We start from the raw sequence: 110913 nt of genomic DNA, 5'->3' as shown, positions 1-110913 counted from the left end.
TGCTGGAGCGGAATATTTCTTAACTCAGCCAATTTACGATATAGCGTTAGTTGAGGAAGTGTATGAAGCGACAAAGCATTTGGAACAACCTATCTTTATTGGGATTATGCCGTTAGTAAGTAAGCGGAATGCAGATTTTCTTCATTTTGAAGTGCCTGGTATTACTCTTCCAGAAGAGATAAGACAAAGAATGGATGGACATGAAACGAAAGAGGCGGCTATTGAGGAAGGGATTCGTATTTCACAAGAGTTAATCGATACGGCGATGAAATACTTTAACGGTGTTTATCTTATTACACCATTTTTAAAATATGAAATTACAGAACATCTCGTGAAATATGTAAGAGCAAAGCAAGAAGTGAAAGAGGGTATTAATTGATGAAGTGTATAGAAGAAAGATTACAAAATAGCATTCTAATATTAGATGGTGCAATGGGGACGATGATACAGCAAGAGGACTTAACTGTGGAAGATTTCGGAGGAGAAGAGTACGAAGGGTGTAATGAATATTTAGTAGAAACAAGGCCAGATGTTATTTTAAAGATTCATAAAGCTTATATTGAAGCTGGAGCTGACATCATTGAAACAAATACATTTGGTGCGACGAATATTGTATTAAGTGATTATGAGTTGTCTCATTTAGATGAAGAACTAAATGAAAAGGCAGCACTATTGGCGAAGCAAGCTGTTAAAGAAAGCGGGAAGGAAGTATATGTTGCAGGTGCGATGGGGCCGACAACGAAAGCGATTAGTGTTACAGGAGGAGTTACATTTGAGGAACTGATTGAAGCCTATACAAGGCAGGCGAGAGGGTTATTGAAGGGCGAAATTGATGTACTACTTGTGGAGACGAGTCAAGATATGCGTAATGTGAAAGCTGCGTATATTGGAATTCAAGCAGCTTTTGATGAACTAAATAAAACGGTTCCTATTATGATTTCTGGAACGATTGAACCGATGGGAACGACTTTAGCGGGGCAAACGATAGAAGCCTTTTATTTATCGATAGAGCATATGAAGCCATTATCGGTTGGATTAAACTGTGCGACTGGTCCGGAATTTATGAGGGAACATATTCGTTCCTTATCTGATTTATCGGAGTGTTATATTTCTTGTTATCCAAATGCAGGTCTTCCTGATGAAGATGGACACTATCATGAATCTCCATCTTCTCTCGCGGAAAAAGTAAAGCGATTTGCCGAAGAAGGTTGGGTTAATATTATTGGTGGTTGTTGTGGTACAACACCAGAACATATAAGTGCAATGAAATCCGCGTTAGCATCTCTTAAGCCACGTGAACAACATGAACGAGAAGGGCATGGAGTTAGTGGATTAGAGGCGTTGCAATATGATGATTCTATGAGACCGTTATTTGTTGGAGAAAGGACGAACGTAATTGGATCACGCAAGTTTAAAAGATTAGTAGCAGAAGGGAAATTTGAAGAGGCAGCTGAAGTGGCAAGAGCGCAAGTGAAGAAGAATGCTCATATTATTGATATTTGTATGGCAGACCCTGACCGTGATGAAATAGAAGATATGGAAAGATTCTTGGCAGAAGTTACGAAAGTATTAAAAGTACCGATTATGATTGATTCAACAGATGAAAATGTTATGGCAAGAGCTCTAACTTATATTCAAGGAAAAGGTGTTATCAATTCTATTAATTTAGAAGATGGAGAAGAACGGTTTGAAAAAGTGACACCTCTTCTTCGGAAATACGGTGCTGCTATAGTTGTAGGGACAATTGATGAAGATGGTATGGCAGTTAGTGCAGAAAGAAAGATAGAAATTGCTAAAAGAAGCTATGAGTTACTAACGACGAAGTATGGTATACGTCCATCTGATATTATTTTTGATGCGCTTGTGTTTCCTGTAGGGACAGGTGATGAAGAATATATAGGCTCAGCGGCAGCGACTATAGAAGGAATTCGTCTTATTAAAGAAGCGTTACCAGAATGTTTAACAATTTTAGGGGTGAGTAATATATCATTTGGTTTACCGCCGGCGGGCCGTGAAGTATTAAATTCGGTCTTTCTATATCATGCAACGAAAGCGGGATTAGACTATGCGATTGTCAATACGGAAAAATTGGAGCGCTATGCGTCAATTCCAGAGGAAGAAAAACGTCTTGCAGATGCATTATTATTTGAAACGACGAAAGAGACATTAGAAGAATTTACAAACTTTTATCGTGTTGCTAAAAAGAAAGATGTCGTTATACAAGAAACACTAACGCTTGATGAACGATTAGCAAATTATATTGTAGAAGGTACGAAGCAAGGATTACATGAAGATTTAAGTCTCGCGCTTACAGAAGGACGAAAACCTCTTGATATTATTAATGGTCCACTTATGACAGGAATGGACGAGGTGGGGCGATTATTTAATGGTAATGAACTTATCGTTGCTGAAGTATTGCAAAGTGCTGAAAGTATGAAAGCTGCCGTAAGTTATTTAGAGCCACATATGGAGTCTAGTGATAGCGCGAAAAAAGGGAAAGTATTATTAGCGACTGTAAAAGGTGACGTACATGATATTGGGAAAAATCTCGTTGAAATTATTTTATCAAATAACGGATATGAAATTATTAATTTAGGGATTAATGTTCGTTCGGATCGAATTGTTCAAGAAGTACAAGAGAAGAAGCCTGATATTATTGGTCTTTCTGGTTTGTTAGTAAAATCAGCCCAACAAATGGTAACAACAGCTGAAGATTTAAAAGCGGCAAATATTGATATTCCAATCGTTGTCGGTGGTGCAGCGCTAACGAGAAAATTTACAGATAATCGTATTTCTCCATCATATAAAGGGCTCGTATGCTATGCGAGTGATGCGATGACGGGGCTTGATATTATTAATAAGCTTCAAAAAGAAGAAGAACGTGAGAAGATGAAACAGGATAAAAAAGAACGTCATCTTCATATCGTTAAAAAAGAAGAGAAACAAGTGGAAATTCCAGCAGTAATTGAGCCATTACCGAAGGCGGAGGTTATGATACCTGATTCAACAAAACGAATTGTATTACGCGATATTCCAGTTGCACATCTCGCGCCGTTTTTAAATAGACAAATGCTACTTGGACATCATCTCGGATTAAAAGGAAATGTAAAAAAACTCCTGAAAGAAGGAGATAGAAGAGCGCACGAATTAAATGATTTAATCGATGAATTATTACAAGAAGGACAATCTTGGTTACGCCCGAAAGCAGTGTATCAATTTTTCTCAGCGCAAAGCGACGGACAAAACATTGTAATATATGATCCAGAAGATCATACGCGTATTATAGAGCGTTTCACATTCCCTAGACAAGGAAAGGCCCCATACCGTACTTTAGGTGATTATTTACGGCCGATTGGAGATGAAATGGATTATGTTGCTTTCTTATCTGTTACTGTTGGGGAAGGAGTTCGGGACATCGCTGAAGAGTGGAAGGCGAAGGGTGATTATTTACGCAGTCATGCCATTCAATCGTTAGCGCTTGAATTAGCAGAAGGACTTGCTGAAAAAACACATATGCTCATTCGTGATCGTTGGGGCATTCCAGACTCACCTGAACTGACGATGGAAGAACGTTTCCGTACAAAATATAGAGGCATTCGCGTGTCATTTGGTTATCCAGCATGTCCAGAACTTGCTGACCAGGAAAAATTGTTTCGCTTAATTCATCCAGAAGAAATAGGTATTTCATTAACAGAAGGATTTATGATGGAGCCAGAAGCGTCTGTAACGGCTATGGTATTTTCTCACCCTGAGGCAAGGTATTTTAGTGTACTATAGTGTAGAAGGGGGAGACGTATGAAAAAAATAGTCTTTACAGGTGGCGGTTCGGCAGGGCATGTAACACCTAATTTAGCCATTATTCCACATTTACAAAAGCAGAACTGGGATATCTCTTATATTGGTTCTCATCAAGGGATTGAGAAAACGATTATAGAAAAAGAAGGAATACCTTACTATAGTATTGCAAGCGGGAAGCTACGTCGTTATTTTGATTTGAAAAATATAAAAGATCCTTTTCTCGTAATGAAGGGTGTTATGGATGCGTATGTAACAATTCGTAAACTAAAACCGGATGTTATTTTTTCAAAAGGTGGTTTCGTATCTGTACCAGTCGTAATTGGGGGATGGTTAAATAGGGTGCCAGTTTTACTACATGAATCTGATATGACACCTGGACTAGCAAATAAAATTGCGCTCCGTTTTGCCTCGAAAATATTTGTTACATTTGAAGAAGCTGCGAAGCACTTACCAAAAGAGAAAGTAGTATATACAGGATCGCCTGTACGTGAAGACGTAGTAAGCGGAAATCGTGAAAGAGGTTTAGAGTTTCTAGGGTTTTCACGTAAAAAGCCGGTTATTACGATCATGGGAGGAAGTTTAGGCGCGAAGAAAATTAATGAAACAGTTCGAGAGGCGTTGTCAGAACTTCTTAAAAAGTATCAAATTGTTCATCTCTGCGGAAAAGGTAATCTCGATGAAAGTTTACAAAATAAAGAAGGATATAGACAGTTTGAATATGTACATGGGGAGTTGCCAGACATATTAGCGGCAACAGATTTTGTTATTTCGCGTGCGGGTTCCAATGCAATTTTTGAGTTTTTAACATTGCAAAAGCCAATGGTTTTAATTCCGTTATCGAAATTTGCAAGCCGTGGAGACCAAATTTTAAATGCGGAATCCTTTAAAAGACAAGGGTATGCATCGGTATTATATGAAGAGGATGTAACGGTGAACGCGCTTATAAAGCATATAGAGGAGCTATCTCATAATAATGAGACGTATAAAACAGCATTAAAAAAATATAATGGAAAAGAAGCAATTAAAACTATCATTCAACATATTTCAGAGGCATGATTATATAATCATGCCTTTTTTAATAGGATGAAAGATTCCAAGAATTGATATATTTATGTTACAATAACAAATGGTTAGTAGGGAAATTCCAATTGATTAAGCGTGAAAATACGAATGGATTAGGAGTGACTGTGTTGGAGCTAAGTCTCTATGAAAATACTGCACTTATTATATGCTTTGTGTTGTACGTTGGTAGTGTTATTGTTTATATTTCACGGAAATTTTCACAAGAACGAGAGCTTGAAAAATCAGAGATAACAGCTGAATTAGAAATGTTAGCTGATGAAAGTTATAAAAAACAAAAAATAAAAGAAGACCATGAAGCACCCCATCATTTAAACGCAAATAAGTTCTAAAGATGGGGATTTTTTTTGCGGTCTTCCTTAATTATTTCTACAACCATTAACGCTAAAAAGGAGTTTCCCCATACGTATTTAAAGGGTGGACATAAATGAAATTTTATATTGCCTCGGGATTTCAAAATAAGCATCTTGTACGTTTCGTATCAAGCCAGTTGAAAGAAGAAGGATGGCATCATACATATGATTGGACGAAAAATGAAAGAGCAACTAATAGAGAACAATTGCAAAAAATTGGTGAAGAAGAACAAAAAGCGATTCGAGAAGCAGATGTCTTTTTACTTATATTAGATGGCGGAAATGGAAGTCATACAGAGTTTGGAATGGCGATTGCGTTAGAGAAAAAGATATATGTATATCATGAAGGAAACCCGCTGCAAACAACGTTTTATCATTTACCGGAGATAAATATTTTTGAAGGAGATGCAGCCGAGTTTGCATCTTATGTTATGAAGTATATGGAATAATAGTAATTACCTAAAGGTTATAAAAGTGATCTTTTGGGTACAGTGATGATAAGTAAAGTATATAAAGGAGTTATACATATGAAATTAGAAAATGGATGGGAAACAAGTTTTTTAGAAGTTGTACAAAACAGTGAATTTAAGAAAGGTGCGCTTCTTAGCCAATTGCTTTTTGCAGATAGTGAAGAAGTGGAAGAGCTTACTGATGATTACGGATATGAAGAGATTATTGAACGCGAACATGATGATGAATTAGCAGAAGTTTTAGGCGAAGAATTGTTCAGTGAGATGGAGCGATACGTATTCTTAGCTTCACAGCCAGAAGAAAAGCTGATTTCATTCGTAAATGGATTAGGTTTTCATGTGTTAGATTGGATCGTACTTCTTGAAACAGAATTTGGTGTTGATAGTGCAAACTTTACATCAGATGCTGTGAAGATGTTAGAAAAGCGTTTCAGACAGTTTCCATACATAGAGGATAAGACGATTTTTGATATGACGTTTGGAGAAGCGATGGATGTATTAGAATCCATTACAGGATTACAACTGAAGGAAAAGATGAACGTATAATGAAAAAAGAACGTGAGGATATCACGTTCTTTTTTTTACATAATAATAATTTTATCATCTAGCTTTGTTTGTCCAGTAAGAAGTGCATTTAAATACTCTACTTTTCGTATGCAAGCTTGTATATGTCTTTCAACCTCTTGTAACTCTGCTTGGTGATGTGTTTCAATTGGATGAATTTGCACGTTAAATTTTTCGAATTGACTACTATATGTTATTTTTGCATAGCCGCTCATAATATCGGTTTCGTTATGAAATAAGAATTGCTTCGTTTCTTCACAGAATGATACATCCTGAAAGCCATATACTTTTAATGCTTCAATTACTTTTTTAATCATGTTTGTATTCATTTTTTAACCCTCTTTACGAAGTTCTACTTTTATATTATAACATAAAAAATTACACAGAAAGCGCTTCCAAGTGTATTTTATTATAAACTTTACGTTTCAATCATAAAAATGAAACAAAGAAAAAATAATTGTAAAGAAGGAAGGACTCTTTTATTGTTTCGTCATATATATAGAGAAATAGTGCAATGAAAGGAAATTTTTCGAGGTGGAGATTGTATTTCCAATTTGAGCGCAGTAAAAGAGGTGAGAATCTTGAACTTTGATATTGTAGGACAAAAAGCATATATAAAAGACGGACCGTATCGGAACCGAATTGGAACTGTAAAGAAAAGCGAAAAACAATTAGAATCCCACTTTGCTATTGTAATTGGAGAACAAAGTATTGATGTAGAGCTAAAGGATATCGTGTTAGTTGGAGTAGACGTAGGACAATTTCATACATGGTGCGAGCAAAATGGTTATTTGTGAAAGGGACGGGCTGTGAGATAATGAAATATATTTGAGAAAAAGAGAATATGTTATTGTATTCTCTTTTTCTACGTTTAAGGAGGCGGAAATGAAATATAAAGCACAGGAGCTTACATTGGAGTTGAAAGAGAAGATTCAATGTATGGAGAATGAAATAGAGCGAATATCACTTGAACTTTTTAAAGAGTATTCATATTTATACATAGAGAAAAACATGGAACTATCTATGGAACTTGTTAAAGATAAAGAGCATCCTTTTGAGGTGGGTTATTATTCATCAGTTGCCATAGCTATATTAGATGAAGAAAAAGAGATGATTGGATTTTATAATATTCCAATTTGGAAATGCGAAAATATTTTTTTAGGAATGCCAATTCAATCGAGGATTTTGGGGAGTAAGAAAATAGGGGAACTTGTTGATGAATCTTATTATGAGATTGAGGAAGAGTTAAAAGAGCAACTAGAAGAATACTTGGAGTGATAATTTTCAAGATAAGATGTATAGAGATGGAACATAATAAAAAAGACGCTAACAGTATAAATTGTTAGCGTCCTTTTTTATTATGAAGCAATCTCACCAGTTTTTACCTCGTCTTGATTGTACGTATCGTGATCTAATTCTCCAAGCCATTTACTAGAAATAAGACCTGCTGTCATAGAACCACTTACGTTAAGAGCTGTACGCCCCATATCGATTAATGGCTCAACTGAGATAACTAGAGCGACAATACCGATTGGTAAGTTCATTGTAGATAATACGATTAATGCTGCGAATGTTGCACCGCCACCAACGCCGGCAACACCGAATGAGCTAATAGCAACGACAGCGATTAAAGTTAAAATAAATTGTGGTTGTAATGGATCAATTCCTACAGTTGGAGCGACCATCATAGCAAGCATTGCTGGGTAAATACCTGCGCAACCGTTTTGACCGATAGATACCCCGAATGAAGCTGCGAAGTTTGCAATTCCTTCAGAAATACCAAGCTTTTCTTTTTGTGCTTCAATATTTAATGGCATTGCACCAGCACTAGAGCGAGATGTGAATGCAAATGTTAATACAGGGAACACCTTTTTCAAATATTGAATTGGATTTAAACCAGATAGAGCAATTAATAATAAGTGAATAACGAACATTACGATAAGTGCTACGTAAGACGCTAACACGAAGTTACCAAGCTTTAAAATAGCATTTATATCGCTACCAGCAACTGTTTTTGCCATAAGAGCTAATACGCCGTATGGAGTAAGGCGTAAAATTAACGTTACCATACGCATTACGATTGCATATACAGCATCAAGCATCTTCTTAAATAGCTCTGCTTGTTCTGGATATTTTCGTTTTACACCGATAAAGGCAATACCGATAAAGGCTGCAAATATTACGACAGAAATTGTTGATGTTGGACGAGCACCTGTTAAATCAAGAAACGGATTTGTAGGTAACAATTCTAATAATTTGTCTGGAATTGTTGTCTTTTCAATAGAAGTAAATCTTTCTTCTACTAATTTCAGACGAGCAGATTCTGCATCACCTTGTTGTAAACCTGTTGCTGATACATCAAATCCTGCGCTTGCAGCTATACCGACAGCTGCGGCAATTCCTGTAGTAAGAATTAAAATTCCGATAATAAGACCACTGATTTTACCAAGGTTTTTCGTTAATTGTAATTTTGTAAATGCTGAAATAATAGATACTAAAATAAGTGGCATAACAATCATTTGAAGCAATTTTACATAACCGTTACCAATTAAACCAAACCAGTTATTTGAGTCGATAATTACTTTAGAAGTAGGCTCATAAATAAATTGTAATATAAGACCGAAGATAATTCCGACTCCTAAAGCAGTAAATACACGTTTATTAAAAGATACATGCTTACGTTGCATATAATACAATACGCCAACTAAAATGAGCATGACTGCAACGTTAATTCCGACAAGCAGTGTATTCATGTTGATTCCCCCTAATTCCAATCTGTTATATAGAATATAAGGTAATAAAACCTATAAGTCAACTAGGGAATTACGGAATTAAAAAAAGATGGCAATTTGCCATCTCTTAATGCCCAGCTCCAGGGACAAGTAAAAATGTTGTGTACCATGTAAATCCGATGAAGAAAACGGTTAAATATGCCCCGAATACGTATATATACATACGCTCTGTTAATTTTAAATAACTTAAAAGTACGAAGAATCCTGTTTGTCCTAAAAATAGTAGTGCGGTCGAATGCATATCCCCTACGTAAAACATAACCGAGAAAATTCCAGTCCAAAAGCCGAGAACGCGAAACATGCGCTCCATGCCATCTCCCTCCTTTTCTAAAAAAAGTAAAACCTCTTTTCATTATAGTTTATTTTTCTAACTATTGTAAATATTCATTCATATAAAAGAAAGAAGCCAATTATAATATTGACTTCTTCTTAGTTGAAAAACTAAATTTGAACCTTATAGTTACAAGATTTGCATCCATCTAGTAGACTATTGTTCCGTGTTAATTCCACGTCCGGGAATAGGATTTCAAATATCCCCTTCATCATATCTCCGTGCATATTACAAATTTCAGTCGGATGATGCGCAGCAACTTCTTTAAATGGACAATTGTGTACATCATAGAAAATTTTTGTACCATCCGTACTTATTTCAAAAGCAGGAGATAAACCAGCTGTTGAGAATGCTTCTTTTGCGATTTGCATTTTTTGTTCTATCGTCAATGCTTCTGCACTTACATTTAAGCGATGCATATGTTGTTGCATTAATTCTTTGCCGAATTGTTTCCCTGTTTCATATAGCGCTTTTTCACCAGCGCTACCTAGGCTTAGCAGTGAATTAAATGCTATCTGTGCTAATAATTGATAATCGCGAAATGGGAATTGTAACTGGATGACATCTTGAGACAAGACGTATAGTCTGCTTGGTCTTCCGCCTTTCCCAGTTTTTTTTGTTTCTGATTTGAGCATATTAACATCTTCTAATTTAGATAAATGTAAACGAGCTACGTTTGGATGAATGTCAAACTCATCTGCGATTTCTTGTACAGTTACGTAACTATGCTTTTGAGAAATATATTTATAAATGTAATAACGAGTAGGGTCAGATAACACACCTGTAATTTTTAAAGCTTGTTCCATTAGGATCTCCACCTTTATCACTTTATCCAAGATATTAACATTATAATACAGATAAACTTCCATATAGGTAATTTCAGACAATAATTCGGAAATTGTTCATAATTTCACAAACATATTTCCCCTTTTTATCCTAGTGAAAATACAAAAGTCCTAATTTTTCTTTTCCAGTTCTTCATGATATATACATGGTGAGGAGGGAAATTTGATGAATGGTATCGAGCTTTTTGCGAATACGATTATGAAAGAAGCTTGTAGGGTGCAAGCATCGGACTTACATATTGTGCCCAGGCAGAAGGATGTGGCAATTCAATTACGTATAGGAAAAGATTTAATTACGAAACGGTGTATTGAAAAGGAATTTGGCAAAAAGCTTGTTTCGCACTTTAAGTTTTTAGCATCAATGGATATAGGAGAGAGGAGAAAACCTCAAAATGGTTCGTTGGACTTACAAATTGATGGACAAGAAGTGTATTTACGCCTTTCAACACTTCCAACAGTATATCAAGAAAGTCTCGTTATTCGCCTCCATTTACAAGCATCTGTTCAGCCATTGTCTCATCTTTCGTTATTTCCAAGTTCAGCGGAAAAATTACTCTCTTTTTTAAAGCATTCTCATGGATTACTCGTATTTACTGGGCCGACTGGTTGAGTTCTTAGGGGCGACTATATATAATTGTCTTTAGGTAGGTGATTATATGTTATTTAACAATGAGAATATAAAGCATGTTGCAATATATTTAAGATTAAGTCGTGATGAAGAAAACTTAGGGATAGAACAAATATTAGATAACCACCGTCAGACACTAATTGCATTATGTAATGAAAATAATTGGTCATTTGAGATATTTGAAGAAGTAGCGTCAAGTAGTACGATAATAAAACGGGAACAGATGGTTAAGTTACTGGACCGAGTTCAACAGGATTATTTTGACGCTGTTGTAGTAATGGATATAGATAGGCTTTCAAGAGATGAATATGACGCTAGTGATATTAAACGGATCCTCTATCAAACAGAAACATTCATAGTCACACCGTATAAAATGTATGATCTTTCAAAAGATGACGATAGTTTATTATTAGGGATTACTAATCTTATTGCTAGTGGAGAATACAAGCAAATATTAAAACGTATGAGAAGAGGGAAAGAATACGCCCAAAAACAAGGTCATTGGACAAATGGTATAGCACCATTAGGTTATACCAAAGATACTAAAACAAAAAAACTTGTTCCTAATGAACGTGCTAAAGATATTCAGTTTATTTTTTCTGAAATTACTAAAGGTACAACCATTCCCTCACTTATTAGACAATTAAATAATATGGGAATAAAAACAAGACAGGGTTACGATTTTAAATACAATAGCATTGTACGAATTGTAAATAATGAGGCTTATAAAGGAACTATAGCGAGTAATAAAACTATTGGTCAGTATAAGCCTAGACCTAAAGAAGACTGGATAATAGTTCATAATGTACATCCAGCAATAGTGGATGAAGTTACATGGGATTCAGCCAATAAAATCGTTAATGAGTATTCATTTAAAGCACCGAGAAGTAAAAATAGAATATACCCTACAAGTAACCTTATATACTGTGCGAACTGCGGAAAGATACAAGGATGTAATAATCATAAACGTCTTAATAAAGTTTACATAAAGCATTGTAAGTGCGGTAATAGAAGTTTTTATTACAATCCTATATTAGCTATGATTAAGGAAGAGGTGTTAGGATATAAAGATAATATTTTAAAGGCACTAGAAACGTTTGAAGAAGGAAAACAGGAAGATAACATTCAATATAGAAAAGAAAAGCTAATAAGCCAATTGAACAAGTCTAAGAGGGCTTTAGACAAGATCAGTATTCTATTTGAAGAAGATGAAATAGATATTATTGCTTATAGAGAAAGAAAAGCTATAAGACAAGAAGAAATAAAGCTAATTGAAGAAGAGATATCAGCTTTGGAAAAGGAAGATAAGTCAGTCAAAATAGATAATTTAAAGGAACAAATAGAGTCTATTGAAAGCCTTGTAGGTAAATGGCATTTTCTTGATGGTGAAGGCTACACCGATGAGAAGATAAACCGTTTATTGCATGGTTTAATTAGTGGGATATTTTGGTCTTATCAGAAAGGTGACTCTTCACCAAAACTAATAATAAGGTTTAAAGCAGAATAATCCATTTGGATTGTTCTTTTTTTATTGGCTACAAACAGAAAAACCTCTAACAGCTATTAAGCTATTAGAGGATAAAGAGATACACTGTTATGACTGTTAAAGGATATTAACTTAGGATCTATAGCCCCAGCTATTACTGGTGCCAATATTTAATTAAGTATTATTGCTTACGCCATGTCATTACGCTTATGCTTCATTCCATACAATCTTTAAAAGTAATACTATTATTTAGTAGTTACTCTTTTTAATATTAGTGCTTTAGCACCCGAACTTGTTCGGTATATCTTTTATTCTTTATTACTGTTATAGAGTTAATTAAATAAATATTTATTATCAGTTCTTTACAGTATATAGTTTGCCAAACAGCATCAATTACAGGTTGTTAATTGTCTGACTTTTGAAAAGTGATATGAAAGCAACCGTATCAAGGGTTTGTTAATTGTCTGATTTTTAATGAGAACCTGAGAAACTTTATAGTTGTTGTTAATTACAATTTAAATGTCCTTAGATCAGGTATTTTACTGTGATTATTAAACTCTATAAACTCTTGATATATAAGGTTTTTTTAAGCTTGTTAATCACAGGTACCAAAGGGTTATGATTTACTAAAATTATAACCCTTTGATATAGCTGTTTTTCTATAATTTATTAGGCACACCGTCTTGGGATTATTAAAGATTGTGAACCGTTAGTAAATAAGGATTTTTATTGTTTGATAATTACAAGGAGGAAAATGTAGATAAGAGAGGGATTAGTTTTTTTTTGTCGAATTTTAAAGGGGAAAAAGGGGGGAGAATAGTGCCTAGAGAGTATTTAGTTCTAATTGGTGCGATATTTGGAGGGGTAATAACCTTAATAGTTACAGGAATAAACTTATATTTTAATAATCGAAAACAAAATACAGAATTTAAAAGAGATAAAATAGAAGATATCTACTTACTAATTCATGAGTTATATGATTACTTAGAGGTTGGCATTCAAGATACTAATAAAACTTTTCCACCTAAAATGTATGCAGGAAGACAACAGGAAGAACAAAAGTTAAAAAGAGAATTTAAAAGTGGTTTTGATGTTAAAAAACAACGTTTAGAAATGTGTGTAAATCTTTATTGTGACAGTCTCCTTCTCCAAACAAATGACTACATTAAAGAATGTGAAATTTACTTAGAAAAATATACAGAAGCAAGATATGTAGAAGAGATCGAGGAATTAAAGAAATTACAAGAAACATTAAAAGAAAAAAAGGAATATCTTCTTAAATCAGTTTACTCGGAGGCAAGAAAAAATTACTAGTTATAAAAAAGTCATTCAATTAAGGAATGGCTTTTTATTTAGTTGCTGTTCAAATTTGAAGAGACCGGCTGGAAGATGACCTGTGCATTACTGTGCATTAAATAAAGATTGTATGCCCTGAATACAGAAAGCCCACCATAATTTTTTTATGCACAAACCATTAGTATAAAGGGTTTTTTGTTTGAAGTTTACTAGGAAGATCAACTGTAATTGAACCAGCTATGCATAACGCTTATTTTCTCACTGGTTTAGTATTAGTTCTAATAAATAGAAATAAAAAAGACACTAAGTTGTTAAACCTAATGTCCTTATAGTACAAAATTAGATAAGCTATTCTCTATTTCTTCGTCAGTTATTCCGATATATCTTAAAGTGATCTCAGGATGTGAGTGATTAAGGATAGTTTGTAGGGTTGCTATATCCTTAGTTTGTTTATAGTACCAGTAGCCAAACGTTTTTCTCATAGTGTGAGTTCCTATACCGTCAGGAATGTCTACCATATCAGATGCTTTATTTAGCTGTCTGTATGCTTGTATTCTGCTTATAGGTTTATCGCCCTTACGAGAAGGGAACAGCCATTCAGTTCCTTCCAGTGTGTTTATATAATCATTTAATTCCTTGTAGATATTAGTTAAGTGTATTGTACGGGATTTTTCTGTTTTCCCCTCTTTAACCGTTATTTTCTGTTTTCCCTTAATGTCAGCAATCTTAAGCCTCAATAAATCACTTACTCTTAATCCAGTATTGATTCCTAAAAGAAAAAGTGTGTAGTCACGATCTCCACACCACTTTTTTAGCGACCATTTCATATCCTCTAATTTATCTAATGACCTAATAGGCTGTACATCTTTGATCTCGTCCTTTTTGCTTTTCTTAGTGGTCATTTAATTCCTCTTTTCAAAGTTAATAAAATCAAGGTTTTGAATGTAACATATTTTTTAGATAATCTCAGTATATCACTATTTTTTATTATTTCTAGTATTTATGGTGAAATGAATGTAACATTTTAAGTAATAAGTTACATTGTATGGTGGCTGTCTAATTTGATAAAATGAAAAATCTTTTTTATCTAAACTATCTAATATGATTATTGCATTTATCTGGAAAGTGGTTTAGAATTTAATTGTTAGATATTTTAGATATTTTAGATATTTCAGGTATGCGAAAATGGAGGTTGATAAAATGAGTAACGAGGGTATAATTTTGGAACTGTTTTCTAGAGTTAAGTCTTTAGAGGAAAAAGTCATGGTGTTAGAAGATCGGCTAAGTAAGGTTGGTGACGAAGAAGAAGGAAACGATATACCAACTTCATGTGTTACTATAGCTCAAGAAAATGACAGCCTAGAAAAGATTACTCGTTCTGTTGCTAGACAATATGTTATTAACCGTCTTAATGAAGCTAATAAGGATATTACAGCTTTTAAAGGGAATAAAGCTAAAGGTTCAGGAATTGTAATTCAGTCGAAAAGTAATCCCAATAAAGAACTAAAAGCTAAGTTTTATTACAGTAAAAGTCATTTAGAACACGTTTCATCATGGCATACTGTTGGCTTTAAGGATATTACTAATGATGAAATTGAACTTCATATTTTCACTGTATCTTACAATCAAGACTTCTACACTTTCTTTTTCACATCAGACGAGTTAAAAGGCTTTATTAGTGGAAAACGCAGTGATAACTCAGATTTATACCATTTTTACTTCCAGTATAAAAACGGTGAGTATATAGAGGTTCGTGATCAAGAGTATAACGTCTCTAAATACTTGGACAGGTGGACACTGGTTTCAGACCTAATCAAATAAATGATTAAAGAAACATTTAAGGGATAGTCCCAAAATGATTTTTTCTTTTATATGGTTAATTTTCCATTTAATCTCTTGTATAATATTGTTGAATGTTGTTAAAAGTTGTTAATTATTGTCGATTATGAGATATTAAATAAGAGTAAGGTATCCAACATAGTGACCTCACGAGGTGTTCTAATCAATGGTACATATCTATGTATCTACAATGATTCCTTCGGGAATATTCCATCCAAACCATCGGATACCTTACTCAGTCTATATAAGAGGTGATTATATTGGTACAAGCAATCGAAATCAGAGAAAAAGACACTGGAATAGCCGGAGAATCAAAAGTAGTTTACGATAAAGCTATAAAGCCTGATATAGAAAAGGATATTGAAGGAAAGAAAACTGAAAATGGAGATAGCACTCTGATTAGTGAGATCAGAGAATTATTCCATGATATAAGTAAGTCAGAAGAGGAAGATACCAAAGTTTTAAATGAGATTAAAGAATTATTGATTGGGTTAACCACTGTGGAAAGTTCAAATAATGAAGCAGGTCTTTTAGGTGAAATAACATATTTTAAAGATCATAAAGTATGGGTTACTAAGAAAACTAGAATGGAATCAGAGGCACGTATGAATGATAACAATATTTTTTCACTATTCGTTGTTAACTTTTACACCTTAATCGTATTGTCTTTATCTATTTTAGGGCTTGTAATTAGTGATAAAGAAATGATAGCTAATATTTCAGTTCTAACTGTAATTTCTTCAGTGGCATTATTCGGTATATCTTTGTTTATTTCTTTATATGGATACAAAGAAAAAGCGATTGCCTATAAGCAATGTTATTTAGATTTAACCAAGATTGAAAGTCAATGTCAGGATTTATTGCTTGAGGATTTAGATTATAAAAATAGACTAATTAAGTTTAATGAAATTAAAAGAGAATACAGCCATATATTAGAAAAAACAGATAATCATAGTTTGGTAGACCGATTAGTTTATTTAAAAAATAATAAGAAATTAAATTCACTTGATGATCAAATGTCTTATTATAAATATAAAATTATAAATAGGGTTATAAGAATATCATTATTTATTATTCCGATTGTTGCACTTATAATATTATTTGTATGGAAGTGAAATGAAAATGTCATTACCAGCTTATAAACACTTTGAAATACTATATCAAACCGAAAACTTAAAGAACCTGTATGAGAAAACAATACATCATAATACTGCTTCAGGAATAGATAGAATGGTAAAGAGAGTATTCGACAAAAAAGTGGATTTACATTTAAGTATAATTAACAGAAAAGTTTTTAATGGTTCATATAAATATACAGCTTATAGGGAGAAGTTATTTATAAAATCCAAAAATAACTTTCCTAGAGTGATTTCTATTCCAACTATTAGAGATAAAATAGTTCTGAAAGGATTACATAAAATAATTCAAGAATCATTTTCAATTGAACAGCCATTAGTTCAAACGGTAGTTGGAGATATGAAAAACGAATTAGAGAACTTTGACTCTTTTATTAAAATAGACATAAAGAATTTTTACGATAATATAAATCATAGTATTTTAGACAAGAAATTATCTAAAAAGATTAGAACACCTCTTGTAAAAGATTTAATTTTAAATGCAATTAGAACGCCAACCGTATCTAAAAACCATTCAAAAGACGACAGCTTATATTCAAACTGTGTAGGTGTCCCACAAGGGTTATCTATTTCAAACGTTTTAGCAGAAGTATATTTTCAAGATATGGACAAAAAATACAAATCTAAAAAGAGATTTAGATATTACAGGTATGTTGATGACATCCTGATTTTATGTAAAGAAAAAGATATACTTAAGATCAAAAATGATATCTTTAAGAACATTGAAGAAGAACATAGATTGAAATTGAATAAAGGCAAATGTAGTCAGGGAAGGATTGATCGTGTAGGCTATGATTTTTTGGGATATAGAATTGAAAAATTAGAGTCAATAGGGGATGTAGGTTTAACTATAAAGAATTCTACAAAATTAAAGTTTGAAAAATCTATTGTTGATATGTTTTCTCGATATAGTCACTCAAATACAATTTCCCCGAAAGAATTTATCTTTTATTTAAATAATAAAATAACCGGTTCAATAAGTAATAAATTAAATGGAATTTCTGATAAAGAAAAAAAGTATGGTTGGGTTTTCTTCTATTCTCAAATAGGCGATAAAAAGGTTTTCCACCACTTCGATTGGTTTGTAAAAAAACTAATAGATGACTTTAAATTAAAAGAAAACTTTAAAGGGCTTGAGATTAAGAGTTTTGTAAAAACATATTACGAGATCATTTACAATAGGTCAAAGACTAAATACATACATAGACCCGATACCCTTACAACTGAAGAAAAGAAATTTTTATTGATAGATATCTTTAAAGTTAAAGATAGATTTCTTAAAACCGATGACCAAATTGAACGATTTTATTATGCAAAGGTATATAAACCAATAAAATTGTTAGAACAGGATGTTCAGGATATTTCTTAAAAAATTTAATTACTATCAGTTTAAACAGCTATTATTAAAAGGCGATCTCATTAAAAAGGGGTCGCTTTTTTGTTGTATCAAAAGTGAACACAATTGCTTGAGTTTATACAACAACACAGGAATAACGAATGTCCTTCAATCAATAGTGTCAATCAAAAACGTATTGCTGGAACATAGATAAGAAGGGACTGTATAATACCGATACTGGGCTGTATTATGTAGGCAGGATAATAGATTAAGGACTAAGCTAGGCGTACTATATACCCTACTATCGGTGACAAGGATACTAGTAAGGTAAAAGAAAAGGGAAGTAACCGGCATGACACATGACACGAGGACAACAGCACAGTAAAACAGATAAGACAACAAGAACAATCAAAGAAGAAAGAAAAGACGAAAACAATGCAATGACAGAACATGACAAGTACAAGGTTAACCACGCCAAAACTATCCTGTATTATACAGTTATCAATATAGATAATAACTTTTTATGTAACACACCCCACCATGCGGGAAGGCACTATTGTTTTAGTGGTTGTCTAGTAGCTGCAAAATATACACTATATTTTTGAAACTTTTTTGGGGAACTCGTGTCGCAGAGGAAGATTCTGAATGAAATGAATTTTACTTCTTAGTTGGTCGCCTGATTATTAAATTTCCGAGGTAGTTTAGTATAAACGTAGGAGGAAAATGAATTGATTAGACAAGTTATATTAAGTGAAGAAGAATACGAAGAAATCGAAAGGGAATTGGCAGACTATTCGAGACTTAAAAAACAATTAAAAGAATTTGAAGAGACAAAGGTGCAATTGGAAAAAGTAAGTGAAGAATTTGAGAACTTTATAAATTTGGTTAAGGAAATGTTTAAGGATAGCGGTGGAGGGGAATTTTCTTATCGTGAAACTGGAAAATATTATAATGACTATTTATATCTAAAAAAAGAAATTGTAGCAGAACTTTTTAATATGTTTTTTGAAGAAGAATTTTATAACCAGACTGGATTAAAAGTGGATAGATATTGGAATATCAAATAGTATTGTAAAGTTTTCATTTTTATTATTACTTGAAAGTGTTAACAGCACACTTGACTAACGAGTTGCTTTACTTCAAGAGGGTGTACCTTGCCATTTGTTAATGATGAATAATCACTTTTTATAAAAAATTTGCAACGGATTTTAGAAACATTTTGGGAGGCGTGCTGTATGACAGAAAATGAAATAGCACAGGAAGTGGAAGAATTAAAAGGCGATATAAAAGAGTTTCGTAACGAGTTCACTAGTTTTAGAACTACAATGAATGGGTTCTGTTCTGAGTTTCGTAACAACCAAACAAAAACTATGGGAGGAACCGCTACATGGCAACAGAAAGAGAAATTGAATTAGCAAAACAGGTATTAGCAAAGATAACAGCAATGGAGAAGAAGATCGATAAGTTGGACGGTAGGATAGATAAATTGGATAACAGAATAGATGATAGTTTGGAAGGTAGTTTTAAAGGACTACAAGCCACATTTGAAAATGGCTTTAGTGATGTGCGTAAAGGGTTAAATGAAATTATAGAAATAAATAAGAACAGTAAGTCTGCAAAAGAGATAGTAGAGGAAATAGCTGGGAAAGATAAATAAAAAAAAGCGGAAAGGCAATTAAATCAGTCTTTCCGCTTTAAAGCAGTCCATATTTATACATCGTTTCACAGGCGTTACAGTATCGTTATACACATTGTTAATCTTGATTTATATTCTATTTTATTCATAACAGTTCTTCCTTGTTTACTTGTTAAAAATGTAGCTAGAAGGTAGTTTTTCGATCTTTAAATGTATGGCAATGGTTTTACCTTCACTTTCTTTTTCTTCATGGAAAATTGAAGCTATATAGTCGTTTTTTAATCTCTTAATGTGCTTAGGAACATTTGTATATATGTCCCATAAGTTTGTAGCTGGTTCAAATACAATTACTGTTTCCTGTTCTTCTTTATCGTAATAAATCATTGTTTCTATATCTCCTTAAATAAAAAAGGTCACAAGCTATTAACTGGTGACCTCTTCTGTAATTTGCTTTGCCAGTGCTATCTTGCCAGCGTGTGCCTTTTCTCCTATCTCAATCTTTTTGATCAGAATTTCTTTAACACCACTGTCTTTTAAACCATTAAGAACAGCCTCATTTAATTCATTATCATTTACTTTTGATTCCTAGATATAGTTACCTGCTTCATTTTGTAACGCTAGTCCATATTGCATAGCTAAAACTGGTGGTAATCCTTTTAAAACGTCTGTATTCCCTTTTCTCAGTTCGTCCATTACGTCTGGTTTTACAATGCTAGTTAAATTAGGCGTATTCATACTTATTCTGCCTTCTTAGGTGACTTTAAATGTTCTGGTAAATTTCCACGAGTAGTCCAGAACACTTCATCTTTATAAATAACAGATGTTTTAAACCAACTAAAGTACGGTCTATATTGGTCTTGTTTAAAAGATTATTCTAGTAGTCGATATTCTTCTTTAACCTTTGGATATTCAAATACTTCATGAATTTCAGGTGCAATAGCGTGGTATTGCTTTTTGCATTGCTTACCCATATCAGCTACTGCAGTAAATAATTCATAATGGTGGCGGATAGCAAGTTCTGTCACGTCACATTCATAAGAACTAATATGTTCTTTTCTTAATACCTCTTAAAACGCTGGTACATATACAAGTCTCAACATTGTTCTTTTCTCATCTAATGCTTCTAACATAGAATGAATGATTTCCACTTTAGAATTGATTCCCTGAACCTATAATTTGTAATCAGATATAACTTATTTAGTTTCAACGAATAAGTCTTTGATTTCCATTTCCTAAATTATTATTTGTAGCTACGTCGTTCCTTCATTTCAATGACTTTACGAATACTAAATAGTTCCACATTAGAAACTCTTAACTGCTTAATAGCGTCCTTAAATTTACTTTCATAGTAAGGCGTAAAAGTGATTTGTCCCTTTTCCAACTTTGCAACAGTGCTGTGATCTACAGCCATAAATTCAGCAAATTGATGTAAGTTTTTGTTTCTTGAATGTCTAACGGGCTTGATAAATCTATAGTCATATTTTTGGTTATAGGGTAAATGGGAATTTACTGTATGCATTGTGGTTCCTCTTTCCTAGTTGTTCTAAAATTTAGAAGTTGAAATTCAAATAAAAAAGGTATGTCATAAGACAAACCTTAGTTAATAGGAGATCAATTCAAATGATATTATCCGCGGGAAACCTATAAGGATTTCCCTAATACTAGGTTTACGAAAGGACCTATAAAATCAGGTTCGGAAACGTTTTTTTAATCGTGTCCTTTTTTATATCCTTTTTGCAAGTACTCATTTGAACAGATCAATTCAAGGAGGTACTTGTAAAATTGAAGAAAGCAACAGCTAAGAAAAAGAAACCAGTCAAAGTAATCGTACAAGTTTTAAACGAACCATCGAAGGAAGCAATCTTAAATACAGCAAAAATTTTAAGGACTTTAGGCACTTCTGCTTAGAGTCCTTTTTTATCTTCTAAAATTGTATAAAATTCAAAAAAGCCTACTGTTATTTGTCAGTAAATAAAAAACACTTGGTATCAACCAGAGTGTTTTTTATCTGTCCATCTAGACTCTATTCCTTTTGTTCTTCTTTTATAGTGAATTTCTTTTCATCAGGATACTGATATAAAAAAACAAGACGACCATCTTTTTCAAAAGCATCAACAGTACCTTGAGGGATTGTTCTTTTTATATCCTCTTGCAATTTCCAGCCCATTGACTCAATTGCTTTAATGTAGGACTGTCCAAAGTTGTTTCCCTTATATTCTTCCTCAGTTTTCGTTTTGCTTGTTAATTGATTATCCACCCAAATTGGAAAGTCATCAAAGTTCTCAGATAGATAGTACACGTAGTCATCGACCTTTACGTAATGCCTATGTTCCATCATAGTTTTTTTTGAAATCCCACCGGATTCGTTACAAGCGGATAATAGCAGCATAGGTAGTAGTAGTAGCAATAATTTTTTCATTTTCTATCCTCCTAAATTTAAAAACCTTCCAAATTGTAGCATAATTTATTGTCTTATTCTAGGATAAACCACATTATTTAACTCGAATTTCCATTTGATTACTCAGAGAAAGATAACAATTCTATTCTCTATGTTGAAGTGAATAATAAAAATATTTAAGAAAAGTAAAAAAACTCTTTTTTCATTCATCAAATATTGAATAGTAAGCTTACAGATTGAACGCAGGAATAAAGGCGTAACCATTCTAAAATTAGAATCAATACAAGCAGGGATAATAGTATCGCGTCTATCCCATTTAAATTCTTTTATATTTTTAAGGGTTATACCTAAAAACTGAACTAACTGGTTCTGGAAAAACAACAACAATGTATGCGTTATTAGAAGTAGCTAGAAAATGGCAAACACGTCGCATCATTACACTGGAAGATCCAGTTGAGCAAAGAAAAGACGGTTTATTACAAATTCAAATAAATGAAAAAGCTGGTATCACATATAAAACGGGATTAAAGGCTATTTTGCGTCATGATCCAGATATTATTTTAGTTGGCGAAATTCGTGATGAAGAAACAGCAAAAGTAGCTGTAAGGGCCAGTTTGACGGGACATTTAGTAATGACAACCTTGCATACAAATGATGCGAAAGGAGCGATACTACGATTTATGGATTATGGTATTACAAGGGAAGAAATTGAACAATCATTATTAGCAGTAGCTGCTCAGCGGCTCGTCGAATTAAAATGTCCATTTTGCAGAGGGAAGTGTTCAACTTTATGTAAATCAATGAGGCAAGTGAGACAGGCAAGTATTTATGAACTGTTATATGGATATGAATTAAAACAAGCGATTAAAGAAGCAAGTGGAGAACATGTTACGTATCACTATGAAACGTTGGAATCGTCGGTTCGAAAAGGGTATGCTTTAGGCTTTTTAGAAGAAGATGTATATGTTTAGGAGAAAATGGAGTTTAAGTGATCAAGCATTATTATGGAAAAGATTAAGTGATTTATTAGAGAAAGGTTACTCCCTTTTGCAGGCGTTAGAATTTTTGCAGTTGCAACTACCATTAGAGAAGAAATTACAGTTACAGCGTATGATCGAGGGATTGAAAAACGGACAAAGTTTGCACGCTTCTTTTCACAAATTAATGTTTCACCCTGAGGTGTTAAGTTATTTGTTTTATGCAGAGCGACATGGTGACATTTCTTTTGCTTTGCAACAAGGTAGTGTACTTCTTTACAAGAAGGATAAATATAGGAAAGATATGATGAAAGTAATGAGATATCCTATGTTTTTATCGTTCTTTTTAATGATTATGCTTTCTGTTTTTAACCTCATTTTATTGCCTCAGTTTGAAATGATGTACAGTTCTTTACATTCGACGGCACCACCACTTACGGAGCAAATTTTAGTTGTAATTAAATTATTACCCTACTTCATTTATAGTATTTTTCTTATCGTTATAACGGGCTTTAGTTTATATATATTGTATTTCCGAAAACTTCCGCCTATTCAAAAGGTAAAGATTATGATCCGTATTCCCCTTATGAAAACATTTCTTATTTTAAATCATTCGCATTATTTTTCCGCCCAATTAAGTGGTTTATTACACGGTGGATTGTCAGTACACGAAGCATTAACAATAATGATGAAGCAAAAGTATAATCCGTTCTTTCAGTATGAAGCAGCCCGAATTGAGCGGCAATTAATTGCAGGAGAACCGTTACAATCTATTATTGATAAAAGCGGTTATTACGAGAAAGAACTTTCTTATATCATTACGCATGGACAAGCAAACGGTAATTTAGCAAATGAGCTTGGTGATTACAGTGAGCTCATTATTGAAAAGGTAGAACAAAAAATTAAACGTATGTTATTTGTGATTCAACCTATTTTATTTACATGTCTTGGGGTTATAGTCATTCTGATGTATTTAGCGATGATTATGCCGATGTTTCAAATGATGAATTCTATTTAGGGGGCATTTACATGCAGAATGAAGAAGGTTTTACTCTTTTAGAAATGTTGTTAGTTATGGTTGTCATAACTGTATTATTACTATTAATTATTCCAAATGTAGTTAAGCAGCGATCCTCGGTGCAGGAAAAAGGGTGTGAAGCCTACGTGAAATCTGTAGAAGCACAAATACAGGCATATCAACTCGAAAATAATAAAATACCTACAATCGAGGAATTAAAAACTAAAAAATATATTGCTGTTGATGAATGTCCGAAAGGTAAACCAATCCATATTTCTGATGATGGCACGGTATCAGCAGGGAAATCGTGAAGCAAAAGGGTTTTACTCTTTTAGAGATGCTACTTGTTTTATTTGCTGTTTCTGTACTGAGTATTGTTACGCATGTTAACGTTACTTCATTACATGAAAAACAAAGAGTTGAGCAGTTTTTGAAACAGTTTTCAAATGATATTTTGTATATGCAGCAGTTGGCAATTAAGCGTCAAAAAAAATATACGTTACGCTGGTTTAAAGGGAAAAAGATGTATTATATTTCGGAATCAGAGACGGATTTTTTAATTGTTAAGAGAGAATACAATAAAGATATCCAATTGGATTTGCATACCTTTCCAAATCCAATGACATATAATCCGAGCGGAAATATTAATAGAGGTGGTACGATTTTACTTTCCTATCAAGGGTATAAATATGAGATTGTATTTCAGCTTGGAAGAGGGAGATTTACGTATCGTGAAGTGTCAAAAAGGATCAGTAATGGTTGAAATGGTTGTAGCGTTAAGTTTAATAATGGTGGCGGTATCGTTATTACTCCCGCAAACATTATTAATTATGCAGGAAAGAAAAAATATAAACATGAGCTATAAAGCATTAATATTATTAAAAAAAGAAGCGGCCTTGTTTAAGTATGAGGATGAGGAAAAGCGAGAAAAAGAGCAAGTCATAAAAGGGATTGTATATTACACATATTGGAGAGGAGATGAAGTTTGTGCGGTGTGGAAAGATATGAGAGAAAAAGCGATGGAGCAATGTCTTTATGCAGAGAAAAGATAAAAAGGAAGCGGGATTTACCTTAATAGAAATGATCGCATGTTTGTTGCTTTTATCGATGTTCTTTTTACTTTTACCGCGTCTTCATATTATGGGGATAGAAAATACACATTCAAAAGGATTAAATGACTGGGAGTGGGATGTGTTTTTAGGACAAATGCAATTAGAGTTTCGTGAAGTAATGAGTGGGAGGAAGATAGAACGAGAAAATGATGGGAATATTTTGCGTTTCCAACTTCGTAATGAGGATGAGGTGACGTATGAAAAAGTGAATAGTAATTTAATAAGAAAAGTAAATATGCGCGGAAGGGAAGTTATATTACAAAGGATTGAAGCGATTTCATATAGATTAACACCTCAGTTGCTATATATACGTGTGAAAGATATAGGTGGTGAAATATATGAAGGCGTGGTTGTACGCTATAGTGAAATTGAGATAGAAACATGAGAAACCAAGATGGATTTGCAATGCCAGGAACAATTATTTTTCTTATTTTATTAATTTCTTTTTTGATGTGCGAAACGAATATATTACTTTTGGATAAAAAGTTTTATGCTGAAATAGAACAAAATTTTTTCATGGAGGAACTTATTGATCGAGCTATTTCAGATATAAAAAGAGACTTACAGCAAAAAGAAAAAGAGGATATTTTTTTGTTTCAGTATGAAAGAGGAGAAGCGAGTGGAAAGTACATCTTTGAAAATGATGTTATTATCATTTCGTTGCAATGTGTTACAAAGCAGAGAGTTTTCTATACAGTGAGCTTTCGCTATAGGAAAAGAGATAATAAAATATTTGATTGGGTAGAAGGATAGTGTGTAAAATACGCGGGAGAGAACCACTAATTCCTATTGTGGAGTGAGTTAATTTCTTTGAGGGAAGGGATAAAATCACAGTCAAAAGTTTAAATTTTCTCAAAAAAGAGAAAGGTAGAAAGAATATGATATATTCATGCTATCCAATCATTTTTTCTAGGGAGATAAGGAAATGACAAATAACAATCAAATAGGTGAAAATAAGGAACAAACTATTTTTGATCATAAAGGAAATACGATTATGACAGAGGATAGGGAAATACAAATTATTTCAAAATTCGAAGAACCTCTTATTGTCGTATTAGGAAATGTACTAAGTGATGAAGAGTGTGATGAATTAATCGAATTATCTAAAAGTAAGATGGAACGTTCTAAAGTTGGTTCATCCCGTGATGTAAATGATATTCGAACAAGTAGCGGTGCATTTTTGGAAGACAATGAACTTACTTCGACGATTGAAAAACGAATTTCATCTATCATGAATGTTCCTGTGGCGCATGGAGAAGGATTGCACATTTTAAATTATAAAGTGGATCAACAATATAAAGCGCACTATGATTATTTTGCGGAACATAGTAGATCAGCTGCTAATAATCGTATCAGTACGCTTATAATGTACTTAAATGATGTAGAAGAAGGCGGAGAAACATTCTTTCCGAAATTAAATCTTTCTGTACACCCTAGAAAGGGAATGGCAGTATACTTTGAGTATTTTTATCAAGATCAATCACTAAATGAGCTTACGTTACATGGAGGGGCACCTGTTACGAAGGGCGAGAAATGGATTGCAACGCAGTGGGTGAGAAGAGGTACTTATAAGTAAAAATAAGCTAGCTAGCTTATTTGACTGCACGATAATAGCGAGTATGTTACGTTTTGTTCTTCATAGCATAAGAAGAACAAAACGTTTTTTTATTAAATAAAGCAACAACTTTCGTTATAATAACAAATAATAACGGAGGATTGAGAGGAACGAAAATGAAATCTATATACATAACTGGCTATATGGGAGCCGGGAAAACAACAATTGGAAAAGCGTTAAGTAAAGAACTTTATATGGAAGTTGTAGATACAGATCAAAAAATCGAAGAGCAGAAAGAGAAAGCGATTCGGCATATTTTTGCAGAAGAAGGCGAAATGGTTTTTCGGGAATATGAAAGTGAAATGTTACGGTCACTACCGGTTCAGAATGTAATTATTACAACTGGTGGAGGGATTATTGAACGAGAGGAAAATCGAAAGTGGATGAAGGAAAATGGAACTGTCGTGTATTTATATTGTGATCCACATGTAATTGCAGAAAGGCTTCGCGAAGATACGACACGTCCACTATTTCAGAAGAAAGATATAGATGCATTTATAACGAAATTCGAATCGCGCCGAGCTTATTATGAAGAGGCACATATTCATATTGATACGACTAGTAAGTCGGTAAAGCAAATCATGAATGAATTAAAGGAAAAGATTAATGAATAAAAAAGTGGACATACTAATCAAGTAGAGGTGATGATAATATGTCTACTAATGATTATGTACGCTTTGTGACACAGCAATTTGTGTCGTATATGGATGCTCCAAAAGAGGATCGAAAACAAAAGAAAGAACAACGTCGTGCGGAGAAAGAGCCATTCTTAAACAAATGGTTTGGTGTTATGCCATTGAGCGCTGCTTTGTTTTATCGAAATGTAAAAAATAAGAGAAAAAAATCAAGTTAATCATTCTTCGTTCACTTGTGAGGCGTATAGCCAATAAAAATCCCCTAGTATAACAAGATGCTAGGGGATTTTTTGTTTATCCCGCATTAACGGGCAGTAAGGGATGAACAAAACCCCCACTGATTAAAGTTTCACTTTATTGCACAGATTCTTTTTCTTCAGTAACTGCATGTATTTTATTGTTTACCCATACAAATCCAATTCCAATACAAATAGAAATGCCCCACCCAACAGCGGTCATAATAGCTCTCATTTCACCATATCCATCTACACCGAAAACAGAGATGAAATAGATTTTCAAGAAACTCTTTAATATAAATTGAAGACCGAAAAATAGTGTTAAATATTGCAGTGCTGGATATATACGGCTATCTCGGTAAAGCTCACGACTTTTATCGCGGTCATGACCTTGCAATGCAGCAATGTCTGCAGCGAAATATAACATCAGTGGTTTTTTTATAAAGATTGTACATATAACGATGCAGCCAAGTACGATATGATAATATGCATCATTCCATAGCATTCGTTCGGCTGATCCAGATAATAAATCTACCGTCGTATTAGAAATGAGTGTAATTAAAATAAAGAACCCTGTCACGTTAAACTGTTTTTCTTTTTTAAAGGTATACAGTGTATAAATAATCCCCGGAACAGAGGAAATTAACATCGCGTAATAAGGATCGATATAAGGTTTTGCAAATTTCCAAATGAGGAATGGGAATACGAGATAAAAGACAAGATCTAATATAGCTTTTTTATTTTGATTCATATAAATCCTCCTTAAGTCATACATATATTTTATAATATAATTTCTGAAAATTGTATAATCTTTAATAAAAAAAAGAAAAGTAGATGATTAGTAGATTAAAAAAATTGTCCCTAGCGTAGTAAGTTTTTTTAGTATATAATAAAGGAAACGCTTTCATTTTTGTTTTGTTCACAAAATGGACGGAAAATCACATATTTACTATTGATATGTTGCTTTATAATGAAACTAATTAAATATACATGCATACAATATTGTGAAATAAATAACATAAATAATCTATATAAATGTAAACGTTACCAAAGAGAGAGGTGGAGACAATGAGTAAATTTTTCTTCAATCATAATCCAGCAACACTAGAGGATGGTAGGCTTGTTAAGTACGCTGAAATTATTTATGGAGAAGGTGGCCGTTCTGTATTAGAAAATTTAATGGTGAAGGCATCTATCAGATTGCGTGATCGTTATCCGAATAAATCTGACGAGCAGATCTCGAACCTCGTAAATAAAGGCATCCATGATATGTTTCAAAAATATGTGAGTGAGTAAGAGTAGCCAATGGCTGCTCTTATTTTTTTTGTATAAGGATTGTGCCTCTAGCTGAAAATAAGGGGGTATTTTGAAAGACTTAAAAAGGAGTGGAAAAGATGAGCAATGGAATTGGACGTTCAAAAGAAAATCTGCCGACTGATGCTAATCATGTGAGTGCAAAGGATCGTGCATATCAAAAACGTATGACAGAGAAAAAACAACGAGAGCGTAATGACGATAGAGAATAGGATGGAAAAACATCTAAAAAAAGCTCCTTCTACAGTTGAAGGAGCTTTTTTTAAGATAGAAAATGATTTGCGGTAATATAAAAGAGGCCGCCGTTTATAATTTGCATTGTAATGCGTGGTTCGTATTGTTCTTGTAATGCTTGCTTTTCAATTTCATAGCTTTCTGGAAGTTCATCGCTATCTTCGTAAAATCGATTTAAAAGGTCTAAATCGTGATTCCAACGCACTCTTGCTTCTTTTGCCCACGTATGGTCATCTTCTGCGATTATATGTTTTAAAGCGTCCTCTATACGTTGTAAACCACTTTGTGGCTTAATGATAGGGGAAAGCGTAAAACAAAAATCAGGTATTTTCGGGGTGACTCTTATCTCTGTTAAAGTGTCATGGAAGTTTGCGATCATTGTTCCAGAAATAAGGTGAATACCGATGGAATGAAGGATGTCTTTTTTTCGGTCGCATTGATAAGATACTTTTATATTTACACCAAGCCAAGGGTGGAGTGGGGTATGTGTTGCCCCGTTATGTTTCACGTCCTCGTATAACCGTATGTATGAGCCTAGTTCTTTTGTCGTTTCAAAGATTTGATGCAAACGTGGTGAACCATAATGAATAAGTTCACCATCGTTTTCTTCGTTTTCCGGATTTGTAATAAGAGTAAGGCGCATAGGATTCGGAACGCCTCCTGTTTTTTCAAGATAGTGCCAATAGAAAGGACGGTTCATTAATAGCTTATCCATTTCAATTGTTAACTGCACGTCTAATAGGTGAGGGGAATGTTCTAAAATTTCGCAGTTATTCGCCTCAAAAAAGTTATATAAGTAATTATGAATTTCATTTTGCTGCATAGTCCTGCACCTCAGCTTCATTGCGCTTCGCAAAGTCGATAATAGATGTCAAGTTTTCCATTTTGATTCGAATTTCTCCTTCGCTTTTTGACTGTGCGAAAATTTCTTGAATATGAGCATCGATATTTTTCATGTTGATTCTCGTTAAAATTTCATCGAGTTCACCGATTACTCGTTCAAATAAATTAATTTTTTCATACAGTAGTTTTAAAATATGTTCTTCAACAGTATGCTTTGTTGCTAAGTTATAAATATGAACATCATTTTTTTGGCCAAGACGATGAATACGTCCAATTCTTTGTTCGAGTCTCATTGGATTCCACGGTAAGTCATAATTGATCATATGGCTACAAAACTGTAAGTTAATTCCTTCACCGCCGGCTTCGGTCGCGATTAACACTTGAGCATGATTTTGGAAAAGTTCCTTCATCCAGTCTTTCTTTCCGCGTTTAAATCCACCACGAAATGGAACAGAGGAAATTCCATGTTGTTGTAAGAACCATTGTAAATACATTTGTGACGCTCTATATTCAGTGAAAATGATGACTTTATCATCAATTTCCTTTATAAGCTCTAGAGCTTTATTTGCTTTTGAGTTGAAAGGAATATGATTAATTTTGTCCATTAACACATCAATATGTGGTTCCTTTATGTAGTGTTCATTTTCTTTCTGTCTTTTTTCTACATGCTTTTTTAATGAATAGTAAACAGCTTCGCGACTACTACATGCTTCCCGTTTTAAAGTTAAAGATGAGAAAGCAGACGTAAAGGCATCTTGTCCTCGCCAATTTTCAATCGCGTTATATAGCGCTTGTTCTTCTTCATTAAACTCAACAAAAATTGTACGTACATGCCTTTTTGGCCAATCAATTCCAGTATTATGACGTCGATTTCGGACCATTACTTTGTTGATGAGAGCTTTTAAATCTTCATCAGATTCAGCCGAGCGATTTTTTGAAGCATAATATTCTTCAAAATTAGATTGGTTGCCTAAATGACCTGGTTTTAATAAAGAAACGAGGTTGAAGATTTCATCGATTTTATTTTGAACAGGAGTAGCGGTTAGTAATAAACAAAACTTCTTTTTTAATCGTTGTGCAAATTCATAGTTTTTTGTTTTATTATTTTTTAGTTTATGTGCTTCATCAATAATAATAAGGTCATATTCTAAGTTTAAAACGATATCGCGATGCGGCGACCGTTTCGCAGTATCAATTGATGAGACGATGACATCAGCTTGTTCCCAAGAATAACTTTTCTTTTGAGCGACCGCAGGAATAAAAAATTTTGTGTTTAGTTCATATGCCCACTGAGATACGAGAGAAGCTGGAACTAGAATGAGTACCTTTTTTACAAGTCCCCGCACCATATATTCTTTTAAAATAAGTCCAGCTTCGATTGTTTTTCCAAGTCCAACTTCATCTGCCAAAATCGCTTTACCATTCATTTGTTCAATAACATTTTGAGCAACTTCTAATTGATGCGGAAGTGGCGTGAAATGTGATAAGTGTTTTGGTGCTTGTAATCCATCAAAAGTAGGGACGAGTAATGATTTTTCAGTTTTATAAGCTAATTGATATAAATCCCAATTTGTCCAAGGGCCATCTTCATCAATTCTTTTTAAAAAATTATTTTGCCACGTTCGATCTACGGAAATATCGACATTCATTCAGACGCTCCCACCTTTTATAAACTAAAGTTATTATTAAAAAATATTTATTATAAGCCTTGTTATAAGGCATTATCACAATTACTAAAAGTTAAAGAATAAGCAGTGATAAAGGGATAAATCTCAAAAGTTCTATTTAATAAGAATAAGAATAAAAAATTCTAAATTATTTTTTATGCTAGAATATTGATGAAATATAGCGAATGATGTTAGGATAATGGTGTGAAATGTGTGGAATCTTTCGTATTTTATCCAAGAAAGTAACTTTTTATTTACGCTTTCATAAAAAAAATGATGAGATTCCGTATATCCTATCTTTTCAGAATGAAAATGTTTAGATATGGAAAGCAACTTTTATTGATTTGTCAGAGCATAAGGGGGAAAGAGCATGATTACATTACAACGTACACCGTTATTTGATGTATACGCGAAGTATGGTGGGAAAACAATCGACTTTGGTGGCTGGGAATTACCAGTTCAATTTTCAAGCATTAAAGAAGAACACGAAGCTGTACGTACAGCGGCAGGTTTGTTCGATGTGTCTCATATGGGAGAAGTTGAGGTAAAGGGTGTAGATAGTTTAGCATTTTTACAACGTGTTGTTACAAATGACGTTTCTACCTTAAAGGTAGGAGGCGCACAATATACAGCTATGTGCTACGAAAATGGTGGTACAGTAGATGATTTATTAATCTACAAACGTGGTGAAGAAGACTATTTATTAGTAATCAATGCATCAAATATCGAGAAAGATTACGAATGGTTAGCTAGCCATGTAATTGGCGATGCGACAGTAGTCAATGTTTCTAGTGAAGTTGCACAGCTTGCAATTCAAGGACCAAAAGCAGAAGGCATTTTACAAAAAGTTGTGTCAGAAGATTTGAAAGAAATTAAGTTCTTTAAATTTAAAAACGATATTCTTGTAGATGGAATTCCAGCACTTGTATCTCGTACAGGTTACACAGGTGAAGATGGATTTGAAATTTACTGTAAGAGTGAAGATGCTGCAAAGCTTTGGGAGAAACTTCTTGAAGTTGGAGCAGAAGAAGGCTTAAAAGCATGTGGTTTAGGTGCTCGTGATACACTTCGCTTCGAAGCAACATTACCACTTTATGGTCAAGAATTATCAAAAGATATTACACCGATTGAAGCTGGAATTGGCTTTGCGGTAAAACCAAATAAAGAAGCAGACTTCTTTGGAAAAGAAACGTTAAAAGAGCAAAAAGAAAACGGTGCGCCTCGTAAGTTAGTCGGCATCGAAGTAATCGAACGTGGAATTCCTCGTACGCATTACCCTGTATTTATTGGAGAAGAAAAAATCGGGGAAGTAACGAGTGGTACACAATCTCCAACGTTAAAGAAAAGCATTGGTTTAGCACTAATTGATGTAAAATACGCAGCAGTTGATACAGAAGTAGAAATTGAAATTCGTAATAAACGCGTCAAAGCAGTAGTTGTTCCAACACCATTTTATAAACGTTCAAAGTAACGGGGAGAGGGGTAGATTTCATGTTGCATCGTTATCTTCCAATGACAGAAGAAGACAAAAAAGAAATGTTACAAACGATCGGCGTTCAAACGATCGATGAGTTATTCTCTGATATTCCAGAGAGTGTTCGTTTTAAAGGGGATTTAAAAATTAAAGAAGCAAAATCAGAGCCAGAGCTTTTAAAAGAGTTAACTCAAATGGCTAGTAAAAATGCTAACTTAAAAGAGTACGCTTCTTTCTTAGGAGCAGGCGTATATGATCATTACGCTCCAGTAATTGTAGATCACGTTATCTCTCGCTCAGAATTTTATACAGCTTACACGCCATACCAACCAGAAATTTCACAAGGGGAATTACAAGCAATCTTTGAATTCCAAACAATGATTTGTGAATTAACAGGAATGGATGTAGCAAACTCTTCTATGTACGACGGAGGTACAGCTTTAGCTGAAGCGGCAATGCTAGCAGCTGGCCATACTCGTAAAAAGAAAATTCTTGTATCTAGCGCAGTTCATCCAGAATCAAGAGCAGTACTTGAAACGTATGCAAAAGGTCAACATCTTGAAGTTGTTGAAATTAATCATAAAGATGGTGTAACTGATTTAGACGTATTACAAAGTGAAGTAGATGATACAGTTGCTTGTGTAATCGTTCAATATCCAAACTTCTTCGGACAAGTTGAAAAATTAGCTGATATTGAAAAAATCGTTCATCAACAAAAATCATTATTTATCGTTTCTTCAAATCCATTATCATTAGGCGCATTAACACCACCAGGAAAATTTGGTGCTGATATTGTAATCGGTGATGCACAACCATTTGGTATTCCAACGCAGTTTGGTGGACCACACTGTGGTTACTTTGCAACAACGAAAGCATTTATGCGTAAAATTCCAGGACGTCTTGTTGGACAAACTGTAGATTCAGATGGTAAACGTGGGTTTGTATTAACGTTACAAGCACGTGAACAGCATATTCGCCGTGATAAAGCGACGTCTAACATTTGTTCAAACCAAGCGTTAAATGCATTAGCAGCATCAGTTGCAATGACTGCGCTTGGAAAACAAGGTGTGAAAGAAATGGCACGTCAAAACATTTCTAAAGCACAATATGCAAAACGTCAATTCGAAGCGAAAGGCTTCTCTGTAACGTTCGCTGGTCCATTCTTCAATGAGTTCGTTGTAGATTGCAAACGTCCAGTTAAAGAAGTAAATGATGTATTATTACAAAAGAATATTATCGGTGGTTACGATCTAGGCCGTGATTATAAAGAGCATGAAAATCATATGCTTGTAGCAGTAACAGAGCTTCGTACAAAAGAGGAAATTGACACACTTGTAAATGAAATGGGGGCTATCCAATGAAGAATCAAGACCAAGCACTTATTTTTGAAGTGACTAAAGAAGGACGCGTAGGATATAGCTTACCCAAATTAGATGTAGAAGAAGTTAAATTAGAAGATGTATTTGAGAGCGATTATATTCGCGTTGAAGATGCAGAGCTTCCAGAAGTATCTGAACTTGATATTATGCGCCATTACACAGCGCTTTCAAACCGTAACCACGGTGTTGATTCTGGATTCTACCCACTTGGATCTTGTACGATGAAATATAATCCGAAAATCAATGAAAATGTAGCTCGTTTCGCAGGCTTTGCAAATATTCATCCACTTCAAGATGAAAAAACAGTGCAAGGTGCAATGGAATTAATGTACGATTTACAAGAACATTTAATTGAAATTACAGGTATGGATACTGTTACATTACAACCAGCAGCTGGTGCACATGGTGAATGGACGGGTTTAATGTTAATCCGTGCATATCATGAAGCAAATGGTGACTTTAACCGTACGAAAGTAATTGTTCCTGACTCTGCTCATGGAACAAATCCAGCATCTGCAACTGTAGCTGGTTTTGAAACAATTACAGTAAAATCAAATGAACATGGTCTTGTTGACTTAGATGATTTAAAACGTGTTGTAAATGAAGAAACAGCAGCACTTATGTTAACAAATCCAAATACATTAGGCCTATTCGAAGAAAATATTTTAGAAATGGCAGAAATCGTCCATAACGCAGGCGGTAAATTATACTATGATGGTGCAAACTTAAATGCGGTATTAAGTCAAGCACGCCCAGGAGATATGGGATTTGACGTTGTGCATTTAAACCTTCATAAAACATTTACAGGTCCGCATGGTGGCGGTGGCCCAGGTTCTGGTCCAGTAGGTGTGAAAGCTGATTTAATTCCGTACTTACCAAAACCAATTTTAGAAAAAACGGAAAATGGTTACCACTTCAACTACGATCGTCCAGAAGCAATTGGACGTGTGAAACCATTCTATGGTAACTTCGGAATTAACGTTCGTGCATACACATACATTCGTTCTATGGGTCCAGATGGCTTGCGTGCAGTAACGGAATATGCTGTATTAAATGCGAACTATATGATGAGAAGATTAGCTCCATTCTATGATCTTCCGTTCGATAGACATTGTAAGCATGAATTTGTATTATCAGGTCGTCGTCAAAAGAAACTTGGTGTACGTACATTAGATATTGCAAAACGTCTGCTTGATTTCGGTTACCATCCACCAACAATTTACTTCCCATTAAATGTGGAAGAATGTATTATGATTGAGCCGACAGAAACAGAATCAAAAGAAACATTAGACGGTTTCATTGATAAGATGATTCAAATCGCTAAAGAAGTAGAAGAAAATCCAGAAGTTGTACAAGAAGCGCCACATACAACGGTAATTAAACGTTTGGATGAAACATTGGCTGCACGTAAACCTGTTTTACGTTATGAAAAGCTAGCTCCTGTACAAGTTTGATTCGAATAAAAAAGAACTCGCTATATGCGGGTTCTTTTTTTTGTGCAGGTAGGATGAAAAAAGTGTTAAAAATTATTATTTTTTGTTTCATATTGCTGTAAAGAAGCAGTTTTATAGATGATTTTGTTGAAAAAGTCGGTTTGATAAAAGTATTTATTTTTGTTAGAATTTTATTGAAATTAAGAAGATGTGATGAGGCAAAAATTACTCATTTTTATGTATATGTGAAAAAACGAGCAATACGGGGGTGAAAGTGTGGGATATCGATGTTATAGAATGGTATACCATTTAGAAAATGGAGAAACAATTAAAGATATAAAAGAATTTTGTTACCGAGACCAAGGGAAAGTGCTAGAAAGAGTAGCTCATCGTGTAATGGACAATAGAGAAGTAACAGCGATTGATAAACAGGGAACGATCATTTCAATAGCATGTGAGGACATTGTAAAGGTGGAACTTGATTACATAACAGAAAGTTAACCTTGAGTCATATCGAATTATTCGATAAAATATACTGTTGAATGGTGAAGAGAGCAGAGAGGAGTTTATCATGGGTAGTACAAGACACTTTTATATGTTTATTTTAGCTTTTGTTCTTGTTGTGGCGTTAACAATTTATTTAATTGTTGATAGTAGCTGGTACAATACAGTTCATCCGGCATTCCTTCTATTTATGTATGTAGGAATTGCGGTTGTTAGTTTCGGAATGAGAGACGAAATGTTAGATCGCTTTGAAAAGTGATACATATACGAAAGACCAACAGGAAAATGTTGGTCTTTTTTTCTTGCCAAAAATAGGATGGTGTGTATATACTGTATATATAAGGTATATACAGTATATACACACTGGAGGAAAACATGAATATTATTATTTCGAATTCTTCCCAAGACCCTATTTATGTGCAAATAAGGAAACAATTAAGCCAGCTTATTTTAAATGGTGGTTTAAAGGGTGGAGATCAGTTACCGTCTATTCGTAGCTTAGCGAAAGAATTACAAATTAGTGTAATTACAACGAAGCGTGCGTACGAGGAGCTTGAAAAAGAAGGATATATAGAAACTGTTGCTGGCAAGGGGACTTATGTTTCACGTAAAAGTAATGAACTATTAAAAGAACAGCGGCTACATCTATTGGAAAGTAAAGCGGAAGAGATTGTGAATGAAAGTAAAGTGTTGCAGCTTTCACTTGAAGATTTACAACAGATGATTGCGTATTTATACAAGGGGGAATAAGAGATGTTAGAGCTGAAAGATGTTTGTAAAACTTATCAAGACTTCTCAGTGAAAAATATAAGTTTTACATTGCCACGTGGATATATTATGGGATTTGTTGGACCGAATGGAGCGGGGAAAAGTACGACGATCAAAATGATTATGAATTTAATTAGAAAAGATAGTGGCGATATAAAAATTTTTGGCAAAGACAATAAGAAAGCCGAAAAGGAAATAAAACAAAATATCGGTTTTGTATATGATGAAAATCATTATTACGAAGATTTAACGTGTGAACAAATGAAGCGTATTATTGCACCGTTATATAAAAAGTGGGACGAAAATCAATATCAATCATATATGCAGAGATTACAAGTTCCAAAGTATAAAAAAATTAAAGAACTATCAAAAGGGATGAAAATGAAATTTGCGATTGCCATCGCACTTTCGCACCACGCAGAGTTTATCATTATGGATGAACCGACAGCAGGATTAGATCCAGTTGTCCGAAGTGAATTACTTGATATGTTGCAAGAAATTGTCATGGAAGATGAAGTATCTGTATTATTCTCAACGCATATTACAACAGATTTAGTGCGCATCGCAGATTATATTACGTTCATCAACGATGGAGAAATTATATTTACTGGTGAAAAAGATGAATTAATGGAGAACTACGTAATCGTAAAGGGAAGTAATGATTTATTAGATCGAGAAGGAAAAGAGCTGTTTGTTGGATTACGAAAAAATAAGTTTGGTTTCGAAGGTTTAGCGAAGGATAAACAAGCAATTATCGATTGGTTTGGAAATGAGGTTGTAATAGAAAAGCCTACATTAGACGATATCATCGTTTACACTGCGAAAGGGAGAGGTGCTTATGCGTCAGCTCATCTATAAAGATTTGTTCTTTTTTCGGGTAACTTGGTTAGTGAATCTTGTTCTCCCCCTTGTGTTATTTATGTTAGATCCAGGTGGTGAATTGTTATTTTCGATGAGTTGTTTATTTATAACACTTTCTTCTGTTATGACGCTAATCTTTATGGATGAAAGAAATAAAAGTGACATTGTTATAAATAGTTTACCGGTAAGTCGAAAGGATATCATTATTGCTAGATATATTTCCTGTGCAATATTCATAGTAGGCGGCATACTCTCTACGATGTTAGTTGTTTTTCTTATAAGAGGCATTGTGGTTATTGGTGATATCGGTGCATACCATCCTAATCTATACATTGAAATTCCATGGTATGAAGTAATAAATGGAGCTGTTTACGCCGTATTTTTTGTTGTGATACTTTTCCCTAGTTATTACGGTACAAAATCGAAGGTAGTAAGAAGTATAGTATCAGCAGCATCAATGGGAGTGGGTGTAATTCTTTGGATGTTTATTAGTGAGGGGCTGAATGAAACAGCACCCTCATTCATTGAGTGGATAATGAATCCTATGCATACTGGTGTATTTATAGTTGGATTCATTACATTAGTTAGTATTTACATTGCTTCTATGCTTCTTACAATTAAAATTTATGAAACGCGTGATTTGTAGAGAGGAGAATTCAGATGCAACGGTTGATTTTGAAGGAGTTTTTCATACAGAAGAAGATGTTTCTTTTATATTTTTTAATACCTATTTTCTCTGTTTTTAGGAATCCCGTCCAACCAATGGGAATTGCAATAGGATTATTTATAACATGTAGTACGATTATATATATTTCTTTTTATTATGACGAGAAAAGTAAAACAGAAAAAGTATTAGTGAGTTTGCCTATAACGAGAACAGAGATAGTTATAGCTAAATATATTTCAAGCGCATTATTTATTATGGCTGGTTTGAGTACAACTTTTATAGTCGTAATATTAGGAAATATTCTATTGAACAGAGATATAGTTATGCCTGGATATGCAATCTTTTCAGCAATAGTAGCAACTTTGATTTATTGTGTAGTAACGATACCTACTAATTACATTGGAGGATATAAAGCTATTACTGTCTTGAATGTGATTATGATTTTTCCTTTAATGGGTACGATTGGTCTTATGTGCAATATTTTTGGTGATAAAATAATCATGCTAAAAGTACTTCAATCTGAAGATGCTACACTAGCAATGGGTGCTCTTAGTATCGGAGTGTTAGTAAGTATAGTCATATCAATGTTACTCTCAATGAAAATGTTTCAGGAGGCAGAGTTATAGAAGGGACGCTTTCATATTAGGAGGTGTAATACATGATCAAGCAACTAGTCTTAAAAGATATGATGTTGCAAAGAAAGTTAGGGGTTGTGGGATTCATATGCTTGCTGTTCCTTGTAATTGTTGATTTTGGTAGCGACAACTTCCTTATGACGCTTAGTATATCTATACCCATCCTTGGAACGATATGGTCGACGAATTATGAGGCTAGAAATAAAAGTGAAATGATAGTAAATAGTTTACCATTTGAGCGTAAAGAAATTGTCATAGCAAAATATATATTTGTCAGCATTTTAGTTGCTTTAGGTGGCATCTTCTCACTTGTAGTTGGTTTAATCCAGTTACAAAATGAACATATAACTGGATTTATGTTGTGGGGAGCGATTCTGGGAGGAATAACAGGTGGTGTTGTTTATAGCGTGATTGTACTTCCGATTGAATTTTCGGTGGGATATAGCAGTACGAAACAGGTCGCTTTTCTTATTGGAATCATAATTGGGGGATTAAGTGGAGTGATTGTAAGTAGCATATGGTTAGATATAGAGAATGCTTGGAGCACAAGTCTAGTCGTAAATGTTTGTTTTATAGCAGGGCTGCTTCTCTTATATATCATGTCTATGTTACTCTCAATTAATTTGTATAGTGAGCGTGATTTGTAAGGGGAGGATAGCTTTGAAACAACTAATTTTAAAAGATTTCATCGTTCAATGGAAATTTTTAATTTGGTACATACTGTATCCGGTTTTCTTTTATATGGCCTTAACAGATACGGAAAATTTGTTCATAATTATGTCAGTAATCATTACAGTTGGGGCAACCGTAAAAACATTTGAAGTGGATAGTAAAAATGAGAGTGAAGTAATAGTTAATAGTTTGCCAATATTTCGAAAACAAATTGTGTTTGCGAAATATATAGTAGCAATTATCATTCTTTTCATAAGCGTAGCGATTGGTTGTTTCACGATTGGAATGAAGAATGGGGCGAATGTATTTGAATTTATTGAAACGACATTGATTGCTAGTATTAGTTTTATTTTATTATATTTAAGCTTTGTTTTACCGATATCGTTTTGGCTAGGGTATAAAAAAACTGTTTTTATTACGATATTCATATGCATAGCGCCGATTGTTATTTTGGAGACATTCTTTCAAATCAACATGGAACAGATTCAACTGTATAACAGCTTGTTGTTTGTTAGTTCAATTTTCATGTTAATAGTATCCGTCTTTGTTTCGATGAAGCTATATGAAAGAAAAGAATTTTAAAAGGTGCCTCATAAAAGGCACCTTCTTCAATAACGGCAATACGAGAGCAATAGTTTATAAACGGAAACGTTACTTGGCACATCTTTCGGAGTATGTAATATAAAGCTGAAAACGATAACGAGAATGAGAAAGAGGAAAAATAAAAATAGGATTTGCTTATGTATAGAATTTTGCATATGATTCACTCCTTTTTTCGGTAGTATGTCCAAAAGAAAGGAGTGTATGAAAAAAAATTGGAGGGGGAACAATGGGGAAACGAAAATTGTTATTTGGAATAGGGGTATTGTTTTTTTCACTGGGTCTTTTGTTATCAAATTTTTATTCAGATATACCATCACCATTTCCTAATTTGCATAAAGGGGTTGGTATAAGTATTGTCATAGTTGGTCTGCTTTGTCTTATCGCATCAAACTTCTACAGAAAATCTGAATGAATATAAAAAAGGACAGTTACTCTTTTTCAGAAGAACTGTCCTTTTTAAATAACTTATTTCATAGCTTGACGATACTCCATATAATCACGATTGCAATGGAAGCAATAATTGACCAAGCGATAGATGCAAATTCAAGTGCCATGTTAGGAAGGAATGTAAGAATGGATAATACTTTATGAAACAACCATTCTATTATATGAAAACTTATTTGCAATAGAATGATAATCCCGAGTGTGATCCATGCTAACATCTGTTTTCCTTTTTCTTTCCACATGACAGTCACCTCACGTTAGCTTAATAGTTTTAAGCCAACAGCACCGCATAGAATGCAGCTTAAGAAGGCAAGACGACGCCAATCCGCTGATTCGCGGAAAATAAGAATGCCTAGAAGTGCACTTCCGGCAGTTCCGATTCCAGTCCAAATTGCGTAAGCAGTTCCCATCGGTAATGTGTCCATCGCAAGGGATAAGAAGAAGAAGCTTACGCCGAAGTTAGCGATTAAAATAACTTTTGGTGCCCAGCCTTTCTTTTCAGTGGCTACTTTCATAAAGAGTACACCAATAATTTCACAAATACCAGCTAGAATTAAAAATACCCAAGCCATTTTATGCGGCCTCCTTCGCTTCTTTTTCTTCTGTTACTCGTTTTAAGCCAATTACTCCGAAGAAGATTAAACCGATTAATAATACTTTTACAATAGAGAAAGGTTCTCCGAAGATGAAAATCTCTGTAAGAACGATTCCGCCAGCTCCAATTCCTGTAAAGACTGCGTATACAGTGCCGACAGGTAAATCTTTATAAGCTCTAAATAATAAAACGAAACTTATTGTAATTAATAATGCAACACCAGCCCATTCAAGTGGTGCCTCTGCGTGTTTTAATCCAATTACCCAAAAGATTTCAATAATACCAGCTAAGATTACATAAATCCATGCCATATGTCATTTCTCCTTCCTACCAGTCGTTAGGTAAAGGGCTTAAAAACGACGCATTGCAAAGGAGCAATCCGTCAGTTTGAAAGTCCGCGCCAAAATACTTTCCAAGAAGCGTCTAAACGTGTCTCAAAACGATTTAAACCTGCGTATAGTAGTTCAACCATAAGACCGTCAAGTAAGCATAGAAAAGCCTCTAAGGCATCTTTTATTTCAATGTTATGCAGCTCATCTTTCTCACTTGCCCTTTTAAATACAGGGAATAAAAGTTTTCCAACGTTCTCAATGTGTACATTTGCTTTATCAATAATTTGTTCGCGAAATGCATCAGGCGGAAAATAAGAAGTTCGTAACCAAAACATTGATTCTTCACTTTCACCAAATCGTTTTGCGTAACCTTTTAATAAATGTAAGAGCAATTCTTCAGTGGACGAATTTGAAAATTTTTCAATATCATCTGTGAAGCTCTGTACATCTTTTTGAAGAGCAGCCTCTAAACATGTAAAGTATAACTCTTCTTTTCCTTTAAAGTGTGCGTAAATCGATGGTTTTTTAATCCCAACTTCTTGAGCAATATTTGCTAATGAAGTTCCTTCGTAGCCGTAGCGTGCGAAATGAGAAAGTGCTACAGCTTTAATGCGGTTTGCTGTCATTTTCATCCCCTACCTACCGTTCGTTAGGTTTATTATATGAGATGGAAAATATAAAGTCAATAGGGGAAAAGCTGAAAAAGAGCGTTATAGGTAACGCTCCTTTTTAGACTGTTTCTCGCTCAATTAAATGGAATGAAAGTTCTTCTGCGCTGCCGATAATTTGCTCACTTTGAATTTGTTTATGGAATAAAGAAAAAGCATGTGAGCCCATTGTGAGCCCGGGATGTTCAATAGTTGTAATTTCTAATGCTTTTGAAATTTCATGGTTATCAAATCCAAGGATAGCGAGGTCTTCAGGTATTCGAATGCTATGTTTTCGCGCCTCTGTTAATAAACCAGCTGCAACTTGATCGTTCGCTGTAAAAATAGCGGTTGGACGATTTTTCATGTTTAAAATACGATGAAGTATTTTTGCCCCGTCCTGCATCGTATAACATTGATGAAAAATCCAATCAGGGTGCACTGTTTTTCCTTCGTGACGAAGAGTATCGGCGAAAGCTTTTTTACGCTCGATTGAATTAACGCTTGTTTCTCTTGCTAAACAAATGCCGATTTTTTCATGGCCCTTACGGAGTAAATAGGAAGTACCAAGGCGGAATCCTTCATAATGATCTACAAAGACAGATGAAATGAGTGGATGTTTCATTTTTTCACATGAAATAATGGGGGAAAATTTTGCGAACGGTTCAATTTGTTCCCATGAACTCGTTCGAGAACAAATAATCATCCCGTCGAATTGTTTCATTTTCATCATTTCAAGAACACGAATTTCTTCAATGCTATCGTAATTCGTTTGGCATAAATTAATATGATATCCAGCTGCTAATGCTTCGTTTCCGATTCCTTCAATAATGGTACTGAAGTATGGAACATTAATGAAAGGGAGCATAACCCCGATTGTATATGTTTTTCCCTTTATTAAATGAATAGCATTAATATTTTTTGCATAGTTCAATTCTTCAACTGCATCTAGAACACGCTTACGTTTTTCTTCTTTTACGTAAGGGTGATTATTAAGGACGCGGGAAACAGTTGCTATGGATACACCAGCAGTTTTTGCAATCTGTTTTATATTGGCCATATGTATCACCTCTTTACTTAATTATAAGGGGAAAATAATAAGAATGAAAAAATCTTGACCTGAAAAGCTTTTCACAAACTATGTTATAAACATGACTTCTGTTATTCGCGTAACCTTTTTATTTGGGCGTGAGAGTAGCGGGGTCTTTTTTTGTATGTATGCAAAGAAGTTTTGTCAAAATGTGTGAGAATAACGTGGAAAGTTTTCGGAGGAGGCGTTTCATAACGAAGCGAATAGAAGAGAGTATAAACGCTTCGTTCGTTAAGAGAGCGGTATGAAAGGGCGGAAACAAATTGAAAAAAGGAATCGTTTGTTTCGTGTTTTCTAGTGTATTACTTAGCTCATGTTCATTTCAGCAAACAATGCAAGAAGAAAAAACATTTGTGGGAACAATAGGAGCGGCTAAGGACCGTGTTACTGATCCGATTCCGCTAAAGGAACTTCCAAAATATTTTCCGGCGAAGTTTAAAGTTCCAACGTTTTTACTTTATGACATTACGAGTGATGTGCATGGAGAGGTAAGAACGATGGGAAAGAAGAATGCTGTCTTAACGATTAAATATAAGCAACAAGAGAAAGAAAGGCATGATTATATAGAATTAACAGTGGCCAACTTTTCTTACAGTTTTCCATACCTCGTAGAAGAGAATCGATTTCAAGAACAAATGAAATTGAATAATGGAGCGCCTGCTTATTTTAAAAATAAGGATGATTACGAGCGAGGGGACGAATTTGCTACGCTTATATGGAAAGAGAAGGGGATTGAATATCAGCTATTATATCGTAATGTAGATGAGAAAGATGAAGATGTGATTAAACAAAATCTACTGTACATTGCGAACAATATGGAATGAAAAAACTAGCTGAATTATACAGCTAGTTTTTGTATGTTATTTCTTTTTAATTTTGCCTGACCAAGATTTAAATCCACCTTTTAATTGGTAGAAATCTTTGTAGCCTTGTTTCTTTAAGTATTGAGCTGCACGACCTGTACGGAATCCGCTTTGGCAATATAAATAAACAGGTTGATCTTCGCGAAGTTCTTTGTAGCGAAGGCGAATTTGTGATAATGGAATGTTACGCGCACCTAAAATATGTCCCGCGTTAAATTCATCTGCTTCGCGAATATCGATAAGCTGTGCTTTACGGTAGCCAGCGCGAAATTCTTCTTCTGAAAGTGTTTTAATTAATTTCTTCTGATAGAAATACATCCATACAGTGTAGCCAATGAATGCTGCAATTGCGGCTAGTATAATAATCAAGTTTGTTGACACGATGCTATCGCTCCCTTTTTTCTAATCCTACTTTCAATATTATAATGCCCATATGTATTTATGCAACAGATTCATTCGCATATAAGAAGAAATTTCGTATTCTTTCACAAATTTTGTCGAATTTGGTAGACTAGAGAATGTGAAAAATAATTGGTTATATGAGGTGCAGGATGGGAAAAGAAAAATGGTGTTATATTAACTCTGGTCAATGTTCACCAGCATTTAATATGGCGTTAGATGAATGTTTATTAAATTGGCAAAGTGAAAAGAAAATGTCGCCAACAATTCGTTTTTATGAATGGGAAGTGCCGACATTAACAGTTGGGTATTTTCAGCGTGTTGAAAAAGACATTAATATGGATGTAGTTAACGAAAAAGAATATGGTTTCGTTCGTCGTCAAACAGGCGGCAGGGGTGTATTACATGATAAAGAATTAACGTACAGTGTTATTGTGTCTGAAGATCATCCAAATATGCCAAAAACAGTTACAGAAGCGTATCGCGTTATTTCACAAGGGTTATTAGACGGTTTTAAGGCATTAGGATTAGAAGCGTATTATGCAGTTCCGAAAACAGAAGAGGATCGTGAGAATTTAAAAAATCCGCGTTCAGGAGTATGTTTTGATGCACCATCTTGGTATGAAATTGTAGTTGAAGGAAGAAAAATCGCAGGTAGTGCTCAAACACGTCAAAAAGGTGTTATTTTACAGCACGGTTCGATTCCGTTAGAAATAGATTTAGATGAGTTATACGATCTATTTTTATTCCCGAATGAACGTGTAAAAGAGCGTATGAAAAATATGTTTTCTTCTAAAGCGGTAGCGATTAATGAATTAACAGATCGTACATTTACGATTGAACAGTTAATTAAAGCGTTTGAAACTGGATTTGAAAAAGGATTAGATATAGAGCTTGTTCCGTATGAACTAACAGAAGAACAGCTTCATGAAGTTCAAACATTAGCAAAAGAGAAGTATGAAAGTAACGAATGGAATTATAAAAAATAAGGAGATGGCGACCGCCATCTCCTTATTTTTATAGTAAATTAAGTACTTTTTCTACTTTGATTCCTTTATCTTGTAAAGAACGAAGGCGATTTACAACGTCCATAATTTCTTTGTCGAATGTAACGCTAATACCTTGGCTTTGTAGCTCTTCTTTTAATCCTTCAATAGAATCATCTATGTCGATGCCAAGCTCGTAATCTTGACAAACTTCAATTGTCTTTTTCACAAGTTTAACATAATTTTCTTGTAGTTTTGTATTTGTTTCAGTCAAAGCAGGTTGCTTCGGTTTTGCAGGAGTAACCGGAGCTGTCTCTTGCTTTTTAACTGGAGTAGGTACTGTTTTTTTCACAGGTGCTGGAGTAGATAATTCTACAGCTGCTTCAACACTTACTGGCTTCGGCGTTGGTACCGGAGTAGGTTTAGGTGCTGCAGCAGGTGTTTCTACTCGCGTAACAGGCTTTGTAGCTGGTGTAACTGCTTTTGGAGCTTCTACAACTACTTCTTTTTTCGGAGTAGCTTCTACAACTGTTTCTTCTTGCTCAGCAGCTTCTTTATTTTCTTTGCTCCACATAACGCGTTCAACTTCTAGAGAAACATTGTTTTTGTTCATCGCTGTTAATGTAACTTTACCAACCTCAGCGTTCCCAGTGAAATCAACAATTTTATAAATAACACTCTTGTTCCAATCCACGTTTCCGCTCAAAAATAATTCTTCGTTACATTTTGGCGTTAAGCCCTCGATTTTAATTTCTGCGTTTACACCGTTTTCACTATATACCATAATTAGCGAAGCATTTACATCTTCGTCTGCTAACATTAGTTCACGTACCATTTTGCCGGTGCGTACTTGCGTTTTCTTCTTAACTGACATCAAATTTCTCCTCTCAAAAATTCAGTAATAATAAAAAAATCGTATAACGAAAAATAATTGCTCACGAAGATTTATGATACCGATAATAAAAGCATCACGTCAACAATTAACTTTAATTATTTTGCATTTTTCTTATTTTCTTTATGAAATTTTTCAATTTGTAAAATTAGACAGAAGAAAAACAGCCTTTTGAAAGGCTGTTAAAATTTAGATGTTTTATATAAAAATTTGTACAGAATATAAAAAAAAAGTGTAATAAGAGCACCTTGCAAAATAGACAAATTATAAAAAAAGTATGGTTGTGTTTTGAAAAATACATTTGCAAAAACTGATAAGACAAAAGGTATAAATACTGATAATAAGAGGAGTGCTTTTTGTTTCCAGGAAACTAATATTGTAAAAGAGAAACGTCTAAATAAAGAAAAAGTTATGAAAGCACCAATTGTTAAAACGATAGCAGATAATATTGTTCCAGGAATACTAAATGGAATTCCTGAAGTATTTGTATTTGAAAATAGTTTTTGTATAAGAGTAGTGAATGTATCGTATCCAATTTGAACAGCTAATAATAAACTAACTGCAAACCCAATAACAGCAGCTTGTTGGAAAGAGTTTTGATGTTCCGAAGAGTTAATTAATTCATCGCAGTAAGCTTTTAAATCCTCTCCGAAAATATCATGTGCAGTTTTACCGTATTCTTGCGCTTCTAAAAGATGATCCAATATTTCTAGAAGTAATTCTTCCATTTGTTTTTGTGGAACGCTAGTAAGGCGTAAATAAATAAGCATATCACCATAAGCAGCTTCGTTTTCAGCTGTTAATAACTCTCTCTTTTCATTGTTTAACTTAACCATTTCTTTTTCAGTCATCATATCGTTACTCCTTTTTAAAGTCTAAATATTCTTTTTTGTAGAAGAGTTTATATAGTACATAGCAAGAGATGGCCAGTAAAGTGCCGATCCAAGGTGAGATTTGTAATGTAGTATAGGGCTGTTTAATAAATAAAAAGGAAATACCGATTAATAGTACCCATAGGCTATGGCGTATTAAAAAACTTCCTATGTGCCTCCAAATAGTTGTTTTATTTTTAAATAAGTCAGTGTTAATAAAGTCAAAGACAAAACGTATGATGAGATGTATGGACAGTATAAATGCAAGCAGATAAATGAAATCAATGTGTACAAATTTAAAACGGGTTTCATTTGAAAATAAAGGGAATACCAATGCAATTACGGAAGAAATTGCAAAGTATATTGCTAACAAATAACTAGTTATAAATAAAGGAATCGATAATTGTTCCCATAAACTTGGCTTCGGTAGGGCAGCAATTAGTTCGTCACAGTATGCCTGTAAGTCGTCGCCGAAAATATCATAAGCAGTTTTTTCTTCTTGCTGCGCTTCAATAAGGTGATCTAGAATTTCAATTAGCAGTTCTTCCGCATGGTATTCTGGCACTTTAGCCAAGCGGATGTATATTAACATGTCACTATAGGCGCTTTCATTTTCTGTAGTTAATAATTTACGCTTTTGGTTATTGAGTTCAATTAAATCCTTCGCCTTCATCCCTATCACTCCCCTTGTAATAAATTGTTTACCGTCGTTGAAACCATTCCCCAGCTTTGCTTAAATTCTTCAAGTTGTTCTAATCCCTTATCAGTTACGTGATAATATTTTCGCTTCGGTCCAAGAGAGGAAGCCTTTAATGTACCTTCAATAAGTTTCTCTTTTTGCATACGTAACAATAACGGATATATGCTTCCTTCGCTTACGAATGTAAAGCCATGTTTATTTAATTTTGTACTCAGTTCATATCCGTACACTTCTTCTTGTGAAATGATGTATAGAATACACCCTTCTAGTACACCTTTTAACATTTGGCTGTGCATGATTTCACCACCTTTTATCCAGGTAACTTGCGTTGCAAGGTAGCTGATATCCAAATTATAACATTCAGTAACTTGCAACGCAAGTTACTGAAGTGGAAAACTTTAATCTGTGTTAATTTTACTTTGTTTCCCATACTAACGAGAGGAGGGAAGCATATGAAACCATTTATGCCAAAACTCGTTTACTTTGAACCGAGAGCACTCGAATATCCGATTGGAAAAGAGCTTTATGAGAAGTTTACGAAGATGGGATTAGAAATTCGTGAAACGACATCACACAATCAAATTAGAAACTTGCCAGGCGAAAATGAATTGCAAAAGTATCGTAACGCAAAAGCGACACTAGTCGTTGGGGTGAGGAAGACATTAAAGTTTGATACATCAAAGCCATCAGCTGAATATGCAATCCCGCTTGCAACAGGGTGTATGGGACATTGTCATTATTGTTATTTGCAAACGACACTTGGTAGTAAACCTTACGTAAGGGTGTATGTGAATCTAGATGAAATATTTGAGAAGGCAAAGCAATATATGGATGAAAGGGCCCCTGAAATAACAAGATTTGAAGCGGCATGTACATCAGACATCGTCGGAATTGATCATTTAACACATGCATTAAAGCGGGCGATAGAGTTTATCGGAGAAAGTGAACATGGACGTTTACGTTTCGTTACAAAATATTCGCACGTTGATCATTTATTAAATGCAAAGCATAATGGGAAAACGCGTTTTCGATTTAGTATTAATTCACGTTATGTGATTAAAAATTTTGAACCAGGGACATCACCATTTGAAGAACGAATTGAGGCTGCACGTAAAGTAGCGGGGGCTAATTATCCTCTTGGTTTTATTGTTGCTCCACTTTATATGCATGAAGGGTGGGAAGAAGGGTACCGTGAATTGTTTGAACGATTGTACAATGCGTTAAAAGACATGACGATACCAAATTTAACGTTCGAATTAATTCAACATCGCTTTACGAAACCGGCAAAAAAGGTCATTCAAGAGCGTTATCCAAATACAAAGCTTGAAATGGATGAAGAGAAGCGGAAATATAAATGGGGACGATACGGTATTGGGAAATATGCATATCAAAAGGATGATGCGGAAGTATTAGAAGAAACAATACGAGGTTATATACATGAGTATTTTCCTGATGCAGAAATTCAATATTTTACATAAGGGGAATCTGTATCTGAATATGGATTCTTTTTTTGTTTTATATATTTAGGCTCGTTTCCACCTTGTCACGTTATTCTTTCTGGTGTATCATTTTATTGATTGCTTCGTACGGAATAAGCAAAATGAAATTGGATGGAGGAAACCGATGCCTACCCCTAGTATGGAAGATTATATTGAACAAATTTATTTGTTGATTGATGAAAAGGGTTATGCCCGTGTATCTGATATTGCTGAAGCGCTTAGTGTACATCCATCCTCTGTAACAAAAATGGTACAAAAATTAGACAAGGACGAATATCTAATTTATGAAAAATATAGAGGGCTTGTATTAACATCAAAAGGTAAAAAAATCGGAGAACGTCTTGTATATCGTCATGAATTGTTAGAACAGTTTATGCGCATTATCGGTGTGGATGAAAGCAAAATTTATAATGATGTAGAAGGAATTGAACATCATTTAAGTTGGGAATCAATTGACCGTATCGGTGATTTAGTACAGTACTTTGAACAAGATAAAGTTCGAGTAGAAACACTTCGTGGTGTTCAAAAAGCAAATGAAGAGAAAAGTAATTAAGGGGAACGTGTGGCGTTTCCTTTTTTATTTCAATCGAAAAGGACGGGAGAATAATGAAAGCAATTATTTTTGATTTTGATGGATTAATTGTGGACACAGAAACAATATGGTTTCATTCTTTCAGAGATGCTGTTCGTGAATACGGCGGCGAGTTACCTTTAGAGGAATTTGCAAAATGTATTGGAACGACAGATGAAGTACTTTATGCATTTTTAAAAGAGCAATTAAAAGAAAAGTTTAATGAGCATACATTAAAGGAAAAAGTAACAATTTTACATAAAGAGAAAATGAAAATACCAGAAGCGCGTGACGGGGTAAAAGAATATTTAGAAGAAGCGAAAGAAATGGGATTAAAAATCGCATTAGCCTCTAGCTCATCTAGAGAGTGGGTCGTTCGTTTTTTAGAAGAGCTACAGATTAGAGAGTATTTTGAAGTGATTAAAACGAGAGAAGATGTCGAGAAGGTAAAACCAGATCCAGCTCTTTATAAAGTTGCGATAGAAGAATTAGGAGTTGAACCATCGGAAGCTGTTGTGTTTGAGGATTCATTAAATGGATTGAAAGCAGCGATTGCAGCGGGATTAAAATGTGTCGTCGTACCTAATGATGTGACAAGAAATTTGCAATTTGAAAACCATCACCTTCGTATCGAAAGTATGAAAGAAAAAAGTTTGAAAGAAGTACTTCAACATATAAAGTGAAACTTTAATCAGTCGGGGCTTTTCTCATCCCCACTGATTATTTGCCCGTACTAATTGAGATAAAAAAAGACCGTATTTCCTAAAAGGAAGCACGGTCTTTCTTTTTGTTTTTTTTACCTTCAATGACAGTTAAATGAGATTGTTTTCTTTTTCTTTTCAACGATGGAGAATTACCCTTTTTCCCCTTGTCATCAGAAGCATTTCGTTTCAAGAAAGAATTACTTAGGGGTGCTACATTTTGTTTCCCGTGTTTGCGGTTCGATTGTTTCGCTGCACGCTTATATGAGCTTTGCGAATTTGCAGAACCACTAGAGTTTGTAAACATTTTGTAGAGTAAGTAAAAGATACCGACGACAGCTAACATGATACCAATGTTTTTCAATACTCCCATTGGATCTGTAATAACAGATGAAACAAGGCCGAATATTGCTAATCCGATAATAAGCACAAATATAGCGAATGTAAACGAACGACCGTTCATAAGGGACACCTCCTAAAAACATATATTAAAATTAGTATATTAACGATGAGGAAAGGAGTTGAACACCATTTTTAAATAATTATTGTTTGTTTTCTAAACGTAATAATTCTTCAAACGATGCGATTGCAACTTCCGCTTGATCATCTGTTGGTTCTTTCGTTGTTAATAGTTGCAGCCATAATCCTGGATATCCAAGTACTCGCAAAACAGGGACATCTCGTAATCGATTGGTAAATTGTAATACTTCAAAAGAAATGCCGAGAACAACTGGAATTAATAAAATTCGGTTTACTACCCTTGCCCAAAGTGGATCTGTAGGAACTAGGAAATAAACAAACATTCCAATAATGACTGTAAATATTATAAAGCTACTGCCACAGCGATAATGGAGGCGAGTTTGCTTTTGAACATTGTCTACAGTTAGTGGAAGATTATTCTCATAAGCATTAATTACTTTATGCTCTGCACCGTGGTACTGAAACACCCTCTTAATAAGTGGGGTTAAAGAAATAAAGTATATATAGCTCAATAGTAACATGAGCTTAATGACACTTTCGACAATGATTTGCCCTGTATGAGATGGGAAAATCGGTCTCGTTAGTTCAGCTAATAGTGCAGGAACTGCTGTGAAAATTACTTTACCGAATATGAATGATAAAACGCCAACTGCTGCAACTCCTAATACCATCGTTAATTTTGATTGTTCTTCTTTTGTATTTGCAATTTGTTCATCTTCTTCTGGGTGGACATCAAATCGTTCTGAAGCAAAGTTTAAATGCTTCGCTCCATTCGCACTTGCGTCCACGATAGCGGCAATACCTCGTATAAATGGAATCTTCTTTAGGATAGATAATGCTCTATTACGAACGCGTGGTAATCGATAAAATTCAATCGATTTATCTTTACGACGAACCGCTGTAACAGTATATTCTCTACCGCCAAACATAACTCCTTCTATGACTGCTTGCCCGCCATATATTTGTTTTGACTCTTCTGCCATGTTAACACCAACCTGTATTTGTTTCTCTCTTATGTAGAAAAAGAGGTAATTGTCATACTGGGTCCTGCCATTTTGAAATAAGACAATCACCGAGTTTCCTTTATTTTATCGACAAATACAAGCAGATGACAAGGGGAAATGTTACGAGAGTAGGACATTTCTTATTCTTTTTATAGACAAATTTCGCAGAATTTAAACATGCTTCAAAATAGTTTCGGGCATACTATTGAGCGGAGGTGTCAATGTGAATCAAGAACAATCAACGATAAGGAACTTTGTACAAATTGGTTTATTTGGTGGCTTGTTTTGGGGAAGTATATGGTATTTCCTTCATATATTCTCGTTTACAGAAGCTGGACCTAATTATTTCCTTTTACCGTTTGCATTTGGAGATTGGAAAGAAGGGGTTTGGGGAAATGTACTAGGCATCGTTTGTATGGGACTTCTTTCAATTTTAGTGGCCTTGCTCTATAAAGCTTTTTTTAAAAAGTTTGAAGGCGTATTACCTGGTATACTATACGGTTTATTTTGGTGGGCATTTTTATTTTTTGGAATGGGGATAATGGCACCAGTTATTAAAAGTGCACTTCATTTACCGAAAGAAACAATCATAACAACAGCATGTATCTTTATATTATATGGTGTCTTTATTTCATACTCTGTTGCATTCGAAGCGAACAATACAAATAGAGGAGAAGGGCTCGAGAAGACAAACTATTCAAACAAGTGATTCGTATGTTAAAATGTCGTATAGACATTCTTTAATATTAAGGAGTTTTAAGAAAATGAAAAAGTTACTCCTCGTAAATGGTCCTAACCTAAATCGCCTTGGTGTCAGAGAGGTAAATGTATATGGAGAAGGAACGTTAGCGACGCTTGAAACAGATATGAAACAAGAAGCAGAGAAAATGGGAGTGGAGTTAGAATGTTTTCAATCGAATCATGAAGGAGCTATTATTGATATTATTCATGAGGCTGATGACATATATGAAGGAATCATTCTAAATCCAGGTGCATTTACGCATTATAGCTATGCGATTCGGGATGCTATCGCAAGTGTTTCGATTCCAGTTATTGAAGTACATATTTCTAACATTCACGGGCGTGAGTCGTTTCGTCATGAGTCTGTGACAGCGGCTGTTTGTGCGGGGCAAATTGTTGGATTTGGTTTTTATGGTTATAAGCTAGCGTTATTTGCATTAATGGAGAAATTGAGGGAGGCATAAAGTAATGGAAAAGATCGAGAGATTAAGAAGTGCGTTTGATGATGCTGGTATTGACGGTATCGTATTAACGAATGAACATAGCCGTAGATATATGGCGAATTTCACAGGAACAGCTGGTGTTGTACTAATTTCAAAAGAACGTGCTCTATTTATTACAGATTTCCGTTATGTAGAGCAAGCTAGTAAGCAAGCGGTTGGGTATGAAATCGTGCAGCATGCAGGATTGATTCTTGATGAAGTTGCGAAACAAGTTAAAGAACTTGGAATTCAAAAACTAGGATTTGAACAAGATACCCTTACATATAGCTCTTACGTAACGCATAATGAAGCGATCGAAGCTGAATTTATCCCAACTTCTGGGCTTGTAGAAAAGTTACGCTTGATAAAGACTGATTCAGAGATTAAGATATTAAAGGAAGCTGCACAGATTGCAGATGCTGCCTTTGAGCATATTCTATCATTCATTCGCCCGGGAGTATCTGAAATTGAAGTGTCAAATGAACTTGAATTTTTCATGAGAAAACAAGGAGCAACATCTTCTTCGTTTGATATTATCGTTGCTTCAGGTCTTCGTTCGGCATTACCGCACGGCGTGGCATCTGAAAAAGTGATAGAAATAGGAGATTTCGTTACATTAGACTTCGGTGCTTATTACAAAGGATATTGCTCTGATATTACTCGTACGATTGCAGTCGGTGAGCCATCTGATAAATTAAAAGAAATTTATAATATCGTTTTAGAAGCACAACTACGTGGTGTGAACGGTATTAAAGCTGGTTTAACGGGCCGTGAGGCGGATGCATTAACGCGTGATTACATAACGGAAAAAGGATATGGTGAATACTTCGGACACTCTACTGGTCATGGAATCGGTCTTGAAATCCATGAAGCACCAGGTTTAGCGTTCCGTTCTGATACAGTACTTGAACCAGGTATGGCTGTAACAGTAGAACCAGGTATTTATATTCCAGGTGTTGGCGGGGTACGTATTGAAGATGATATCATTGTAACAAGTGAAGGTAATGAAGTAATAACGAAATCACCAAAAGAACTTATTATTTTGTAATACACAGGAGGATTTTTTTACATGATTTCAGTAAACGATTTTCGTACAGGTTTAACAATCTCAGTGGACAATGCCCTTTGGCAAGTAATGGATTTCCAACACGTAAAGCCAGGTAAAGGTGCTGCATTCGTTCGCTCTAAACTACGTAACCTTCGCACAGGATCTGTTCAAGAGAAAACATTCCGTGCAGGTGAAAAAGTAGAAAAAGCACACATCGAAAACCGTCGTATGCAATACTTATACGCGAGTGGTGAGTCTCACGTATTTATGGATAACGGAACTTATGAGCAAATCGAACTTGGTGAAAACCAAATTGAGCGCGAATTAAAATTCCTAAAAGAAAACATGGAAGTATCTATTATGACATACCAAGATGAAGTACTTGGTGTTGAACTTCCGAATACTGTTGAATTAAAAGTGTCAGAGACAGAACCTGGTATTAAAGGTGACACAGCTTCTAACGTAACAAAACCAGCTACATTAGAAACTGGTCTTGTTGTACAAGTACCAATCTTCATTAACGAAGGCGAAATGCTTATCATCAACACTGGTGAAGGTAAATACGTTTCTCGTGCATAGTAAAAAAGCACTCGTGATCATCACGAGTGCTTTTTTTATAGAAAGTAGGGTAGATAGTAAATGGCAGTTATAACAAAACTAACTAAGACAAGTGAAAGAGTACCCGCGATATATGGAGTGAAAACAATTTGGAATGGTTTTATTTCACCAGTTTCAACACCAGTTAATGTCTTACTTATTGCGTGGTCTGTAATATTGTTTCTATGGTTACTCATAATAATTAACCACGTAATTGCAAATATGGCTAAGCTGCCAAGGAAAAAACTCTCCATAAATGACCAAGAGACCATCTTTGAAAAAAGATAAATAATAGCTAATTCTACTATAATTGTTAAACTAATTTTTAATACCTTCATATTTTCCCCCCTCATTTTGTACGTCCAGCCAATTTAAAAAATTTTTGCGTGATACGACATGTAGTGAGCAAGGTGACTTTACTTCTTTCTCAAGTGCAGTGTGTTCGCCGGAAAACTTGTTTTCCACATGCAATGAAATATAAGGTAGTTTCTCTTGCGCCTTTAAAGAGCGAATGTTAGTCGTTTTAGCACCAGCGAATACGTATGTAAGTTGTAAGTCTAAGAAAGCGACTTTAAAGATTTCTTTTTTAGCGGCCTCATTATATCCTTTTCCCCAGTATGGATAGCCGAGCCAACTGCCAATGTGAGAGTGCTTTTTCTCATAATTAATATGTTTAAGTGTGGTGAGGCCAATTATTTCATTTTCTTCATCTACAATCACTCTCGATAAAGACTTCTTTTGGCGCTCTTCTTCTATTGCAAAAAGAAGAAATGCCTTCGTGTCTTCGACTTTTTCTACCTGTATTCCTAATGCATTTTTTACGTGTGGTTCACTTGATAGCTCAAAAATCACATTTGCATAGCGTAAATCAAGTGGTAATAAAGTAACGTGTTGCATCGTTTATATCCCTTTTAAATTAAATATACCATAATACACCATAAAAAATAAGAATATTCAGATTTAAATAAAGGCGTTAGAGAAAAATTATGTTTTTACTTCTGAAATAGACAACCTCTGCATATGGTTGTACAAATATATTCTTTTTGAGCATACGGCAATAGTAACCGTTATGGGAGAAGGTGGGAGAATGAAACAGTGGCTAGCGGCAATGGAAACATCCGTACTTGTGATGGGGTTACTTCGGTTGTTTTCAGGAAGCGCGGAAATATTCGCCGCTTTGCTTATGCTTTACGTGAATGATGCGAAAAAAGCATTGTTTATAAATGGTATGTTGGCGTTTGTTGGACCGACCGTATTAATTTTAACAATGACAATTGGCATAGCGAGTGTAGCAAGTGAAATTTCTTTCCTGAAACTCTTTTTTCTAGCACTTGGAATTGGCTGCATTTTTATCGCGTTGTTGAAATAGTAAGTCGATTATAGTGGGGAGAAGCTTATGAAAGAAGTATTAGAAGTATTACCGAAAACGATGAAACAGTTAGTTGAAGGTTGTAAGCAATACGATTCTCTAGAGGAAATTCGCGTTCGAATTGGAAGGCCACTAGAGTGTATCGCACATGGTGAAGTGTTTTTTTATGACTATGTTGCTACAGCGGAAGATGCAATCTACTTATTGAATAAATTGAGTCAATTTTCGATTTATACGATGGAAGAGGAATTGAAACGTGGATATGTGACACTACGAGGGGGACATAGAATTGGCCTGGCGGGAAAAGTCATTACAGAAAAAAGTGCAGTGAAAATGATCCGGGATGTCTCTTCGTTTAATATTCGTATTGCTCGTCAAAAAATAGGGATTGCTGAGCCACTTCTGCCATACCTTTATGCATCAAGATGGTTAAACACGATGGTAATTGGCCCACCACAAACGGGGAAAACAACATTATTAAGAGATGTGGCACGCTGCATGAGTCAAGGTGTTAGTGCTTCGGAAATTCCTTCTTGTAAAGTGGGAATTGTTGATGAACGATCAGAAATTGCCGGCTGTGTAAAGGGGATTCCGCAATATGACTTTGGCACGCGAGTAGATGTATTAGACGCTTGCCCAAAAGCTGAAGGAATGATGATGATGATTCGTTCTATGAGCCCAGATATTTTGATCGTAGATGAAATTGGACGTAAAGAAGATAGTGAAGCGATTATGGAGGCGGTGCATGCAGGCGTTCAGCTTTTTATAAGTGCACACGGATTTTCTTATGATGATGTTGTGAAACGTCCATCGCTGCAGGCGGTGCTGGAACTTGGCGTATTTGATAGGTTTGTGGAATTGTCAAAAGCGAGAGGGCCAGGAACGGTTATGCAAGTGAAAGATAAATATGGCAAGCCAGTATTACCGCATAGAAAGGCTCAAGGCGTATGGTGAAAATATTTGGTGCGGTATTAATAGTTGCGGTCAGTACCTTTTTCGGATTTTCATACGCTAAACGATACAGTGAGAGACCGCGGCAACTTAGATTATTGAAAGCGGCATTGCAATCATTAGAAGCGGAGATTATGTATGGGCACACGCCTTTATCTGAAGCGGCTGAGCGATTGGTTAAACAAATGCCGAAGCCATTAAATTGGATATTTCAAAGCTTTGCGAGGCGTCTAGAGAACGGGGAACAAACAGTTAGAGAGGCTTGGATCGATAGTTTGAAAGAGAACTGGACATTAACGGCGTTTAAACAAACCGAGTATGAAATACTGCAACAATTTGGTGAAACACTTGGACAACATGATCGTGAATCACAACAAAAACATATTCGGTTATGTATTACACATTTGGAGAGAGAAGAAGGAGAAGCAAAAGCTTTACAACTACAATACGAAAAAATGATAAAGAGTTTAGGAGTGTTAGCAGGGCTACTTATCGTAATTTTACTGCTATAGGGGGGAGAAAGGCGATGTCCATTGATGTTGGATTAATATTTCAAATCGCCGGAATCGGCATTGTTTTAGCTTTCATTCATACCGTACTAAAAGAATTAAAGCGAGAGGATATTGCAAATTGGGTTATCCTTGTCGGTTTTGTCGTTATTTTATTTCATGTTGCATTTTTAATTAATACTCTGTTCGACAAGATTAAAAGTGTCTTTCTCTTCCAGTAAAGGAGGCGGTTCGAATCGAAATTATACAAATTGTCGGATTAGGCCTCGTTGCTACGTTTTTAGCCGCTGTTTTAAATCAGCATAAATCTAGTATCACATCGTTATTTATTGTGTTCGTTGGTAGCGTAATGTTTCTTCTCTTAATCGATCAAATTCATTCTATCTTGCAAATGATTGAGAGAGTGGCGAGTGAAGCAAAGGTTAGCAACGTATATGTAGAAACATTATTAAAAATTATAGGGATTGCTTATATCGCTGAGTTTGGTGCACAAATTACAAAAGATGCTGGTCAAGGTGCAATCGCCTCGAAAATTGAATTAGCTGGAAAAATTTTGATTCTCGTTATGGCAATTCCCATTTTGACGGTTGTAATTGAAACAATTCTCGGATTTTTGCCTACGGGATAAGGGGGAGTGCATGTTGAGGAAGTTCGGAGCTAAGCTGCTGTTTGCTTGCTTCCTTTTCTTTTCTTTACCGATTGTTGTACAAGCTTCTCCTATAGAAACAAACGTCGTTGATCAACAATTGGATAAGCTCGGAATTGAAGATGTGAAGCAATTTTGGGACGGGCTTGTTACAAAGTACGGAGGCTATTTACCAGAGAGTCAAAAAGGAAGCTTTATGGAGTTTGTAAAGGGAGAAAAAGAGTTCTCCATAAAAGAGTGGATGATAGGTCTATTAAAATATTTATTTCACGAGCTTGTTGCAAATGGAAAGTTACTTGGAACGCTCATTATGCTTACGATTTTCAGTGCATTGTTGCAATCACTACAATCTTCTTTTTCAAAGAGTAGTGTAAGTAAAATTGCGGATGCAGTCGTATACATGGTACTTATTATTTTCGCCTTAAATAGTTTTTATGTTGTTATGACATATGCAAGAGAGACGATACAAACAATGGTAGATTTCATACTAGCATTATTACCAATTTTACTTGCACTCATAGCGACTGGTGGCGGTGTCGTGTCTGTAGCATTTTTCCATCCAATCATCATTTTCTTAATGAATACGAGTGGGCTTCTTATGAATTATATCGTTCTACCACTTTTATTACTTGCAACTATATTAAGTATTGTAAGCACGATGAGTGATCAATATAAAGTTACGAAATTGTCCAAGCTTTTGCAAAACGTTAGCGTTGGGATTATGGGTATCTTTTTGACGGTTTTTTTAGGGGTATTATCTGTACAGGGAACCGCTTCAGCTGTTGCTGATGGCATAGCTGTGAAAACTGCTAAATTTGTAACAGGAAACTTCATTCCTGTAGTAGGAAGGATGTTTACTGAAGCAGCGGATACCGTTATTAGTGCATCTGGATTATTAAAAAATACAGTCGGGATTATCGGGCTCGTCATTCTGTGCCTAATTGTCGCTTTTCCAGCGATTCAAATATTTTGTATCGCATTTATTTATAAATTCGCAGCGGCAGTATTGCAACCAGTTGGCGGAGGAGCAATTATTCAATGTTTAGATATTATCGGACGAAGTATCATTTACGTATTTGCTTGTTTAGCTATCGTGTCGTTTATGTTCTTTTTAAGTATCACGATTATTATTGCTGCGGGGAACATTACGCTCATGATGCGATAGGAGGTGAAGAGTATGCAATTTGTTACAGAGTGGGTTAGAAATATTATCGTTTTTTTACTCTTAGCGACAATGCTTCATCTTATTCTTCCGAATTCAAATTTACAAAAGTACGTTAAATTCGTTGTAAGTCTATTGTTAGTTGTATTAATTTTAACGCCTCTATTTAAGTTGTTACAAACAGATGTAAATGAAGTTATCGCAAATTTCAATGAAGAAAAGTACGTAGCAGATGGATCAGTAAAAAATTCGATAGATTCGAAGAAAAAAGAAATACAAGCTCTAACACGTGCATATAGTTTAGAAGAGATGGCTACCAAAATGAAAAAAGACGTAGGAAAAGAGTTTGAGAAAAAGTATGGTATGACAGTCTCTGAAATACAAATAGTCGCAGTGAAACATGCAGAAGAAGTAAAGTCAGCGAAAGATATTCAATCTGTTGTTGTGATGTTGAAAGAAAAAGAGCGTAGTAAAAATGATGCAATCGAAACAGTAAAGTCAATTGAAATTAATACGAAAGAACCACCAAAAAAATTAGAAGAAACGAATGTAGAAATGGAAAATTTCTTTTCAAGCAGGTGGCAACTAGAGGATAAACAAATCCAAGTTCAGATGGAAGGGAGGACAGGTAGCGTAAATGGACAATAAAGATAAAAATTCGAGGTTCTCATTTTTTCGAAACTTATTGAATGGGGATGAAAAAGAAAGTAATGAGAAGGGGAAAAAAGTAACACCTAAATTTTTGCTTGTCCTACTCATACTTGGGATTGTGCTTATGTTTTCTAGTAATTTCTTTGCACCTAAAAAAGAAGAAGTGCCTGTGTTTAAAGAAAAGACAAGTCAAAACCAAGATAAAGATGTACCAACTTTCGGACAAAAAAACAATGATAATATGTCAAATGTAGAAAAATATGAAAAAGCGTATGAACAAGAATTGAAAGCTTCTTTAGAAGAGATAGCTGGAGTAAAAGACGTAACTATTAAAGTGAACTTAGATTCATCTGAAGAAAAAATACTCGAGAAAAATACAGTAAAACGCTCGCAAACAACAGGTGAAACTGATAAAGCAGGCGGTAAAAGGGAAGTAGAGGACGAGTCTCTTGATGAAAAGACCGTCATTATACGTGAAGGTGATAAAGAAACTCCAATTGTTTTGCGAACAGAGAAACCGAAAGTACGAGGTGTTCTTGTCGTAGCAAAGGGAGTGGATAATATACAAATAAAAGCAATGGTAAAAGAAGCTGTGACGCGATTGTTAGATGTACCATCTCATCGCGTTTCAGTATCACCGAAAAATTGATAGGGAGGAAATAAAGTGTTAAAAAAACAAACGGTTTGGCTATTAACGATGTTAAGTTTAGTGGTTGTACTATCTGTTTATTACGTAACAACTCCTGAAAAAATGAATACAGCAGCACCGGCAACGGGTGAAAAGATGGGACAAGAAAAGCAAGGTGCTGATAAAGCAGTTACAAAAGAAACAACGAAAGAAACTACAAATAAAGAGACAACAAAAGAAAGTACAAGCAAGGAAACTACAAATAAAGAAACAGACAAAAAAGAGAATGACAAAAAAGAAACAAGTAAAAAAGAGGCTAGCGTAACAGTTCAATCAAGCGATGAGAATTTCACAGCGCTACGTATGCAAATGGAAGATCAGCGTAGTGTAGAGAAAGAAAAGCTACAAAATGTAATGAAGTCATCGAAATCTTCAGCAGAAGAAAAGAGTAAAGCGAAAGATAATCTTGATGCAATCACTACAATGGAAACGAAGCAACAATTACTTGAGACAGTGATTAAATCTCAAGGTGGATATAAAGATGCTCTTGTAAGAGCTGATGGAACGGACATTAAAGTAACGGTTAAATCAGCAAAGCATTCACAAAAAGAAGCGAATAAAATTATTCAGCTTGTAAGAAGTGAAGGTGGTTCAAAAGATGTAGGTGTGAAATTTGATCCATCAGTAAAATAAATTGAAATTATAATAGGTGTTGCTGCTTCAAATGAGATAAAAGAATAATAGAAAAAAGCTATCGATTTCGATAGCTTTTTTCTATTTCATCTTTGTTGTATTTAGTCTTTTCAATTGGAAACGGGGAAATACGCTGTGAGTAAAAGATTAATGGTTCATGATAATGGTGATTACTTTTTCCAGATTTGACGTGGATGAAGAGGACAAATGCCCAAATCACTACGGCAGGCAAGAATAGAATGAGCCATATCATATGTCCACACCTCACTACAATAAATTTTATACACTTTGAACATACTATTCTTATATGAAGGAAGAATGAACGGCACGTAAACAAAAAAATAATATTTGGTAAAAATATGTTTTTTATCTTAAAAAAAAGAAGAGTGGTTAGGGAATTACGTGTTTACAATGTAAAAGTAAAAAATGTTTTTTTAGGAAGTGGTCTTGCCAATTTCGTGTGAAACTTGGTATTATTACTAGGTAATAATTTTTTAGTGGAATAATATTTTCACAGGAGTTTCGATTTATTATAAAGAAATATAAATTGGAATGTTTAAAAAATTTATCGTAAGATGGGAATAGTAAATATATTTCTATTAGTAAATGAAATGAATTTTCTAATAGAATACATCGTATTTTTACAGTCAATCTAATTTTAGTGATGAGAATCTGTAAAAACGGGATAAACAAGAGTATGGGAGTGGATTTTACATGTTTAAAATTCAAGAAGTTCGTGAATTAATTAAATTAATTGATAGCTCTAATATTGATGAATTTGAATACAAAAAAGACGGTACAACAATTAAAATGAAAAAACGTGGTAATGAAGTAGTTACTGTGCAAGCACCTGTAACAAAACAAGTCATGCAACCAGCAGCACCTGTTGAAGTAGAAACAACAGTAGCGGCAGCACAAGTAGAAGTGCCAAAACAAGAAGAGAAAACAGCTGTTCAAAATGAAAACCTACATAAAATCACATCACCGATGGTAGGAACATTTTATTCCTCTTCTTCGCCTGATACACCTCAATATGTAAGTGTTGGGGACAAAGTATCGAAAGATTCTATCGTATGTATTGTTGAAGCTATGAAATTATTTAACGAAATTGACGCAGATGTAGAGGGCGAAATTGTTGAAATTCTTGTTAATAATGGACAGCTTGTTGAGTATGGACAACCGCTATTTCTTGTAAAAGCGTAATAAGGGAGTCTTTGTGATGATAAAAAAAGTATTAATAGCCAATCGTGGGGAAATTGCTGTACGAATTGTTCGTGCTTGTAAAGAAATGGATATTGAAACAGTTGCAATTTATTCAGAAGCAGACAAAGAGTCACTTCATGTGCAAATTGCAGATGAAGCGTATTGTGTTGGACCAACGATTTCGAAAGAAAGCTATTTAAATTTGACGAACATTATTAGTGTTGCGAAATTAACAGGTTGTGATGCAATTCATCCGGGATATGGGTTTTTAGCAGAGAATGCGGATTTTGCAGAATTATGCCGTGAGTGTAACTTGATTTTTATCGGTCCAAGCCCAGAAGCTATTTCAAAGATGGGCACAAAAGACGTTGCACGTGATACAATGAAAGAAGCAGGGGTTCCGATTGTACCAGGTTCACAAGGGATTATTAAAAATACCGAAGAAGCGATCGAGCTTGCTAATCAAATTGGATATCCAGTTATTATTAAAGCGACTGCAGGTGGCGGCGGAAAAGGTATTCGTGTTGCGCGCCATGAAGAAGAGCTTGTAAAAGGAATTCAAATTACACAGCAAGAAGCTAGTACCGCTTTTGGGAACCCTGGTGTATACTTAGAAAAGTACGTTGAAGATTTCCGCCATGTTGAGATTCAAATAATGGCAGATACACATGGAAATGCCATTCATTTAGGAGAGCGTGATTGTACAATTCAGCGCCGTTTGCAAAAACTATTAGAAGAAAGTCCATCACCTGCACTTGATGAAAATATTCGTCAGCAAATGGGTGACGCAGCAGTTAAAGCAGCGGTAGCGGTTGATTATACAGGTGCTGGTACGGTTGAGTTTATTTATGAATATAAAACGAAAAGCTTTTATTTCATGGAGATGAATACGAGAATTCAAGTTGAGCATCCAGTTACAGAAATGGTAACAGGGATGGATTTAATTAAAGAACAAATTCGTGTTGCTTCTGGAGAAAAGTTATCGTTACAGCAAGAAGAAGTACAATTTAATGGTTGGGCAATTGAATGTCGAATTAATGCGGAAAACCCTGCCAAAAAGTTTATGCCATCTCCAGGTAAAGTAGAAATGTACTTGCCACCAGGCGGATTTGGTATTCGCGTCGATTCAGCTGTATATCCGGGATATTCAATTCCACCTTTCTATGATTCGATGGTTGCTAAATTAATTGTTCACGGAAAAACACGTGAAGAGGCAATTGCAAAAATGAAGCGAGCACTCAGTGAGTTTGTCATTGAAGGCGTACATACAACAATCCCGTTCCATTTGCAATTGCTAGATCATCCTGATTTTGTAAAAGGTGAGTTTAACACGAAATTTTTGGAAGAGCATGAACTTGTGACGCAGTGATACATTAAAGGAGGTTTTTTTCATGGCTGAACATATGTTAGATATGGGTCAAGATACAACTCTTGGAAAAGTAGAAATTGCACCAGAAGTAATCGAAGTAATTGCAGGTATTGCAGCTGCTGAAGTAGAAGGTGTAGCGGCAATGCGTGGTAATTTTGCTACAGATGTTGTTGAGAAGTTAGGTAAGAAAAATCACGGTAAAGGTGTAAAGGTTGAGTTAGCAAACGAAGATATTATTGTTGACCTTTATGTTGTTATGTATTTTGGTGTAGCAATTCCAGTTGTTGCACAAAAAATTCAAGACAATATACGCCAGGCACTCTTTACAATGACAGGACTTGAGCCAAAAGAAGTGAATGTTCACATCGTTGGCGTAACATTCGAAACACAAAAAACAGAAATCGAACCAGTGTAAGAGTGAAAAGGTGCCTAGTAACATAGGTGCCTTTTTTATCGTTGCATTTCTTCACAAATTAAAAACCTCTAAATTATTATACTATTTCAAAAAATAAGAAATATAAAAGAGAATGTTTCATTTTTCCAAAAAACGTACATTGTGATAAGATATGGAACTTGAAGTTAATCTTTTTATTATTTTTCAGCCTTGTACCCCGTGTGTGAAACGATAAATTGTGTTATTATCATTGTATTATAAGGTTGGAAAATCAATGAAAACTACAAGAGTAAGTGAATTGACGGCTTATAAATTATAATAATATAACAAAGCATAAGGAAAGACTTGAAGTATAAAGGAGAGTTACAATGAAACGTAGGACGGCTAGAGAAAGAGCTATGCAAGCATTATACCAAATGGATATTACAGGTGAATTAGAACCGAAAGTAGCGGTGGAAAATACGCTAGATGAAGGTGAAGAAACAAATGAGTTTCTAGAATCACTTGTTGTAGGATTTGTAGACAACAAAGAAGAGATTGACGCAGCAATTCGTCAAAATTTAAAGAAGTGGAAGCTTGAGCGTATTAGTATTGTCGATCGCAGTATTTTACGTGTAGCTGTGTATGAAATGAAATACATGGAAGAAATTCCACACAATGTAACAATTAACGAAGCGATTGAAATTGCAAAAACATTTGGGGATGAGGAATCTCGTCGTTTTATTAACGGCGTTTTATCTAATATAAAAGATACACTGTAATTTCTTTAAGGGGGAATCTTAAAATGGTAGCAGTAATCATCAAAGGAAATGAAGTTGCGGAGAAAAAACGAGCACAATTAAAAGAAGAAGTTGTGAAGTTAAAAGAGCAAGGGATTGTACCAGGATTAGCAGTTATTTTAGTTGGAGAAGACCCAGCATCGCGTTCTTATGTAAAAGGAAAAGAAAAAGGCTGTGAGCAAGTAGGAATTTATTCAGAGCTAATTGAACTTCCTGAAACGATTACTGAGGAGCGTTTGCTTGCTGAAATCGATCGCTTAAATGGAGACGACCGTATTAATGGCATATTAGTACAATTACCTTTACCAAAACATATTGAAGAAAAAGCTATCATTGAAAGAATTTCACCTGAAAAGGATGTAGATGGATTTCACCCAATCAGCGTTGGACGTATGATGACGGGACAAGATACATTCCTTCCATGTACACCGCACGGTATTGTGGAATTAGTAAAAGAAACAAATCTTGATATTTCTGGAAAACATGTTGTTGTAATCGGAAGAAGTAATATTGTTGGTAAACCGGTGGGACAACTGTTTTTAAATGAAAATGCAACTGTCACATATTGTCATTCAAAGACGCAAAATATAAAAGAATTATCGAAGTTAGCTGATATTTTAATCGTAGCTGTTGGAAGAGCGAAGATGGTAACAGCTGATTATATTAAAGAAGGTGCAGTTGTAATTGATGTTGGTGTTAACCGTTTAGAGACAGGAAAACTTTGTGGTGATGTTGATTTTGATAACGTATTAGACGTTGCAGGATACATTACGCCTGTGCCAAAAGGAGTCGGCCCAATGACTATTACAATGCTTCTTCACAACACTGTGGAGTCTGCAAAGCGTGCAGGTGTTGTTTGTCAATAAGTTGAATCGGCTATGAGGAGAGAGCAATGGAGAAACAATATTTAACCGTTACAGCATTAACACGCTATATTAAAACAAAAATAGAGTATGATCCGCATTTGCAGTCTGTTTGGTTAAAAGGAGAAATTTCCAACTTCAAATATCATAGCCGTGGTCATATGTATTTTACATTGAAAGATGAAAATGCAAGAATTGCAGCGGTTATGTTTGCGGGTCATAATCGTAACATTAAATTCAGACCGGAAAATGGAATGAAAGTACTTGTAAAAGGAAAGATTTCTGTTTACGAGGCGAGTGGTTCTTATCAAATTTATATTCAAGACATGCAGCCTGATGGAATTGGAAACTTGCATTTAGCTTATGAGCAATTAAAAGTTCGTTTAGAGGAAGAGGGCTTGTTTTCTCAAGTTTATAAAAAAATAATTCCTCCGTATGCTAAAACAATAGGTGTAATCACGTCGCCAACAGGAGCAGCGATTCGCGATATTATAACAACAATTAAACGTCGTTACCCAATTGGGAATGTTATTGTTTTTCCAGTACTTGTACAAGGGGAGTCAGCAGCTCCCTCGATTGTACAAGCGATTCGTACAGCGAATGAAATGGGAGATATTGACGTTTTAATTGTAGGACGTGGTGGAGGCTCTATTGAAGAATTGTGGGCCTTTAATGAGGAAGTAGTTGCAAGAGCAATTTTTACAAGTGAGATTCCGATTATTTCGGCTGTAGGCCATGAAACAGATTTTACAATCGCAGATTTTGTTGCGGATTTACGTGCACCAACACCGACTGCAGCAGCTGAGCTGGCGGTACCTAATATTATAGAGTTACAAGAAAAGGTATTACAAAGAACTCTGAGATTGCAAAGAGCAATGAGAGAGAGAGTACATAAAAAAGAAGAAAAACTACAAGTGTTACAAAAATCTTATGCGTTCCGTTATCCAAGGCAAGTGTATGAACAAAAAGAAGAGCAGCTAGACAGGGCTCTTGAACAACTTGTTTTAGCGAAAGAGCGTTATATAGATAAAAAAGTAAATCAATTAAAGCAACTTTCATTTTATTTAGAAAAGCACCACCCATCTCAAAAAATTATACAAACGAAAACGGCAATTGAAACGTTGCAAAAGCAATTGCAACGTGAAATGCAAACCTTACTTCAGATGAAGGAGTTTGCATTTGTGAGAGCTGCTCAAAAGCTTGAAGCATTAAGTCCACTCAAAGTAATGATGAGAGGGTATGGGCTTGTATATGATGAAGAGAAGCAAGTGTTAAAAAGTGTGAAAGATGTTAGCCTTGGAGATGCTGTTTCAGTTCAATTACAAGATGGAATACTAGATTGTAGCGTATCAAGCATAGAGGAGCGTGAATTGAATAGTGGAAAATAAGTTAAGTTTTGAAGAAGCAATTTCGCAACTTGAGCATCTCGTTTCTAAGCTTGAACAAGGTGATGTACCTTTAGAAGAAGCGATTTCTTACTTTAAAGAAGGTATGGAATTATCTAAGCTTTGTGATGAGAAATTGAAAGATGTACAAGAACAAATGGCAGTTATCCTTGGGGAAGATGGAGAGCTTAAACCGTTTACTGCTTTAGGAGATGAAGCATAGTGACACATATAGCTTTTGATGCTTTTTTGAAAGAGAGTAAAACTTTCGTAGAAGAAAAGCTTGTAAGCTATGCAAATGAATTACAATGTCCAAATGTGCTTCGTGAAGCGATGGCATATTCTTTGGAAGCGGGTGGGAAACGTCTCCGCCCGTTACTTTTATTTGCAACGTTACAAGCGTTTGGGAAAGAAAAAAATCTTGGAGTGGGTGCAGCTTGTGCCCTTGAAATGATTCATACATATTCGTTAATTCACGATGATTTACCTTGTATGGATGATGATGATCTAAGACGAGGAAAGCCTACAAATCATAAAGTATTTGGTGAAGCAATGGCAGTTTTAGCAGGAGATGGTTTGTTGACATATGCTTTTCAAGTTATTATGGCCTATGAGCATAAAGAAATCTCTGCTGAAAAAAAAGTAAGGCTTGTACTTGAACTTGCGAAAGCAGCAGGACCTGAAGGAATGGTTGCTGGACAAGTAGCAGATATGGAAGCTGAAGGAAAACGACTTACAATTAATGAATTAGAGTACATCCATAAGCATAAAACAGGTAAACTGCTTGAGTTTGCTGTACTTGCAGGAGCGATAATTTCTAATGCGACAGAAGAGCAAGAAGAGAAGCTACTTGCATTTGCGAAATATATCGGTCTAGCTTTCCAAATTAGAGATGATATTTTGGATGTAGAAGGAACAGAAGAAGAGATTGGAAAACCGATTGGTAGTGATGCTTCCAACGAAAAGAGCACATATACGACGTTATTTACTGTAGATAGAGCGAAATCTATTTTAGAGGAGACAATTGCAAAAGCAAAAGATTCTATTAGCTCCTTGCAATTACAAGATGAATATTTACTATCTATTTGTGATTTAATCGCAAAACGTAATAACTAATATAACAGCGTTTTCATTTGTTGAGTCATTCATCATTTTATGATATAAATGTAGGAAAAGGTTTTTCTTTTCTTGTTATTGGCAAAAATATATGTAGATTACATTGCCGTTATCACTTCGTGTTAGCGGCTATTTTTTTCATCGCGTAAAGAAATATGATGTATAATATGATAAGTGAAAAAAATGGAAGTGTTTTCTGAAAGCAGGACAAGATAAAAAGAATAGAAAGAGAATTTCTTGTGTTGTGTAAATGTTTCTTATAATATTTGACATGTTGACAGATTATGAAATGAAAGTGAGTGATCCGTGTGGATCTAACGCAAATTCAAAACCCTAGTTTTTTGAAAGATATGTCTATTAGTGAACTAGAGGGGTTGAGTGAGGATATTCGTAAGTTTTTAGTTGAAGAGCTCTCTCAAACAGGTGGACATATTGCACCTAATTTAGGTGTAGTAGAACTCACAATTGCTCTGCATAAATTATTTGATAGTCCGAAGGATAAGTTTTTATGGGATGTAGGACATCAATCCTATGTACATAAAATTTTAACAGGGCGTGCCAAAGAATTCGGCACATTAAGGCAATACCAAGGTCTATGTGGTTTCCCAAAACGCTGCGAGAGTGAGCATGATGTTTGGGAAACTGGTCATAGTTCGACGTCACTATCTGCTGCAATGGGAATGGCTCTAGCGCGTGATTTAAAGAAAACGGAAGAATACGTTATACCAATCATTGGAGATGGTGCATTAACAGGCGGAATGGCTTTAGAGGCATTAAACCATATTGGTCATGAAAAAACGGACATGATTGTTATTTTGAATGACAATGAAATGTCAATTGCACCAAACGTCGGTGCGCTTCATAATGTACTTGGTCGTTTACGTACCGCAGGGAAGTACCATTGGGTAAAAGATGAATTAGAGTATATATTGAAGAAAATCCCAGCAGTTGGCGGGAAAGTTGCTGCGACAGCAGAGAAAATAAAGGATAGTCTAAAATATTTACTAGTATCAGGCGTCTTTTTTGAAGAATTAGGCTTTACATATTTAGGTCCGGTCGATGGGCATGATTATGAAAAGTTATTCGAAACGTTGCAATATGCAAAGAAAACAAAAGGCCCAGTACTTGTTCATGTAATTACGAAAAAAGGAAAAGGTTATAAACCAGCTGAGAGTGACGTTATTGGAACTTGGCATGGAACAGGACCGTATAAAATCGAGTCAGGTGACTTCGTTAAACCGAAGGAAGTTGCACCAGCATGGAGTGCTGTTGTTAGTGAAACAGTGCTTAAGCTAGCGAGAACGGATGAACGTATCGTTGCAATTACGCCTGCAATGCCTGTTGGATCGAAACTTGAGAAATTCCAAAAAGAATTTCCGGATCGCATGATTGATGTAGGTATTGCAGAGCAGCATGCCACAACAATGGCGGCTGGTATGGCAACACAAGGGATGAAGCCATTCTTAGCAATTTATTCAACATTTTTACAAAGAGCATATGACCAAGTTGTTCATGATATTTGTCGTCAAAATTTAAATGTTTTCATTGGAATAGATCGCTCTGGATTAGTAGGAGCAGACGGTGAAACGCATCAAGGTGTATTTGACATCGCGTTTTTACGTCACTTGCCGAATATGGTGCTTATGATGCCGAAAGATGAAAATGAAGGTCAACATTTAGTCTATACGGCGATGCAATATGAAGATGGACCGATTGCTTTGCGTTATGCGCGCGGTAATGGACTTGGCGTTCATATGGATGAAGAATTAAAGGCGATTCCAATTGGTTCATGGGAAACGTTAAAAGAAGGCACACAAGCAGCAATTTTAACGTTTGGTACGACAATTCCGATGGCAATGGAAGCAGCTGAGCGTCTTGAAAAGGCTGGAGTTTCAGTCAAAGTAGTGAATGCTCGCTTTATTAAACCAATGGATGAAGCATATTTACATGAGCTTTTAGGAAAAAATATACCGATTTTAACGATTGAAGAAGCTTGTTTAATCGGAGGTTTTGGAACAGGAGTAGTTGAATTTGCATCTGAAAATGGATACCATAGTGCATTAATTGAAAGAATGGGTATTCCAGACCGTTTCATAGAGCACGGTAGTGTAACAAAATTATTGGAAGAAATTGGTTTAACGACAGATGCTGTTGTAGACCGTATTCATACAATGATTCCATCAAAACAAAAAAGGGCGTAACAAATGAGCGTAAAAAAAGAAAGAGTAGATGTACTATTAGTAGAGCGAGGACTTATAGAAACGCGTGAGAAGGCTAAACGTGCTGTTATGGCAGGGCTCGTATATGCGAATGAAATGAGACTCGATAAGCCAGGAGAGAAAATCTCACAAGATACAGAGATTACGGTGAAAGGGCAAGTTATGCCATATGTAAGCCGTGGTGGTTATAAACTTGAAAAGGCATTAGAGATATTTCAACTTGATTTACAAGATAAAGTTATGATAGATATTGGTTCATCAACTGGTGGCTTTACAGATTGTGCGCTTCAAAATGGAGCGAAGTTATCTTATGCATTAGATGTAGGATATAATCAACTTGCGTGGAAATTGCGTCAAGATGAGCGTGTTGTTGTGATGGAACGAACGAACTTCCGTTACGTGACACCGGCAGACTTAGAGCGCGGTTTACCTCAGTTTGCAAGTATCGATGTTTCATTTATATCATTAAAGCTAATATTGCCGGTTTTAAAAACAATGCTTATGTTAAATGGTGACGTAGCTGCATTAATTAAACCGCAGTTTGAAGCTGGACGAGACCAAGTTGGGAAAAAAGGCATTGTTCGTGATAGAAAAGTACATGAAGCTGTCGTGGAAATGATTGTCGATTTTGCTCTGAAGGAAGGCTATGATGTCGAAGGTTTAACATTCTCGCCAATTACGGGCGGGGATGGTAATATTGAATTTTTAATCCATCTAAAATGGCATGGAGAGCGTGAGAATGGCGAAAATCATTCGCCGGTTTCTATTGAGCAAGTTGTTACAGAAGCGCATGACGTTCTAAAACAAAAAGGGAAAGGGGAATAACATATGTTGTTCCTCTTTTTGTTGTAATTGTATAATGATTGTAAAAACAATTGTGTACAAGAAACGAATTATACGTTAACATAAATAAGTGAAGTATACCAATGTTTAAACTATGGTAAGAGATAGTGTGAGGTGCAAATGTATGAATAAAGGTCAGCGCCATATTAAAATCAGGGAAATTATTGCGAACAAAGAAATTGAAACACAAGATGAACTAGTTGATATTTTACGTAATGAGGGATTTAATGTAACGCAAGCAACAGTATCGCGCGATATTAAAGAACTGCACTTAGTTAAGGTGCCATTACATGATGGACGCTATAAATATAGCTTACCAGCAGATCAACGATTTAACCCGTTGCAAAAATTAAAACGAAATCTAGTGGATTCATTTGTAAAATTAGACACGGCAGGACATATGCTTGTGCTAAAAACATTGCCTGGTAACGCTCATTCACTTGGGGCACTTATTGATCATTTAGAGTGGGATGAGATTATCGGAACCATTTGTGGTGATGATACTTGCTTAATTATTTGCCGTACACCTGAAGATACAGGTGTTGTCTCTGATCGTTTCTTAAATATGCTGTAACAAAAAAATCTTGTTTACTTTCCTCTGTAAAGTGGAAAGTAAACAAGATATTTTTATTGGTTAAAAATATGAATTATTAAATGCAATATAATATTTTCTTTAAATAAAGTTAGAAAATAGGTGGATTGACCCGTAAAACGAATGTTTGGTACAATGGAGCGGGTTAGATGAGTAATTTATACATATAAACATATAGTATAACTATTTGAATGAAGAGTACTTAAAAAAAGCCCTTAGTAGGGGATTAGTTTATAACGAGGTGAATGGGGCATTGTTATCGGAATTATCGATCAGAAACTTTGCTATTATTGAGGCATTAAATATTTCTTTTCAAAAAGGTTTAACCGTTTTAAGTGGTGAAACAGGAGCTGGAAAATCGATTATTATTGATGCGATTAGTTTGCTTGTTGGCGGCCGTGGTTCAGCGGAGTTTGTTCGATATGGAACAGAAAAGGCTGAAATAGAGGGTTTATTTTATGTAGAAGATGATAAGCATCCATGTATCGCAAAGGCAGAAGAATTAGATATAGAAATAGAAGATGGCATGATTATTTTGAAACGTGATATTGCTGCGAACGGAAAAAGTGTATGCCGTGTAAATGGGAAGCTTGTTACACTTAGTATATTAAAAGAGATTGGAAAAACGCTTGTTGATATACATGGACAGCATGAAACGCAAGATTTAATGAATGAAGAGCGTCATATGTTTATGTTAGATCATTTTGATGGAGATCGTATTGTTAAACAATTAGACACATACCAGAACGTATACGGAGACTATGAAAAATTAAAAAAACAGCTGAAATCTTTAAGTGAAAATGAACAACAAATGGCTCATCGTCTAGATTTAATTCAATTCCAACATGAAGAAATTCGTAAGGCAGATTTAAAAATGGATGAAGAATATGAATTGACTGAGGAACGATTGAAAATATCCAATTTTGAAAAGATTTATAAAGCGTTAGGGGATGCGTATCGTTCGTTGAGTGGGGACAGCCAAGGGCTAGATCATGTAAGGAATGCAATGAGCCAAATGGAGAGTATTACGCATTTAGATGAGGCGTATCAAGAAAACCATGATTCAATTGCAAATAGCTATTACTTATTAGAAGAAGTTGCATATCAGCTTAGAGAAAAGTTAGATATGATGGAATATGATCCGAAACGTTTAGATGAAATTGAAACACGGTTGAATGAAATCCGTATGTTAAAGAGAAAGTATGGAAATACTGTAGAAGAGATTTTAGCGTATGCTGATAAAATTGAACAAGAAATTTTTACAATTGAAAATAAAGACGTACATATTGAAACGACGAGAAAGCAGCTAAAGGGATTAGAAGGTGTTATCTTAAAAGAAGCAACGTTGTTAAGTGATATGCGTCATGAACTGGCAGACCATCTTACAAACGCTATTCATCAAGAATTAAAAGAATTATATATGGAAAAAACAAAATTTGAAGTGAGAATAATGAAGCGGGAAGGAAATGCAGAAGAACCTCTTGTAGAAGGAACACCGGTGAAACTTACGGCGGATGGCTACGATCACGTGGAGTTTTATATTTCAACGAACCCTGGTGAACCGTTAAAGCCGCTTTCAAAGGTTGCTTCTGGCGGAGAGTTATCTCGTATTATTTTGGCTTTAAAAAGTATTTTTTCTAAGCATCAAGGTGTTGCTTCAGTTATTTTTGATGAAGTGGATACAGGTGTGAGTGGTCGGGTTGCACAGGCTATTGCGGAAAAAATCTATCGTGTATCGGTAAACTCGCAAGTACTTTGTATTACGCACTTACCTCAGGTAGCTTCAATGGCGGACTCGCATTTATTTATTAGAAAACAAGTGGCGAATGATCGGACGATTACATCTGTTACGGTGCTAAGTACGGATGAAAAAGTAACAGAAATTGCTCGGATGATTTCTGGTGTGGAAATTACAGATTTAACGACAGAGCATGCGAAAGAGTTACTTACGCAAGCACATCATTTCAAACAGACAGCAGAGGCTATCCAGTAATGGATAGCTTTTTTTCTCAAATGATGATTTCTTAATTCTTCCGGTTATAAATAAAGCACTGCAAGGAGAGATTAAAAAGTGAAGCCAAGAGGCTGAATGTGGGGTAGGAGCGAGGAGAGTGAACAAATTGAAATTAGAAAGATTTCGAAAAATAATAGGTCTTTGTCTCCTTGTTTCTTTAGTTTTTATTGGGTGTTTTAAACCGCTTCGAACGTTTATTTCATCCCCGAAGCAACTTGTTGTTTTTGAAGGACAACAATCAGAAATAGCATCATTACCAGTTTTTAAGGCTTCATCTACAAATCGTAATGTATTTACAGTAAGTTCAAATGAACAAGAGCTTATGGTGAATTCTCACCAAAATGGTGAAGCTGATATGGTGTTTCAACTCGCTGGTTTTCCAGTGAAAAAAGTAAATGTAAAAGTATTAAAAGATTTTAAAGTTATCCCCGGTGGACAATCGATTGGTGTGAAATTGAACACAAAAGGTGTACTTGTTGTAGGCCATCATTTAATTCAAACTGAAAAGGGTAAAGTATCTCCTGGTGAAACAGCTGGTGTACAGATTGGGGATATGATTACTGCAATTAATGGGAAAACAATTGAAAGAATGAGTGATGTAGCGCCATTTATTCATAATAGTGGAGAAACAGGTGAACCGCTTAATCTTGTTTTGCTAAGAGATGGAAAATACATTCGTACTAAGTTAACGCCACAAAAAGACAGCGGGGAATCGTCTTATCGTATTGGTTTATATATTCGTGACTCGGCAGCTGGAATTGGAACAATGACATTTGTTCATCCGGATTCCATGAAATACGGGGCACTTGGTCATGTCATTTCTGATAATGATACAAAAAAGCCAATTCAAGTAGAAGATGGACAAATTATGCGCTCGACCGTAACCTCTATTGAAAGAGGAAGTCACGGGAATCCAGGAGAAAAATTAGCAAGATTTTCACCGGATCGTGAAGTGATTGGTAATATTACAATAAATAGCCCGTATGGTATCTTTGGAAAATTAAATACAAATATGACAAACGGCATAATGGATAAAGCAATGCCTATCGCATTATCCCATCAAGTAAAAGAAGGACCAGCGAAAATATTAACAGTTATTGATCAAGATAAAGTTGAAGCGTTTGATATTGAAGTTGTTAGTACGGTACCGCAAAAGTTCCCAGCTACAAAAGGTATGGTTATAAAAGTGACAGACAAACGTTTACTAGCAAAAACGGGTGGTATTGTACAAGGGATGAGTGGAAGTCCAATTGTACAAAATGGGAAAGTAATTGGTGCTGTTACACATGTATTTGTAAATGATCCAACGTCAGGATACGGTGTTCATATTGAATGGATGTTACATGAGGCTGGAATTAATATTTATGATCAAGAGAAAAAAGCGAGCTAATGCATATTAGCTCGCTTTTCTATTGAAAAATTCGTTGAAATTTTGTAAAAGCTCCGCAAGAGCTGTTTTTTGTTGTAAAATATAAGAAAAGGGTTGAACGTTTCGTTGTAATTCTATGATGGAATGTGTTGCGAAAGAAAGTAAATGGGCGATAAATATATTTTTTTGTGTTTTTATCGGAAAGTAAGAAACTTTAAAAGGGAATTTTCACACAATTGTCGAACAATTCATGTAGCCTAGAAGCTTACACATGTCGGAAGAATCGATTCGGTAAGGGAGGAAAAACTGTGGAGAAAATTAAAGTATGTCTTGTGGATGATAATAAAGAATTGGTATCAATGCTAGAGAGCTATGTTGCTGCTCAGGATGATATGGAAGTGATCGGAACTGCTTACAATGGTCAAGAATGTTTAAACTTATTGACAGACAAGCAGCCTGATGTACTCGTTTTAGACATTATTATGCCACATTTAGATGGTCTAGCTGTGCTAGAGAAAATGCGACATATTGAAAGGTTAAGACAACCAAGCGTTATTATGTTGACAGCATTTGGACAAGAAGATGTGACGAAAAAAGCGGTTGATTTAGGTGCATCATATTTCATATTAAAACCATTTGATATGGAGAATTTAACGAGTCATATTCGTCAAGTGAGTGGTAAGGCAAATGCTACCATTAAACGTCCATTACCATCTTTCCGATCAGCAACAACGATCGATGGAAAACCGAAAAACTTAGATGCGAGTATTACAAGTATCATTCATGAAATTGGTGTACCCGCTCATATTAAAGGGTACATGTACTTACGAGAAGCAATCTCTATGGTGTACAATGATATCGAATTACTAGGATCTATTACGAAAGTATTATATCCAGATATCGCAAAGAAATATAATACAACAGCAAGTCGTGTCGAGCGCGCAATCCGTCACGCAATTGAAGTGGCTTGGAGCCGTGGGAATATTGATTCTATTTCGTCCTTATTTGGTTATACTGTATCAATGTCAAAAGCAAAACCTACGAATTCTGAATTTATTGCAATGGTTGCGGATAAGCTAAGACTTGAACATAAGGCTTCGTAAATGTTGTCGTATTAATGTCATAACAAAATTTAATAACCGCCAATTACATATGTAGGCAATAAAGTACATAGGTAATTGGCGGTTAATTTAAAAACCTTCTATTTATTGGATTGAAATTTAGATTCCAATAATTAGGAGGTTTTTGTTGTATGAATAACTTTCAATTGTAGATTAATAGAATAAAGATTAAAGCAAAGTTGAATGATTATTTAATAAAATCTATGGTACGATCTACCCTTAATAAATTTGAAAATGCATGAAAAAAGAAGGGGCAATGTGTGGTAATCTACCTGAAAAATCTACTTTCGAAAAAATTCGAGATGGTATTGTAGAAGGTGCAGGGGAAGCCGTTGAAGATACTATAGAAGGATTTAAGGAACTTAGGAAAATATGGGGAACGCAGCCTTGCATCCTATTGATACACTTAGTACCATGTATAATGTATTGGCGGATTCATTGATTAATAATGTAATAAATGGTGACGCAGAAAGTCGTACAAAATGGAGAAGTTATGTTTTAACTCAAGTTGGTTTAGGACTTATTGGTGATAAAGGAATAAGCAAAGTCACTACACTTGCAAAGGGTACGAATTTAGCAAAGGTATCAGAAGGTATCTCGTCTGTTTCGAATCAATTACCATTGAAAGACCGATTTGCATTCGCGGGTACTAGTGGCTTTGGTAGCAATCAGATAAAAACTTTTGAAGCTTTACAAGCAGCCCGTGATACATTTATGTTTTCTGAAACTGGTGGAAGAAGTAGAGTTAAAGGTGTACAAGAAGTAATAAAAGATTATGCGGATAAAGTTCTTGATAGAGTAGATGTAAAAAATGATTATCCCGATTCGTATACAGCATCCAAAGTATTACGTGAAGAACTTAAGGATGCAGGGATTGAACCACCCCCATATTCTAATGCAGCACATCACATCGGACCTTGGAATGATAAAAGGGCGGCACAGGTACAAGAACTATTAGAAGAGTTTGGAATACATCCTGATTCTGCTGCTAATGGGGTATTTTTACCATATAAAGTGAACGATTATGTAACTACTGAAGCATTACATATAGTTAATCATAGTACGGATTATATGAAAGAGGTAACTAAGGTACTAAAAGAAGTTAAAGAATATGGTGGTACTCAAGCAGACGCTGTTGCAGCTTTACATGACATAAGAACACGTTTATTAGATCGCGGCTTAAAATTAAATAGCCCGAAATAATTTATGAATAGATTAAATATAAGGGAGAAGGAAAATGAAAATTTGGGAATTGAAGAGTTCATCTGATAACTATGAGTCTTTCCAACTATTAAATTATAAAAAGGATAAGAAATATTTTGAAGGAAAATTCAACTCCACTACAATTTTACTAGATTCATGGGGAGAAATATTTATTGAATGTCTAGAAGAAGGAAATCATAGTGATTTTCCTTATTTTTGGGGAGAAACTGGTGCACCAATGGTTAGAGAACAAGCGAAAAAATTATTAGAACCTTTAATAGGCGCTAACGTTGAGTTTCTTCCACTTATTAACAATAAAACAGGTGAAGTATATTATGTAGTTCATGTTTTAAATGTATTAGATGCAATTGATAGTGATAAAGCAATTTTTAAAAAACTAATTACAGGTTTAATAATAGGGTGTGAAAAATTTGCATTTACTCCTAATGTTATTCAAAATGAAGTGATTTTTAAAGTATATGTAAATAAAAGGATTCATCCTACTGCTGTTTTTGTATCAGATGAATTTAGAAATGCAGTGTTAGAAAGCGATTTAAAAGGTTTCGAATTTGTTGAGTTATGGGATTCAGAAGCGAATATGTAAAAGAAAGTCCTAAAATAACTGACAGGAGTTAGTAACATGGATGCAAAGGTTTCAGAAATTCTAAGAATGTTAAACAATTATGAGGGAAATGAAAAAGAAATTTGTGAACTGATTCAAGCTGAAGCGATGGTTAAATGTAAACAATGCGAAGAAATGATAGAGGCTTTTTATTTTGTTGTTCCATGCATTCATAATTTTAGTGGGTAAGTTATCCATGATATAATAGATGATAATAAAAAGCCCTGCAAAACAGGACTATATTATTCTTCGTCTTTATTTTGTTTTTCTAATTCAACTAACTTTTGGATTAAAATATGCTGTGGCATATGCATAAGTTGTTCAAGTGGAACACCTAACGCTTTTGATAGGCGGACTGCAGTGTCTGGAGAAATTTGTAATGGTCTCATAGAAGTACCTCCTTTTTCGTATAGTATAGCATAAGATTGGGGGAGTGAGGATGACTCTTATATTTGCACATCGTGGTGCGGCGGGGACGTATCCAGAAAATACAATGATTTCATTTGAAGCAGCGGAGGCTTTCGGGGCAGATGGAATTGAACTCGATGTTCAATTCACGAAAGATGGAAAAGTTGTCGTTATTCATGATGAAACGGTGGATCGGACAACAAATGGAAAAGGTGCGGTTCGAAATTATTTATATGAGGATTTATGTAAGTTGGATGCGAGTTATAAATTCGGTGACAAAGTAGGTTTTTGCAAAATACCTCTTCTAGAAGAGGTGTTAGAATGGCTCGTAAAAACGAAATTGCTACTCAATATTGAACTGAAAAATAATAAAATCCCATACAGAGGTTTAGAAGAAGAGGTTATAACACTTGTACGTAAGTTTAGTCTAGAGGATCGGATTGTATTTTCTTCTTTTAATCACTATAGTATGAAGCGATGTCATATGATGGCTCCTGATATTCAAACAGCTATTTTGTATCGCGAAGGTTTGCATAGCCCGTGGGCATATGCAAAAAAGATGGGTGCTACTGCAGTACATCCGAATTATCGTTATCTTCAAGATGCTATCGCTGAATTAACGATGGAAAGTGGTGTGGAGGTTCGTCCTTACACGATAAATGAAGAAACGCTTATGCGTAAATATTTTGATATGAATATATCAGCGATTATTACTGATTATCCTGAAACAGCAAGAACTTTATTACCGATAAAAAAATGAGACCTAATATAATGGTCTCATTTTTTATTTATGATATGTGAAAACTTTGTTTTATCTTCTGAAGCGTGCTTGTACTTTATTTCTCTTACGATCTCTGTGTAAGACGAAGCCGCCGAAGATATAAAACCCGAGTGCAAAGCAAAGAGCGCCGATTAAAAATTGTAACCATAATATAGGGATTGGAGAGAACAAAATCCCAAATACAGTATCTCTCATTAGTTTAATACCAAGCACGGCTAATGAAATGGGGATGAGTGCTAATAATAGAGCGAGATAACGCTGCATATAAACGCTCCTTTTCAGATTATTTTGTATATTTTAATGATGTTATATGGAATGGGGGTTTGTCAAGAGGTTGCTGAACGAGTAAGATAAGAATGTGAAAAATTTTGCAGAGATACTTCGAGAGGAAGTGTAATGTATGAAACAAAATGTGTTAATTGTTGGAGCAGGTGAAGGTGGAAGTACACTGCTGAGTCTGTTGCAAAATTCGAATATATTTCAAATTATAGGGGTTATTGATATTAATCCAATTGCGAAAGGATTACAAATCGCAAAGGAATATGGGATTTCGATTGGTGATAGTGTAACTCCGTTTCTTTCTATGCATATTGATGTAATGTTTGATATGACAGGTGATTATGATTTACATAAAGTGTTATTGGAAAGTAAGCATAAAGATACTCTTCTTATACCAGGGGATATTGCGAAAATTGTTACGAGATTAGCGCATGAGAAGGAAGGCTTGATCGGACAGTTAGAGGAACAAACGCAACAAGGAGAATTAATTTTAAATTCTACACATGACGGTATGATTGTTATTGATCGAGAGGGAAAAGTCCGTCTGTTTAACAAAAGCGCAGAGCGTATTATCGGATATAAAAAAGAAGAAGCGGTAGGGAAATATATTTTAGAAGTTATTCCAACGAGTAAGTTGCTTCGTATTATACGTACGAAACAAATAGAAGTGAACTATGAACTGACGTTAGAAAATGACAAGAAGATCATTACAACGCGTATACCGATATTAAAAGAAGGTGGAGAGGTTCAAGGGGCATTTGCGATTTTTAAAGATATTACAGAAGTTGTAGATTTAGCGGAAGAAGTTACAGACTTAAAAGAAATTCAAACGCTACTCGAGGCAATTATTAACTCATCTGAAGAAGCGATTTCGGTTGTCGATGAGAAAGGAAGAGGGTTAGTTATAAACCCTGCTTATACGAAGTTAACGGGTTTGACGGAAGAAGATATTCTGGGGCAGCCGGCTACAACTGATATTGTAGAAGGTGAAAGTATGCATATGAAAGTACTCCGGACACGCCGGGCGGTACGAGGAATACATATGAAGATTGGGCAAAAGAAGCGGGATGTAATTGTAAATGTAGCACCGGTTATTGTTGATGGAATATTGAAAGGCAGCGTCGGGGTAATTCGCGACGTATCAGAAATTCAAAAGTTAACAAATGAATTGAATAGGGCAAGACAAATTATTCGAACGTTAGAAGCGAAATATTCATTTGATGATATTGTTGGCGATTCAGATGAAACGACGGCAGCTATTGAACAAGCAAAACTTGGAGCGAATACACCAGCAACAGTATTACTTAGAGGGGAATCAGGTACAGGGAAAGAGTTGTTTGCGCACGCTATTCATAATGGTAGTAATCGAAAATACAATAAGTTCGTCCGAGTAAACTGTGCTGCTATTTCCGAGACATTATTAGAGAGTGAATTATTTGGTTATGAGGAAGGCGCGTTTTCTGGAGCGAAAAGAGGCGGGAAACGAGGGTTCTTTGAAGAAGCGAATAATGGAAGTATTTTTTTAGATGAAATCGGAGAGTTATCTGCAAATACGCAAGCGAAGCTTCTTCGTGTACTACAAGAAAAAGAAATTGTGAAAGTAGGGGGAACGAAAGCGATACCTATTAATGTTCGAGTGATCGCTGCGACGCATGTAAATTTAGAAAAAGCTATTTTAGAAGGAAAGTTCAGAGAGGACTTATATTATCGTTTAAATAAAATCCCGATTCAAATTCCTTCCCTTCGTCAGCGTAAAGGAGACATACCAGCGATTGCAGAAAGGTTAATTCAAAAAATTAATCAAGATTATGGTCGTAATGTAGAAGGGCTCACCGATTCAGCCATTTCGTATTTACAATCATATGAATGGCCAGGAAATGTTAGGGAGCTTGAAAATATTTTAGGACGAGCTGTTATCTTTATGAATTATAACGAGATATATATTGATGTACATCATTTACCGCCTTTACATAAAGAAGAACAAGTAGAGACGAAACAAAATAATTTATTACCTGAATTAGAAGAGAAGGCCCTTGAACACCTAGTGACAGAATTTGAGGGGAATATTATCCGTGAATATTTAGATAAATTTGACGGGAACAAAACGAAGACTGCAAAAGCGTTAGGAATTTCAGTTCGAAACTTATATTACAAGCTAGAAAAGTACGACTGTGCAAAAAATAGCATGCAATAAATTGCGTACCGTGCAATTTATTGCATGGTATACAAAAAGCGACAAAACAAGACAGAATATTTCGTTGTTTTCCAAAGTATTGATTTTACTGCATTTTGAATGCGTTTTCATTATTGGTAAGACCACTTTTAAAAGTTGGCACGGTATTTGCTTAATGAATAGACGAGGGACGACGGAAAGGGTTGATTACAAAATATGAAGTTAGAACATTTAATTGATCAAGCGGCAGGACAGCCTAAAAAAAATGTGGCTGTAGCAGTAGCTGAAGATCATGAAGTAATTGAAGCTGTAGCGAAAGCGATTAAATTACAGCTAGCTCAATTTCGTCTATATGGAAATCAAGAAAAAATAATGGGGATGCTACAAGAGCATGGATTACAAACTTCAGAACATATTGAAGTGATTGCAGCAAAGTCAAGTGCTGAGGCTGCAGAACTTTCTGTTAAAGCTGTAAGAAATGGCGAAGCAGATGTGCTTATGAAGGGGAACATCCCAACTGCAAATATTTTGAAAGCCGTATTAAATAAAGAGTGGGGACTTCGTAAGGGTAGCGTACTTTCACACGTTGCAGCGTTTGAAGTTCCAAATTACGATCGTCTTATTTTTGTTACAGATGCAGCGATGAACATTGCACCTGATGTAACACAAAAAGCTGCTATTATACAAAATACTGTAGAAGTTGCTCGGGCAATAGGAATAGATTTGCCGAAGGTAGCGCCAATTGCAGCGGTAGAGGTTGTTAATCCTGCGATGCAAGCGACAATTGATGCAGCGATGTTAACTCAAATGAATCGCCGCGGACAAATTAAAAATTGTGTCGTTGATGGACCACTTGCTTTAGATAATGCAGTATCACAAATTGCAGCAGAACATAAAGGCATAGTAAGTGATGTAGCAGGTAAGGCAGACATTTTACTCGTCCCAACGATTGAAGCTGGAAATGTGCTATATAAATCACTCGTATACTTTGCAGATGCAAAAGTAGGGGCTATGATTGCTGGCGCTAAAGCACCGATTGTTTTAACATCACGTGCTGATTCAGCAGAAACAAAAGTATATTCATTAGCATTGGCAGTTGCGACTGCTTCAAAATAAACCAAATAGGGTAAAACAATTAGGGGGAAACGACAATGACATTAGAAATCTTCGAATACTTAGAAAAATATGATTATGAGCAAGTGGTATTTTGTCAAGATAAAGAATCTGGTTTAAAAGCAATCATTGCAATCCATGACACAACACTTGGACCAGCTCTTGGTGGAACAAGAATGTGGACATATGATTCTGAAGAAGCGGCGATTGAAGATGCATTGCGTCTTGCAAAAGGGATGACATACAAAAATGCAGCAGCTGGTTTAAACTTAGGTGGTGCAAAAACAGTAATTATCGGTGATCCACGTAAAGATAAAAGCGAAGCGATGTTCCGTGCATTAGGACGCTACATTCAAGGACTAAACGGACGTTACATTACAGCTGAAGATGTTGGTACAACAGTAGATGATATGGATATTATCCACGAAGAAACTGACTTTGTAACAGGTATTTCACCTTCATTCGGTTCTTCTGGTAACCCATCTCCAGTAACTGCATACGGTGTTTACCGTGGTATGAAAGCAGCTGCAAAAGAAGCGTTCGGTACAGATAGTCTAGAAGGAAAAGTAATTTCTGTTCAAGGTGTTGGTAACGTAGCATATCACCTATGCAAACATTTACACGCTGAAGGAGCAAAATTAATCGTTACAGATATTAATAAAGAAGCTGTACAACGTGCAGTAGAAGAATTCGGTGCAACAGCAGTTGAGCCAAATGAAATTTACGGTGTTGAATGTGATATTTACGCACCATGTGCATTAGGTGCAACAGTTAATGATGAAACTATTCCACAACTTAAAGCAAAAGTAATCGCAGGTTCTGCAAATAACCAATTAAAAGAAGATCGTCACGGCGACATCATTCATGAAATGGGTATTGTATACGCACCAGACTATGTTATTAATGCAGGTGGCGTAATTAACGTAGCAGACGAGTTATATGGATACAATAGAGAACGTGCACTAAAACGTGTTGAGTCTATCTATGACACAATTGCAAAAGTAATCGAAATTTCAAAACGTGATGGTATAGCAACTTATGTAGCAGCAGATCGTCTAGCTGAAGAGCGCATTGCAAGTTTGAAAAACTCTCGTAGCACATACTTACGCAACGGTCACGACATTATTAGCCGTCGCTAATCATTCATATATAACTTTTACAAAAGGTGTGGTTACCTCTTATGAGGTTTCCACTTCCTTTTAAATTTATTAGTGGAGGTAGCAACATTGTCTGTAAATCGAATTCTTGTTATTAACCCAGGTAGTACATCCACAAAAATTGGTGTTTTTGATAATGAAAGACCTGTTCTAGAAGAAACGATTCGTCATGACGTAGAACAGATTGGAAAATATAAGCGAATTATCGACCAATATGAGTTTCGTAAAGAAACGATTTTAGAAGTTCTACATTCTCATGGTATTAACATTTCAAAATTAAACGCTGTTTGTGGGCGTGGTGGATTACTTCGTCCAATCGAAGGCGGTACGTATACAGTAAACGATGCGATGTTAGAAGATTTGAAAAATGGGTTTAGTGGTCATCACGCTTCAAACCTCGGAGGCATTTTAGCCTATGAAATTGCTTCTGGATTAAATATTCCTGCATTCATTGTGGATCCTGTCGTTGTAGATGAGATGGAGCCGATTGCTCGTATAAGTGGTATTGCTGGTATGGAACGCAAAAGTATCTTCCATGCATTAAATCAAAAAGCAGTTGCTCGTAAAGTAGCTGACCAATTAAATCACAAATACGAGGATTTAAATTTATTAGTTACACATATGGGCGGCGGTATTACAGTTGGTGCTCATAAAAAAGGTAAAGTTATCGATGTAAATAATGGTTTAAACGGAGAAGGACCATTTAGCCCAGAGCGTGCTGGTACAGTACCGGTAGGACAGCTAGTTGAAATGTGTTTCTCTGGTGAGTATTACCGAGACGAAATGGTGAAACAGCTTGTCGGACAAGGTGGGCTTGTAAGTCTAATCGGTACAAATGATGCAATTAAAGTAGAACAAATGGTTGAAAAAGGTGATCCTGAAGCAACTCTTATTTATAAAGCAATGGCATATCAAGTTGCAAAAGAAATTGGCGGAGCTAGTGCTGTGCTTCACGGGAAAATCGATGCAATCGTATTAACTGGTGGACTTGCATACAGTAAAATTCTTGTCGATGAAATAAAAGAACGAGTGGACTGGATTGCAGATGTTATCGTACATCCAGGAGAAGATGAGTTAGAAGCGTTAGCAGAAGGAGCACTTCGTGTATTACGTGAAGAAGAAGCGCCGAAAGAGTATGTTGTAAGAGAAAAACAAACAGTAGCTAGGGGTTGAGATAATGGCAAGAGAATATGATTTAGTCATCGTTGGCGGCGGTACAGGTGGATATGTTGCTGCTATTCGCGCATCACAACTAGGATTAAAAACAGCACTTGTTGAAAAAGAAAATCTTGGTGGTACTTGTTTACACAAAGGATGTATTCCTAGTAAAGCTCTTTTACGTAGTGCAGAAGTATACGCGACTGCTAAAAAAAGCGAAGAGTTCGGAGTTATTGCAAGTAATGTAGAGCTAAACTTTGCAAAAGTACAAGAGCGTAAAGAGAAGATTGTAACGCAGCTCCATAAAGGCGTTCAACATTTAATGAAACAAGGTAAAATTGATGTGTTTGAAGGTATTGGCCGTATTCTTGGCCCATCTATTTTCTCTCCGATGCCAGGGACAATTTCAGTTGAACTTGCAAGTGGAGAAGAGAATGAAATGTTAATTCCAAAAAATGTACTTGTTGCAACGGGTTCTCGTCCAAATTCATTACCAGGTTTAGAGTTAGACGGAGAGTATGTAATGTCTTCAGATCATGCCCTAAAAATGGAAACGCTTCCTAGTTCAATCATTATCGTTGGTGGCGGTGTAATTGGTATTGAGTGGGCATCTATGCTTGCTGACTTCGGTGTAGAAGTTACAGTGTTAGAGTATGCAAAAACGATATTACCACTAGAAGACCAGGACGTTTCAAAAGAAATGCAACGTCTGTTCAAGAAAAAAGGTATTAAAGTGGTGACTGGTGCAAAAGTATTACCAGAAACATTGGTAAAAGATAATGGAGTAACAATTCAAGCTGAACATAACGGTGAGAATAAAGAATTTAAAGCAGAAAAAATGCTTGTATCTGTAGGAAGACAAGCCAATACGCAAAATATTGGTTTAGAGAATACGGATATCGTTGTGGAAAAAGGATACATTCAAACAAATGAGTTTTATCAAACGAAAGAATCTCATATTTACGCAATTGGAGATGTAATCGGTGGCTTACAACTTGCTCACGTTGCTTCTCATGAAGGAATTGTTGCAGTAGAACATATTGCAGGGAAAGAAGTTACACCAATTGATTACTCTATGGTATCAAAATGCGTATATAGCAGTCCAGAAGTTGCTTCTGTTGGTTTAACAGAACAAGAAGCGAAAGAAAAAGGCTATAAGTTAAAAGTAGGTAAGTTCTCATTCCGCGCAATCGGAAAAGCACTTGTATACGGAGAATCAGATGGATTTGTAAAACTTGTAGTTGATGAAGAAACAAATGACATTCTTGGTGTTCATATGATTGGACCACATGTAACAGATATGATTTCTGAAGCTGGTCTTGCAAGAGTACTTGATGCAACACCTTGGGAAGTAGCACATACAATTCATCCGCATCCATCATTATCTGAGGCGATTGGTGAAGCTGCACTAGCTGTAGATGGAAAAGCGTTACACGCATAAAAATGTGGATTTAGGAGGTTATGAAAAATGGCAGAAGTAAAAGAAAAGCGCCATGAAGAGCTTGGCTTAAGTGATGAGCAAGTATTAGAAATGTTCCGTACGATGTTACTTGCACGTAAAATCGACGAACGTATGTGGTTATTAAACCGTGCAGGTAAAATTCCATTCGTAATTTCTTGTCAAGGACAAGAGGCTGCACAAGTTGGAGCAGCGTTCGCTCTTGATAGAGAGAAAGATTATGCATTACCATACTACCGTGATATGGGTGTTGTACTAGCGTTTGGTATGACAGCTAAAGAGCTTATGTTGTCAGCTTTCGCGAAAGCTGGAGATCCAAACTCTGGTGGTCGTCAAATGCCTGGTCACTTCGGTCAAAAGAAAAATCGTATTGTTACAGGTTCATCTCCAGTAACAACACAAGTACCACATGCAGTTGGTATTGCGCTAGCTGGAAAAATGGAGAAGAAAGATTTAGTAACGTTCGTTACATTTGGAGAAGGTTCTTCAAACCAAGGTGACTTCCATGAAGGGGCAAACTTCGCTGGTGTACACAAACTACCTGTTATTTTCATGTGTGAAAATAACAAATATGCAATCTCTATTCCGGTTGAAAAACAATTAGCATGTAAAAACGTATCAGATCGTGCAATTGGTTACGGTATGCCTGGATATACAATAGACGGAAATGATCCGCTTGCAGTATATAAAGCTGTAAAAGAAGCAGCAGACCGCGGCCGACGTGGTGAAGGCCCAACTTTAATTGAAACAGTATCATATCGTTTAACAGCACATTCTAGTGACGATGATGATCGTGTTTATCGTGATAAAGAAGAAGTAGAAGAAGCAAAGAAAAAAGATTCAATTATAACATTTGCAGCTTATTTAAAAGAAGCTGGCGTGTTAACTGAGGAATTTGAAAAACAAATGTTAGACGAAATTATGCATATCGTAAATGAAGCAACAGAATATGCAGAAAATGCTCCGTATGCAGCACCTGAAGATGCATTGAAGCACGTATACGCAGAATAGGGGGGAACGTTTCATGGCTGTAATGTCTTATATTGATGCTATTACATTAGCGATGCGCGAAGAAATGGAACGCGATGAGAAAGTATTCGTTTTAGGAGAAGATGTTGGTAAAAAAGGTGGCGTGTTTAAAGCGACACACGGTTTATATGATCAATTTGGTGAAGATCGTGCACTTGATGCACCGCTTGCAGAATCTGCAATTGCTGGGGTAGCAATTGGTGCGGCAATGTATGGTATGCGCCCAATCGCTGAAATGCAGTTTGCTGATTTCATCATGCCAGCAGTAAACCAAATTGTTTCTGAGGCAGCAAAAATTCGTTATCGTTCTAACAACGATTGGACTTGTCCAGTTACAATTCGTGCGCCATTTGGCGGGGGTGTTCACGGTGCATTGTATCATTCACAATCTGTAGAAGCGATGTTTGCAAACCAACCGGGTTTAAAAATTGTTATCCCTTCTACACCATATGATGCAAAAGGCTTATTAAAAGCAGCAATTCGTGATGAAGACCCAGTATTATTCTTTGAACATAAACGTGCATATCGCTTAATTAAAGGTGAAGTGCCAGAAGATGACTATGTATTACCAATCGGAAAAGCAGATGTAAAACGTGAAGGTGATGATATTACTGTTATCACGTACGGATTATGTGTTCACTTTGCTCTTCAAGCAGCTGAGAAATTAGCACAAGATGGCATTTCTGCACACATTCTTGATTTACGTACTGTGTATCCATTAGATAAAGAAGCAATCATTGAAGCTGCTTCTAAAACAGGTAAAGTTCTTCTTGTAACAGAAGACAATAAAGAAGGAAGCATTATGAGTGAAGTGGCAGCAATTATTGCTGAAAATTGTCTGTTTGATTTAGACGCACCAATCGCACGTCTTGCAGGCCCAGACGTACCGGCAATGCCATATGCACCAACAATGGAAAAATTCTTTATGGTAAATCCAGATAAAGTTGAAAAAGCAATGCGTGAACTTGCGGAATTTTAATCGGGGGGACTATACATGGCTGTAGAAAATATTACAATGCCTCAGCTCGGGGAGAGCGTTACAGAGGGCACAATTAGTAAATGGCTCGTTAATGTTGGCGATCACGTAAATAAGTATGATCCGCTTGCAGAAGTAATGACTGATAAAGTAAATGCAGAAGTACCATCTTCTTTCACTGGTATTGTGAAAGAGTTAATCGCTGGTGAAGGCGATACGTTAGCAGTAGGTGAAGTTGTTTGTGTCATTCAAGTAGAAGGCGCAGATGAAGTAGCTGCAACAGCTGTTGAGGAAAAAACGAAAGAAGAACCAAAGGCAGAAGTAACTACGCCTGAAAAAGCACCGAAAGCGAAACAACCAACTGATGGAAAACCACGTTTTTCACCAGCTGTGTTAAAACTTGCGGGCGAGCATAATGTTGATTTAGATCTAGTAGAAGGTACAGGATCAAATGGACGTATTACTCGTAAAGATATTTTAAAGCTAGTGGAATCTGGAAATATTCCGCAAGCTGGTGCGAAAAAAGAGGAAGCTGTAGCAGCGGTAGTAGAAGCGCGTCCAGAAGCACCAAAAGCAGCGCCGGTAGCACAAAAAGTAGAAGCTGCGAAACCAGTTTCTGTTCCAACAATGCCTGGCGATATCGAAATTCCAGTAACAGGTGTGCGTAAAGCAATTGCAGCGAACATGTTACGTAGTAAACACGAAGCGCCACATGCTTGGATGATGATTGAAGTAGATGTGACAAACCTTGTGTCATACCGCAATTCAATTAAAGGCGACTTTAAAAAGCGTGAAGGCTTTAACTTAACGTTCTTTGCTTTCTTCGTAAAAGCAGTTGCACAAGCGTTAAAAGAATACCCTCAAATTAACTCAATGTGGGCTGGCGATAAAATCGTTCAGAAGAAAGACATTAACCTTTCTATCGCTGTTGCAACAGAGGAAGAGTTATTTGTACCAGTAATTAAACAAGCGGACGAGAAAACAATTAAAGGTATCGCTCGTGAAATTACAGAACTTGCAGGAAAAGTACGCACGAAATCGTTAAAAGCGGACGAAATGCAAGGCGGAACATTTACAATTAATAACACAGGATCATTTGGTTCTGTTCAATCTATGGGCATTATTAATTACCCACAGGCGGCTATTTTACAAGTTGAATCAATTGTAAAACGACCAGTAATTATGGATAATGGTATGTTCGGTGCTCGTGACATGGTTAACTTATGTTTATCACTTGATCATCGTGTACTTGATGGTTTAATTTGTGGTAAGTTCTTAGGACGTGTAAAAGAAATTTTAGAAAACACGTCAGAAAATAATACGTCTATATATTAATAAAAAGCTCGCTTAGGCGAGCTTTTTATCATCTTATTTCTTCTTCTGCTCCTACTATATGTACAACACTTTTCCCAGTAATCTTACAATGGACGATTATGTATTAGGAATTTACGAAAATACATTGCTGATATATGGTATATAGATATAAAATAAGAAAAGAATAATTTTTTTGGCAAATCTTACTGATGAAACTGTAGTATAATATATTGTATTGTATGAAAAAGAGAGTTATTCTATATAAGTGTTTTATAGATAATGTGTAATCAGTCGTCAAAACATGAAGAATGTTGACTCCTGGTTTTTTATTTTGCTGTAACAATGTTTCAGGAGGATGTCATGAAAAGAAGTACCGAGTTTTTTAAGAGTTTAGATGTAAAATTAATTTTAATTTTGTTTGCGTTATGTGTTACGAGTATAGCCGCTATATATAGCAGTCAGCAAACTGGACAGTATGGAGATGCAAACTTTGCTATGAAGCAGGGAGTTAACTACATAATTGGGGTTGTATTGTTACTTCTTGTTGCAAGCATCGACTTAGATCAATGGCAAAAATTGTCTTGGCCACTTTATATCGCTGGGTTTGGTTCACTTATTCTTTTGAAAATACTACCGGTTTCCAGTTTTACACCTGAAAAATTAGGTGCAAAAAGATGGTTTGTTTTTCCAGTAGCTGGACAAATTCAGCCATCGGAGTTTTTCAAAATTTCATTGCTACTCATAATAGCCAGTTTAGCGGTGAAACATAATGCTCAGTATATGGCCCGGACATTCCAAACTGATTTGAAATTAGTCGGGAAAATTATGTTAGTATCTCTTCCACCTATGGCCGTTGTATATAGCCAACCAGACACAGGAATGGTGTTCTTATATGCAGCAGCTATCGCATGTATTTTATTTATGTCAGGAATTCAAAAGAAATTAATTGCGATATGTACAGTCATTCCGGTGACCATATTGTCTACATTAATATTTATATTTGTAAAATATCCAGATTTCTTCTTTAATAAATTAGTTACTCTGTTAAAACCTCACCAACAATCACGTATTATAGGTTGGCTAGATCCATTTGAAAATGCAAATGAAGGCTATCAAACGCAGCAATCGATTTTAGCTGTAGGTAGTGGAGGTATGGAAGGTAAAGGGTACGGTGAAGGGAGCGTCTATATTCCGGAGAAACACACGGACTTTATTTTCGCTACAATTGCTGAAGAAGGTGGATTTATAGTAGCGGCGTTAGTTGTGTTCTTGTTCCTATTACTACTATATCGAACAATTATTATCGGTTATTCTGCTGATAATTTATTTGGTACATTATTATGTGCTGGATCAATAGGAATACTAACGGTTCAAATATTCCAAAATATTGGTATGATTGTTGGATTAATGCCTGTAAAAGGTATCGCATTACCTTTCTTATCATATGGGGGAAGTTCCTTATTCTCAAATATGATTATGATGGGGCTCATATTATCGGTACGGAAAACGTATAAAAAATATATGTTTTCAGTTAAGTAAAAAAAGCTGGTTCGTTTAAAAACGAATCAGCTTTTTTACATATATGCCCTTAAACGTTGCAAACTAAGACAGAATTGTAGTTTGTGACGTTTAAGGAGTGCAAAGTTATGCATATTTTTGAAGGAGCACGGCATCTTTCTAATGGCGAATGGGTTATCCGAGCGATTATAGCTTATATATTTTTAATTCTTGTTGCGAAAGCGATGGGGCAAAGGTCCATTGCACAACTTCGTTTTTTAGATGTTGTATTAGTGTTATTGCTGGGTGGGAATATTTCTAACGCATTATCTGATGAAAAGGTTGGATTACTCGGTTCAATGATTACAACGTTCATACTCGTTGTATTACATATTGTAAGCTCTGTTTTAATGTTGAAATGGGATAGGTGGAGACGTTTTTTAGAGCCTGCACCTATTATTCTTATACACAATGGTTCCATTGATTTTAGCAACTTGAAAAAAGCGAGAATTACGGTGGAATATTTATTTTCGGAACTTCGCATGCGAAATGTGAGCGATATTCAAACGATTAAATTAGCATTGTGGGAAGCGAGCGGTGTGGTTTCTATATTTCAGTATCCAGAATATGAAGCAGCTTCGCGGCTTGATCTTAAAGTGGCGGGGAAAAAAGCTCCAGTTTCTTTTGTATTAGTAAAGGATGGGAGGGTTCAGCAAGATGTTCTTGCTTTATTAGGAAAAACAGAAGAGTGGGCGAGAGAATTTCTAGAGAAGAGTGCAGAAGTCGAATCCATTATGTTAGCTACAGTAGATGAGACACATAAAATAAATATTTTGTTAAAAAAATGAAAAATATAAGCATTTTGTCGTTTCATACATATGATACAATAGTGTGGACAACGAAAAGGGGGGGATACGATGGGATATGTAGAAGAATTACGAAAAATAGTTGGTCATCGCCCTTTAATTTTAGTTGGTGCTGTTGTACTCGTTATAAATGAAAGCGGATATGTATTATTACAGCAAAGAACAGAGCCTTACGGAAAATGGGGGCTGCCTGGTGGGTTAATGGAGCTTGGTGAATCACCAGAGGAAACAGCTTACCGTGAAGTATACGAAGAGACAGGAATAGAAGTAAAGAACCTTCGATTAATCAATGTATTTTCTGGAGCGAACTATTTTACAAAATTAGCAAACGGTGATGAATTTCAATCTGTAACGACGGCTTATTATACCGATGAATATGAAGGGAACTTTGTTATGAATAAAGAAGAAGCGGTTCAGCTTAAATTCTTTCCAGTAACAGAACTACCGGACTATATTGTAGGATCGCATAAAAAAATGATTGCTGAATATATGAAAATTATGGAAAAAAAGATATAATAATAATGAAAGAAATACAAAAACACAGCTCTGGTTGGTAGTCCAGACGCATGATTTCATGTCAGTAACCTTCCCCTCCGGGATGTCCAGTATTTCTAATGTTTTTTTAGGAGGGGCTGTCGATGGAGTTGACAGTATATCATGATGGTCAATTTTTTGTAGGAATTATTACATGTAAAGAAAAAGGGAAATTGTATGGTGCGAGGTATATTTTTGGAACGGAACCGTCAGACGAAGAAGTGCTTATATTTGTAAATGGTCCACTGTTAGCATATTTTCAGCACTTTGCAAGATGTGGTGTGGAAGTTAAAGAAAAACAGCGTCCAAAAAATATAAAGCGTATCATACGACAAGCAGCAAAAGAAGTAAATGTAAAACGTTTTACAAAGGCGCAGGAGGCAATTAGCTTATCTTATGAACTGCATAAACAAGAAAAGAAAGTGCAATCTAAAGAGAAACGAGAAGCCGAAAAGCAAAGAAGGCGTTTAATAAAAGTACAAAAGGCAAAGCAAAAACATCGTGGTCATTAAGAAAAGGTGTTAGAGCAGGGCTCTAACACCTTTTCTATGCTGAAATACAGGTAAACTTACTTGTATTCTCTAAACATTAACTGGTAAGATACAAATAGGTAGAATTAGAGGAGGGAAAAGATTGATTAACTTTAACTTTTTTATGAATGATGTTGTTCGTCAAGCGCGTGAGGAGATCGTTTCTGCTGGATATACAGAATTAACGACACCAGAAGCAGTTGAAGAAGCATTTAAAAGAAATGGTACAACACTTGTAATGGTAAACTCTGTATGTGGCTGTGCAGGTGGCATTGCTCGCCCTGCTGCTGCACATTCCGTACATTATGATAAACGACCTAACCACCTTGTAACGGTATTTGCGGGTCAAGATAAAGAAGCAACAGCAACAGCTCGTGAATATTTCGAAGGATATCCACCTTCTTCTCCATCATTCGCTTTATTAAAAGATGGAAAAATTGTAACGATGGTAGAACGTCATGAAATTGAAGGTCATGAACCAATGCAAGTAATTGCAAAACTACAATCTTACTTCGAAGAAAATTGCGAAGAACTATAAGGAAGAGAAAAAGCGGTACGTTCACGAATAAGTGGACGTACCGCTTTTTTATTTATTTTTTATAATGATTAGACATGCATAGGATTGTTATTTTATACATGTTTTTATGCATTGGAAACGAGCTTAATAATGTTTTTGTGTTTATTTTTATTTTAAATCTTGCATAAAAATAAAAGTGCTGATACAATACAAACATCGAATAAATATTCTATTAAACTTTTAAATATACATTATTAGGGGGAAGAAAGATGAAGAAGTTATTATCAATATCATTTGCACTTATTTTAATTGTAAGTATGTTCAGTGCTTGTAGTAATGGGGAAGAAAAGGCGGCGGATAGCAAAAATAAAAAAGTACTCGTTATGGGGACTTCAGCAGACTATAAACCGTATGAATACGTGGAAGCTTCAAAAAGTGATGAAATTATCGGTTTTGATGTTGATATTGCCAAATATATCGGAAAAGAACTTGGATATGAAGTGAAAGTGAAAGACATGGATTTTGGCGGTTTATTAGCATCTCTTAGCTCAGGAAAAGTTGATTTCGTTATGGCAGGTATGACACCAACTGCAGAGCGTAAAAACAATGCTGATTTCACAGATATTTATTTTGTTGCTAAAAATATGATTGTTTCAAAAAAGGGCTCTAATATTAAATCATTAGAAGATTTAAAAGGTAAAACAGTAGGGGTACAAACAGGATCAATTCAAGAAGAAAAGGCAAAAGAATTTCAAAAACAAGTCGATTTCAAAGCTGAGGGACGTGACCGTATACCAGAAATCGTACAAGAAATTAAAGCTGGTCGTTTTGACGCTGCAATTATAGAAGACACAGTTGCAAAAAATTATTTAGAAAAAATGAAAGAATTACAAGGGGTTGAAATTCAAGAAGCACCAGAAGAAGTAGGTGCAGCAATTGCCCTTCCGAAAAACAGTGATAAAACAGAAGAATTTAATAAAGTAATTAAGAAAATGCAAGAAAATGGAGAAATGGATAAATTAGTGAAGAAATGGTTTGGCAGCGGAAAATAAGCTGCCTTTCACCTTTCTGTGAGGGGAATGAAAAGGATGAATCTAGATTTTTCGGCAATTACGCCTTCAATACCATATATATTAAAGGGCTTAGAAGTTACATTGAAAATTGTAGCTGCATCAGCTTTAGCGGGATTTATTTTAGGGACGTTATTAGCACTTTGCAAAATTGCTAGAATACGAGCATTAAATATTGCAGCAGATATATATACTTCAATATTTCGTGGTACACCACTTGTATTGCAATTAATGATTATTTATTTCGGTGTTCCGCAAATGATTGGATATGAGATACCAGCCTTTTTAGCAGCTGTACTTGCATTTAGCTTAAATTCAGGTGCATATATGTCAGAAGTAATTCGTGCCGGCATTCAAGCGGTCGATAAAGGACAAACAGAAGCAGCGATGGCTTTAGGGATTCCTTACGGGAAAATGATGAGAAATATTATTTTTCCTCAAGCTTTAAAAAATATATTACCAGCACTTGTAAATGAGTTTGCAACTCTTACGAAAGAATCGGCTGTAGTAACTGTAATTGGAGCAACAGATTTAATGCGCCGTGCTTATATTGTAGGCGGTGAAACATTTAAATATCTTGAACCATTACTGTTTGTTGGACTTATTTATTATATATTAGTAATTATTCTTACATTAGTCGGGAAGGCAATTGAAGGGAGAATGAAGAAAAGTGATTAAAATTGACAACCTTCATAAATCATTTGGAAAAAATGAAGTATTAAAAGGAATTACAACAACGATTGAAAAAGGAGAAGTTGTTGCAATTATCGGACCGTCTGGATCTGGAAAATCAACATTTTTACGCTGTATGAATGTATTAGAAGCGCCGACAGATGGTCACATTTGGATTGGAACGGAAGAAGTAACGAATCCGAAAACGAATATTATGCACGTTCGTGAAAATGTCGGAATGGTATTTCAACATTTTCACCTATTCCCTCATATGACTGTATTAGAAAATATTACTTATGCCCCTATCAATGTAAAAGGAGTGACGAAGCAAGAGGCTGAAAAAAAAGCTGAGAAACTTTTAGAAAAAGTAGGGTTATTAGATAAGAAAGATGCATATCCCAATCGTCTTTCAGGAGGACAAAAGCAACGTGTAGCAATTGCGAGGGCACTAGCGATGGAACCGGAAGTTATGTTATTTGATGAACCGACCTCTGCGCTAGATCCAGAAATGGTGAAAGAAGTGTTAGAAGTTATGAAATCATTAGTTACGACAGGAATGACAATGGCAATCGTTACACATGAAATGGGATTTGCAAAAGAAGTAGCAGACCGCGTTCTCTTTTTAGATGGTGGAAAGCTTGTAGAAGATAGTGCACCATCAGAATTTTTTGCAGCACCGAAAAGTGAGCGTGCGCAACAATTTTTACAAAAAATATTGTAATATGTCAAGGTTACGTGAATAATAAGTAGAAAAGGATGACATTGTGTCATCCTTTTTTTATACTAACTGTAAATACGTTTATACATATAGGAGCAATGCTATGTTCAGAATTGGATACCGTACAGTAAAAACAGCAATAGGGACAGGCGCCGCAGTTTTTATTGCTCAGTTATTAGGATTAGAATTTTATAGTTCAGCGGGTATTTTAGTTATATTATGTGTACAAAATACGAAACGTAAATCACTTCAAGTGTCGTTACATCGTTTTTTAGCTTGTGTATTATCAATGGTATTCGCGTTTTGTATTTTTGAAACAATTGGATATACACCACTTGCAATTAGCATGTTATTACTTACATTTATTCCGACTGCAGTTATGCTTAAAATTCAAGAAGGTATTGTCACGAGTTCAGTTATTGTGATGCATTTATATTCATTGAAACAAATTACATGGCTTATTGTTGGAAATGAAATTGCGATATTAACGATAGGGATTAGCGTGGCTTTATTAGTGAATATGTATATGCCAAGTAGTGAAAATAAGCTAAAAGAGTATCAGGATAAAATAGAAAGTAATTTTAAAACAATTTTGTTTGAAATGGTCGTGTATTTACGAAACAGAGAAAGTAGTTGGAGCGGGGCAGAACTTATTGAAACTGAAAATATGCTAAATGAAGCAAGGGATTTATCGTTTAAGAAACTTGAGAATGCATTTATGCGAGAAGATGGCTATTACTATCGTTATTTTAATATGCGCATGCAACAGTTCGAAATTTTAGAGCGGATGATACCATTAGCAGCTTCTTTATCATGGACATATGAACAAGCTGACATGATTGCGGATGTGGTTGAAAACATTGGAAATGCCATTAGCCCGGAGAGTACCGGGGTTATTTCCTTAAGACAGCTTCAAGAAATGCGAGAATTATTTAGAGACATGCCATTGCCAGTTACACGTGAAGAATTTGAGATACGTGCGAAACTTGTTCAACTTGTGTATGAAATGGAGCAATATTTACTCATTAAAAGTCGCTTTAAGGGAAAGGATAATATAAAAGAACTTATATAGAAGGTAGGAATTACATATGCCGTATCTTCTCTCTTTCATATTATGTCTTTCTTTATCACCGATCTGGCCTCTTGGTGATAATCCGCGTACCGGAGATCCTTTTATTATTGTAAATAAAGCGACGAATAAGTTAGCTTATATTGACGATGGGAAAATCCAAAAGGTTTTTCCAGTAGCGACAGGAAAAACGAATGAATTAACCCCAGAAGGAACTTTTGATATTGTAATGAAGGCGAAGGATCCGTACTATATTGCAAAGGATATTCCAGGTGGATCACCAAAAAATCCACTTGGATCAAGGTGGATTGGATTTAATGCAAGAGGAACTGATGGGAGTAAATATGGAATACATGGAACAAACCAACCTAGTTCAATTGGAAAGTATATTTCACAAGGATGTATAAGAATGAAGAAAAACGATGTGGAATATTTATTTGATCGTATTCCGATTGGAACGAAAGTATGGATTGTGAAATCGAAAAAATCATTTCAGCAATTGGCAAAAGAAAAAGGTGCCATTGCATATGAAAAAGTCGACACAAAAGTTGGCTTTTTCTTTTATTATAAGTTGTCTTGACATGTGTACATAACCATGCGTTAATGAAAATATAGAAAGATAAAGTGAAACTTTAATCAGTGGGAGGTTATTCCCCGCTGATTATTAGCCCACACAAATCGGGGTAAAAATAGATAAAGGGGTTGCTTATATGTACTTGAATCCGAAAATTTCTTATATGCAGTTTTTTGTGGGTTTTCTATTTGTTATTACATTCATATTGGCAACTTTTAATATATGTTCTTACGTTGTAGCGATTGTATTTATGGCATTACTCAATCTTACTTTTGTTATTGGGGCATTTCAGCAGAAACAATATACAAGCTTTGTAATAGCGCTTGTAATGGCTTTTTCCTTTAGCATTGTAGCAGTTGTACTATATATAAAATAAAATGTTCAATACAAAATAGACTATCTCGATTTCGAGATGGTCTGTTTTGTATGTGTAAGCAGTAAAAAAAGGACGAGTGAATCGTCCTTTTTACCAAAACATACTTGCGCCAGTAAGTAATGTTGTTACAAGCATAGAAATTAGCATTATATAAACCATAATTTTTTGAGCTTTTTTATGCATAGTTAAACCTCCTTGCAAATCAGTACAATTTCATTGTAACGAGAAATGAAATTATGGACAAGGGGAGAGAAAGGACAAAATTCGGGAAGGGGGTGCAAAATATTACAGGAAATTTGAGCATACGTAGAGAATATGTTAAAAGGTAGATTATTAGTTTTTGTTATGCAAGCATGAAGAATGGAGATACGATGATGAAAATATACGAAACAGAGCGTTTACATTTAAGAGAAATTGATGAGTCGTATGCGGAAAAAGTTCTTCAATATTACGACAAAAATCGTGAGTTTTTAAAAGCGTGGGAAGAATATAGACCAGAGGATTTTTTCACGTTAGATTATCAAAAGAAAAAGTTACAAAAGGATAGAAAAGAGTTCGCGGAAGGTAAAATCATCAGACTGTGGATTTTTAAAAAGGGTGATGATACAAAAATTATTGGATGTATTTCATTTAATCTAATTGTTCGCGGAATTTATCAATCTTGTGTACTTGGCTATAAATTAGATAAGGAAGAATTGAATAAAGGTTATACAACAGAAGCGCTTAGAAAAGCAATTCAAGTTACCTTTAAAGAATTTCATTTACATCGTATAGAAGCACCGATCATGCCGCGTAATTTAGCATCTATACAAGTAGTGACGAAAATAGGATTTCAATATGAAGGTGTATCTCGAAAAATGCTAATGGTTAATGGTGTTTGGGAAGATCATATGCGCTGGGTGTTGTTAAACGAGTAATAGAAAGCAGATGGGTATCTAGATGTGTGAACCATCTGTTTTTTGTCTTGTATTTCGAAACTTTTGCGAAATTCTGTTATAATTAATATTGTTACATACATAATGGTAGTGCAGGAGGCGCAGTCTTATGATTAATCAAGAACGTTTAGTAAATGAATTCATGGAGTTAGTACAAGTAGATTCTGAAACAAAATTTGAAGCAGAAATTTGCAAAGTGTTAACAGAGAAATTTACTGCTTTAGGTGTAGAAGTATTTGAGGATGACACGATGGGCGTGACTGGTCATGGTGCAGGTAACTTAATTTGTACTTTACCAGCAACAAAAGACGGTGTTGATACAATTTATTTCACTTCTCATATGGATACAGTAGTTCCTGGTAATGGAATTAAGCCTTCTATTAAAGATGGATATATCGTATCAGATGGGACTACTATTTTAGGAGCGGATGATAAAGCTGGTTTAGCATCTATGTTTGAAGCAATTCGTGTTTTAAAAGAGAAAAACATCCCTCATGGTAAAATTGAGTTTATTATTACAGTTGGAGAAGAATCTGGTCTTGTTGGTGCAAAAGCGTTGGATCGCGAGCGCATTACAGCAAAATATGGTTATGCATTAGATAGCGATGGAAAAGTTGGTGAAATCGTAGTTGCAGCGCCAACACAAGCGAAAGTGAATGCGATTATTCGTGGGAAAACAGCGCACGCTGGCGTAGCACCAGAAAAGGGTGTATCTGCAATTACTATCGCAGCAAAAGCAATTGCAAAGATGCCACTTGGTCGTATCGATTCTGAAACAACTGCAAATATTGGGCGTTTTGAGGGTGGTACACAAACAAATATCGTTTGCGATCATGTTCAAATTTTTGCGGAAGCTCGTTCTTTAATCAATGGGAAAATGGAAGCGCAAGTTGCAAAAATGAAAGAAGCATTTGAAACAACTGCAAAAGAAATGGGTGGCCATGCAGACGTTGAAGTAAATGTTATGTACCCAGGTTTTAAGTTTGCTGATGGAGATCACGTTGTAGAAGTTGCGAAACGCGCTGCTGAAAACATTGGCCGTACACCTTCTCTTCACCAAAGTGGTGGCGGAAGTGATGCGAACGTAATCGCAGGACACGGTATCCCAACAGTTAACTTAGCAGTTGGTTATGAAGAAATTCATACAACAAATGAAAAAATTCCTGTTGAAGAATTAGCGAAAACAGCAGAGTTAGTTGTAGCTATTATTGAAGAAGTAGCGAAGTAATTAACTAGAAAAAGCGTGTAAATCAATTGTGATTTACACGCTTTTTTATTTTGATTCAATTGCTTTCACAAGACGGATAAGCCAGTATAAGAAAATCCATGGGAGTACATAAGTTGTTGCGATGCTAAGTAAACGAGGAAGGAGTCCAGCCACATTAATATTGAACATCGGAAGTAGCAAATAATTGATTAAGATAATTAAAATAATAATAACGAATGTATAGTTGAGCTTATTATTTGGTTTCATAATAAGTCACTCCTTTTACAATAATATCCATCCTTCGTATTAAGTATAGCAAAAATAAGGATAAAAAGAATAAGTAATTATTATATTGTACATGAATTTGATATAATAAAGGAACGGATGTTCTTTGGAGGAGATGAGTATTATGCGAGAAATGTATCCGAAAAATGGTCGTGTTATTTTACATGTAGATATGAATTGTTTTTTCGCATCTGTCGAAATTGCTCATGACCCATCATTACAAGGAAAGCCATTAGCGATTGCGGGGAATGAAAAAGAGAGAAAAGGGATTATCATAACATGTAGTTATGAAGCGAGAGCATATGGAATACGTACGACGATGCCCCTTTGGGAAGCAAAGCGATTATGCCCGCAATTAGTTGTGAGGCGTCCTAATTTTACACTATATCGCGAAGCTTCATTTCAAATGTTTCAAATACTTTCCCGTTTTACAGAAAAAATACAACCAGTTTCGATAGATGAAGGGTATTTAGATATTACAGATTGCTATGCACTCGGTTCGCCTCTTGAAATAGCAAAGATGATTCAACAAGCGTTATTAACAGAGTTACAGCTTCCGTGTAGTATTGGAATTGCTCCAAATCTTTTTCTAGCAAAGACCGCTTCAGATATGAAAAAACCACTTGGTATTACTGTGCTTCGAAAACGTGATATTCCAGAAATTATTTGGCCACGATCAGTTGCAGAGATGCATGGAATCGGAGAGAAAACAGCTGAAAAATTAAATGATATTCATATACAGACAATTGAACAATTGGCAAAGGGAGACGAGCATATCATTCGCGCTAAAATTGGAAAGCACGTTGTTGATTTACAAAGACGTGCAAAAGGTATGGATGATAGGGAAGTTGATCCGAGTCAAATGGGACAGCATAAAAGTGTCGGTAATTCGATGACCTTTTCAAAGGATATGGATGAAGAGAAAGAATTACTTGATATGTTAGAACGTTTATCAAAGTCAGTGAGTAAAAGGTTACAAAAGCGAACCCTTGTCAGCTATAATATACAAATTATGATTAAATACCATGATAGGCGAACAGTAACACGGAGTAAGCAATTGAAAAATGCGATTTGGGAAGAATGCGATATTTTTCAAGCAGCATCCCGTTTATGGAAGCAACATTGGGACGGTGATTCCGTTCGTTTACTAGGTGTTACAGCTACTGAAATAGAGTGGAAGACAGAATCGGTGAAACAATTAGATTTGTTTTCATTTGAAGAGGATGCGAAAAAAGAACCGCTACTTGCTGTCATTGATCAAATTAATGATAAGTATGGAACATCGCTTTTACAGAGAGGTAGTCAACTACTACGTAAGCAAGAGAAGTCGTTTCAACAAAAGTTAGAAAATAAGTTTATGTAGAAGGTGTCATGAAGCAGTAAATATCATGGCACCTTTCATATTTAACTCGCTTCTAAATCTAAAGAAGTCTTCCACCCAGCAGCAGTAACGCCAGATTCTAATAACATTCTACTTACTATTTTTTCAATTAAGATAGCCGCATTTGTCTTGCAATGTAATGTAGCCTGTATACAGACTTTTTGGTTAGAATCTACATCTTCACTATATAACTCTTTTAAACCGAGACCTTCTGTACTTACCATGTGCATGAGTAAAAAACGAATATGGGCCTCATTTTCTTCGGAACAAGTAAGAGAAAGGAAGTAGTTTGTTTGTTCAGGTGATTCTTCTTTTGATTTTTTATTCATAAAGAGAGCGATCGGGCGAAGTAGTATATTTGCTAGTAAAACGCCGGCTGCACCTAATATAGCTGCAACGAGAAAACCAGCGCCTGTAAGAGTACCGACAGCAGCAGCACACCATAAAGTAGCCGCAGTATTTAATCCTCTAATACTAAAACCGTCACGGATAATCACACCGCCTCCTAAAAAGCCAATCCCACTAACAACTTGAGCAGCAATACGTGAGGGGCTAGCATCATGGTCAAGCATGACGGATAATAAAACAAATATACAGGCACCAAGTGATACGAGAGCATTTGTCCGCAAACCAGCCATCCGGTGTCTCCATTGCCTTTCCATTCCGATGCAAGCACCTACAATAATTGCGATAAATAATCTTAATACAATGTCATACCATACCATCATGGTCACCTCCATACATATAAGTACGTATTATGTTTTTAAGAATGAGTGGGGAATACTCACTCATTCTCGTTTTTATCCCGCTATTTGCCGGGCAGTAAGACCCCCACCTCAAAATTCAGCGAAAGCAAAGAAGTTAGGTGGGGGATGAACAAAACCCCCACTGATTAAAGTTTCACTTTATAACCAGCTATGAAACTTTTTAATATAAACTCTTTTCAGAAATTGTGTTAAGAAAGCATAACCTAATAATATTCCTATTAGCCACGGGAAGTAGCTTAGTGGTAATGCTTGTAAACCAACTGCTGCACCAAGTGGTGAGAACGGAATATAAATTCCCATTGCCATAATACAAGCGGTTAATAAGAGAACTGGTATTGATGCAGTACTTTGGATGAACGGAATTTTCTGTGTTCTAATCATGTGGACAATTAATGTTTGAGTTAGTAACCCAACGACAAACCAACCGGATTGGAATAGCGATTGTTCGCTAGGTGTATTTGCACCGAAGACATTCCACATGATTACGTATGTGATAATATCAAATATGGAACTAATTGGACCGATGCAAATAATGAAGTTCCGTAAGTTTGCAGTATCCCATTTTCTCGGTTTTTCTAAAAACTCTTTATCCATTTTGTCCCATGGAATAGACAGCTGTGAAATATCATAAAGCAAGTTTTGAATTAAAAGGTGAATGGCAAGCATCGGTAAAAAGGGAATGAAAGCACTCGCTACTAACACACTAAATACATTTCCAAAGTTTGAGCTAGCCGTCATTTTAATATATTTTAAAATATTTCCGAACGTAGTGCGTCCTTCTAAAATACCAGCTTCTAATATAGTTAAACTTTTTTCAAGCAGAATAATATCGGAAGACTCTTTTGCGATATCGGTTGCAGTATCAACAGATATTCCAACGTCAGCATCACGTAGTGCTACGGCATCATTAATACCATCCCCCATATAACCTACTGTATGACCGTTCCCTTGTAGGACACGAATAATGCGAGATTTTTGCATTGGATTTAGTTTTGCGAACACTGTTGTTTCTTCGGCTAGTTTTGCTAATGCTTTATCTGGTAAAGGATCGATCTCGTAGCCAAGGATAGGCTCTCCTATATTTAATCCCACTTCTTTACAAACTTTTTTTGTAACAATTTCATTATCACCAGTTAAAATTTTTACTTGTACACCATGTTTCTGTAATGCTTGAATAGCAGCAGCTGCAGATGGTTTCGGTGGATCTAAAAAGCCAATGTATCCAGCGAGAATCATATTAGTTTCATCTTTTACCGCGTACTCTTTATCATTTAGTTTTCTATCTTTTTTATAGGCTACAGCAATCACACGCATACCTTCGCCATTCAATTGCTCGCTTAGTTGTTTGACATTTGAACGTATTTCCTCGGTAAGTTGAACAATCTGTTCATTCGATTCAGTGTAATTACAAATTGATAAAATTTCTTCTACGGCACCTTTACAAACCATTGTATGTTCACCTGAGATATCTTTGACGATGACGGACATGCGACGGCGAGCAAAATCAAATGGAATCTCATCTAGTTTTTGAAACGTTGAAGGGTCGAACTTTTGTTTTTCTTCTGTATGCTCAATAACAGCTTTATCTATTAAATTTTTCAATCCCGTTTGATAGAAGCTATTTAAATAGGCAAAGTGTAATACACGATCACATTCATTTCCGTTAGGATCTAAATGACGAACTAGGACAACTTTATCTTCTGTTAAAGTTCCAGTTTTATCTGTACAAAGAATGTTCATCGCACCTAAGTTTTGAATAGAATTTAGCTGTTTTACAATAACTTTTTGCTTAGACATGTTAACAGCACCTTTAGCTAAATTAGCAGTTACAATCATTGGTAACATTTCAGGTGTAAGACCAACTGCAATAGCGATAGCGAAGAAGAAAGCTTCTTGCCAATCACCTTTTGTGAATCCATTAATAAGAAGGACAATGGGGGCCATAATAAGCATGAATGTAATTAAGAGCCAGCTTACTTTGTTTACACCTTTATCAAAGCTTGTTTCTGTGCGCTTTCCAATTACTTTATTCGCTAAAGAGCCGAAATACGTATCGGTACTTGTTGAAACGACAACAGCTTTTGCGCTACCGCTTACAATATTCGTACCCATAAAGCAAAGGTTTTCCATATCGAGTGGATTGAAAATTTTTTTCATATTTTTCGGTAACATATGCTTATTTTCTGTATGGTAGCAGTTTTCGTATTTTTCTACAGGAAGTGCTTCCCCGGTTAATGAAGACTGATTAACAAATAAATCTTTAGCTGATAAAATACGCACATCAGCTGGAACGATGTCACCGGCTGAAAGTGAAATAATATCGCCAGGTACAAGTTCTTCAATTGGAATTTCTATTGTATAATTTCGATTTAAATTCGTTACGTTTTTTGTTTCGTGTACAAATCCATCTATTCTAAAGACGCTCGCGGTTGTTCGAACCATAGCCTTTAACTTATCTGCGGCTTTTTGAGAGCGGAATTCTTGTGAAAAGCGAATCGTTGAACTTAGCAGTACCATTACAGATACGACAATTGTTCCTTGTATGTCATCTGTGAAAAAAGAGAGTGCTCCAAGAGCTAATAAAACAAAAATAAATGGATTTTTAAATGCCAGCAGAAATTGAATGTACCACGGCAATGATTTATTATGAGCAATTTCGTTCGGACCATATAAAGAAAGTCTACGAGACGCTTCTTGTTTCGAGAGTCCATTTTCTGTTGTTTCTAGAAGTTTTAATGCAGAGTTTATATCTTGTGTTGCAACTTCCACTAATACTTTGTTATTTGTTTGCATGCTATCTCGATTGTAAGCATGCTTCGTTTCTTGTCTGTTTAAATTTAACATTGGTAGTTCCTCCTTTTTCATGAAGGAGGAAACAATCTGTTACTCGACTATTTAAAATTGGGAGGAACAGTTTCTTTCCTACCTACATGGTGAAAAATTAACGTAAAACATATGGGTATCTGGGCCGAATCATCACTTGTCACTGTTCCTCACCTCCGTACAATTAGTAGTTTCTGAATATGCTATGTTTGTTTCATAGTAAGGTGCATAAAGACATAAAAAGACCTTTACTCACAACGAGTAAAGGTCTGAATTCGTAGTCAAAAAGAGTCAACAACAAAGACTGTTAGTAAACATAGATAAAAACAGTTTTTGTGTATGACAAAACATACGCACCTCTCCCTCGTTGAGTTTTAGCACTGTATAGCATAGGTACTGAAACCAGCTACGTTAAAAAAGGCCTTCATTCCGACCTTTCCTGTTGACCCATTGGCGTCTCTCGACATTTTTGGGCAGCAGCGTTTCTCTATACAGGAGCCTCACCTAACAGAGACCATATTCAATTACATGTTGAATGTTAGCACTGTAAATTTGTAGTGTCAATATCTTTTTTTTGAAAAATTAAATAGATTTATGATGGCTATATAGTAGGAAATAAGAGGAGTTTTTTTGAAATAAGGTGGGAAAATAAATACTTTAATGAACATAAATAAAAAGCACTGATTACAGTGCTTTTTATTATAGATTATGAAATTGTAGCATTTTCAAAAATGACAATTTCTGAACTATTTGTCGTTGAAACGCGTTGTGCGTAATATGTTAAAGCTGAAGAAATATATGTTGGTAACGTCTCATTTGTATGAGATGTTGTATATTCATGAATTAATTCTTTTAAAGTCGTCCACTCTAGTTGTGCTGGGTGATCAGAAACGAAAGAACTTACCCAGCGATCAAATGAAGATGAAAAATCAGTTTGTAAACGAAATACTTCTTTCATAATAAAACGCTCCCTTGAAATGTGATAGTATTATTCTACTACAAAACACGAACAATTGTTAAGTTTTTTATTTATAATGTTCGTGTTATATAGTTGTCTAGATGATTGGTTATGCAAATTCAATTTGCCATTTGAAATAACATTCCGTAAGATGAGAGATAGATTATATAAAGAGCTGGAGGAAAGAAAGTGGAATTTGTATTTTTAGGAACTGGTGCAGGTGTTCCTTCGAAAGGAAGGAACGTTTCGGCAATTGCTTTGCAATTGTTAGAAGAACGAGGACAGACTTGGTTATTTGACTGTGGTGAAGCGACTCAGCATCAAATTTTACATACATCTGTGCGTCCAAGACGCATTGAAAAAATATTTATTACGCATTTACATGGCGATCATATTTTTGGATTGCCAGGTTTATTAGGAAGCCGTTCGTTTCAAGGTGGAACAACACCGTTAACAGTATACGGGCCAAAAGGAATTAAACAATTTATTGAAGTAGCATTATCAGTAAGTACGACACATGTAAAATATCCACTTGAAATTGTTGAGATAACAGAAGAAGGTACTGTGTTTGAAGATAATGAATTTTATGTGGAAACGAAAAGATTGTCACATGGTATTGAATGTTTTGGATATCGTATTGTAGAGAAGGATATACAAGGTGCTCTTTTAGTCGATAAATTGCTGGAGATGGGTGTGAAACCCGGTCCACTCTTTAAACGTTTAAAAGATGGAGAAGTAGTTGAGTTAGAAAATGGTACGATACTAAATGGAAAAGATTTTATCGGTCCACCTCAAAAGGGAAGAATTATTACCATTTTAGGTGATACAAGATACTGTGAAGCGAGTAGAGAGCTGGCACAAGGCGCAGACGTACTTGTTCATGAAGCAACTTTTGCGGCAGAAGATGAACAACAAGCGTATGACTATTTTCATTCCACATCTAAGCAAGCTGCGAGTATTGCACTTCAGGCAAATGCAAAACGATTAATATTGACTCATATTAGTTCTCGTTATCAAGGAGATACATATAAGGAATTATTGAAAGAGGCAAGAGAGCTATTTTCTAATACAGAAATAGCTACGGATTTAAAATCATTTCCAGTAGAAAGATAATAATGTTGTGAAAAAATGGTGACGAAAGGTTGCCATTTTTTATTTCTAAAAAAATTTTAAAATAAAACTGTTATAATTTTATGTTTATATTGGATGACACAGAAAGTTTTAAAGAAGTGAAGATATAGGATGAAAATACATAATACCGATTGTCTAGAAAAACTGTTATATAAGTCAGACGACTTACGAGTGGTACAAATAGCAAAAAAAGATTTTTATTCAGAACTTTTAAAATTCATTAAAAGTAAGCGTTTTATTAAAAACAAGCTATAATGAGGGCAGATTATAATTTATTGTAGGCTACATGCGTTTTAGCCATTTGTCGTAACAAGTGAAGTTGACTAAGCAGAGAGAGAGCGACATAGAGATTATAAAAGGATATTACTATTATTTGTACTAAGTCTTTTTTCACTCTTTAGCTTTAAAGCACCAAAAGGTATGAAAGCAATGGGAGTTTCACTTGTTTATGCTATGCTTGTAAGGGGTTCTGTGTTAAACTTTGGATTGCTACCAGACTTTATTGTGGATTATCTTATATTATTTTTAAATGAAGGTAATGCTAAGTTTCGTATTTATTATTATAACTGGTATTATTTCAAGATACATTGGTTCATTGTTATTCAAAAACTATCCAATTCGTACAACGGAACAAATTTGTGGTACGACTGGAAAAGCAACCGTTTCGGTAGCTTAATAGAATAGTAGAAAATAATTTTTTCATAGAGGTTTAGGGGGAGTTATGATGAAGTATCGCTCAGTGTTTGATATTATTGGTCCAGTTATGATCGGCCCATCAAGTTCACATACAGCAGGCGCGGCAAGAATGGGGCAAGTTGCTCGTCAGTTGTTTCGTCATGAGCCAGAGAGAGTTAGCATTTCATTATATGGTTCATTTGCAAAAACATACCGTGGTCACGGTACGGATGTAGCGCTAATCGGTGGAATACTAGGATTTGAAACAGATGATTTACGTATTCCAAGTGCGTTAGATATTGCAAAAGAACGCGGGATTGAAGTGGAATTCATTGAAGAAGATGCAAATGCTCCGCATCCAAATACAGCGAAAATTCGTCTGTATAAAGGTGAAGAGGAAATTGAAGTTGTTGCTTGCTCAATTGGTGGCGGTAAAATTGAAGTTGTAGAATTAAACGGATTCGATCTTCAATTAACAGGCACGAGTCCAGCACTACTTATTGTAAATAATGATCGCTTCGGTGCTATCGCAGCTGTAGCTTCAATTCTTGCTAAGCATGAGATTAACATTAGTACAATGAGTGTTTCTCGTAAAGAAAAAGGAAGAAGAGCGCTTATGGTCATTGAAACAGATGAATTATTAGCAGATGAAGTAATCGCGGAAATAAATGGGCAACAAAATATTTGTCAAGTAACTATTATGGATTAATTGCAGGGGGGACACACCATGTTTCGGAACGCAGCGGAACTAGTGGCGCAAGCTAAAGAGCAAAATGTAAAAATCGCAGAAATTATGATTCAATGTGAAATGGAAACAAGAAGTATCACACGTGAAGAAGTAATTGCTGGAATGGAAAAGAATTTAGTCGTGATGGAACAAGCAGTAGAACGCGGTATTCGTGGTGTAAAATCACCAACTGGTTTAACTGGCGGGGATGCTGTGAAAGTCCAAGCGTATATGCAGAGTGGAAAAGGCTTATCTGGAGATACGATTTTGGACGCAGTGAGTAAAGCTGTCGCAACAAATGAAGTAAATGCGGCGATGGGAATCATTTGTGCAACACCAACAGCAGGATCTGCTGGAACAGTGCCAGGTGTACTTTTTGCACTGCAAGAAAAATTACAGCCGACACGCGAAGAAATGATTGAATTTTTATTTACAGCAGGAGCTTTCGGTATGGTTGTTGCGAATAATGCTTGTA

Annotated in this window: 137 protein-coding genes, 3 pseudogenes and 1 riboswitch (1 of these 141 only partly in view); of the genes and pseudogenes, 104 read left to right on the top strand and 36 right to left on the bottom strand. The window is 35.4% G+C overall.

The features are described 5' to 3' along the window. The 6 genes from BAQ49_RS22705 to BAQ49_RS22680 all read left to right on the top strand — a co-directional run. A protein-coding gene (locus BAQ49_RS22705) for a bifunctional homocysteine S-methyltransferase/methylenetetrahydrofolate reductase (protein WP_071747144.1) crosses the window boundary here: on the top strand, positions 1-379 show its 3' portion. Its footprint begins 1454 nt before the window's first position; the window shows 379 of its 1833 coding nt (coding positions 1455-1833); its start codon lies beyond the left edge, outside the window; it ends in the stop codon at positions 377-379. Beyond that, complete coding sequence (gene metH / locus BAQ49_RS22700; RefSeq protein ID WP_071747143.1) at positions 379-3777, top strand: methionine synthase; 3399 nt, start codon at positions 379-381, stop codon at positions 3775-3777. Before BAQ49_RS22705 ends, metH begins: the two co-directional genes overlap by 1 nt. A gap of 18 nt (positions 3778-3795) precedes the next feature. Then, positions 3796-4854, top strand: a complete 1059-nt coding sequence (locus BAQ49_RS22695) for an undecaprenyldiphospho-muramoylpentapeptide beta-N-acetylglucosaminyltransferase (RefSeq protein WP_071747142.1) — start codon at positions 3796-3798, stop codon at positions 4852-4854. A gap of 95 nt (positions 4855-4949) precedes the next feature. Then, positions 4950-5210 carry a DUF3966 domain-containing protein gene (locus BAQ49_RS22690; protein WP_083596079.1) on the top strand — a complete coding sequence of 87 codons (261 nt, stop codon included), beginning with the start codon at positions 4950-4952 and terminating at the stop codon, positions 5208-5210. Positions 5211-5305: 95 nt separating this feature from the next. Beyond that, positions 5306-5680, top strand: a complete 375-nt coding sequence (locus tag BAQ49_RS22685) for a nucleoside 2-deoxyribosyltransferase (RefSeq protein ID WP_071747141.1) — start codon at positions 5306-5308, stop codon at positions 5678-5680. Positions 5681-5758: 78 nt separating this feature from the next. Next, positions 5759-6247: a hypothetical protein gene (locus BAQ49_RS22680; protein ID WP_071747140.1), complete on the top strand. Its 489-nt coding sequence runs from the start codon at positions 5759-5761 to the stop codon at positions 6245-6247. Positions 6248-6282: 35 nt separating this feature from the next. Here BAQ49_RS22680 and BAQ49_RS22675 read toward each other — a convergent pair whose 3' ends face one another. Further along, a complete protein-coding gene (locus tag BAQ49_RS22675; RefSeq protein ID WP_001095549.1) occupies positions 6283-6594 on the bottom strand; it encodes a hypothetical protein in 312 nt (103 codons plus the stop codon). Between the two features lie 252 nt (positions 6595-6846). On the opposite strand from BAQ49_RS22675, the gene BAQ49_RS22670 reads away from it, so the two are divergent. Beyond that, the gene (locus BAQ49_RS22670) at positions 6847-7062 is read left to right on the top strand and encodes a DUF3912 family protein (protein WP_071747139.1); all 216 of its coding nucleotides are present in this window, start codon (positions 6847-6849) and stop codon (positions 7060-7062) included. Positions 7063-7150: 88 nt separating this feature from the next. After that, complete coding sequence (locus BAQ49_RS22665) at positions 7151-7543, top strand: hypothetical protein (RefSeq protein ID WP_071747138.1); 393 nt, start codon at positions 7151-7153, stop codon at positions 7541-7543. 80 nt (positions 7544-7623) lie between these two features. On the opposite strand, the gene BAQ49_RS22660 is transcribed toward BAQ49_RS22665, so the two are convergent. From BAQ49_RS22660 to BAQ49_RS22650, 3 genes are all read right to left on the bottom strand, one after another. Next, entirely contained in the window at positions 7624-9018 is a 1395-nt protein-coding gene (locus BAQ49_RS22660; protein ID WP_071747137.1) for an L-cystine transporter, read from the bottom strand. A gap of 106 nt (positions 9019-9124) precedes the next feature. Beyond that, a complete protein-coding gene (locus tag BAQ49_RS22655; protein WP_002015110.1) occupies positions 9125-9367 on the bottom strand; it encodes a DUF2626 domain-containing protein in 243 nt (80 codons plus the stop codon). A gap of 131 nt (positions 9368-9498) precedes the next feature. Further along, positions 9499-10194 (bottom strand): helix-turn-helix transcriptional regulator, encoded by a 696-nt coding sequence (locus tag BAQ49_RS22650; RefSeq protein ID WP_071747136.1) that lies wholly within the window; start codon positions 10192-10194, stop codon positions 9499-9501. 205 nt (positions 10195-10399) lie between these two features. On the opposite strand from BAQ49_RS22650, the pseudogene BAQ49_RS22645 reads away from it, so the two are divergent. The 3 genes and pseudogenes from BAQ49_RS22645 to BAQ49_RS22635 all read left to right on the top strand — a co-directional run. Continuing rightward, positions 10400-10840 (top strand): annotated as a pseudogene (locus BAQ49_RS22645) (ATPase, T2SS/T4P/T4SS family); the annotation flags it as partial. Between the two features lie 49 nt (positions 10841-10889). After that, on the top strand, positions 10890-12368 hold the full coding sequence (locus BAQ49_RS22640; protein WP_071747135.1) for a recombinase family protein: 1479 nt from the start codon (positions 10890-10892) through the stop codon (positions 12366-12368). A 798-nt stretch (positions 12369-13166) separates the two neighbouring features. After that, a complete protein-coding gene (locus tag BAQ49_RS22635; RefSeq protein WP_071747134.1) occupies positions 13167-13661 on the top strand; it encodes a hypothetical protein in 495 nt (164 codons plus the stop codon). 308 nt (positions 13662-13969) lie between these two features. On the opposite strand, the gene BAQ49_RS22630 is transcribed toward BAQ49_RS22635, so the two are convergent. Further along, a complete protein-coding gene (locus BAQ49_RS22630) occupies positions 13970-14545 on the bottom strand; it encodes a site-specific integrase (protein WP_071747133.1) in 576 nt (191 codons plus the stop codon). Positions 14546-14843: 298 nt separating this feature from the next. Here BAQ49_RS22630 and BAQ49_RS22625 point away from each other — a divergent pair, with 298 nt between their 5' ends. The 6 genes from BAQ49_RS22625 (at position 14844) to BAQ49_RS22600 (ending at position 19611) form a co-directional block, all read left to right on the top strand. Next, positions 14844-15464: a hypothetical protein gene (locus tag BAQ49_RS22625; protein ID WP_071747132.1), complete on the top strand. Its 621-nt coding sequence runs from the start codon at positions 14844-14846 to the stop codon at positions 15462-15464. A gap of 278 nt (positions 15465-15742) precedes the next feature. Beyond that, the gene (locus BAQ49_RS22620) at positions 15743-16597 is read left to right on the top strand and encodes an SLATT domain-containing protein (RefSeq protein ID WP_071747131.1); all 855 of its coding nucleotides are present in this window, start codon (positions 15743-15745) and stop codon (positions 16595-16597) included. Positions 16598-16604: 7 nt separating this feature from the next. Further along, the gene (locus BAQ49_RS22615; protein WP_165616074.1) at positions 16605-17987 is read left to right on the top strand and encodes a reverse transcriptase domain-containing protein; all 1383 of its coding nucleotides are present in this window, start codon (positions 16605-16607) and stop codon (positions 17985-17987) included. A 695-nt stretch (positions 17988-18682) separates the two neighbouring features. Continuing rightward, entirely contained in the window at positions 18683-19021 is a 339-nt protein-coding gene (locus BAQ49_RS22610; protein ID WP_071747129.1) for a chromosome segregation protein, read from the top strand. Positions 19022-19189: 168 nt separating this feature from the next. Further along, a complete protein-coding gene (locus BAQ49_RS22605) occupies positions 19190-19369 on the top strand; it encodes a hypothetical protein (RefSeq protein ID WP_071747128.1) in 180 nt (59 codons plus the stop codon). Continuing rightward, the gene (locus tag BAQ49_RS22600) at positions 19342-19611 is read left to right on the top strand and encodes a chromosome segregation protein SMC (RefSeq protein ID WP_071747127.1); all 270 of its coding nucleotides are present in this window, start codon (positions 19342-19344) and stop codon (positions 19609-19611) included. Before BAQ49_RS22605 ends, BAQ49_RS22600 begins: the two co-directional genes overlap by 28 nt. 144 nt (positions 19612-19755) lie before the next feature. Here the strand turns inward: BAQ49_RS22600 and BAQ49_RS22595 are convergent, their stop codons facing one another. The 4 genes from BAQ49_RS22595 to BAQ49_RS33740 all read right to left on the bottom strand — a co-directional run bounded on the left by BAQ49_RS22595 (position 19756) and on the right by BAQ49_RS33740 (position 21001). Beyond that, a complete protein-coding gene (locus BAQ49_RS22595) occupies positions 19756-19974 on the bottom strand; it encodes a hypothetical protein (RefSeq protein WP_071747126.1) in 219 nt (72 codons plus the stop codon). A gap of 201 nt (positions 19975-20175) precedes the next feature. After that, positions 20176-20325, bottom strand: a complete 150-nt coding sequence (locus BAQ49_RS33110) for a hypothetical protein (protein ID WP_165616073.1) — start codon at positions 20323-20325, stop codon at positions 20176-20178. A gap of 134 nt (positions 20326-20459) precedes the next feature. Beyond that, positions 20460-20615 carry a hypothetical protein gene (locus BAQ49_RS33745; RefSeq protein ID WP_244159137.1) on the bottom strand — a complete coding sequence of 52 codons (156 nt, stop codon included), beginning with the start codon at positions 20613-20615 and terminating at the stop codon, positions 20460-20462. Between the two features lie 215 nt (positions 20616-20830). Further along, positions 20831-21001 (bottom strand): hypothetical protein, encoded by a 171-nt coding sequence (locus BAQ49_RS33740; protein ID WP_244159136.1) that lies wholly within the window; start codon positions 20999-21001, stop codon positions 20831-20833. 371 nt (positions 21002-21372) lie between these two features. Between BAQ49_RS33740 and BAQ49_RS33975 the strand changes: the two genes are divergently transcribed. After that, entirely contained in the window at positions 21373-21498 is a 126-nt protein-coding gene (locus BAQ49_RS33975; RefSeq protein ID WP_279626818.1) for a hypothetical protein, read from the top strand. A 115-nt stretch (positions 21499-21613) separates the two neighbouring features. Here BAQ49_RS33975 and BAQ49_RS22580 read toward each other — a convergent pair whose 3' ends face one another. Continuing rightward, positions 21614-22009 carry a hypothetical protein gene (locus BAQ49_RS22580; RefSeq protein WP_071747124.1) on the bottom strand — a complete coding sequence of 132 codons (396 nt, stop codon included), beginning with the start codon at positions 22007-22009 and terminating at the stop codon, positions 21614-21616. A 332-nt stretch (positions 22010-22341) separates the two neighbouring features. Here BAQ49_RS22580 and BAQ49_RS22575 point away from each other — a divergent pair. From BAQ49_RS22575 to BAQ49_RS22530, 10 genes and pseudogenes are all read left to right on the top strand, one after another. Then, positions 22342-22959, top strand: a pseudogene (locus BAQ49_RS22575) (ATPase, T2SS/T4P/T4SS family); the annotation flags it as partial. Continuing rightward, the gene (gene comGB / locus BAQ49_RS22570) at positions 22946-23983 is read left to right on the top strand and encodes a competence type IV pilus assembly protein ComGB (RefSeq protein ID WP_071747123.1); all 1038 of its coding nucleotides are present in this window, start codon (positions 22946-22948) and stop codon (positions 23981-23983) included. The pseudogene BAQ49_RS22575 and the gene comGB, both read left to right, overlap by 14 nt. An 11-nt stretch (positions 23984-23994) precedes the next feature. Continuing rightward, on the top strand, positions 23995-24294 hold the full coding sequence (comGC, locus tag BAQ49_RS22565) for a competence type IV pilus major pilin ComGC (protein WP_002145747.1): 300 nt from the start codon (positions 23995-23997) through the stop codon (positions 24292-24294). Then, positions 24291-24746 (top strand): competence type IV pilus minor pilin ComGD, encoded by a 456-nt coding sequence (gene comGD / locus BAQ49_RS22560; protein WP_071747122.1) that lies wholly within the window; start codon positions 24291-24293, stop codon positions 24744-24746. Before comGC ends, comGD begins: the two co-directional genes overlap by 4 nt. Continuing rightward, positions 24739-25035 (top strand): competence protein ComG, encoded by a 297-nt coding sequence (locus BAQ49_RS22555; RefSeq protein WP_071747121.1) that lies wholly within the window; start codon positions 24739-24741, stop codon positions 25033-25035. Before comGD ends, BAQ49_RS22555 begins: the two co-directional genes overlap by 8 nt. Further along, positions 25019-25480 (top strand): competence type IV pilus minor pilin ComGF, encoded by a 462-nt coding sequence (gene comGF / locus BAQ49_RS22550; protein WP_071747120.1) that lies wholly within the window; start codon positions 25019-25021, stop codon positions 25478-25480. The genes BAQ49_RS22555 and comGF overlap by 17 nt, the downstream gene beginning before the upstream one ends. After that, on the top strand, positions 25477-25848 hold the full coding sequence (gene comGG, locus BAQ49_RS22545) for a competence type IV pilus minor pilin ComGG (protein ID WP_071747119.1): 372 nt from the start codon (positions 25477-25479) through the stop codon (positions 25846-25848). The genes comGF and comGG overlap by 4 nt, the downstream gene beginning before the upstream one ends. 172 nt (positions 25849-26020) lie before the next feature. Next, the gene (locus BAQ49_RS22540; RefSeq protein WP_071747118.1) at positions 26021-26671 is read left to right on the top strand and encodes a 2OG-Fe(II) oxygenase; all 651 of its coding nucleotides are present in this window, start codon (positions 26021-26023) and stop codon (positions 26669-26671) included. A gap of 155 nt (positions 26672-26826) precedes the next feature. Beyond that, a complete protein-coding gene (locus BAQ49_RS22535; protein ID WP_071747117.1) occupies positions 26827-27324 on the top strand; it encodes a shikimate kinase in 498 nt (165 codons plus the stop codon). A gap of 38 nt (positions 27325-27362) precedes the next feature. Next, positions 27363-27563: a YqzE family protein gene (locus tag BAQ49_RS22530; protein ID WP_071747116.1), complete on the top strand. Its 201-nt coding sequence runs from the start codon at positions 27363-27365 to the stop codon at positions 27561-27563. A 136-nt stretch (positions 27564-27699) separates the two neighbouring features. Here the strand turns inward: BAQ49_RS22530 and BAQ49_RS22525 are convergent, their stop codons facing one another. Both BAQ49_RS22525 and BAQ49_RS22520 read right to left on the bottom strand, forming a co-directional pair. After that, positions 27700-28332, bottom strand: a complete 633-nt coding sequence (locus tag BAQ49_RS22525; RefSeq protein ID WP_071747115.1) for a VC0807 family protein — start codon at positions 28330-28332, stop codon at positions 27700-27702. Between the two features lie 128 nt (positions 28333-28460). Continuing rightward, complete coding sequence (locus BAQ49_RS22520) at positions 28461-28577, bottom strand: GTP pyrophosphokinase (RefSeq protein WP_071747169.1); 117 nt, start codon at positions 28575-28577, stop codon at positions 28461-28463. Positions 28578-28649: 72 nt separating this feature from the next. Here BAQ49_RS22520 and BAQ49_RS22515 point away from each other — a divergent pair, with 72 nt between their 5' ends. Both BAQ49_RS22515 and BAQ49_RS33970 read left to right on the top strand, forming a co-directional pair. Beyond that, complete coding sequence (locus tag BAQ49_RS22515; RefSeq protein WP_071747114.1) at positions 28650-28877, top strand: hypothetical protein; 228 nt, start codon at positions 28650-28652, stop codon at positions 28875-28877. A gap of 98 nt (positions 28878-28975) precedes the next feature. Then, on the top strand, positions 28976-29107 hold the full coding sequence (locus BAQ49_RS33970) for a hypothetical protein (protein WP_000064673.1): 132 nt from the start codon (positions 28976-28978) through the stop codon (positions 29105-29107). A gap of 50 nt (positions 29108-29157) precedes the next feature. Here BAQ49_RS33970 and BAQ49_RS22505 read toward each other — a convergent pair whose 3' ends face one another. Both BAQ49_RS22505 and BAQ49_RS22500 read right to left on the bottom strand, forming a co-directional pair. Next, entirely contained in the window at positions 29158-29952 is a 795-nt protein-coding gene (locus BAQ49_RS22505) for a YqhG family protein (protein WP_001186888.1), read from the bottom strand. After that, positions 29939-31621 (bottom strand): DEAD/DEAH box helicase, encoded by a 1683-nt coding sequence (locus tag BAQ49_RS22500; RefSeq protein WP_071747113.1) that lies wholly within the window; start codon positions 31619-31621, stop codon positions 29939-29941. The genes BAQ49_RS22505 and BAQ49_RS22500 overlap by 14 nt, the downstream gene beginning before the upstream one ends. 388 nt (positions 31622-32009) lie before the next feature. Between BAQ49_RS22500 and gcvT the strand changes: the two genes are divergently transcribed. The 12 genes from gcvT (at position 32010) to BAQ49_RS22440 (ending at position 41047) form a co-directional block, all read left to right on the top strand. Further along, positions 32010-33110: a glycine cleavage system aminomethyltransferase GcvT gene (gene gcvT, locus BAQ49_RS22495; RefSeq protein ID WP_000631766.1), complete on the top strand. Its 1101-nt coding sequence runs from the start codon at positions 32010-32012 to the stop codon at positions 33108-33110. A 20-nt stretch (positions 33111-33130) separates the two neighbouring features. Next, entirely contained in the window at positions 33131-34474 is a 1344-nt protein-coding gene (gcvPA, locus tag BAQ49_RS22490; RefSeq protein ID WP_071747112.1) for an aminomethyl-transferring glycine dehydrogenase subunit 1, read from the top strand. Then, a complete protein-coding gene (gene gcvPB / locus BAQ49_RS22485) occupies positions 34471-35946 on the top strand; it encodes an aminomethyl-transferring glycine dehydrogenase subunit 2 (RefSeq protein WP_002122485.1) in 1476 nt (491 codons plus the stop codon). Before gcvPA ends, gcvPB begins: the two co-directional genes overlap by 4 nt. 276 nt (positions 35947-36222) lie before the next feature. After that, positions 36223-36426 carry a DUF3929 family protein gene (locus tag BAQ49_RS22480; protein WP_000262494.1) on the top strand — a complete coding sequence of 68 codons (204 nt, stop codon included), beginning with the start codon at positions 36223-36225 and terminating at the stop codon, positions 36424-36426. A gap of 70 nt (positions 36427-36496) precedes the next feature. Next, positions 36497-36688 carry a hypothetical protein gene (locus BAQ49_RS22475; RefSeq protein WP_000535934.1) on the top strand — a complete coding sequence of 64 codons (192 nt, stop codon included), beginning with the start codon at positions 36497-36499 and terminating at the stop codon, positions 36686-36688. A 116-nt stretch (positions 36689-36804) separates the two neighbouring features. After that, a complete protein-coding gene (locus BAQ49_RS22470) occupies positions 36805-37179 on the top strand; it encodes a GntR family transcriptional regulator (protein ID WP_071747111.1) in 375 nt (124 codons plus the stop codon). Positions 37180-37182: 3 nt separating this feature from the next. Continuing rightward, a complete protein-coding gene (locus tag BAQ49_RS22465; protein ID WP_071747110.1) occupies positions 37183-38055 on the top strand; it encodes an ABC transporter ATP-binding protein in 873 nt (290 codons plus the stop codon). Continuing rightward, positions 38036-38704 (top strand): ABC-2 transporter permease, encoded by a 669-nt coding sequence (locus BAQ49_RS22460; RefSeq protein ID WP_071747109.1) that lies wholly within the window; start codon positions 38036-38038, stop codon positions 38702-38704. Before BAQ49_RS22465 ends, BAQ49_RS22460 begins: the two co-directional genes overlap by 20 nt. Before the next feature lie 14 nt (positions 38705-38718). Beyond that, a complete protein-coding gene (locus BAQ49_RS22455; RefSeq protein ID WP_071747108.1) occupies positions 38719-39351 on the top strand; it encodes an ABC-2 transporter permease in 633 nt (210 codons plus the stop codon). A gap of 32 nt (positions 39352-39383) precedes the next feature. Then, positions 39384-40007 carry an ABC-2 transporter permease gene (locus BAQ49_RS22450; RefSeq protein WP_071747107.1) on the top strand — a complete coding sequence of 208 codons (624 nt, stop codon included), beginning with the start codon at positions 39384-39386 and terminating at the stop codon, positions 40005-40007. A 13-nt stretch (positions 40008-40020) separates the two neighbouring features. Then, positions 40021-40614, top strand: a complete 594-nt coding sequence (locus BAQ49_RS22445) for an ABC-2 transporter permease (protein WP_071747106.1) — start codon at positions 40021-40023, stop codon at positions 40612-40614. 247 nt (positions 40615-40861) lie between these two features. Next, positions 40862-41047 carry a hypothetical protein gene (locus tag BAQ49_RS22440; protein WP_071747105.1) on the top strand — a complete coding sequence of 62 codons (186 nt, stop codon included), beginning with the start codon at positions 40862-40864 and terminating at the stop codon, positions 41045-41047. A gap of 58 nt (positions 41048-41105) precedes the next feature. On the opposite strand, the gene BAQ49_RS22435 is transcribed toward BAQ49_RS22440, so the two are convergent. The 5 genes from BAQ49_RS22435 to BAQ49_RS22415 all read right to left on the bottom strand — a co-directional run bounded on the left by BAQ49_RS22435 (position 41106) and on the right by BAQ49_RS22415 (position 43713). Further along, positions 41106-41321, bottom strand: a complete 216-nt coding sequence (locus BAQ49_RS22435) for a DUF3975 family protein (protein ID WP_071747104.1) — start codon at positions 41319-41321, stop codon at positions 41106-41108. Between the two features lie 15 nt (positions 41322-41336). Then, positions 41337-41651 (bottom strand): DMT family transporter, encoded by a 315-nt coding sequence (locus tag BAQ49_RS22430; protein ID WP_000312621.1) that lies wholly within the window; start codon positions 41649-41651, stop codon positions 41337-41339. A 1-nt stretch (position 41652) separates the two neighbouring features. Further along, positions 41653-41985: a DMT family transporter gene (locus tag BAQ49_RS22425; RefSeq protein ID WP_000312348.1), complete on the bottom strand. Its 333-nt coding sequence runs from the start codon at positions 41983-41985 to the stop codon at positions 41653-41655. 71 nt (positions 41986-42056) lie between these two features. Next, positions 42057-42638, bottom strand: coding sequence for a TetR/AcrR family transcriptional regulator (locus BAQ49_RS22420; protein ID WP_071747103.1), 582 nt, complete (start codon positions 42636-42638; stop codon positions 42057-42059). A 97-nt stretch (positions 42639-42735) separates the two neighbouring features. After that, a complete protein-coding gene (locus BAQ49_RS22415; RefSeq protein ID WP_071747102.1) occupies positions 42736-43713 on the bottom strand; it encodes a LacI family DNA-binding transcriptional regulator in 978 nt (325 codons plus the stop codon). 317 nt (positions 43714-44030) lie between these two features. On the opposite strand from BAQ49_RS22415, the gene BAQ49_RS22410 reads away from it, so the two are divergent. Further along, on the top strand, positions 44031-44567 hold the full coding sequence (locus BAQ49_RS22410) for a DNA polymerase III subunit delta (RefSeq protein ID WP_071747168.1): 537 nt from the start codon (positions 44031-44033) through the stop codon (positions 44565-44567). Positions 44568-44603: 36 nt separating this feature from the next. On the opposite strand, the gene BAQ49_RS22405 is transcribed toward BAQ49_RS22410, so the two are convergent. Continuing rightward, positions 44604-44987: a rhodanese-like domain-containing protein gene (locus BAQ49_RS22405; protein ID WP_071747101.1), complete on the bottom strand. Its 384-nt coding sequence runs from the start codon at positions 44985-44987 to the stop codon at positions 44604-44606. Positions 44988-45157: 170 nt separating this feature from the next. Between BAQ49_RS22405 and BAQ49_RS22400 the strand changes: the two genes are divergently transcribed. Beyond that, on the top strand, positions 45158-45994 hold the full coding sequence (locus tag BAQ49_RS22400) for a lipoate--protein ligase family protein (protein ID WP_071747100.1): 837 nt from the start codon (positions 45158-45160) through the stop codon (positions 45992-45994). A gap of 28 nt (positions 45995-46022) precedes the next feature. Here BAQ49_RS22400 and BAQ49_RS22395 read toward each other — a convergent pair whose 3' ends face one another. The 4 genes from BAQ49_RS22395 to BAQ49_RS22380 form a co-directional block, all read right to left on the bottom strand. Continuing rightward, complete coding sequence (locus BAQ49_RS22395; protein ID WP_071747099.1) at positions 46023-46865, bottom strand: hypothetical protein; 843 nt, start codon at positions 46863-46865, stop codon at positions 46023-46025. 200 nt (positions 46866-47065) lie between these two features. Next, positions 47066-47734: a DUF1048 domain-containing protein gene (locus BAQ49_RS22390; RefSeq protein WP_071747098.1), complete on the bottom strand. Its 669-nt coding sequence runs from the start codon at positions 47732-47734 to the stop codon at positions 47066-47068. Positions 47735-47741: 7 nt separating this feature from the next. Beyond that, the gene (locus tag BAQ49_RS22385) at positions 47742-48428 is read right to left on the bottom strand and encodes a DUF1129 family protein (RefSeq protein ID WP_071747097.1); all 687 of its coding nucleotides are present in this window, start codon (positions 48426-48428) and stop codon (positions 47742-47744) included. 5 nt (positions 48429-48433) lie between these two features. Then, positions 48434-48751, bottom strand: coding sequence for a PadR family transcriptional regulator (locus tag BAQ49_RS22380; RefSeq protein WP_000556083.1), 318 nt, complete (start codon positions 48749-48751; stop codon positions 48434-48436). 156 nt (positions 48752-48907) lie between these two features. On the opposite strand from BAQ49_RS22380, the gene splB reads away from it, so the two are divergent. From splB to BAQ49_RS22365, 3 genes are all read left to right on the top strand, one after another. Next, on the top strand, positions 48908-49933 hold the full coding sequence (splB, locus tag BAQ49_RS22375; protein ID WP_071747096.1) for a spore photoproduct lyase: 1026 nt from the start codon (positions 48908-48910) through the stop codon (positions 49931-49933). Positions 49934-50078: 145 nt separating this feature from the next. Next, complete coding sequence (mntR, locus tag BAQ49_RS22370) at positions 50079-50507, top strand: transcriptional regulator MntR (RefSeq protein WP_071747095.1); 429 nt, start codon at positions 50079-50081, stop codon at positions 50505-50507. A gap of 53 nt (positions 50508-50560) precedes the next feature. Next, positions 50561-51208, top strand: a complete 648-nt coding sequence (locus BAQ49_RS22365) for an HAD family hydrolase (RefSeq protein ID WP_071747094.1) — start codon at positions 50561-50563, stop codon at positions 51206-51208. A 79-nt stretch (positions 51209-51287) separates the two neighbouring features. Here BAQ49_RS22365 and BAQ49_RS22360 read toward each other — a convergent pair whose 3' ends face one another. Both BAQ49_RS22360 and BAQ49_RS22355 read right to left on the bottom strand, forming a co-directional pair. Further along, positions 51288-51689 (bottom strand): SA1362 family protein, encoded by a 402-nt coding sequence (locus BAQ49_RS22360; RefSeq protein ID WP_002129056.1) that lies wholly within the window; start codon positions 51687-51689, stop codon positions 51288-51290. A gap of 79 nt (positions 51690-51768) precedes the next feature. Further along, positions 51769-52689, bottom strand: coding sequence for a DUF1385 domain-containing protein (locus BAQ49_RS22355; protein ID WP_071747093.1), 921 nt, complete (start codon positions 52687-52689; stop codon positions 51769-51771). A 244-nt stretch (positions 52690-52933) separates the two neighbouring features. On the opposite strand from BAQ49_RS22355, the gene BAQ49_RS22350 reads away from it, so the two are divergent. From BAQ49_RS22350 to efp, 4 genes are read left to right on the top strand one after another with little or no spacing between them, the layout of a single operon-like run. Beyond that, entirely contained in the window at positions 52934-53419 is a 486-nt protein-coding gene (locus BAQ49_RS22350) for a YqhR family membrane protein (protein ID WP_071747092.1), read from the top strand. Between the two features lie 55 nt (positions 53420-53474). Beyond that, a complete protein-coding gene (gene aroQ, locus BAQ49_RS22345; protein WP_071747091.1) occupies positions 53475-53915 on the top strand; it encodes a type II 3-dehydroquinate dehydratase in 441 nt (146 codons plus the stop codon). Between the two features lie 4 nt (positions 53916-53919). Then, a complete protein-coding gene (gene pepQ, locus BAQ49_RS22340; RefSeq protein WP_071747090.1) occupies positions 53920-54981 on the top strand; it encodes a Xaa-Pro dipeptidase in 1062 nt (353 codons plus the stop codon). Between the two features lie 21 nt (positions 54982-55002). After that, entirely contained in the window at positions 55003-55560 is a 558-nt protein-coding gene (efp, locus tag BAQ49_RS22335) for an elongation factor P (RefSeq protein WP_000626521.1), read from the top strand. A gap of 35 nt (positions 55561-55595) precedes the next feature. Here the strand turns inward: efp and BAQ49_RS22330 are convergent, their stop codons facing one another. Next, positions 55596-55916 (bottom strand): hypothetical protein, encoded by a 321-nt coding sequence (locus BAQ49_RS22330; protein ID WP_071747089.1) that lies wholly within the window; start codon positions 55914-55916, stop codon positions 55596-55598. Beyond that, the gene (locus BAQ49_RS22325) at positions 55897-56475 is read right to left on the bottom strand and encodes a GNAT family N-acetyltransferase (RefSeq protein ID WP_071747088.1); all 579 of its coding nucleotides are present in this window, start codon (positions 56473-56475) and stop codon (positions 55897-55899) included. The genes BAQ49_RS22330 and BAQ49_RS22325 overlap by 20 nt, the downstream gene beginning before the upstream one ends. 190 nt (positions 56476-56665) lie before the next feature. Between BAQ49_RS22325 and BAQ49_RS22320 the strand changes: the two genes are divergently transcribed. Genes BAQ49_RS22320 through BAQ49_RS22280 form a run of 9 tightly spaced genes read left to right on the top strand, consistent with a single transcriptional unit; the run spans position 56666 to position 62187 of the window. Next, positions 56666-56947 (top strand): YqhV family protein, encoded by a 282-nt coding sequence (locus BAQ49_RS22320; protein ID WP_000816054.1) that lies wholly within the window; start codon positions 56666-56668, stop codon positions 56945-56947. A 27-nt stretch (positions 56948-56974) separates the two neighbouring features. Then, on the top strand, positions 56975-57901 hold the full coding sequence (gene spoIIIAA, locus BAQ49_RS22315) for a stage III sporulation protein AA (RefSeq protein WP_071747087.1): 927 nt from the start codon (positions 56975-56977) through the stop codon (positions 57899-57901). Continuing rightward, on the top strand, positions 57895-58410 hold the full coding sequence (gene spoIIIAB / locus BAQ49_RS22310; protein WP_002122444.1) for a stage III sporulation protein SpoIIIAB: 516 nt from the start codon (positions 57895-57897) through the stop codon (positions 58408-58410). Before spoIIIAA ends, spoIIIAB begins: the two co-directional genes overlap by 7 nt. A gap of 14 nt (positions 58411-58424) precedes the next feature. Then, positions 58425-58628: a stage III sporulation protein AC gene (gene spoIIIAC, locus BAQ49_RS22305; protein WP_000020914.1), complete on the top strand. Its 204-nt coding sequence runs from the start codon at positions 58425-58427 to the stop codon at positions 58626-58628. Between the two features lie 23 nt (positions 58629-58651). Beyond that, a complete protein-coding gene (gene spoIIIAD, locus BAQ49_RS22300; protein WP_079998460.1) occupies positions 58652-59035 on the top strand; it encodes a stage III sporulation protein AD in 384 nt (127 codons plus the stop codon). Positions 59036-59045: 10 nt separating this feature from the next. After that, a complete protein-coding gene (spoIIIAE, locus tag BAQ49_RS22295) occupies positions 59046-60218 on the top strand; it encodes a stage III sporulation protein AE (RefSeq protein ID WP_071747085.1) in 1173 nt (390 codons plus the stop codon). 12 nt (positions 60219-60230) lie between these two features. Continuing rightward, positions 60231-60863 carry a stage III sporulation protein AF gene (gene spoIIIAF, locus BAQ49_RS22290; protein ID WP_071747084.1) on the top strand — a complete coding sequence of 211 codons (633 nt, stop codon included), beginning with the start codon at positions 60231-60233 and terminating at the stop codon, positions 60861-60863. Beyond that, positions 60853-61515: a stage III sporulation protein AG gene (gene spoIIIAG, locus BAQ49_RS22285; protein ID WP_071747083.1), complete on the top strand. Its 663-nt coding sequence runs from the start codon at positions 60853-60855 to the stop codon at positions 61513-61515. The genes spoIIIAF and spoIIIAG overlap by 11 nt, the downstream gene beginning before the upstream one ends. A gap of 15 nt (positions 61516-61530) precedes the next feature. Then, positions 61531-62187, top strand: coding sequence for a SpoIIIAH-like family protein (locus BAQ49_RS22280; protein WP_071747082.1), 657 nt, complete (start codon positions 61531-61533; stop codon positions 62185-62187). Between the two features lie 58 nt (positions 62188-62245). On the opposite strand, the gene BAQ49_RS22275 is transcribed toward BAQ49_RS22280, so the two are convergent. Further along, entirely contained in the window at positions 62246-62440 is a 195-nt protein-coding gene (locus tag BAQ49_RS22275; protein WP_071747081.1) for a DNA recombination protein RecO, read from the bottom strand. A gap of 461 nt (positions 62441-62901) precedes the next feature. Between BAQ49_RS22275 and accB the strand changes: the two genes are divergently transcribed. The 17 genes and pseudogenes from accB to BAQ49_RS33105 all read left to right on the top strand — a co-directional run bounded on the left by accB (position 62902) and on the right by BAQ49_RS33105 (position 79468). After that, positions 62902-63390, top strand: a complete 489-nt coding sequence (accB, locus tag BAQ49_RS22270) for an acetyl-CoA carboxylase biotin carboxyl carrier protein (RefSeq protein WP_000472877.1) — start codon at positions 62902-62904, stop codon at positions 63388-63390. Between the two features lie 16 nt (positions 63391-63406). Next, a complete protein-coding gene (accC, locus tag BAQ49_RS22265; RefSeq protein ID WP_071747080.1) occupies positions 63407-64759 on the top strand; it encodes an acetyl-CoA carboxylase biotin carboxylase subunit in 1353 nt (450 codons plus the stop codon). Positions 64760-64781: 22 nt separating this feature from the next. Continuing rightward, complete coding sequence (locus BAQ49_RS22260; RefSeq protein WP_000807630.1) at positions 64782-65174, top strand: Asp23/Gls24 family envelope stress response protein; 393 nt, start codon at positions 64782-64784, stop codon at positions 65172-65174. Between the two features lie 347 nt (positions 65175-65521). Next, positions 65522-65914: a N utilization substance protein NusB gene (gene nusB / locus BAQ49_RS22255; RefSeq protein ID WP_000830246.1), complete on the top strand. Its 393-nt coding sequence runs from the start codon at positions 65522-65524 to the stop codon at positions 65912-65914. Positions 65915-65937: 23 nt separating this feature from the next. Continuing rightward, positions 65938-66798, top strand: coding sequence for a bifunctional methylenetetrahydrofolate dehydrogenase/methenyltetrahydrofolate cyclohydrolase FolD (folD, locus tag BAQ49_RS22250; RefSeq protein ID WP_071747079.1), 861 nt, complete (start codon positions 65938-65940; stop codon positions 66796-66798). 26 nt (positions 66799-66824) lie between these two features. Beyond that, on the top strand, positions 66825-68183 hold the full coding sequence (gene xseA, locus BAQ49_RS22245) for an exodeoxyribonuclease VII large subunit (protein WP_071747078.1): 1359 nt from the start codon (positions 66825-66827) through the stop codon (positions 68181-68183). Beyond that, positions 68173-68403, top strand: a complete 231-nt coding sequence (gene xseB, locus BAQ49_RS22240; RefSeq protein ID WP_000428422.1) for an exodeoxyribonuclease VII small subunit — start codon at positions 68173-68175, stop codon at positions 68401-68403. Before xseA ends, xseB begins: the two co-directional genes overlap by 11 nt. Further along, positions 68403-69296: a polyprenyl synthetase family protein gene (locus tag BAQ49_RS22235; protein ID WP_071747077.1), complete on the top strand. Its 894-nt coding sequence runs from the start codon at positions 68403-68405 to the stop codon at positions 69294-69296. Before xseB ends, BAQ49_RS22235 begins: the two co-directional genes overlap by 1 nt. A 308-nt stretch (positions 69297-69604) precedes the next feature. Continuing rightward, entirely contained in the window at positions 69605-71497 is a 1893-nt protein-coding gene (gene dxs, locus BAQ49_RS22230; RefSeq protein WP_071747076.1) for a 1-deoxy-D-xylulose-5-phosphate synthase, read from the top strand. 3 nt (positions 71498-71500) lie between these two features. Continuing rightward, positions 71501-72340, top strand: a complete 840-nt coding sequence (locus BAQ49_RS22225) for a TlyA family RNA methyltransferase (protein ID WP_071747075.1) — start codon at positions 71501-71503, stop codon at positions 72338-72340. A gap of 142 nt (positions 72341-72482) precedes the next feature. Beyond that, positions 72483-72932, top strand: coding sequence for an arginine repressor ArgR (gene argR, locus BAQ49_RS22220; RefSeq protein WP_001032581.1), 450 nt, complete (start codon positions 72483-72485; stop codon positions 72930-72932). A 271-nt stretch (positions 72933-73203) separates the two neighbouring features. After that, positions 73204-74943, top strand: coding sequence for a DNA repair protein RecN (gene recN, locus BAQ49_RS22215; protein ID WP_071747074.1), 1740 nt, complete (start codon positions 73204-73206; stop codon positions 74941-74943). A gap of 118 nt (positions 74944-75061) precedes the next feature. Further along, complete coding sequence (gene spoIVB, locus BAQ49_RS22210) at positions 75062-76354, top strand: SpoIVB peptidase (RefSeq protein ID WP_071747073.1); 1293 nt, start codon at positions 75062-75064, stop codon at positions 76352-76354. Between the two features lie 287 nt (positions 76355-76641). Further along, the gene (gene spo0A / locus BAQ49_RS22200) at positions 76642-77436 is read left to right on the top strand and encodes a sporulation transcription factor Spo0A (RefSeq protein WP_000411416.1); all 795 of its coding nucleotides are present in this window, start codon (positions 76642-76644) and stop codon (positions 77434-77436) included. A 256-nt stretch (positions 77437-77692) separates the two neighbouring features. Continuing rightward, positions 77693-78657, top strand: a pseudogene (locus BAQ49_RS32515) (AHH domain-containing protein). Between the two features lie 34 nt (positions 78658-78691). After that, positions 78692-79261: an imm11 family protein gene (locus BAQ49_RS22190; RefSeq protein ID WP_071747072.1), complete on the top strand. Its 570-nt coding sequence runs from the start codon at positions 78692-78694 to the stop codon at positions 79259-79261. 36 nt (positions 79262-79297) lie between these two features. Further along, positions 79298-79468 carry a hypothetical protein gene (locus BAQ49_RS33105; protein WP_165616072.1) on the top strand — a complete coding sequence of 57 codons (171 nt, stop codon included), beginning with the start codon at positions 79298-79300 and terminating at the stop codon, positions 79466-79468. A 53-nt stretch (positions 79469-79521) separates the two neighbouring features. Here BAQ49_RS33105 and BAQ49_RS22185 read toward each other — a convergent pair whose 3' ends face one another. Further along, entirely contained in the window at positions 79522-79668 is a 147-nt protein-coding gene (locus BAQ49_RS22185) for a YycC family protein (protein WP_001247671.1), read from the bottom strand. A gap of 50 nt (positions 79669-79718) precedes the next feature. On the opposite strand from BAQ49_RS22185, the gene BAQ49_RS22180 reads away from it, so the two are divergent. Continuing rightward, a complete protein-coding gene (locus BAQ49_RS22180; RefSeq protein WP_071747071.1) occupies positions 79719-80447 on the top strand; it encodes a glycerophosphodiester phosphodiesterase in 729 nt (242 codons plus the stop codon). Positions 80448-80498: 51 nt separating this feature from the next. Here BAQ49_RS22180 and BAQ49_RS22175 read toward each other — a convergent pair whose 3' ends face one another. Beyond that, positions 80499-80732, bottom strand: coding sequence for a DUF2627 domain-containing protein (locus tag BAQ49_RS22175; RefSeq protein ID WP_001190193.1), 234 nt, complete (start codon positions 80730-80732; stop codon positions 80499-80501). 136 nt (positions 80733-80868) lie between these two features. Between BAQ49_RS22175 and BAQ49_RS22170 the strand changes: the two genes are divergently transcribed. From BAQ49_RS22170 to BAQ49_RS22075, 19 genes are all read left to right on the top strand, one after another. After that, positions 80869-82941, top strand: a complete 2073-nt coding sequence (locus BAQ49_RS22170; RefSeq protein ID WP_071747070.1) for a sigma 54-interacting transcriptional regulator — start codon at positions 80869-80871, stop codon at positions 82939-82941. 195 nt (positions 82942-83136) lie between these two features. Further along, positions 83137-84036, top strand: coding sequence for a phosphate butyryltransferase (gene yqiS / locus BAQ49_RS22160; protein ID WP_071747068.1), 900 nt, complete (start codon positions 83137-83139; stop codon positions 84034-84036). A gap of 35 nt (positions 84037-84071) precedes the next feature. Next, positions 84072-85172 carry a leucine dehydrogenase gene (locus BAQ49_RS22155; protein WP_071747067.1) on the top strand — a complete coding sequence of 367 codons (1101 nt, stop codon included), beginning with the start codon at positions 84072-84074 and terminating at the stop codon, positions 85170-85172. Positions 85173-85259: 87 nt separating this feature from the next. After that, positions 85260-86363: a butyrate kinase gene (buk, locus tag BAQ49_RS22150; RefSeq protein ID WP_060632217.1), complete on the top strand. Its 1104-nt coding sequence runs from the start codon at positions 85260-85262 to the stop codon at positions 86361-86363. A 4-nt stretch (positions 86364-86367) separates the two neighbouring features. Next, on the top strand, positions 86368-87789 hold the full coding sequence (gene lpdA, locus BAQ49_RS22145; RefSeq protein WP_000090438.1) for a dihydrolipoyl dehydrogenase: 1422 nt from the start codon (positions 86368-86370) through the stop codon (positions 87787-87789). 27 nt (positions 87790-87816) lie between these two features. Beyond that, positions 87817-88818 carry a 3-methyl-2-oxobutanoate dehydrogenase subunit alpha gene (gene bfmBAA, locus BAQ49_RS22140; RefSeq protein WP_000852549.1) on the top strand — a complete coding sequence of 334 codons (1002 nt, stop codon included), beginning with the start codon at positions 87817-87819 and terminating at the stop codon, positions 88816-88818. Positions 88819-88831: 13 nt separating this feature from the next. After that, the gene (gene bfmBAB, locus BAQ49_RS22135) at positions 88832-89815 is read left to right on the top strand and encodes a 3-methyl-2-oxobutanoate dehydrogenase subunit beta (protein ID WP_000290071.1); all 984 of its coding nucleotides are present in this window, start codon (positions 88832-88834) and stop codon (positions 89813-89815) included. A 15-nt stretch (positions 89816-89830) separates the two neighbouring features. Beyond that, positions 89831-91147 carry a dihydrolipoamide acetyltransferase family protein gene (locus BAQ49_RS22130; protein WP_071747066.1) on the top strand — a complete coding sequence of 439 codons (1317 nt, stop codon included), beginning with the start codon at positions 89831-89833 and terminating at the stop codon, positions 91145-91147. A gap of 339 nt (positions 91148-91486) precedes the next feature. Further along, positions 91487-92665: an FtsW/RodA/SpoVE family cell cycle protein gene (locus BAQ49_RS22125; protein ID WP_071747065.1), complete on the top strand. Its 1179-nt coding sequence runs from the start codon at positions 91487-91489 to the stop codon at positions 92663-92665. Positions 92666-92772: 107 nt separating this feature from the next. Further along, on the top strand, positions 92773-93471 hold the full coding sequence (locus tag BAQ49_RS22120; protein WP_071747064.1) for a DUF421 domain-containing protein: 699 nt from the start codon (positions 92773-92775) through the stop codon (positions 93469-93471). Between the two features lie 69 nt (positions 93472-93540). After that, the gene (locus BAQ49_RS22115; protein WP_071747063.1) at positions 93541-94005 is read left to right on the top strand and encodes an NUDIX hydrolase; all 465 of its coding nucleotides are present in this window, start codon (positions 93541-93543) and stop codon (positions 94003-94005) included. A 122-nt stretch (positions 94006-94127) separates the two neighbouring features. Beyond that, positions 94128-94535 (top strand): YjdF family protein, encoded by a 408-nt coding sequence (locus tag BAQ49_RS22110; RefSeq protein ID WP_071747062.1) that lies wholly within the window; start codon positions 94128-94130, stop codon positions 94533-94535. A 142-nt stretch (positions 94536-94677) separates the two neighbouring features. After that, positions 94678-95091: a BrxA/BrxB family bacilliredoxin gene (locus tag BAQ49_RS22105; RefSeq protein WP_002008492.1), complete on the top strand. Its 414-nt coding sequence runs from the start codon at positions 94678-94680 to the stop codon at positions 95089-95091. A gap of 248 nt (positions 95092-95339) precedes the next feature. Further along, the gene (locus BAQ49_RS22100) at positions 95340-96122 is read left to right on the top strand and encodes a transporter substrate-binding domain-containing protein (RefSeq protein ID WP_071747061.1); all 783 of its coding nucleotides are present in this window, start codon (positions 95340-95342) and stop codon (positions 96120-96122) included. A gap of 36 nt (positions 96123-96158) precedes the next feature. Beyond that, positions 96159-96818, top strand: a complete 660-nt coding sequence (locus BAQ49_RS22095; RefSeq protein ID WP_001046912.1) for an amino acid ABC transporter permease — start codon at positions 96159-96161, stop codon at positions 96816-96818. Next, positions 96811-97533: an amino acid ABC transporter ATP-binding protein gene (locus BAQ49_RS22090; RefSeq protein WP_071747060.1), complete on the top strand. Its 723-nt coding sequence runs from the start codon at positions 96811-96813 to the stop codon at positions 97531-97533. The genes BAQ49_RS22095 and BAQ49_RS22090 overlap by 8 nt, the downstream gene beginning before the upstream one ends. A gap of 100 nt (positions 97534-97633) precedes the next feature. Next, a complete protein-coding gene (locus tag BAQ49_RS22085) occupies positions 97634-98602 on the top strand; it encodes an aromatic acid exporter family protein (protein WP_071747059.1) in 969 nt (322 codons plus the stop codon). Between the two features lie 16 nt (positions 98603-98618). After that, positions 98619-99179, top strand: a complete 561-nt coding sequence (locus BAQ49_RS22080) for a L,D-transpeptidase (protein ID WP_071747058.1) — start codon at positions 98619-98621, stop codon at positions 99177-99179. Positions 99180-99309: 130 nt separating this feature from the next. Then, entirely contained in the window at positions 99310-99549 is a 240-nt protein-coding gene (locus BAQ49_RS22075; RefSeq protein WP_071747057.1) for a DUF3894 domain-containing protein, read from the top strand. A 90-nt stretch (positions 99550-99639) separates the two neighbouring features. On the opposite strand, the gene prli42 is transcribed toward BAQ49_RS22075, so the two are convergent. Further along, a complete protein-coding gene (prli42, locus tag BAQ49_RS33100; RefSeq protein WP_000549036.1) occupies positions 99640-99732 on the bottom strand; it encodes a stressosome-associated protein Prli42 in 93 nt (30 codons plus the stop codon). Positions 99733-99920: 188 nt separating this feature from the next. On the opposite strand from prli42, the gene BAQ49_RS22070 reads away from it, so the two are divergent. Then, a complete protein-coding gene (locus tag BAQ49_RS22070; RefSeq protein WP_071747056.1) occupies positions 99921-100466 on the top strand; it encodes a GNAT family N-acetyltransferase in 546 nt (181 codons plus the stop codon). 127 nt (positions 100467-100593) lie between these two features. Beyond that, the gene (locus tag BAQ49_RS22065; protein WP_071747055.1) at positions 100594-101712 is read left to right on the top strand and encodes a tripeptidase T; all 1119 of its coding nucleotides are present in this window, start codon (positions 100594-100596) and stop codon (positions 101710-101712) included. A gap of 45 nt (positions 101713-101757) precedes the next feature. On the opposite strand, the gene BAQ49_RS22060 is transcribed toward BAQ49_RS22065, so the two are convergent. After that, positions 101758-101958 carry a hypothetical protein gene (locus BAQ49_RS22060; protein WP_071747054.1) on the bottom strand — a complete coding sequence of 67 codons (201 nt, stop codon included), beginning with the start codon at positions 101956-101958 and terminating at the stop codon, positions 101758-101760. A 142-nt stretch (positions 101959-102100) separates the two neighbouring features. Here BAQ49_RS22060 and BAQ49_RS22055 point away from each other — a divergent pair, with 142 nt between their 5' ends. After that, positions 102101-103339 (top strand): DNA polymerase IV, encoded by a 1239-nt coding sequence (locus BAQ49_RS22055; RefSeq protein WP_071747053.1) that lies wholly within the window; start codon positions 102101-102103, stop codon positions 103337-103339. A 41-nt stretch (positions 103340-103380) separates the two neighbouring features. Here the strand turns inward: BAQ49_RS22055 and BAQ49_RS22050 are convergent, their stop codons facing one another. The 3 genes from BAQ49_RS22050 to BAQ49_RS22040 form a co-directional block, all read right to left on the bottom strand. Next, positions 103381-104082 (bottom strand): MgtC/SapB family protein, encoded by a 702-nt coding sequence (locus BAQ49_RS22050; protein ID WP_071747052.1) that lies wholly within the window; start codon positions 104080-104082, stop codon positions 103381-103383. A gap of 180 nt (positions 104083-104262) precedes the next feature. Beyond that, a complete protein-coding gene (mgtA, locus tag BAQ49_RS22045; RefSeq protein WP_071747051.1) occupies positions 104263-106968 on the bottom strand; it encodes a magnesium-translocating P-type ATPase in 2706 nt (901 codons plus the stop codon). 330 nt (positions 106969-107298) lie between these two features. After that, positions 107299-107466: riboswitch (M-box (ykoK) riboswitch) on the bottom strand. Positions 107467-107653: 187 nt separating this feature from the next. Then, a complete protein-coding gene (locus BAQ49_RS22040; protein WP_002145851.1) occupies positions 107654-107905 on the bottom strand; it encodes a DUF3932 family protein in 252 nt (83 codons plus the stop codon). 189 nt (positions 107906-108094) lie between these two features. Between BAQ49_RS22040 and rnz the strand changes: the two genes are divergently transcribed. The 4 genes from rnz to BAQ49_RS22020 form a co-directional block, all read left to right on the top strand. Next, positions 108095-109018 (top strand): ribonuclease Z, encoded by a 924-nt coding sequence (gene rnz, locus BAQ49_RS22035; RefSeq protein WP_071747050.1) that lies wholly within the window; start codon positions 108095-108097, stop codon positions 109016-109018. Positions 109019-109396: 378 nt separating this feature from the next. Beyond that, positions 109397-109720, top strand: a complete 324-nt coding sequence (locus BAQ49_RS22030) for a hypothetical protein (RefSeq protein ID WP_071747049.1) — start codon at positions 109397-109399, stop codon at positions 109718-109720. A gap of 40 nt (positions 109721-109760) precedes the next feature. Continuing rightward, the gene (sdaAB, locus tag BAQ49_RS22025) at positions 109761-110420 is read left to right on the top strand and encodes an L-serine ammonia-lyase, iron-sulfur-dependent subunit beta (RefSeq protein ID WP_002088527.1); all 660 of its coding nucleotides are present in this window, start codon (positions 109761-109763) and stop codon (positions 110418-110420) included. An 18-nt stretch (positions 110421-110438) separates the two neighbouring features. After that, positions 110439-110913: L-serine ammonia-lyase, iron-sulfur-dependent, subunit alpha (locus BAQ49_RS22020; protein WP_208610859.1), on the top strand; the 475-nt coding region annotated here is incomplete at its 3' end.

This window comes from Bacillus proteolyticus (assembly GCF_001884065.1).
Classification (GTDB): domain Bacteria; phylum Bacillota; class Bacilli; order Bacillales; family Bacillaceae_G; genus Bacillus_A; species Bacillus_A proteolyticus.
The sequence above is the reverse complement of the archived record's forward strand: the minus strand, read 5'-3'. Positions and strand labels throughout refer to the sequence as shown.

What these genes read in the sequence shown, in the direction of transcription:
- comGG (WP_071747119.1), top strand. Translation starts at nt 25,477, where the DNA reads ATGAGAAACCAAGATGGATTTGCAATGCCAGGAACAATTATTTTTCTT.
- BAQ49_RS22275 (WP_071747081.1), bottom strand. Translation starts at nt 62,440, where the DNA reads ATGATATGGCTCATTCTATTCTTGCCTGCCGTAGTGATTTGGGCATTT.
- BAQ49_RS22520 (WP_071747169.1), bottom strand. Translation starts at nt 28,577, where the DNA reads ATGCATGTATATTTAATTAGTTTCATTATAAAGCAACATATCAATAGT.
- BAQ49_RS22625 (WP_071747132.1), top strand. Translation starts at nt 14,844, where the DNA reads ATGAGTAACGAGGGTATAATTTTGGAACTGTTTTCTAGAGTTAAGTCT.
- BAQ49_RS22330 (WP_071747089.1), bottom strand. Translation starts at nt 55,916, where the DNA reads ATGAAGGTATTAAAAATTAGTTTAACAATTATAGTAGAATTAGCTATT.
- BAQ49_RS22055 (WP_071747053.1), top strand. Translation starts at nt 102,101, where the DNA reads ATGCGAGAAATGTATCCGAAAAATGGTCGTGTTATTTTACATGTAGAT.
- efp (WP_000626521.1), top strand. Translation starts at nt 55,003, where the DNA reads ATGATTTCAGTAAACGATTTTCGTACAGGTTTAACAATCTCAGTGGAC.
- spoIIIAC (WP_000020914.1), top strand. Translation starts at nt 58,425, where the DNA reads ATGTCCATTGATGTTGGATTAATATTTCAAATCGCCGGAATCGGCATT.
- BAQ49_RS22115 (WP_071747063.1), top strand. Translation starts at nt 93,541, where the DNA reads ATGGGATATGTAGAAGAATTACGAAAAATAGTTGGTCATCGCCCTTTA.
- BAQ49_RS22465 (WP_071747110.1), top strand. Translation starts at nt 37,183, where the DNA reads ATGTTAGAGCTGAAAGATGTTTGTAAAACTTATCAAGACTTCTCAGTG.
- BAQ49_RS22170 (WP_071747070.1), top strand. Translation starts at nt 80,869, where the DNA reads ATGAAACAAAATGTGTTAATTGTTGGAGCAGGTGAAGGTGGAAGTACA.
- BAQ49_RS22065 (WP_071747055.1), top strand. Translation starts at nt 100,594, where the DNA reads ATGATTAATCAAGAACGTTTAGTAAATGAATTCATGGAGTTAGTACAA.
- BAQ49_RS22105 (WP_002008492.1), top strand. Translation starts at nt 94,678, where the DNA reads ATGAATGATGTTGTTCGTCAAGCGCGTGAGGAGATCGTTTCTGCTGGA.
- gcvT (WP_000631766.1), top strand. Translation starts at nt 32,010, where the DNA reads ATGATTACATTACAACGTACACCGTTATTTGATGTATACGCGAAGTAT.
- BAQ49_RS22605 (WP_071747128.1), top strand. Translation starts at nt 19,190, where the DNA reads ATGACAGAAAATGAAATAGCACAGGAAGTGGAAGAATTAAAAGGCGAT.
- BAQ49_RS22665 (WP_071747138.1), top strand. Translation starts at nt 7,151, where the DNA reads ATGAAATATAAAGCACAGGAGCTTACATTGGAGTTGAAAGAGAAGATT.
- BAQ49_RS33970 (WP_000064673.1), top strand. Translation starts at nt 28,976, where the DNA reads ATGAGCAATGGAATTGGACGTTCAAAAGAAAATCTGCCGACTGATGCT.
- BAQ49_RS22110 (WP_071747062.1), top strand. Translation starts at nt 94,128, where the DNA reads ATGGAGTTGACAGTATATCATGATGGTCAATTTTTTGTAGGAATTATT.
- BAQ49_RS33105 (WP_165616072.1), top strand. Translation starts at nt 79,298, where the DNA reads ATGGATGCAAAGGTTTCAGAAATTCTAAGAATGTTAAACAATTATGAG.
- aroQ (WP_071747091.1), top strand. Translation starts at nt 53,475, where the DNA reads ATGAAAAAGTTACTCCTCGTAAATGGTCCTAACCTAAATCGCCTTGGT.
- BAQ49_RS22470 (WP_071747111.1), top strand. Translation starts at nt 36,805, where the DNA reads ATGAATATTATTATTTCGAATTCTTCCCAAGACCCTATTTATGTGCAA.
- BAQ49_RS22320 (WP_000816054.1), top strand. Translation starts at nt 56,666, where the DNA reads ATGAAACAGTGGCTAGCGGCAATGGAAACATCCGTACTTGTGATGGGG.
- BAQ49_RS22040 (WP_002145851.1), bottom strand. Translation starts at nt 107,905, where the DNA reads ATGAAAGAAGTATTTCGTTTACAAACTGATTTTTCATCTTCATTTGAT.
- comGB (WP_071747123.1), top strand. Translation starts at nt 22,946, where the DNA reads ATGTATATGTTTAGGAGAAAATGGAGTTTAAGTGATCAAGCATTATTA.
- comGC (WP_002145747.1), top strand. Translation starts at nt 23,995, where the DNA reads ATGCAGAATGAAGAAGGTTTTACTCTTTTAGAAATGTTGTTAGTTATG.
- mntR (WP_071747095.1), top strand. Translation starts at nt 50,079, where the DNA reads ATGCCTACCCCTAGTATGGAAGATTATATTGAACAAATTTATTTGTTG.
- BAQ49_RS22435 (WP_071747104.1), bottom strand. Translation starts at nt 41,321, where the DNA reads ATGTGGAAAGAAAAAGGAAAACAGATGTTAGCATGGATCACACTCGGG.
- BAQ49_RS22075 (WP_071747057.1), top strand. Translation starts at nt 99,310, where the DNA reads ATGTACTTGAATCCGAAAATTTCTTATATGCAGTTTTTTGTGGGTTTT.
- BAQ49_RS22680 (WP_071747140.1), top strand. Translation starts at nt 5,759, where the DNA reads ATGAAATTAGAAAATGGATGGGAAACAAGTTTTTTAGAAGTTGTACAA.
- BAQ49_RS22475 (WP_000535934.1), top strand. Translation starts at nt 36,497, where the DNA reads ATGGGTAGTACAAGACACTTTTATATGTTTATTTTAGCTTTTGTTCTT.
- splB (WP_071747096.1), top strand. Translation starts at nt 48,908, where the DNA reads ATGAAACCATTTATGCCAAAACTCGTTTACTTTGAACCGAGAGCACTC.
- BAQ49_RS22580 (WP_071747124.1), bottom strand. Translation starts at nt 22,009, where the DNA reads ATGAAAAAATTATTGCTACTACTACTACCTATGCTGCTATTATCCGCT.
- BAQ49_RS22130 (WP_071747066.1), top strand. Translation starts at nt 89,831, where the DNA reads ATGGCTGTAGAAAATATTACAATGCCTCAGCTCGGGGAGAGCGTTACA.
- accC (WP_071747080.1), top strand. Translation starts at nt 63,407, where the DNA reads ATGATAAAAAAAGTATTAATAGCCAATCGTGGGGAAATTGCTGTACGA.
- BAQ49_RS22060 (WP_071747054.1), bottom strand. Translation starts at nt 101,958, where the DNA reads ATGAAACCAAATAATAAGCTCAACTATACATTCGTTATTATTATTTTA.
- spoIIIAA (WP_071747087.1), top strand. Translation starts at nt 56,975, where the DNA reads ATGAAAGAAGTATTAGAAGTATTACCGAAAACGATGAAACAGTTAGTT.
- BAQ49_RS22515 (WP_071747114.1), top strand. Translation starts at nt 28,650, where the DNA reads ATGAGTAAATTTTTCTTCAATCATAATCCAGCAACACTAGAGGATGGT.
- BAQ49_RS22480 (WP_000262494.1), top strand. Translation starts at nt 36,223, where the DNA reads ATGGTATACCATTTAGAAAATGGAGAAACAATTAAAGATATAAAAGAA.
- bfmBAB (WP_000290071.1), top strand. Translation starts at nt 88,832, where the DNA reads ATGGCTGTAATGTCTTATATTGATGCTATTACATTAGCGATGCGCGAA.
- BAQ49_RS22325 (WP_071747088.1), bottom strand. Translation starts at nt 56,475, where the DNA reads ATGCAACACGTTACTTTATTACCACTTGATTTACGCTATGCAAATGTG.
- BAQ49_RS22260 (WP_000807630.1), top strand. Translation starts at nt 64,782, where the DNA reads ATGGCTGAACATATGTTAGATATGGGTCAAGATACAACTCTTGGAAAA.
- BAQ49_RS22095 (WP_001046912.1), top strand. Translation starts at nt 96,159, where the DNA reads ATGAATCTAGATTTTTCGGCAATTACGCCTTCAATACCATATATATTA.
- BAQ49_RS22655 (WP_002015110.1), bottom strand. Translation starts at nt 9,367, where the DNA reads ATGGAGCGCATGTTTCGCGTTCTCGGCTTTTGGACTGGAATTTTCTCG.
- BAQ49_RS22615 (WP_165616074.1), top strand. Translation starts at nt 16,605, where the DNA reads ATGTCATTACCAGCTTATAAACACTTTGAAATACTATATCAAACCGAA.
- BAQ49_RS22185 (WP_001247671.1), bottom strand. Translation starts at nt 79,668, where the DNA reads ATGAGACCATTACAAATTTCTCCAGACACTGCAGTCCGCCTATCAAAA.
- gcvPB (WP_002122485.1), top strand. Translation starts at nt 34,471, where the DNA reads ATGAAGAATCAAGACCAAGCACTTATTTTTGAAGTGACTAAAGAAGGA.
- accB (WP_000472877.1), top strand. Translation starts at nt 62,902, where the DNA reads ATGTTTAAAATTCAAGAAGTTCGTGAATTAATTAAATTAATTGATAGC.
- BAQ49_RS22440 (WP_071747105.1), top strand. Translation starts at nt 40,862, where the DNA reads ATGGGGAAACGAAAATTGTTATTTGGAATAGGGGTATTGTTTTTTTCA.
- BAQ49_RS22455 (WP_071747108.1), top strand. Translation starts at nt 38,719, where the DNA reads ATGCAACGGTTGATTTTGAAGGAGTTTTTCATACAGAAGAAGATGTTT.
- bfmBAA (WP_000852549.1), top strand. Translation starts at nt 87,817, where the DNA reads ATGGCAGAAGTAAAAGAAAAGCGCCATGAAGAGCTTGGCTTAAGTGAT.
- BAQ49_RS33740 (WP_244159136.1), bottom strand. Translation starts at nt 21,001, where the DNA reads ATGGCTGTAGATCACAGCACTGTTGCAAAGTTGGAAAAGGGACAAATC.
- sdaAB (WP_002088527.1), top strand. Translation starts at nt 109,761, where the DNA reads ATGAAGTATCGCTCAGTGTTTGATATTATTGGTCCAGTTATGATCGGC.
- BAQ49_RS22365 (WP_071747094.1), top strand. Translation starts at nt 50,561, where the DNA reads ATGAAAGCAATTATTTTTGATTTTGATGGATTAATTGTGGACACAGAA.
- BAQ49_RS22400 (WP_071747100.1), top strand. Translation starts at nt 45,158, where the DNA reads ATGGGAAAAGAAAAATGGTGTTATATTAACTCTGGTCAATGTTCACCA.
- spoIIIAF (WP_071747084.1), top strand. Translation starts at nt 60,231, where the DNA reads ATGCAATTTGTTACAGAGTGGGTTAGAAATATTATCGTTTTTTTACTC.
- BAQ49_RS22050 (WP_071747052.1), bottom strand. Translation starts at nt 104,082, where the DNA reads ATGGTATGGTATGACATTGTATTAAGATTATTTATCGCAATTATTGTA.
- spoIIIAB (WP_002122444.1), top strand. Translation starts at nt 57,895, where the DNA reads ATGGTGAAAATATTTGGTGCGGTATTAATAGTTGCGGTCAGTACCTTT.
- BAQ49_RS22420 (WP_071747103.1), bottom strand. Translation starts at nt 42,638, where the DNA reads ATGAAAATGACAGCAAACCGCATTAAAGCTGTAGCACTTTCTCATTTC.
- nusB (WP_000830246.1), top strand. Translation starts at nt 65,522, where the DNA reads ATGAAACGTAGGACGGCTAGAGAAAGAGCTATGCAAGCATTATACCAA.
- BAQ49_RS22460 (WP_071747109.1), top strand. Translation starts at nt 38,036, where the DNA reads ATGCGTCAGCTCATCTATAAAGATTTGTTCTTTTTTCGGGTAACTTGG.
- BAQ49_RS22600 (WP_071747127.1), top strand. Translation starts at nt 19,342, where the DNA reads ATGGCAACAGAAAGAGAAATTGAATTAGCAAAACAGGTATTAGCAAAG.
- BAQ49_RS22450 (WP_071747107.1), top strand. Translation starts at nt 39,384, where the DNA reads ATGATCAAGCAACTAGTCTTAAAAGATATGATGTTGCAAAGAAAGTTA.
- BAQ49_RS22080 (WP_071747058.1), top strand. Translation starts at nt 98,619, where the DNA reads ATGCCGTATCTTCTCTCTTTCATATTATGTCTTTCTTTATCACCGATC.
- BAQ49_RS22355 (WP_071747093.1), bottom strand. Translation starts at nt 52,689, where the DNA reads ATGGCAGAAGAGTCAAAACAAATATATGGCGGGCAAGCAGTCATAGAA.
- BAQ49_RS22650 (WP_071747136.1), bottom strand. Translation starts at nt 10,194, where the DNA reads ATGGAACAAGCTTTAAAAATTACAGGTGTGTTATCTGACCCTACTCGT.
- BAQ49_RS22630 (WP_071747133.1), bottom strand. Translation starts at nt 14,545, where the DNA reads ATGACCACTAAGAAAAGCAAAAAGGACGAGATCAAAGATGTACAGCCT.
- BAQ49_RS22685 (WP_071747141.1), top strand. Translation starts at nt 5,306, where the DNA reads ATGAAATTTTATATTGCCTCGGGATTTCAAAATAAGCATCTTGTACGT.
- BAQ49_RS22390 (WP_071747098.1), bottom strand. Translation starts at nt 47,734, where the DNA reads ATGACTGAAAAAGAAATGGTTAAGTTAAACAATGAAAAGAGAGAGTTA.
- BAQ49_RS22070 (WP_071747056.1), top strand. Translation starts at nt 99,921, where the DNA reads ATGATGAAAATATACGAAACAGAGCGTTTACATTTAAGAGAAATTGAT.
- BAQ49_RS22175 (WP_001190193.1), bottom strand. Translation starts at nt 80,732, where the DNA reads ATGCAGCGTTATCTCGCTCTATTATTAGCACTCATCCCCATTTCATTA.
- lpdA (WP_000090438.1), top strand. Translation starts at nt 86,368, where the DNA reads ATGGCAAGAGAATATGATTTAGTCATCGTTGGCGGCGGTACAGGTGGA.
- xseA (WP_071747078.1), top strand. Translation starts at nt 66,825, where the DNA reads ATGGAGAAACAATATTTAACCGTTACAGCATTAACACGCTATATTAAA.
- folD (WP_071747079.1), top strand. Translation starts at nt 65,938, where the DNA reads ATGGTAGCAGTAATCATCAAAGGAAATGAAGTTGCGGAGAAAAAACGA.
- spoIIIAE (WP_071747085.1), top strand. Translation starts at nt 59,046, where the DNA reads ATGTTGAGGAAGTTCGGAGCTAAGCTGCTGTTTGCTTGCTTCCTTTTC.
- gcvPA (WP_071747112.1), top strand. Translation starts at nt 33,131, where the DNA reads ATGTTGCATCGTTATCTTCCAATGACAGAAGAAGACAAAAAAGAAATG.
- spoIIIAG (WP_071747083.1), top strand. Translation starts at nt 60,853, where the DNA reads ATGGACAATAAAGATAAAAATTCGAGGTTCTCATTTTTTCGAAACTTA.
- BAQ49_RS22430 (WP_000312621.1), bottom strand. Translation starts at nt 41,651, where the DNA reads ATGGCTTGGGTATTTTTAATTCTAGCTGGTATTTGTGAAATTATTGGT.
- BAQ49_RS22425 (WP_000312348.1), bottom strand. Translation starts at nt 41,985, where the DNA reads ATGGCATGGATTTATGTAATCTTAGCTGGTATTATTGAAATCTTTTGG.
- BAQ49_RS22675 (WP_001095549.1), bottom strand. Translation starts at nt 6,594, where the DNA reads ATGAATACAAACATGATTAAAAAAGTAATTGAAGCATTAAAAGTATAT.
- BAQ49_RS22380 (WP_000556083.1), bottom strand. Translation starts at nt 48,751, where the DNA reads ATGCACAGCCAAATGTTAAAAGGTGTACTAGAAGGGTGTATTCTATAC.
- BAQ49_RS22360 (WP_002129056.1), bottom strand. Translation starts at nt 51,689, where the DNA reads ATGAACGGTCGTTCGTTTACATTCGCTATATTTGTGCTTATTATCGGA.
- BAQ49_RS33110 (WP_165616073.1), bottom strand. Translation starts at nt 20,325, where the DNA reads ATGAATACGCCTAATTTAACTAGCATTGTAAAACCAGACGTAATGGAC.
- BAQ49_RS22540 (WP_071747118.1), top strand. Translation starts at nt 26,021, where the DNA reads ATGACAAATAACAATCAAATAGGTGAAAATAAGGAACAAACTATTTTT.
- pepQ (WP_071747090.1), top strand. Translation starts at nt 53,920, where the DNA reads ATGGAAAAGATCGAGAGATTAAGAAGTGCGTTTGATGATGCTGGTATT.
- mgtA (WP_071747051.1), bottom strand. Translation starts at nt 106,968, where the DNA reads ATGTTAAATTTAAACAGACAAGAAACGAAGCATGCTTACAATCGAGAT.
- BAQ49_RS22535 (WP_071747117.1), top strand. Translation starts at nt 26,827, where the DNA reads ATGAAATCTATATACATAACTGGCTATATGGGAGCCGGGAAAACAACA.
- BAQ49_RS22125 (WP_071747065.1), top strand. Translation starts at nt 91,487, where the DNA reads ATGAAAAGAAGTACCGAGTTTTTTAAGAGTTTAGATGTAAAATTAATT.
- BAQ49_RS22120 (WP_071747064.1), top strand. Translation starts at nt 92,773, where the DNA reads ATGCATATTTTTGAAGGAGCACGGCATCTTTCTAATGGCGAATGGGTT.
- prli42 (WP_000549036.1), bottom strand. Translation starts at nt 99,732, where the DNA reads ATGCATAAAAAAGCTCAAAAAATTATGGTTTATATAATGCTAATTTCT.
- BAQ49_RS22100 (WP_071747061.1), top strand. Translation starts at nt 95,340, where the DNA reads ATGAAGAAGTTATTATCAATATCATTTGCACTTATTTTAATTGTAAGT.
- argR (WP_001032581.1), top strand. Translation starts at nt 72,483, where the DNA reads ATGAATAAAGGTCAGCGCCATATTAAAATCAGGGAAATTATTGCGAAC.
- metH (WP_071747143.1), top strand. Translation starts at nt 379, where the DNA reads ATGAAGTGTATAGAAGAAAGATTACAAAATAGCATTCTAATATTAGAT.
- BAQ49_RS22385 (WP_071747097.1), bottom strand. Translation starts at nt 48,428, where the DNA reads ATGAAGGCGAAGGATTTAATTGAACTCAATAACCAAAAGCGTAAATTA.
- BAQ49_RS22085 (WP_071747059.1), top strand. Translation starts at nt 97,634, where the DNA reads ATGTTCAGAATTGGATACCGTACAGTAAAAACAGCAATAGGGACAGGC.
- BAQ49_RS22530 (WP_071747116.1), top strand. Translation starts at nt 27,363, where the DNA reads ATGTCTACTAATGATTATGTACGCTTTGTGACACAGCAATTTGTGTCG.
- yqiS (WP_071747068.1), top strand. Translation starts at nt 83,137, where the DNA reads ATGAAGTTAGAACATTTAATTGATCAAGCGGCAGGACAGCCTAAAAAA.
- BAQ49_RS22505 (WP_001186888.1), bottom strand. Translation starts at nt 29,952, where the DNA reads ATGCAGCAAAATGAAATTCATAATTACTTATATAACTTTTTTGAGGCG.
- BAQ49_RS22155 (WP_071747067.1), top strand. Translation starts at nt 84,072, where the DNA reads ATGACATTAGAAATCTTCGAATACTTAGAAAAATATGATTATGAGCAA.
- BAQ49_RS22225 (WP_071747075.1), top strand. Translation starts at nt 71,501, where the DNA reads ATGAGCGTAAAAAAAGAAAGAGTAGATGTACTATTAGTAGAGCGAGGA.
- BAQ49_RS22500 (WP_071747113.1), bottom strand. Translation starts at nt 31,621, where the DNA reads ATGAATGTCGATATTTCCGTAGATCGAACGTGGCAAAATAATTTTTTA.
- BAQ49_RS22555 (WP_071747121.1), top strand. Translation starts at nt 24,739, where the DNA reads ATGGTTGAAATGGTTGTAGCGTTAAGTTTAATAATGGTGGCGGTATCG.
- BAQ49_RS22640 (WP_071747135.1), top strand. Translation starts at nt 10,890, where the DNA reads ATGTTATTTAACAATGAGAATATAAAGCATGTTGCAATATATTTAAGA.
- BAQ49_RS22695 (WP_071747142.1), top strand. Translation starts at nt 3,796, where the DNA reads ATGAAAAAAATAGTCTTTACAGGTGGCGGTTCGGCAGGGCATGTAACA.
- BAQ49_RS22395 (WP_071747099.1), bottom strand. Translation starts at nt 46,865, where the DNA reads ATGTCAGTTAAGAAGAAAACGCAAGTACGCACCGGCAAAATGGTACGT.
- BAQ49_RS22525 (WP_071747115.1), bottom strand. Translation starts at nt 28,332, where the DNA reads ATGAATCAAAATAAAAAAGCTATATTAGATCTTGTCTTTTATCTCGTA.
- BAQ49_RS22190 (WP_071747072.1), top strand. Translation starts at nt 78,692, where the DNA reads ATGAAAATTTGGGAATTGAAGAGTTCATCTGATAACTATGAGTCTTTC.
- BAQ49_RS22180 (WP_071747071.1), top strand. Translation starts at nt 79,719, where the DNA reads ATGACTCTTATATTTGCACATCGTGGTGCGGCGGGGACGTATCCAGAA.
- BAQ49_RS22660 (WP_071747137.1), bottom strand. Translation starts at nt 9,018, where the DNA reads ATGAATACACTGCTTGTCGGAATTAACGTTGCAGTCATGCTCATTTTA.
- comGF (WP_071747120.1), top strand. Translation starts at nt 25,019, where the DNA reads ATGCAGAGAAAAGATAAAAAGGAAGCGGGATTTACCTTAATAGAAATG.
- BAQ49_RS22595 (WP_071747126.1), bottom strand. Translation starts at nt 19,974, where the DNA reads ATGATTTATTACGATAAAGAAGAACAGGAAACAGTAATTGTATTTGAA.
- BAQ49_RS22415 (WP_071747102.1), bottom strand. Translation starts at nt 43,713, where the DNA reads ATGGCCAATATAAAACAGATTGCAAAAACTGCTGGTGTATCCATAGCA.